The 102732-nt window shown below is 49.7% G+C and carries 75 protein-coding genes, 1 other RNA gene and 2 pseudogenes (1 of these 78 running past the window's edge); 39 read left to right on the top strand and 39 right to left on the bottom strand.

All coding sequences use genetic code 11. From position 1 onward, the window contains the following. The coding region (locus IXB28_RS01620) for a COR domain-containing protein (RefSeq protein WP_215616787.1) at positions 1 to 2372 on the top strand (2372 nt) is incomplete at its 5' end. 83 nt (positions 2373 to 2455) lie between these two features. Here IXB28_RS01620 and IXB28_RS01615 read toward each other — a convergent pair. Continuing rightward, complete coding sequence (locus IXB28_RS01615; RefSeq protein WP_215616786.1) at positions 2456 to 2998, bottom strand: hypothetical protein; 543 nt, start codon at positions 2996 to 2998, stop codon at positions 2456 to 2458. Between the two features lie 1636 nt (positions 2999 to 4634). On the opposite strand from IXB28_RS01615, the gene IXB28_RS01610 reads away from it, so the two are divergent. The 6 genes from IXB28_RS01610 (at position 4635) to IXB28_RS01585 (ending at position 11392) form a co-directional block, all read left to right on the top strand. Then, positions 4635 to 5468: a hypothetical protein gene (locus IXB28_RS01610; RefSeq protein WP_215616785.1), complete on the top strand. Its 834-nt coding sequence runs from the start codon at positions 4635 to 4637 to the stop codon at positions 5466 to 5468. Positions 5469 to 5791: 323 nt separating this feature from the next. After that, positions 5792 to 6853 (top strand): CDP-glucose 4,6-dehydratase, encoded by a 1062-nt coding sequence (gene rfbG / locus IXB28_RS01605; RefSeq protein WP_215616784.1) that lies wholly within the window; start codon positions 5792 to 5794, stop codon positions 6851 to 6853. A 34-nt stretch (positions 6854 to 6887) separates the two neighbouring features. Next, positions 6888 to 8168 (top strand): class I SAM-dependent methyltransferase, encoded by a 1281-nt coding sequence (locus IXB28_RS01600; RefSeq protein ID WP_215616783.1) that lies wholly within the window; start codon positions 6888 to 6890, stop codon positions 8166 to 8168. Between the two features lie 35 nt (positions 8169 to 8203). Next, positions 8204 to 9574: a DUF4910 domain-containing protein gene (locus IXB28_RS01595; RefSeq protein WP_246559566.1), complete on the top strand. Its 1371-nt coding sequence runs from the start codon at positions 8204 to 8206 to the stop codon at positions 9572 to 9574. Between the two features lie 196 nt (positions 9575 to 9770). Beyond that, positions 9771 to 10631, top strand: a complete 861-nt coding sequence (locus tag IXB28_RS01590) for a glucose-1-phosphate cytidylyltransferase (protein WP_215616782.1) — start codon at positions 9771 to 9773, stop codon at positions 10629 to 10631. A gap of 86 nt (positions 10632 to 10717) precedes the next feature. After that, a complete protein-coding gene (locus IXB28_RS01585; RefSeq protein ID WP_215616781.1) occupies positions 10718 to 11392 on the top strand; it encodes a PIG-L deacetylase family protein in 675 nt (224 codons plus the stop codon). A 16-nt stretch (positions 11393 to 11408) separates the two neighbouring features. Here IXB28_RS01585 and IXB28_RS01580 read toward each other — a convergent pair whose 3' ends face one another. The 5 genes from IXB28_RS01580 to IXB28_RS01560 all read right to left on the bottom strand — a co-directional run bounded on the left by IXB28_RS01580 (position 11409) and on the right by IXB28_RS01560 (position 20000). Further along, positions 11409 to 12446 (bottom strand): aldo/keto reductase, encoded by a 1038-nt coding sequence (locus IXB28_RS01580; protein ID WP_215616780.1) that lies wholly within the window; start codon positions 12444 to 12446, stop codon positions 11409 to 11411. A 73-nt stretch (positions 12447 to 12519) separates the two neighbouring features. Further along, entirely contained in the window at positions 12520 to 13683 is a 1164-nt protein-coding gene (locus tag IXB28_RS01575) for a glycosyltransferase (protein WP_215616779.1), read from the bottom strand. A 922-nt stretch (positions 13684 to 14605) separates the two neighbouring features. After that, positions 14606 to 15769 carry a glycosyltransferase gene (locus IXB28_RS01570; protein WP_215616778.1) on the bottom strand — a complete coding sequence of 388 codons (1164 nt, stop codon included), beginning with the start codon at positions 15767 to 15769 and terminating at the stop codon, positions 14606 to 14608. A 752-nt stretch (positions 15770 to 16521) separates the two neighbouring features. After that, positions 16522 to 17940: an ATP-binding protein gene (locus IXB28_RS01565; RefSeq protein WP_246559565.1), complete on the bottom strand. Its 1419-nt coding sequence runs from the start codon at positions 17938 to 17940 to the stop codon at positions 16522 to 16524. A gap of 257 nt (positions 17941 to 18197) precedes the next feature. Continuing rightward, positions 18198 to 20000: a 6-pyruvoyl-tetrahydropterin synthase-related protein gene (locus IXB28_RS01560; protein ID WP_215616777.1), complete on the bottom strand. Its 1803-nt coding sequence runs from the start codon at positions 19998 to 20000 to the stop codon at positions 18198 to 18200. A gap of 322 nt (positions 20001 to 20322) precedes the next feature. Between IXB28_RS01560 and IXB28_RS01555 the strand changes: the two genes are divergently transcribed. Beyond that, positions 20323 to 20928 carry a hypothetical protein gene (locus tag IXB28_RS01555; RefSeq protein WP_215616776.1) on the top strand — a complete coding sequence of 202 codons (606 nt, stop codon included), beginning with the start codon at positions 20323 to 20325 and terminating at the stop codon, positions 20926 to 20928. 131 nt (positions 20929 to 21059) lie between these two features. Here the strand turns inward: IXB28_RS01555 and IXB28_RS01550 are convergent, their stop codons facing one another. The 3 genes from IXB28_RS01550 to psaA are packed head-to-tail and all read right to left on the bottom strand — an operon-like array spanning position 21060 to position 28148. After that, on the bottom strand, positions 21060 to 23630 hold the full coding sequence (locus tag IXB28_RS01550; protein ID WP_215616775.1) for a pentapeptide repeat-containing protein: 2571 nt from the start codon (positions 23628 to 23630) through the stop codon (positions 21060 to 21062). A gap of 22 nt (positions 23631 to 23652) precedes the next feature. Next, positions 23653 to 25857 carry a photosystem I core protein PsaB gene (psaB, locus tag IXB28_RS01545; RefSeq protein ID WP_215616774.1) on the bottom strand — a complete coding sequence of 735 codons (2205 nt, stop codon included), beginning with the start codon at positions 25855 to 25857 and terminating at the stop codon, positions 23653 to 23655. A gap of 23 nt (positions 25858 to 25880) precedes the next feature. After that, positions 25881 to 28148, bottom strand: coding sequence for a photosystem I core protein PsaA (psaA, locus tag IXB28_RS01540; protein WP_215616773.1), 2268 nt, complete (start codon positions 28146 to 28148; stop codon positions 25881 to 25883). Between the two features lie 575 nt (positions 28149 to 28723). Here psaA and IXB28_RS01535 point away from each other — a divergent pair. Beyond that, positions 28724 to 30433, top strand: coding sequence for a hypothetical protein (locus tag IXB28_RS01535; protein ID WP_215616772.1), 1710 nt, complete (start codon positions 28724 to 28726; stop codon positions 30431 to 30433). Positions 30434 to 30481: 48 nt separating this feature from the next. On the opposite strand, the gene IXB28_RS01530 is transcribed toward IXB28_RS01535, so the two are convergent. The 3 genes from IXB28_RS01530 to ggpS form a co-directional block, all read right to left on the bottom strand. After that, positions 30482 to 31474: an NAD(P)H-dependent glycerol-3-phosphate dehydrogenase gene (locus tag IXB28_RS01530; protein ID WP_407659120.1), complete on the bottom strand. Its 993-nt coding sequence runs from the start codon at positions 31472 to 31474 to the stop codon at positions 30482 to 30484. Between the two features lie 35 nt (positions 31475 to 31509). Further along, positions 31510 to 33201: a glycerol-3-phosphate dehydrogenase/oxidase gene (locus IXB28_RS01525; RefSeq protein ID WP_215616771.1), complete on the bottom strand. Its 1692-nt coding sequence runs from the start codon at positions 33199 to 33201 to the stop codon at positions 31510 to 31512. Between the two features lie 235 nt (positions 33202 to 33436). Beyond that, positions 33437 to 34948: a glucosylglycerol-phosphate synthase gene (ggpS, locus tag IXB28_RS01520; protein ID WP_215616770.1), complete on the bottom strand. Its 1512-nt coding sequence runs from the start codon at positions 34946 to 34948 to the stop codon at positions 33437 to 33439. Between the two features lie 630 nt (positions 34949 to 35578). On the opposite strand from ggpS, the gene gghA reads away from it, so the two are divergent. The 5 genes from gghA to IXB28_RS01495 all read left to right on the top strand — a co-directional run bounded on the left by gghA (position 35579) and on the right by IXB28_RS01495 (position 42558). Next, complete coding sequence (gene gghA / locus IXB28_RS01515) at positions 35579 to 38062, top strand: glucosylglycerol hydrolase (protein WP_215616769.1); 2484 nt, start codon at positions 35579 to 35581, stop codon at positions 38060 to 38062. Between the two features lie 257 nt (positions 38063 to 38319). Further along, positions 38320 to 38604 (top strand): DUF6679 family protein, encoded by a 285-nt coding sequence (locus IXB28_RS01510; RefSeq protein ID WP_215616768.1) that lies wholly within the window; start codon positions 38320 to 38322, stop codon positions 38602 to 38604. A 395-nt stretch (positions 38605 to 38999) separates the two neighbouring features. Further along, complete coding sequence (gene glpK, locus IXB28_RS01505; RefSeq protein WP_215616767.1) at positions 39000 to 40484, top strand: glycerol kinase GlpK; 1485 nt, start codon at positions 39000 to 39002, stop codon at positions 40482 to 40484. Positions 40485 to 40678: 194 nt separating this feature from the next. Then, the gene (locus tag IXB28_RS01500) at positions 40679 to 41296 is read left to right on the top strand and encodes a type I restriction endonuclease (protein ID WP_215616766.1); all 618 of its coding nucleotides are present in this window, start codon (positions 40679 to 40681) and stop codon (positions 41294 to 41296) included. 167 nt (positions 41297 to 41463) lie between these two features. Continuing rightward, a complete protein-coding gene (locus IXB28_RS01495; RefSeq protein WP_215616765.1) occupies positions 41464 to 42558 on the top strand; it encodes a hypothetical protein in 1095 nt (364 codons plus the stop codon). Between the two features lie 3 nt (positions 42559 to 42561). On the opposite strand, the gene IXB28_RS01490 is transcribed toward IXB28_RS01495, so the two are convergent. Then, entirely contained in the window at positions 42562 to 43140 is a 579-nt protein-coding gene (locus IXB28_RS01490) for a Uma2 family endonuclease (protein WP_215616764.1), read from the bottom strand. A gap of 79 nt (positions 43141 to 43219) precedes the next feature. On the opposite strand from IXB28_RS01490, the gene IXB28_RS01485 reads away from it, so the two are divergent. Next, complete coding sequence (locus IXB28_RS01485) at positions 43220 to 43825, top strand: Uma2 family endonuclease (protein ID WP_215616763.1); 606 nt, start codon at positions 43220 to 43222, stop codon at positions 43823 to 43825. A 498-nt stretch (positions 43826 to 44323) separates the two neighbouring features. Here IXB28_RS01485 and IXB28_RS01480 read toward each other — a convergent pair whose 3' ends face one another. Further along, positions 44324 to 44896: a Uma2 family endonuclease gene (locus IXB28_RS01480; protein ID WP_215616762.1), complete on the bottom strand. Its 573-nt coding sequence runs from the start codon at positions 44894 to 44896 to the stop codon at positions 44324 to 44326. Between the two features lie 697 nt (positions 44897 to 45593). Continuing rightward, entirely contained in the window at positions 45594 to 47054 is a 1461-nt protein-coding gene (locus tag IXB28_RS16880) for an SUMF1/EgtB/PvdO family nonheme iron enzyme (protein WP_326520914.1), read from the bottom strand. A 472-nt stretch (positions 47055 to 47526) separates the two neighbouring features. Between IXB28_RS16880 and IXB28_RS01470 the strand changes: the two genes are divergently transcribed. Further along, positions 47527 to 48177: an L-threonylcarbamoyladenylate synthase gene (locus tag IXB28_RS01470; RefSeq protein WP_215616761.1), complete on the top strand. Its 651-nt coding sequence runs from the start codon at positions 47527 to 47529 to the stop codon at positions 48175 to 48177. Between the two features lie 342 nt (positions 48178 to 48519). Here the strand turns inward: IXB28_RS01470 and IXB28_RS01465 are convergent, their stop codons facing one another. Next, entirely contained in the window at positions 48520 to 49533 is a 1014-nt protein-coding gene (locus IXB28_RS01465) for a DUF3179 domain-containing protein (RefSeq protein ID WP_215616760.1), read from the bottom strand. A gap of 362 nt (positions 49534 to 49895) precedes the next feature. Here IXB28_RS01465 and IXB28_RS01460 point away from each other — a divergent pair, with 362 nt between their 5' ends. Next, entirely contained in the window at positions 49896 to 50171 is a 276-nt protein-coding gene (locus tag IXB28_RS01460; RefSeq protein WP_215616759.1) for a hypothetical protein, read from the top strand. Positions 50172 to 50274: 103 nt separating this feature from the next. Here the strand turns inward: IXB28_RS01460 and IXB28_RS01455 are convergent, their stop codons facing one another. Then, on the bottom strand, positions 50275 to 51750 hold the full coding sequence (locus IXB28_RS01455; protein ID WP_215616758.1) for a leucyl aminopeptidase: 1476 nt from the start codon (positions 51748 to 51750) through the stop codon (positions 50275 to 50277). 273 nt (positions 51751 to 52023) lie between these two features. On the opposite strand from IXB28_RS01455, the gene IXB28_RS01450 reads away from it, so the two are divergent. The 5 genes from IXB28_RS01450 (at position 52024) to IXB28_RS01430 (ending at position 58353) form a co-directional block, all read left to right on the top strand. Next, positions 52024 to 54186: a transglycosylase SLT domain-containing protein gene (locus IXB28_RS01450; RefSeq protein ID WP_215616757.1), complete on the top strand. Its 2163-nt coding sequence runs from the start codon at positions 52024 to 52026 to the stop codon at positions 54184 to 54186. 265 nt (positions 54187 to 54451) lie between these two features. Further along, positions 54452 to 55690 carry a helix-turn-helix domain-containing protein gene (locus tag IXB28_RS01445; RefSeq protein WP_215616756.1) on the top strand — a complete coding sequence of 413 codons (1239 nt, stop codon included), beginning with the start codon at positions 54452 to 54454 and terminating at the stop codon, positions 55688 to 55690. A gap of 99 nt (positions 55691 to 55789) precedes the next feature. Beyond that, a complete protein-coding gene (gene tatC, locus IXB28_RS01440; protein ID WP_215616755.1) occupies positions 55790 to 56554 on the top strand; it encodes a twin-arginine translocase subunit TatC in 765 nt (254 codons plus the stop codon). A 46-nt stretch (positions 56555 to 56600) separates the two neighbouring features. Next, complete coding sequence (locus IXB28_RS01435) at positions 56601 to 57914, top strand: AAA family ATPase (protein WP_215616754.1); 1314 nt, start codon at positions 56601 to 56603, stop codon at positions 57912 to 57914. Further along, entirely contained in the window at positions 57898 to 58353 is a 456-nt protein-coding gene (locus IXB28_RS01430; RefSeq protein ID WP_215616753.1) for a hypothetical protein, read from the top strand. The genes IXB28_RS01435 and IXB28_RS01430 overlap by 17 nt, the downstream gene beginning before the upstream one ends. A gap of 64 nt (positions 58354 to 58417) precedes the next feature. Here IXB28_RS01430 and rsmG read toward each other — a convergent pair whose 3' ends face one another. Next, positions 58418 to 59161, bottom strand: a complete 744-nt coding sequence (gene rsmG, locus IXB28_RS01425) for a 16S rRNA (guanine(527)-N(7))-methyltransferase RsmG (protein ID WP_407659119.1) — start codon at positions 59159 to 59161, stop codon at positions 58418 to 58420. Positions 59162 to 59292: 131 nt separating this feature from the next. Continuing rightward, the gene (locus IXB28_RS01420) at positions 59293 to 59937 is read right to left on the bottom strand and encodes an ABC transporter ATP-binding protein (RefSeq protein ID WP_215616751.1); all 645 of its coding nucleotides are present in this window, start codon (positions 59935 to 59937) and stop codon (positions 59293 to 59295) included. 119 nt (positions 59938 to 60056) lie between these two features. On the opposite strand from IXB28_RS01420, the gene IXB28_RS01415 reads away from it, so the two are divergent. Continuing rightward, a complete protein-coding gene (locus IXB28_RS01415; RefSeq protein WP_215616750.1) occupies positions 60057 to 60509 on the top strand; it encodes a DUF3531 family protein in 453 nt (150 codons plus the stop codon). 94 nt (positions 60510 to 60603) lie between these two features. Here the strand turns inward: IXB28_RS01415 and IXB28_RS01410 are convergent, their stop codons facing one another. Beyond that, complete coding sequence (locus IXB28_RS01410) at positions 60604 to 61197, bottom strand: chromophore lyase CpcT/CpeT (protein WP_215616749.1); 594 nt, start codon at positions 61195 to 61197, stop codon at positions 60604 to 60606. A 223-nt stretch (positions 61198 to 61420) separates the two neighbouring features. Between IXB28_RS01410 and IXB28_RS01405 the strand changes: the two genes are divergently transcribed. The 4 genes from IXB28_RS01405 to IXB28_RS01390 all read left to right on the top strand — a co-directional run bounded on the left by IXB28_RS01405 (position 61421) and on the right by IXB28_RS01390 (position 64752). Further along, positions 61421 to 61981, top strand: a complete 561-nt coding sequence (locus tag IXB28_RS01405; RefSeq protein WP_215616748.1) for a phycobiliprotein lyase — start codon at positions 61421 to 61423, stop codon at positions 61979 to 61981. Between the two features lie 147 nt (positions 61982 to 62128). Beyond that, positions 62129 to 63235 (top strand): SPFH domain-containing protein, encoded by a 1107-nt coding sequence (locus IXB28_RS16875; RefSeq protein ID WP_215616747.1) that lies wholly within the window; start codon positions 62129 to 62131, stop codon positions 63233 to 63235. A gap of 62 nt (positions 63236 to 63297) precedes the next feature. After that, positions 63298 to 64443, top strand: a complete 1146-nt coding sequence (locus IXB28_RS01395; RefSeq protein ID WP_215616746.1) for a hypothetical protein — start codon at positions 63298 to 63300, stop codon at positions 64441 to 64443. 165 nt (positions 64444 to 64608) lie between these two features. Next, positions 64609 to 64752 (top strand): chlorophyll a/b-binding protein, encoded by a 144-nt coding sequence (locus IXB28_RS01390; RefSeq protein WP_215616745.1) that lies wholly within the window; start codon positions 64609 to 64611, stop codon positions 64750 to 64752. A gap of 223 nt (positions 64753 to 64975) precedes the next feature. Here IXB28_RS01390 and IXB28_RS01385 read toward each other — a convergent pair whose 3' ends face one another. Continuing rightward, on the bottom strand, positions 64976 to 65293 hold the full coding sequence (locus tag IXB28_RS01385; protein WP_215616744.1) for a hypothetical protein: 318 nt from the start codon (positions 65291 to 65293) through the stop codon (positions 64976 to 64978). Positions 65294 to 65454: 161 nt separating this feature from the next. Between IXB28_RS01385 and IXB28_RS01380 the strand changes: the two genes are divergently transcribed. Then, on the top strand, positions 65455 to 66309 hold the full coding sequence (locus IXB28_RS01380) for an ABC transporter ATP-binding protein (RefSeq protein WP_215616743.1): 855 nt from the start codon (positions 65455 to 65457) through the stop codon (positions 66307 to 66309). Between the two features lie 86 nt (positions 66310 to 66395). Here IXB28_RS01380 and IXB28_RS01375 read toward each other — a convergent pair whose 3' ends face one another. Beyond that, complete coding sequence (locus tag IXB28_RS01375) at positions 66396 to 66824, bottom strand: hypothetical protein (RefSeq protein WP_215616742.1); 429 nt, start codon at positions 66822 to 66824, stop codon at positions 66396 to 66398. 280 nt (positions 66825 to 67104) lie between these two features. Here IXB28_RS01375 and ssrA point away from each other — a divergent pair. Further along, positions 67105 to 67496, top strand: a transfer-messenger RNA (tmRNA) gene (gene ssrA, locus IXB28_RS01370). An 855-nt stretch (positions 67497 to 68351) separates the two neighbouring features. Here ssrA and IXB28_RS01365 read toward each other — a convergent pair. The 3 genes from IXB28_RS01365 to hemJ form a co-directional block, all read right to left on the bottom strand. Continuing rightward, complete coding sequence (locus IXB28_RS01365) at positions 68352 to 70835, bottom strand: CHAT domain-containing protein (protein ID WP_215616741.1); 2484 nt, start codon at positions 70833 to 70835, stop codon at positions 68352 to 68354. A 249-nt stretch (positions 70836 to 71084) separates the two neighbouring features. After that, positions 71085 to 72884 (bottom strand): gamma-glutamyltransferase, encoded by a 1800-nt coding sequence (gene ggt, locus IXB28_RS01360; RefSeq protein ID WP_215616740.1) that lies wholly within the window; start codon positions 72882 to 72884, stop codon positions 71085 to 71087. Positions 72885 to 73112: 228 nt separating this feature from the next. Continuing rightward, complete coding sequence (gene hemJ, locus IXB28_RS01355; RefSeq protein WP_215616739.1) at positions 73113 to 73703, bottom strand: protoporphyrinogen oxidase HemJ; 591 nt, start codon at positions 73701 to 73703, stop codon at positions 73113 to 73115. A gap of 189 nt (positions 73704 to 73892) precedes the next feature. Here hemJ and menB point away from each other — a divergent pair, with 189 nt between their 5' ends. Together menB and IXB28_RS01345 are read left to right on the top strand one after the other, a co-directional pair. Further along, entirely contained in the window at positions 73893 to 74726 is an 834-nt protein-coding gene (menB, locus tag IXB28_RS01350) for a 1,4-dihydroxy-2-naphthoyl-CoA synthase (RefSeq protein WP_215616802.1), read from the top strand. A gap of 59 nt (positions 74727 to 74785) precedes the next feature. Continuing rightward, a complete protein-coding gene (locus IXB28_RS01345) occupies positions 74786 to 75085 on the top strand; it encodes a hypothetical protein (RefSeq protein ID WP_215616738.1) in 300 nt (99 codons plus the stop codon). On the opposite strand, the gene IXB28_RS01340 is transcribed toward IXB28_RS01345, so the two are convergent. Beyond that, positions 75054 to 75524: a hypothetical protein gene (locus tag IXB28_RS01340; RefSeq protein WP_215616737.1), complete on the bottom strand. Its 471-nt coding sequence runs from the start codon at positions 75522 to 75524 to the stop codon at positions 75054 to 75056. The two genes, IXB28_RS01345 and IXB28_RS01340, sit on opposite strands and share 32 nt — an antisense overlap. A 198-nt stretch (positions 75525 to 75722) precedes the next feature. On the opposite strand from IXB28_RS01340, the gene IXB28_RS01335 reads away from it, so the two are divergent. Beyond that, positions 75723 to 78257, top strand: coding sequence for a hypothetical protein (locus IXB28_RS01335; RefSeq protein WP_215616736.1), 2535 nt, complete (start codon positions 75723 to 75725; stop codon positions 78255 to 78257). A 423-nt stretch (positions 78258 to 78680) separates the two neighbouring features. After that, positions 78681 to 78917 (top strand): hypothetical protein, encoded by a 237-nt coding sequence (locus IXB28_RS01330; protein WP_215616735.1) that lies wholly within the window; start codon positions 78681 to 78683, stop codon positions 78915 to 78917. A 156-nt stretch (positions 78918 to 79073) separates the two neighbouring features. Here IXB28_RS01330 and ltrA read toward each other — a convergent pair whose 3' ends face one another. The 3 genes from ltrA to IXB28_RS01315 form a co-directional block, all read right to left on the bottom strand. Next, positions 79074 to 80678 (bottom strand): group II intron reverse transcriptase/maturase, encoded by a 1605-nt coding sequence (gene ltrA / locus IXB28_RS01325; protein WP_407659118.1) that lies wholly within the window; start codon positions 80676 to 80678, stop codon positions 79074 to 79076. Between the two features lie 676 nt (positions 80679 to 81354). Then, on the bottom strand, positions 81355 to 82587 hold the full coding sequence (locus IXB28_RS01320) for an IS256 family transposase (protein WP_215616733.1): 1233 nt from the start codon (positions 82585 to 82587) through the stop codon (positions 81355 to 81357). 177 nt (positions 82588 to 82764) lie between these two features. Continuing rightward, on the bottom strand, positions 82765 to 83250 hold the full coding sequence (locus tag IXB28_RS01315) for a DUF2199 domain-containing protein (RefSeq protein WP_215616732.1): 486 nt from the start codon (positions 83248 to 83250) through the stop codon (positions 82765 to 82767). 331 nt (positions 83251 to 83581) lie between these two features. Here IXB28_RS01315 and IXB28_RS01310 point away from each other — a divergent pair, with 331 nt between their 5' ends. From IXB28_RS01310 to IXB28_RS01300, 3 genes and pseudogenes are all read left to right on the top strand, one after another. Then, positions 83582 to 84091 carry a hypothetical protein gene (locus IXB28_RS01310; RefSeq protein ID WP_215616731.1) on the top strand — a complete coding sequence of 170 codons (510 nt, stop codon included), beginning with the start codon at positions 83582 to 83584 and terminating at the stop codon, positions 84089 to 84091. Between the two features lie 601 nt (positions 84092 to 84692). After that, positions 84693 to 84872 carry a DUF4278 domain-containing protein gene (locus tag IXB28_RS01305; protein ID WP_215616730.1) on the top strand — a complete coding sequence of 60 codons (180 nt, stop codon included), beginning with the start codon at positions 84693 to 84695 and terminating at the stop codon, positions 84870 to 84872. A 239-nt stretch (positions 84873 to 85111) separates the two neighbouring features. Next, positions 85112 to 85567 (top strand): annotated as a pseudogene (locus IXB28_RS01300) (hypothetical protein); the annotation flags it as partial. A 1904-nt stretch (positions 85568 to 87471) separates the two neighbouring features. On the opposite strand, the gene IXB28_RS01295 reads toward IXB28_RS01300, so the two are convergent. The 3 genes from IXB28_RS01295 to IXB28_RS01285 all read right to left on the bottom strand — a co-directional run bounded on the left by IXB28_RS01295 (position 87472) and on the right by IXB28_RS01285 (position 90757). Beyond that, positions 87472 to 88377 carry a pentapeptide repeat-containing protein gene (locus IXB28_RS01295; RefSeq protein WP_215616729.1) on the bottom strand — a complete coding sequence of 302 codons (906 nt, stop codon included), beginning with the start codon at positions 88375 to 88377 and terminating at the stop codon, positions 87472 to 87474. A gap of 68 nt (positions 88378 to 88445) precedes the next feature. After that, a complete protein-coding gene (locus tag IXB28_RS01290; RefSeq protein ID WP_215616728.1) occupies positions 88446 to 89807 on the bottom strand; it encodes a cytochrome c biogenesis protein in 1362 nt (453 codons plus the stop codon). Positions 89808 to 90016: 209 nt separating this feature from the next. Further along, positions 90017 to 90757, bottom strand: a complete 741-nt coding sequence (locus tag IXB28_RS01285) for a cytochrome c biogenesis protein CcdA (RefSeq protein ID WP_215616801.1) — start codon at positions 90755 to 90757, stop codon at positions 90017 to 90019. Between the two features lie 195 nt (positions 90758 to 90952). On the opposite strand from IXB28_RS01285, the gene IXB28_RS01280 reads away from it, so the two are divergent. Continuing rightward, positions 90953 to 91225 carry an FHA domain-containing protein gene (locus IXB28_RS01280; protein WP_215616727.1) on the top strand — a complete coding sequence of 91 codons (273 nt, stop codon included), beginning with the start codon at positions 90953 to 90955 and terminating at the stop codon, positions 91223 to 91225. A 265-nt stretch (positions 91226 to 91490) separates the two neighbouring features. On the opposite strand, the gene IXB28_RS01275 is transcribed toward IXB28_RS01280, so the two are convergent. Then, on the bottom strand, positions 91491 to 92336 hold the full coding sequence (locus tag IXB28_RS01275; protein ID WP_215616726.1) for a formylglycine-generating enzyme family protein: 846 nt from the start codon (positions 92334 to 92336) through the stop codon (positions 91491 to 91493). Positions 92337 to 92874: 538 nt separating this feature from the next. Here IXB28_RS01275 and IXB28_RS16960 point away from each other — a divergent pair. After that, positions 92875 to 92991, top strand: a pseudogene (locus tag IXB28_RS16960) (transposase); the annotation flags it as partial. Between the two features lie 112 nt (positions 92992 to 93103). Here the strand turns inward: IXB28_RS16960 and IXB28_RS01270 are convergent. The 4 genes from IXB28_RS01270 to IXB28_RS01255 form a co-directional block, all read right to left on the bottom strand. Continuing rightward, on the bottom strand, positions 93104 to 93937 hold the full coding sequence (locus IXB28_RS01270; protein ID WP_215616725.1) for a formylglycine-generating enzyme family protein: 834 nt from the start codon (positions 93935 to 93937) through the stop codon (positions 93104 to 93106). A 102-nt stretch (positions 93938 to 94039) separates the two neighbouring features. Continuing rightward, positions 94040 to 96733, bottom strand: a complete 2694-nt coding sequence (locus tag IXB28_RS01265; RefSeq protein ID WP_215616724.1) for a formylglycine-generating enzyme family protein — start codon at positions 96731 to 96733, stop codon at positions 94040 to 94042. Further along, positions 96730 to 97935, bottom strand: a complete 1206-nt coding sequence (locus IXB28_RS01260) for an AAA family ATPase (RefSeq protein ID WP_215616800.1) — start codon at positions 97933 to 97935, stop codon at positions 96730 to 96732. Before IXB28_RS01260 ends, IXB28_RS01265 begins: the two co-directional genes overlap by 4 nt. 35 nt (positions 97936 to 97970) lie before the next feature. Next, positions 97971 to 99941: a phosphorylase family protein gene (locus IXB28_RS01255; RefSeq protein WP_215616723.1), complete on the bottom strand. Its 1971-nt coding sequence runs from the start codon at positions 99939 to 99941 to the stop codon at positions 97971 to 97973. 144 nt (positions 99942 to 100085) lie between these two features. Here IXB28_RS01255 and IXB28_RS01250 point away from each other — a divergent pair, with 144 nt between their 5' ends. Beyond that, a complete protein-coding gene (locus IXB28_RS01250) occupies positions 100086 to 100640 on the top strand; it encodes a hypothetical protein (RefSeq protein WP_215616722.1) in 555 nt (184 codons plus the stop codon). Positions 100641 to 100766: 126 nt separating this feature from the next. Here the strand turns inward: IXB28_RS01250 and IXB28_RS01245 are convergent, their stop codons facing one another. Together IXB28_RS01245 and IXB28_RS01240 are read right to left on the bottom strand one after the other, a co-directional pair. Beyond that, positions 100767 to 101585 (bottom strand): formylglycine-generating enzyme family protein, encoded by an 819-nt coding sequence (locus IXB28_RS01245; protein WP_326520912.1) that lies wholly within the window; start codon positions 101583 to 101585, stop codon positions 100767 to 100769. A gap of 14 nt (positions 101586 to 101599) precedes the next feature. Then, positions 101600 to 102732: the 3' portion of an FtsW/RodA/SpoVE family cell cycle protein gene (locus IXB28_RS01240; protein ID WP_215616721.1), read on the bottom strand. Its footprint extends 229 nt past the window's final position; only the last 1133 of its 1362 coding nucleotides appear in the window; its start codon lies beyond the right edge, outside the window; its stop codon occupies positions 101600 to 101602.

Genomic DNA, 102732 nt, shown 5'->3' with positions numbered 1-102732 from the left:
AGCTCGACCTCAGCGCGAACCAACTCACTCAGCTACCCCCTGAAATTGTCCAGCTAAACAGTCTCACTCAGCTCTACCTCAGCGCGAACCAACTCACTCAGCTACCCCCTGAAATTGTCCAGCTGGAGTCTCTAGAATACTTCAATTTACAAGGCAATCCTCTTCCAATACCACCAGAGATTTTAACCAATTCTTTCAAAGTAAAAGAGATCCTAGAGTACTATTTCCAGGTTCTTGATCCCAATGAAACAGAGCCACTCTATGAATCTAAATTTATTATCGTTGGCGAAGGAGGCGCAGGCAAAACCACCCTGGCTAAAAAACTCCTCAAGCCAGACTACAAGCTAGACTCCGACGAAAAATCCACCGAAGGTATTGACGTTATCCGTTGGGAGTTCGACCAAGCAAACGAAACCCCGTTTCGCACCAATATCTGGGACTTTGGTGGCCAAGAAATCTACCATGCCACCCACCAGTTTTTCCTCACCAAGCGCTCCCTCTATGCCCTGGTGGTCGATACCCGTCAAGACAACACCGACTTTTACTACTGGCTTAATATAGTCTCCCTCCTCAGCGACAATAGCCCCGTCTTTATCATCAAAAATGAAAAACAAGACCGCCAGTGCGACGTCAACGAACGTGCCCTGCGGGCAGAGTTCCCCAACCTAGAAAAAGTATTTGCCACCAACTTCGAAGACAATCGGGGGCTGGAAGCCATTACCGAGGCTATCCAAAAGCGCATTGTCAGCCTGCCCCATGTGGGTACGCCTCTGCCCAAGGTATGGGTCCGCGTTCGTTCGGCGCTAGAAAACTACGCCGCCACCCAAAACTACATCACCCTCAATGAATACCGAGACCTGTGCTCCACTAGCCAGCTCACCGAACGAGACCGCCAAAACAGCCTTAGCAACTACCTCCACGACCTCGGCGTCATCCTCCACTTCCACGATGACCCCATCCTCAAACGCTACGTCATCCTCAAACCCGAGTGGGGCACCGCCGCCGTTTACGATGCCCTAGATACCCAGGAGATCCGTGAAAACTTTGGTCGCTTTACCCGCGAACAGCTCAATAATATCTGGGACCAAGACGACTATGCCGACATGCGGGATGAACTGTTGCAGCTGATGAAGAATTTCAAGCTCTGCTACGAAATTCCTGGCTGTAAACATCACTACATTGCCCCCCAACTGCTCTCACCAGAACAACCAGAATATCCCTGGGAAAAAACCTCAAATCTTATCCTCCGCTACCGCTACGACTTTATGCCCAAGGGCATCCTCACCCGCCTGATCGTCGAGCTACACGAATTTATCGAAAACCAAACCCTCGTCTGGAAAACCGGCGTTGTGTTCACCAACGGCACCGCCCATGCTGAAGTCACCGAACACTACCCCAAAAGCGAAATCCGCATCCGTGTGTCTGGTTCCAATCAAAAGCGCTGGCTTTCTGCCGTTACCCACGAGTTAGAAAAAATCCACCGCTCCTACGAACAACTGCGCTACAAAACCCTAATCCCGTGCAACTGCTCTAGCTGCAAAGATAGTCAAACCCCCTACGACTATCCCTACCAGCGGCTACAAAAGTTCCTCAGCGATGGTCAGTACCAAATCCAATGCCAGGAAAGCTACCAAATGGTGGATGTGCGCCGACTGTTAGATGATATTCTCTACCGCAATATGGAAGAGTTGCCGACGGGCAAAAAGGATGAAGTCTTTTCCAAGCAATATATATCCGACTCGGGCAACTCCCAAGGGCTACCGCTACAGCCCAATGACCGAATTCGCGAAAGTACCCCACCCCAGATATATCAACCCAAAAAAGAAGTATTTGTGTCCTATGCCTGGGGTGGCGATAGTGAAAAAATCACCAACAAAGTAGATGAAGCTCTACAAGCCGCCAACATTGAACTGATCCGCGACAAACGCGATCTAGGCTTCAAGGGTCACATTAAAGAGTTTATGCAACAAATCGGCAAGGGTAAAGCCGTGGTTGTCATCATTAGCGACAAATATCTTAAATCCGAAAACTGCATGTTTGAACTGGTGGAAATTGCAGCCAGTGGCAATTTCGATAATCGCATCTTCCCCATCGTCCTCGACGATGCCCAAATCTACGATCCTGTTGAACGTATTGACTATGTCATCCACTGGGAAGAAAAAATTGAAAAGCTGGATAAAGCCATGAAAAAAGTAAATTCTGCCAATTTACAAGGCTTCCGCGAATCTATCGACCTCTACACCCGCATTCGCAACACCATCGCCGAACTCACCGAAACGCTCAAGGACATGAATACACTAACGCCAGATATTCATACCGATTCAGGATTCTCAGAATTGATAAATACCGTTCAAATCCGCTTAAATAAATAACTTACCTAATGTCAAGTACCATTATATTGTCGATACTATAAAATTCTAGATACGGTAGTCTTAGGGTATTGACAAGCCTTCACCTATCCCCCCGTCGGAAGTTCCCAATCTTCAGGGAGCAAATCAATCAAGTACCTAGGCAGTTCAGGTTCAAACGTATGGTCATGTAAGTAAAGCCATTCTGCATAGGTACATAACATCCTTCTCTTACCTACTTTCAGACACTCACGATTAAATTTCTCAAAATAGGTCTTGCGTGTGTGTAGCCTCTTGAAACTTGTCTCGGAAATGTCTACGGCACAAAAATCAGTAAGAAACTCTAAAGCATCATCTTTACTCAGAATAATTCCATAGGACCGTTGAATATCTAACTTCAATCGGCAACGTTTATAAATTTGCTCCGGATGACATGGGCGTGCTAATTCCAGGCTACCTAGATTAGCAGACATAACCATAGCTACTGCAAAGTTCTGCTTTAACTCATCCGTAGGCAACCCATGAAAGACGCTTTCTATCCGTCTAGTTATGTAACTAGACGGTTGACGAGTAACTCTATTAACACCTCCGTTGCTCATTTCCTCGCTTAGCTGCTGTTCCTGAGAAGCACCATTGATCTCATCAATCACACTGAAGATTCCAATCGATCCTATAAGTTTTCGCTAGTATCACCTGTTTTCGCATCAAATCCCAAGATTTCTTACGAAGCTCTACAGTCCAAAATCTTAGTTCAAATGAACCAAGTTATATTTACATAATTACGAACTTAGATGTAGATATAAAAGCCTACTTTCGTAGGGCTTACACAAGAATTATTAGCCACACAGACTCAAATGGTATAGACATATATTCTAGATAATACATAATAAAACCCTATTAAAAAAGTTTTTCGAATAAAAAATGCAAATTACCTATAAATGATCAAATTAAACTTACATCCACAAAAGTCAGAAAAGCATGAAATAGCTTAGTGAAAACATAGAGTATCGTGTTGCGAACACAATAGACTTTCATCTATGTCTTTCAAATCTTTTACGACACTTGAATATTCGCACCATTTCTCACGACAAACATATTTGTTCGTATTTATTCTTTGATTACTCTCTTCTGTTTTATGAATCAAAAGGAGAAAAAGAATGATTGTTTCGGTTGTTGTTGATCAAACTCAAAAATCCTCAGATTAGTAAAATCTTTTTTCTACTGCTAATCTTTGAACAGAAAAGTTCTTTTCAGAGCTGCAACAATTTCCTAGAAACTAATCATGAAAATCAACGACATCATCTTGTGGCCATTTTTTGGTTCATTTTTACTAACCCTCATTTTGGCCTTCTGCATCTCTAAAAATTACACTTTCAAAAGTAATATTCAGACGAATTTCGGTATATTCATACTTGAGGGGATCCCAGAAAAATCAAAACCGAAAACCCCTCACTGAATAAGAGCATCAACGGGCATTAAGGGCTCATTGAAAGAGATTAATGCCCGTTAACGCAGTAAAATCAGGCTAAGCCAAGTCTCAATATAATTGTCAAAATCTTCAAAACGAACAATCTAAAAGCTCTCATCCTCTTAATAGTCTTCGATAAACTGAATGCAAAGACATTAGCCAAATACAACAGCCAGACACCTAAAAATAAAATCCACGTGTATCCATAAGATATGGAATATAGAGGGACTCAGCAGCCGTTCGCAACTCTATCGATCTTTACACTTAAATCCACGCCACTATTGCCAAACTCATCGAAATACTCAAGGGTATGAATACCTCAACCTAAGATATTCATACAGAATCTGGCTTTGCAGAACTAATCATTGCCATCAAAGCACGTCTTGAAAACTAAGCGAAAGATCAGAAGACAGAGTTTAGAATTTAGAAGACACAATACATTTAACGTCTACGAAAACAGAACAACAATAAACTCCAGATAAAACCCATCCCGTAGGGGCATTACCTGCAATGCCCCTACGAATAGCAGGCAGACCCACGCCACAGTCTCAACGCCTACCTGCATATTCTCAACTCCGAACGACCTAACCCCTGAAACTTAAAGAAACTAGAAGAGGCATACCCATATAAGCAAAATGGCGTAAATTTAAAGCGTCATCGCCTAAAACAAGGTGTGTCTGCGACTATTAGCCTATTTTCCCTCAGGGTAATCCACAATACAGTCACATAGCGGATGTGAAGGCCAGCGCCCATATCCTAAATTTCACTAGGTGCACCGTCACAGCACCCCTAACGTTCCTCGTCCCCTGAATCGCACTATGAAACAAACTGCCCTAACTAAGGAACGTGTCTTTTCCTACGACACCCGTCGGTTCAACTTCGCTGAACTCATCCAAGACATTTTGCTGGCAGATATGGCAGATCCTGCCCTATCGCTAGAGCACATCCATCGACTAGACAAGGCAAAATCATCCCATCTCTTAACCTTTGCCAGCGACCAAAACCTCTACTTCCATAATAAATATTACGATAGCCCCAAACTTCCGAAGCTATTAGCGGCCTATCGCGATTTTGTTAGCACCGTCATCGCCCCACAGTTTGCAGACGATCAGCTCATTGTCCAGGCAAAGCCCACCTTCCGCATCCACCTACCCAACAATACCGCCATCCCTTCCGACACCGGCGGCGATCCCAGCCGCCCCGGCCTGCACTGCGACGCAGACTACAACCACCCCGATGTAGAATTTAACTTTTGGGTGCCCTTTACCCAGTGCCTCCCCGACAATACCCTCCATTTAGAATCGGCACCGGGCAAAGGAGACTTTCGGCCCATGCTGCTCAACAATGGCCAGGTGCTACGCTTCTGGGGTGCCCGCTGTATGCACCACAACAAAATCAACGCCCAGGGACCTACCCGCGTATCATTTGATTTTCGGGTTATGAACAAAAGTGATTGGGATGCCATCTCCCCAACCTGGAGAGAACGGGTGGCCACCGTTCAGCGTAGAATCAAGTTTACCCTTGGCAACTATTACATGCTATACAACAAAAATACTCAACGGTTCTCTCACCACGAAACTGTTGAGGAAACAATATCATTGCCAAAACCATGGGTGGCTAGCGGCTACGCAAGTTCTGTTATGGCCCGATAATGCCCGTGGCATCGACCATGGCGCATGCCAACGTCCCACAGTCCCATGCCGTCCTTGTCAAGATTACCTGACAGACACTCAACACAATCCTATGCCCACGTCAATATCTGACTAAAATCGTAATGCTTGACCAACTACGCATATTGTTCTATTGGTCTGTAGCACCCGTTACTCAACACTATTTTCTGAGTATGTAGAAATTACGGAAACTAAACGTCGAACAATTCCGTCTTTGCGTGTAAATCCTTAGATAATCCTGAGAAAATCCTTAATTGATTTTCAGCAAGTATTACTGATGGACGCAAGCATTTGTCAGAGGTGTCATGGACCCGACGTTTTGGAAAGAAAAGCGTGTACTACTTACGGGGCACACGGGGTTTAAGGGTAGCTGGTTATCCCTTTGGCTCCAGCAGGTGGGCGCTGAGCTAGTGGGATACGCCCTAGAGCCGCCGACAAGCCCCAGTTTATTTGAAGTGGCCCAGGTGGCTACGGGCATGACGTCGATTGTGGGCGACGTTTGTGACCGCAAAACGCTACACCAGGTCGTGGTTGACCACCAACCAGAAATTATTATTCACTTTGCAGCCCAGTCTGTGGTGCACACGTCCTATGTAGACCCGGTCTCCACCTACGAAACCAATGTGATGGGCACGGTCAACCTGTTGGAGGCGGTGCGCCAGGTGGATACGGTGCGGGTGGTGGTGAATGTCACCTCGGACAAGTGCTATGAAAATAAGGAATGGGTCTGGGGCTACCGCGAAGTGGACCCGCTGGGCGGCTACGATCCGTACAGTAGTAGTAAGGCTTGCTCCGAGCTGGTCACCCAGGCATATCGGGATTCGTTTTTTAATGCCAGTGACTATGGGGAACACCGGGTTGCGATCGCAACCGCCCGCGCGGGCAACGTCATTGCCGGGGGCGACTGGACCCACAATGGCCTGGTGGCCGACATTGTCCAAGCCATCTTAGAAAATCGGCCGGTGCTGATTCGCAATCCCTATGCCACCCGCCCCTGGCAGCATGTCTTAGATGCGGTCAATGGCTACCTCACCCTGGCGGAAAATCTATACCACCGCGGCCCTGCCTATGCCGACGGATGGAATTTTGGTCCCTATGCCTCCGACATTCAACCCGTTGGCTGGCTAGTGGAAAAACTCTTGTCCCTCTGGGGCGACGGGGCCAGTTGGGAACAAGACAAAGCCTACCATCCCCACGAAGCCCATTCCCTCAGCTTAGATTGTTCCAAGGCCAGGCTTAAACTAGACTGGACCCCCCAAATTTCCCTAGAACAAAGCCTAGAACAAATCATTACATGGACCAAGGCCTACCAGGCTGGTGCCGACATGCGACAGGTCACGAAAGCGGCCATTGCGCAACTCATGTAAGCTCCGTTATATCGTCTACCACTTAACATAAAAAATGAGTCAACAAACAATCACCAAAGAAACTGTTAAATCCTCTTCCGAACACACGCCCCAGTGTCTCTTTTGCAGCACATCCCTGAACCATACCCTCGTAGATTTGGGCATGTCGCCCCTGTGCGAAAGCATCCTCAGCGTCGACAGGGTCAACCAAATGGAGCCGTTCTACCCTCTCCATGTGCGGGTGTGCAGCAATTGTTTTTTGGTGCAGCTCGAGGCCTATGTTAGCCCAGAGCATATTTTTACTGAATATGCCTACTTCTCTTCCTTTAGCGATACCTGGCTGGCCCAGTGCAAGGCCTACACAGACAATGTGGTAGAGCGCTTTGGCCTCGACCAAGATAGCCACGTGGTGGAACTAGCCAGCAACGACGGCTACCTATTGCAGTATTTCGTAGACAAGAATATTCCGGTGCTGGGGGTGGAGCCCGCCACCAACATTGCCAAGGTGGCCATCGAAAAAGGCATCCCCACCCTCAACGAATTCTTTGGGGAAGACTGCGCTAAGACCCTGGTAGCCCAGGGCAAAGCCGCCGACCTGATTGCGGCAAACAATGTGATTGCCCACGTGCCCAACCTCAACGATTTTATTGCGGGCATCAAAATTTTAATGAAGCCGGGCGGTGTGTTCACTGGCGAAATTCAGCACCTGATGCGGCTGATGGAGCTAAACCAGTTTGATACCATCTACCACGAGCATTTTTTCTATCACACCCTCAGCACCCTAGAAACTATTTTTGCCGCCCACGGCATGACCATTTTTGATGTGGAAGAGCTGCCCACCCACGGGGGTTCGTTGCGCATCTATGCCCGCCACACCGATGATCAGACCAAGCCCGTAGGCGATCGGGTCATCGACCTCAGACAGCGGGAAGCGGCCGCCGGGTTTACCAGCCTAGAGCGCTACACCCACTTTGATGAACAGGTGCGAGAAACCAAGCGCAAACTCCTAAACTTTTTGATTAAGACCAAGCAAGAAGGGAAAACTATTGTGGGCTACGGCGCACCGGGCAAGGGTAACACGCTGCTAAACTACTGCGGCATCCGCACCGATTTCCTCGACTACACGGTAGACCGCAACCCCTATAAGCATGGCAAGTTTCTGCCCGGCACCCACATTCCCGTCTACCATCCCGACAAAATCAAGGAAACCAAACCCGACTATGTGCTGATTTTGCCCTGGAATGTGAAGGACGAAATCATGGAGCAAATGAGTGTAATTCGCGAATGGGGCGGCAAATTTGTGGTGCCCATCCCTGAAGTAACCGTTTATCCCTAGCTTGCGATCGCTCACCCACTCTCTACACCAGGATCATGACTGCGAATCTTGAGACCAAACCAATGGACACCGCCAGCCTCGGGCTGGACACCGCCAGCCTCGGGCTGGACGCCGCCAGCCTCGGGTCGGCCATGTACGACCTGATCACCGAGCTGTATCCAATTTGCCGGAGCATTACGGGCGATGGCGTACGCAAATCCCTCAAGATTCTCCAGCAACATATCCCCCTAGAGATTCACGAAGTTCCATCGGGTACGCCTGTTTTTGACTGGACCGTACCCAAGGAATGGAATATCCGTGACGCTTACATCAAGGATGCGACGGGGAAAAAAGTCGTTGATTTCCAAGAATCGAACTTGCATGTCTTAAACTACAGCTTACCGATTCATAAAAAGATGCCCCTTTCTGAATTGAAAGAGCATCTTTTCTCCATGCCCGATCGCCCGGACTGGATTCCCTATCGCACCTCCTACTACAACGAAAACTGGGGCTTTTGCCTCACCGACAACACCCTCAAGTCCCTGCCAGATGGTGAGTACGAAGCCTATATCGACTCAAGCTTTAAAGATGGCTCCCTCACCTATGGCGAGCTATTTTTACCTGGCCAAACAACGGATGAAATCCTGCTATTTTGCCACGATTGTCATCCCTCCCTGTGCAACGACAACCTGTCAGGTGTCTCCCTAGTCACCTTCCTAGCCAAACATCTCAGCCAGCAGTCCCGCCGCTACTCCTACCGATTTGTCTTTGCCCCGGCCACCATTGGGGCCATCACCTGGCTTAGCTGCAATGAACATAAGGTTGCCAATATTAAACACGGTTTAACCGTGGCCAATGTGGGCGACCCGGGGCACCTCACCTACAAAAAAAGTCGTCGCGGCAATGCGGACATTGATCGGGTGGTCCCCCACATTCTCAAACACTCAGCCCCCAACCATGAAATCATCGATTTCTCCCCCTACGGGTATGATGAGCGCCAATTTTGTTCTCCCGGCTTCAATTTACCCATTGGCAGCCTCACCAGAAGCCAATTTGGCACCTTCCCCGAATACCACACCTCCGCGGACAACCTAGACTTTGTCCAGCCGTCTTCGTTGGTAAACTCCTTTGAAACGTATTTGAGTGTGATTGATGTGTTAGAACACAACCACACCTACTTAAATACCAATCCCAAATGTGAGCCGCAGTTGGGTAAACGGGGGCTCTACAGCGTCTATGGCGGCAAACAAACCGCGCCGGAAGATCGCATGGCCATGCTGTGGGTCCTCAACCTATCCGACGGAGAACACACCTTGTTCGACATCGCAGAGCAAGCCAACCTCAGCTTTGCCATCATCAAAAATGCAGCATTCAGGCTTGCCAACAGTGGCCTGCTAAAGGTTTGTCCATCGGTTGTGCCCCAATAAACATAAGACATCACTAGGAGAGAATTTATCGGCCCACACCTTTAAATTTTAATGTTTTCCTTAATTGAGACAACACATCAATCCAGTCAGCTTTTCGCCCCGTACCTAGGGCAGATGACATGCTTTTAAGCATCAGCAACGCCCTTTTTTAATTAAACCCAACTCATAAATACTGAGAGATCAAAGGAGAAACCCAATGAAAGTCGTTCTATTTTGCGGTGGTTTAGGGACTCGACTCAGAGAATATTCTGAAACCATTCCTAAGCCCATGGTGGAAATTGGCTATCGTCCGATTATTTGGCATTTGATGCGTTACTACGCCCACTTCGGCCACAAGGAATTTATTCTATGCCTGGGCTACAAGGGCGATTACATCAAGAACTATTTTTTGAACTATAACGAGTGCCTATCCAACAACTTCACCCTATCCAACGGTGGTAAAGACATTGATCTGCACACCACCGATATAGAAGACTGGAAAATCACATTTGTCGATACTGGCATCAACCTCAACGTTGGCCAGCGTCTAGCCGCCGTCAGGCCCTACCTGGAAGGGGAAGAAATCTTTCTAGCCAACTATGCCGATGGCCTTAGCGATCTTGACCTAAACCTATATCTCGATCACTTCCACCAACAAAACAAAATCGCTAGCTTCCTAGCCGTCCAGCCCTCCCAGTCGTTCCATGTGGTCTCCCTAGATCCAGAAGATGGCCTAGTCAACAACATTCAGTCCGTTGGCCAGTCCGACCTATGGATCAACGGCGGCTTCTTTGCCCTCCGCCAAGAAATCTTTGACTACATGCAGCCGGGGGAAGAACTCGTGCTCGATCCGTTTCAGCGCCTCATCGAACACAAGCAGCTAATTGCCTATCGAAATCCTGGCTTCTGGGCCTGTATGGATACCCTCAAGGAAAAAATGTCGTTTGATGATATGTATGCCAAGGGGCACACGCCATGGGCCCTCTGGGAGTCCCATCCAGAGCTATCGAAAAATAGCACCCTGCCCCAGGGCAAAAAACCTCGCAACATCCAGACTGCAAGTAAGTTAGCGTCCTAACCCAGCTATCCATTAGCCTATATCCACAGGGTAGGGAAAGCCCCCACCCTGTGGATTCCCATGTCTAACCCTAACGTCCCCTCGCTATGCTCAAGCTGCTAAACAATCATCAGGATCAAAGCCCATTGCGCCGCAACTCATTGCACCGCATCCTGTGTTTGGGTGCCCACAGTGACGACATTGAAATCGGCTGTGGCGGCACTATCTTAAAATTGCTAGAACAGTTTCCAGCGGTGGAAGTCTATTGGGTGGTCTTTTCCGCCACCGGCCACAGACAAGCAGAAGCGTTGGCCAGCGCCAATAGCTTTCTAGCAAACGCCAGCCAGAAAACCGTTGTTGTCAAAGAGTTTAGGGAGCGATTTTTCCCATACATTGCCATTGAGATCAAAGAGTTTTTTGATCAGCTGAGTAAAAATTTTGCACCGGATCTGGTGCTCACCCACTATCGCAACGATCTACACCAGGACCATAAATTAGTCTCTGAGCTAACGTTGAATGCCTTTCGTAACCATATGATTTTGGAATATGAAATTCCAAAATACGACGGCGATTTAGGCCAACCTAATTTCTTTGTTCACCTTGAGCCGCCCATCTATCGACAGAAAATCGACTACCTGATGCAGCACTTCCAAACCCAGGCCAACAAGCAATGGTTTGATGAAGAAACGTTTTCAGCCATTCTCAGGCTGCGGGGCATTGAATCCAATGCCCCCCATAAGTATGCAGAGGCATTTTATTGTCGTAAAGCTCTGTTGCTGTAAGGTTGGCGACGCCACATCACAGGTCCCAAATAGTTTCCACTGTGTAGGGTCCGCCGGGCACCTGCCAAAAGGCCCCGTCCACATAGCGGCGGTTCAAGTCCAGAGCAGCAATGGTTTCCATATCCTCTGGCGTGAGGGCCACCTCAACGGAGGTTAAGTTTTGGCGAATCCGTTTCGGGTTAAAGGACTTGGGAATGGTCACCGTGCCCCGCTGCATTGCCCAGCTGAGCAGAACCTGGGCGGAGCTGACCCCATGGCGCTTAGCGATGGCGGCGATGGTGGGTTCTTGCAACAAAACCGGCTCATCCTTTGCCTTCAGGCTATCAGGTCGATCTGAGGAGCCCAGGGGGGAATAGGCGGTGAGGTGAATATTGTTAGCGCGGCAAAACTCTAACATCGCTGCCTGTTGCAAATAGGGATGCAGCTCAATTTGGTTCATTTCTGGCTGCAGCCGGGCGTTGTCTAGCAGGTTTTGTAATTTGGCGATGCTAAAGTTAGACACGCCAATGTGGCGCGATAGTCCATTGTCCACCAGCGACTCCATGGCCTGCCAGGTGGTCAACAGGGGCAGATCTTGCAGAGAGACCAGGGACTCTGGGGTCACGGGAAAGGTGCTGCCTTTTTTGACCGCCACGGGCCAATGCATAAGGTACAAATCTAGGTAGTCTAGCTGCAGATTGACCAGGGTGGCTTCGAGGGCGGGCTGGACATCCTCCGGGGCGTGGGCATCGCTCCACAGCTTAGAGGTAATCCACATCTGCTCGCGGGTGACAATGCCTTCTTTAAAGCAGTCTGCCAGGGCTCGGCCAATCTTGGCTTCGTTGCCATAGACATGGGCACAGTCAATGTGGCGATAGCCCGCTGCGATCGCATGCCGCACGGCATAGTACACATCCTCCGGGGCATAGGCCCACAGACCCAGACCCAGGCGGCGATAGCCAGATGCGATCGCCCGCCGTACCGTCCCCTGTATTGTCCGGGGTGCAGACTTCCAGGTACCCAGGCCCAAAATGGGCATGCGATCGCCATTGCTAAACTCAACTGTCTTCACCATGCCATCCCCCCGCTCGCCGCAACACCATGCTCAAACTTACCCAGCTAGCCAAACTCATTCCCTATACCGGTCCCTAACAAACCAAGGACGTATCTAACGCATCCACACTGTCTGCCAGCTGCTGTAGCTGTCGCTCCCGATCAAGCATCGCCTGGCTGGGCTCCAAATCAAAGGTGGATAACATCTCTCGCCAGCGATAAACCCAATCATGCTTACGCAGAGAATTCACCACATTCCGTCGCCGCATCGCCTCAACCTTCTCAGGCTGATTGTTTAGCTCCTCCATCACCTCCAATACATTTTGTTCATAGAGGTTGACCCGAACAATGGCATCCTCCCAATCAAAATAACGGGGGAACACATCTCCCATGGGCGGCATCCCCACCAATATGGTCCCAGCAGCCACACCTTCAAAATAACGATACCCAATCTCCTGATGCCCCCCAGTCTCGCTCAGGGCATCAAATCTCGCATGGGCCGCAATATTGTAACGACTCCGCTGCAAGAGATTTATTAACTTGGCACGATGGGCTTTAGGATCCCCAACTTCCAATTTAGTATTGTTAATGGTGTTGTAATAATAGAAAAAATTATCCTCCTGCTGCGAGCGATCAAACAACATCTGATGGGCTTCGGCGGGACGCCGCCCCACACAACACGCATCAATCATCCGCTTAGGAGTATTCGGATAGGGACAAAACTTCAGGGCATCTAGACCCGGTGCTAAATAATGGCACGGCAGCCCCGTCACCTGCTTAAAGGTCTCAACACAATTGACCGTGCCCGAGAAAATATACTCAAAATTCTTGAACGGTTCGTAGGCTAAACGCCAGTCATCAAAATTAGGCTTCCAGGTTTCTATGATGTAGCAAGCGGTATGGCGACATTTTTCTCGCCAGTTTTTGATACCCTCCAGCAAATGCAGCTGCCAAGGATTATCAAAAACAGCCAATAATAGATCGTATTCCTCTTCTAATACGACCTCTGCCGGAAAAGGCGCAACAACACTCGCAATCCGATCGGAGCCTGTGGCATATTTCGCCAAACGGCAAATGCATCGAGCAAAGTCAAATTCTTGCTTAGGAGCGTAGAGTTGAGCCCCCTCCAAATCGCAAATCAGATCTTCGAATTCGTAAATCGCACAGTTTGCTACCTGGGAACGAAATCCTCGCACAGAGACAACTAAAACACGCGGCCCGTTATCTTTGTTTTTAACCAATGAAGTTTCAATCAACATAGCTCCTGCATCCTCCAAAGGGCACGGCATCAATCAGCACGAAAAAGCCTAGCCACAGCTCCCCCTGTAGCATTAAACGTTATTTACCTTATAAATGTTTCTTATTCGATGAGTCACAATGAGGACCAACACATAAGAAATGCAAACACTATTAGTAGATGAATGATCTAAAAAATCGCCGTTGCCGCCTTAAAGCATAAATCGCTTACCAAGATAGACCTTGGCACCGAACAGACTAAGGGCTTGTTAAAAATTAAAACCATGGTCTTTTTCCGTAAAAGCATGGCTTAACCAGCCTTTTCGGATTAATCCGTGAATTAGTTTCTTAACAGCTCCTAACGTTATCCATACGCTCAGCAGCACCAAATTGTCGCAAACCCAGCTAATACCTGAGTTTACAACGGGCACATTATTTACTTTTCCCAGAATAGGAGATACTCAGCCATTGCACACTTAGGCTGAACAATGACAAGGGTGCAATCCACTAGCATTGTTCAGAAAAAATCATCCCAAGGAGCAGCAAAATCAATAAATAATAATAACTAGACGTTTGTAGAAGACCTTCCCTAAAATGTTCGCACATCTCATCAGACAGAACTAGAGCCTGACGATGAAGTTTAGGACAATATTCCACTATTGTCTAAATCAGATTTTCATGAATAATCGTCCTGAATCCCTAAATCCAGACCTTTGCGCCACTATCGTGATTTACCGATCCAACCAATCCAACAACAATCAACAGCTAGCGTCCTAACATCTAGCTGTCGATGCGTCGCCTAAGTCGAATAAATATAACTTGGCAGGGCCGATCCTCGGCAGGGTTTTCTTTAGCATGCCCAGACAATAAGCCCAGCTGGCCGCTCGTTTCAGCCGCGCCAGCAGCAGCGCGGCTTACCTTGGAATAGCCTGCAACAGGGCTACCCTAACAAGCAATCGGTAAATCCACTGGATCAACACTGCAGGCCAGTCTCTGCAACTGTTTTTCCCGATTTAAAACCGCTTGACTCGGCTCTAAATTCAAGGCTTCTAAAACCTCGCGCCAGCGATAGACCCAATCATGCTTTAGCAAGGCGTTGACAATATTCCGACGGCGAATGGCCTCCACCCGTTCAGGTTGGGCATTGAGGGCATCAATCACTTCCAGCACATCTTGCTTATAGAGATTGACCTTAATAATGGCATCTTCCCAATCAAAGTACTGGGGAAACACATCTCCCATGGGTGGCATACCAATTAACACTGTCCCCGCAGCTACGCCTTCAAAGTAACGGGTCCCAATTTCGTGAAATCCGCCCGTTTCTTCCATGGAGTCAAATTTGGCATGGGCGGCAATGTTATACCGACTTCTCTGTAAGAGATTGACCAATTTAGCGCGATGCTGGCGCGGGTTGCTAACTTCTAAATTTTTGTTGTTAACGGTGTCATAGTAATAAAAGAAATTATCATCTTGCTGAGACCGATCAAACAACGATTGATGGGCTCCCGCAGGACGACGACCCACACAGCAAACATCAACCAATCTCTCAGCAGGATTAGGATAGGGGCAAAATTTCAGCGCATTAATGGCGGGCGCCAAGTACTTACAGGGCAGCCCCGTCACCTCTGAAAAGCTATCCACACAATGGGCGATACCGGAAAAAATATAGTCGAAGTTCTGAAATGGCTCGTGCACCAAGCGCCAGTCATCAAAACTAGGCTTCCAGGTCTCCATGATGTAACAAGCCTTATGGCGACATTTTTCGCGCCAATTTTTGATGGACTCCATCAAATGCATCTGCCATGGATTATCAAACACGGCAAACAATAAGTCGTAGTCCTCTTCTAACGTAATTTCAGCAGGAAAAGGGGCGATAGATCTGGCAATATCTGCCGACCCAGTGGCGTACTTGGTCATTCGATATACCTTTCTCGGCATTTCGAATTCATGGGTCGGGGTATATAGCCTGGCGCTTTCGAGTTCGCACAGAACGTCTTCAAACTCGTAAAGACTGCAATTGGCTACTTGGGCACGAAATCCTCTAACGGAGATTACTAATATGCGCAGCTCACCCTTCGTCTTATTTAGCACTGAGGTATCGTTTAACATAGCTACCAATATATTCAAAAGGGAATGTGGCAATGCTTCAGAAGATCTTACGAATATGTTTAAACCACTTATAACCCTTCACTTATAAACGTTACTTGATCTATGGATGTTCCTTATTAGACTTGAAAGTAAACCGTTCAAAAACCTAATAAATGAACATGATATAAGTAGAAAACTAACTCTTGAAGACTCCTAAGGACTCTGCTTTAAACATTCCCACACCGCAGAATTCTTTACCGGCAAGTGATTGTGAAGTTTCGAACAGTGTTTAACGGCTAATTAAACAGGTTATTTATAGGTTGAAACTACGGATTTATCAACAGATAGATAACTACATTCAAAATTTTATAATCTGCCGATATAGTCACCAGAAATCTACACTATAGTCCATACAATCTTCAGGCAAAATAACTGCCATCAGTGATGGTTATCATTTTTTATTTGATGTTTATTTTTAGCCTTAAAGACTAAAAATAAACTTATTTCTGGCTAAACCCATCACAAATCGGCACAATGCGACCGATCTAATTTTTCCCAGAGTGCTGCACAGATAGCATGGGGCATATCAACCAGGATATAACCCATACCCAAGGAAGTATTAACCCATATAGCCTGACACGCAAACGGACTTTACCACCCAGACCAAAACGGGTTGCGGGTGCGATCGCAGTCCCCTCCGCTAGGTCTTACCCAGGGACCCTCCACTAGGTCTTACCCAGGGACCCTCCACTAGGTGTCTTACCCAGGGACCCTCACGCTGGATCATTAGGCAGCTTAATCACAAATGTTGTTCCTTCACCTTCAGTAGAAAAACACTCAATGGTACCGTTGTGTTTTTCGCTAATTAGCTGATAGCTAATGGCCATGCCCATACCTGTGCCCTTACCCACCTCCTTAGTGGTAAAAAATGGATCGAAGATACGATGTTGTGTCTCGAGGGACATTCCTGTGCCATTATCCAAAATCTTGATCACCACACCGTCGGCATACGCTTCGGTACAAATTTTGATGTGCAGACGTTTTTGGGTATTTGGATGATTTTGAAACTCGTCCTCTAACGCATCAATCGCATTAGACAAAATGTTCATCACCACCTGATTTAACTGGCCTGAATAACACTCTACATGGGGCAAATAGCCAAATTCCCTAACAATCTCAATCGCCGGACGATAGGATTGTTGTTTTAAACGATGCCGGAGAATCAACAACGTATTATCTATGCCTTTATGAATATCAACAGATTTACGTTCAGACTCATCCATGCGAGAGAAATTACGCAACGATAGCACAATATCTCGAATTCTATCTGTTCCCAAATCAATGGACGCAAGCGTTTTCTCCAGGTCTTCCGTAATAAAGTCCAGCTCTATTTCCTGAATATAGGCTTGAATCTCATCGTTAGGACTAGGATAGTGTTTCCCATACAATTTCAAACAATTGCCAATAGCTTCGACATAGCGTTTAACATGGGGCAAGTTGCCATGGATAAAATTAGCAGGATTGTTAATTTCATGGGCAATGCCTGCCACCATTTGGCCCAGGCTAGACATTTTTTCTGCCTGAATCAGCTGCACCTGAGCTTTTTGTAGTGCCACCAGGGTCTCTTGAGCCCGTGCCGCTGATTTCTGGGCCTTTTCCGCCGCGACACAGCGCTCTTGGTACAGCTTCAATTGTTGTTGTTTATTTTCAACCTGTGCAGTTTCATTCTCTCGTTGATACTGAGCAACCACGGCATCTAGGGCGGGCAACAACCGACCCGAAGCTTCGTCGGTAATGCGCCTCAAAAAAGAGTTCGTAGGGGTTATCTCTGTCTCAGGTAACTGAAAAAATGAGCGCACAGTGGCAAGGTATGCCCGTATTTGCTGATCCACATTAAATGGAGCATCAAAATATATAGCCGTAATGGCAGCCGACTTTTGCTTCGGCAAGTTCAGTTCATCATTGCCATAAATCAGGCTTTCATGGGCACTTTCCATTAAGTCCACCACATGGCGCAGCTGTAGCTTTAAGTTTTGGTGCTCTTCTGGACTGCGGCTATTGGCAAGCATCAGACTAAACATGGCTGCCCGCTGGGACAGCATCCGCTGACGACCACTAATATTCACGAGTGCCGCATTAACAGCCTGGGTTTTAAGCTGTTGGGCGGTAGCTTTAGAAGTGTTTAGGGTCATCACATCGCAGCCATGCAGATCACGATTTAACTAGTAATACAGGGGTAGACAGCTCAATGGTACCTATAATGCCCAATTTCTAGAACGTTCATATATTAGAGCTAAGTATAGATTCGGATAAAATGGCGGCCCATGGGTGCATCTTTGGGAAGCGTCCCTTGGTCGGAGAGGTGTATCGGATTGGGTTAGCTTCGGCTGCGCTCAGCTAGCGGAGGGATGGGGGACGGTTTTCATTTTGACTACCCACTGCGCGGTGTTCAACCGCCCTTTGATATGGGCAAGATACCCAGGCCCAGGGGCAAACCATAGATTTTCAAGGCAGTGGCCAACAGCAGCAACAAACTCGCTGAGCTAACGATTAATCCAAAGATAAACGTGTTCGTATGGTGGTATTGCAGAGTAGCGCGGGACACACCGGCATCGATGTCAAACTCAATTCTGCCGTCATCAGCCATGCGTATGGGATGTTGTTTTTGATTGACCCATAATCGCCATGCAGGATAAAAATAGGTTCTAACCCTAAGGGTGGATGGCTGGGTGGCAGTCACCTCAAATTGTCTGTTATAGGCGCCCCATTGTTCTAAGGTAATATCCGCATCCCCTTCAACAATGGAGAACTCTTGTTGATTTAAACTGGGCACTGGGAAATAGGCCTCTCCCCCTTCAATATAGGGAACGGGTGTGCCGCCCACATATCTTTCACGAATGTCAGGATCAAAGGCGGCGTCTGACAATAGGGGCCGATATTCGGGCACGTCAATTAACCCATTGGAATAGGGATCGTTCAGGGCGGTTTCGAGCCATTCACGAATATGCACCACTCCGTTGGTGGGGCTATGTAAACCAGGGGCTTGGCGACTTAGGGTATAACCAAAGTGGAAGTTGCTCCAGACAATACTCAAAAGCAACATTGAACCGACAATTTTTAAGCGCCAATGGAGCTTTAAGGCGGCCCGAACGGCTAGGGAACAAATTACGGCTTGGCCAAAATAAAATAAAACTAACGCCCTTGTACTGCGCTGAACTTTTAATAGGATGTGGCTAGAGCGCCAAATGGGCTCAGACCAATTACACACCATAAAAAAGACCATAAAGGCAAAGCCTGCCCACAGTAGCGTGGTCCTAATTTCTTGTTTATTTTGACGAGCCGCATATAGACACAGGCCTAGAAAAACAACGATAGCGACTAAATTTTTTACTAAGATATCGGACCAGCCATCCTTAAATAGATCGCTGATTTGCAACATGAGAAAGCCCCCCTTAGACCCTAGCTGATAGTCTAAGTTCACAAATTTTTGTTCTAGTATGGCTGGCACCAGATAAAAGGCAGCCATACAGAACCCTAAAACGCCATGGGCAAAGGTTAGAAATACAGCCTTAAAGGGCTTGTCTAGCAGGGAAAATAGGAGATAGATAAACCAAGCGATCGCATACAGCAGCAAACTAGGGGTATGGGTTAGTGCCACAACTGCGGCCATCAGCGATACGGCAATTCTCGCCTGGGGTTTTACAAAGGAGCGATCCACCCAATACATGCCTAATGGAATCCACGGATAGGCCCATAGGGTAGATAAGTTTCCAAAACTAATGGCACTAATAAATACGGGGGTATTCATATAGAATATGGCCCCCAGCAGCCCCGGCAGTTTGCCCCACTTACTGCGCCCGTAGAGATAAAAACTGAGGCCGGACAAAAATAGGGGCAGAGAAAATAACAAGGTCATCGTAGCCTCACTCTTAAAGCCAATAAATTTTAAGAATGAGCCGATGTAATAAACAAACGGTGGATAAAAAACGAAGGTGGGGCTGCCGTAGCCAAAATTAGTACCTGCGATCCAGCGGGGATACCAAATTCCTTCCGCCAGCTGTTGGGAAAAATGCTGCACCCAGGCAATGTGCCACTTAATGTCCCCCAGGCTAGTTAGGCCATAGCGAATCATCTGGATATTGATGATAATCGTCATGGCCATCAAACTAACGATGACGGCTACATTCCACACGTACGGCTGGAACGCAGTGCTATCGCTAAAGGGAAACCTGCGGGTAGAGACTGAAGTCATTTTATGCTGCGCAACATTATTTCCATATTGCACAGCCAAATTCATGGACTAACAGACATCTGCTCTGAGGCAATCGGCAATGTTTATTTAGAGCGCTATATTACCGATGCTGAACACATCGCTACAACATCTATGTAACGGTCCTAGTTTGCCAATGGTTTTACACTACGACCTTAACTGGAATGGCTATATTGGTATGACGAAAATGGTCAGCGGTTGCTCACTCCTGAAGAAAAAGCGGAAAGGTTAGCCATAAGTTGAGGGAGCTAGGTATTGATCCAAACAAACTTTAGGATGTCTATTCTAAATATGGTTGTGCGCTATGGCTAAGCAAGCATTTTCTAGTTTCGATTATGAGGCAGCATTTAAGGCGTTATCTATCGAAAGACTCCTACCGTGGACATTACCGATCCAGGATTTGACACCTACCGATTTTTTTGTTGAGCGGTTAACTCTTCTACAGCGACGTTTTGACTTACAACGATGCGAAGAATCGAAAAAGCTTCTTATCGATGCTTTTTGCGAAGAGGCGCTGGAAGGTATTGATTACCTGAAAATTTGGAAAGGCGCTCCCCTAGAAAGGGAAACAGCCATTGGTGCAGTGGATTATCTGATTGCTGAGGATCGGGCCTACTTGCAAGCTCCATTTATTTGCGTGGTGGAAGCCAAAAAGGATGACTTTTCCCAGGGGTTGGCTCAATGTTTGGTGGAGATGCAGGCCTGCGCGTGGCAAAATCGTCAGATTGGCCGGGTGATGGATGTGTTTGGCATTGTTAGTAATGGCGGGGTGTGGCAGTTTTATCGGTTGCTGGTGTCTGGTGAGGTGAAGGAGACTTTGCCGTTTGCGATCGCGCAGCAAAACTCAGTCCTGGGCGCACTCCGCTATATTTTTCAAGAATGCGTTGGCCAGTTAAAAATTGCTCAGTAAGCCACGTTTGAGATCTCTCGTCATGGAGTTTCAGATGGGGGCAACTGCAACTGCTCGATGGGGATACCCGGCTTTTCGATTAGCTCGAAAAGCCGGGTATCCCCACCACATTTTTTTGAGCAACATTCCACTCAGAATATAGATTGAACGACTGGCAACAAATCCTTACAAACCTTAACAACCTCCGAAGTATTAGACAGAATAGATGCTATTTCAGCAAGTGTTTTCATTGAACGCCGTGCTATTCGTTTCATCGCACCTTCATTTGGGGTAATAGCAGCTTTAGCTATTTTTTTCATCTCACCTATAGCCTCCAGCTTTTCATCAGGATTTAAACTCGAATCCTGTTCAACCGCATTTTGCAATCGAGATAACAACTCTTTCAATTCAAACTGATGTTCATTAGCTAAAGGAGTAGGAGGTATTTGTTTAATGAGATTACTTAGTTGGCCGCTAATATCACCTAAGTTTAGATTGGAGTTAGATGCATTTAAATCACCTCCTACATTTAAATTCCTGCTATTGTCATCTCCTTGCATAACTTTACTCTCTAAAATATTGTTAACGTTAACATTTGGCTTATTGGACTGAACTGCAAACATTTCGAACAGTCTAAGAAAACTGCTAGACTGTTTTTTATAGTATCTAATAGCTATATCTTTACTCTTAAGCTTAGATTCTTTTCGAGTTAACTCACGCCTAAATTGCCTCTTGACTGCTTTATATTTTGTTTCATATTGAGTTCTTATTCTTCGTTCCACCACTCTCTTTTCTACTTCATCCAAGTCAGGTGGGGTATTCAGCTTGATAACGAAGCCATCATCATCTTTACGCTCTAGAGATTGTATTGGAAAGGTATCATTTCCGTACTCTTCTTGAATTGTTCTCAATGATTCAAGTAAGCTCTGCCAGTTTAGCAAACCAGAAAAGACTAAATCTATGGTGTCAACTGTCTTCTTAACCAATACAAAAAAATCACCAGGTTTAAAGTTACCACTGCCTGGACGTCTATCCCGGTTATCTGTTTTCAAGAAAATATAATCACAAACTACTCCTTCTAAAGAAGTTAGTCTATTAATATTCCAATCTTCAATACATGCACCGGTAAAGTCACACTTTGAGAAGTTTGTTTCCAAAGCAGTTACACGTAATAAATTAGCACCTATTAAAGATGAACCTGAAAAATCTATTTTACTTATATTCACACCTTGAAAATTGCTCTTATCTAACTGAGCTCGCTTAAAGTTAGCGCCTTTTATACTTGACTTGCTAAAATCTAAACCAGTCAAAATAGTATCTTCAAAAACAGCATTTTCAAAATTTACACCCTTAACATTAGCGCCTGTCAAATTAGCGCCTGTCAGATCAGCGCCTGTCAGATTAGCGCCTGTCAGATTAGCCTTTGAAAGATCAGCATTTTTAAGATTACTATTACTAAGATTTATATTGATTAAATCAGCATCTCGTAAACATAATTCTTCCAAATCTAAGTCACTAAAATTATTTAACCGAAAGCTTTTTTGTTTGATTACATCCATTCTGACATCATCAAAAAGTGCTCCCGGATTAAAACGATCAACAGCAAGAGAAATTACTTTATTACTCGAAAATATATTTTTTCTAAGCCTTAAATATTGATAGCCTTTTATCTTAAAAAAGTTACATCGCAACACATAAGATTTTGAAAAATCGACAAATTTCAGATTTGCACGAGTGAAATTTACATCTACTAACTCTGATCGAATAAATTGAGTAGATTTATATAAGAAAAGCCAAGATGCTAAAGCGTCTATATCTGGATAATTTGAGACAGATGCAATTTCTTCTAACTTTGGATAATTTTCTAATGTTTTCTTCTCATCTATTTTCACAAATGCATCATTAAATATTTCATCCACTTCTGGATAGTGCCGACTTTCTGGTGCATATTGAATACCTCTATAAGCTGAACGAGATATCAAAGTGATAGAAGTTAAAGCGGCCAATGCATTAACATTCTCAGGATCACCTAAGAAAGAAAAGTAAATAATAACGTTAGCCATCAATACTGGAAAGATGCCTAAAATACTAGTCAGCGCAACTGCTAAAGCAGGCAGAGAAATAGAAATCAGAAAAAACAGTTTGGAATACCTTTTAAATGCTTGAAAGAAGAAAAATATTTTTCCCAACAGAAAGAATTTATCAATCCATTTGCTTACTCTGGTTGGCATGGAGATAGGAAATATTGACTGATAAATTATCAATATCAATATAACTCTCCCAAACTTAGCTTCTAAAAAGCCTAAGATTGCAGCAGCTAAAATAAGCAAAAAGTATATATTGATATTCCAACTATCTTCAAGGCCAGCACTACATTCTTGAAAGTTAGCATTATTGATATTGCATTCAACAAACTTAGTTCCTTTTAAGTTTGTTCTACTTAAGTTGATGCCAGGAAGTTGTCGATTTTCTATTCGATATCCGCTAAGGTCAGGAGAAAGGTTGGGTGAAGATTTTCTCCAATTATTCCAAACTTCAACACCTTTGTTCAGAATAGTAATTTGATCCTGATTTGCCATATCTCTAGAAGCTATACAAGAATTACACCCAAATAAAAAAATAGCATTATAAACATTAGGGTTGCTAATATTTTGAATATTTCCAAGATTAAAATTCACCATAAACAAAAAGCCCTTCAGGCTTCGCTGAAGGGCTTTTTTCATTCTCCTAAGAGAGATTCAAACGCTACCCAAATCGGCTAGACGTTGACGCAATTAGGAAGGCCGCATACGTGAGGACAAATCCCACCGTAAAGTGAGCTAGACCCACAACACGAGCCTGAACGATGGACAGTGCAACGGGCTTGTCCTTCCAGTTGATCAGGTTAGCCAGAGGAGTACGCTCATGAGCCCATACGATGGTCTCGATAAGCTCCTGCCAGTAACCACGCCAAGAGATAAGGAACATGAAACCAGTTGCCCAAACCAGGTGAGCGAACAAGAACATCCAAGCCCATACGGACAGGTTGTTCATGCCATAGGCGTTGTAGCCGTTAATTAGCTGGGAAGAGTTCAACCACAGATAATCACGGAACCAGCCCATTAGGTAAGTGGAGCTGTTGTTAAACTGCGCCACGTTACCAGACCAGATAGCCAAGTGCTTCCAGTGCCAGTAGAAGGTCAACCACGCGATGGTGTTAAGCATCCAGAACATGGCTAGGTAGAACGAATCCCAAGCAGAGATGTCGCAAGTACCGCCACGGCCGGGGCCATCACAAGGGAAGCTATAGCCAAAGTCCTTCTTGTCGGGCATCAGCTTAGAACCACGAGCGTCTAGGGCACCTTTCACTAGTACAAGAGTAGTAGTGTGTAGACCTAGAGCGATCGCATGGTGAACTAGGAAGTCACCAGGGCCAATGGTCAAGAATAGGGAGTTAGCACCACTGTTGATTGCTTCGAACCAACCCGGTAGCCAAATACCACTAGCAGCACCAGTAGCCATGCTGTCAGCATTGGAAAGCAGAGTATCGAAACCGTACAAAGCCTTACCAGATGCTGCCTGAACCCACTGAGCAAACACAGGTTCAACCAAGATTTGCTTCTCGGGAGTACCAAAGGCAACTACAACATCGTTGTGTACGTAGAGGCCCAAAGTATGGAAACCGAGGAACAGAGTGACCCAGCTTAGGTGAGAGATGATCGCTTCCTTGTGATCCAAGATGCGGGCCAACACATTGTTAGCGTTCGCAGCAGGATCATAGTCGCGAATCAAGAAGATCGCACCGTGGGCAAAGGCACCCATCATGATGAAACCAGCGATGTACTGGTGGTGGGTGTAAAGCGCAGCCATGGTGGTGTAATCCTTAGCCATGAAGGCATAAGGAGGCATCGCATACATGTGCTGAGCAACGAGAGACGTTACTACACCCAAGGAGGCAAGAGCCAAACCTAGCTGGAAGTGCAAGGAGTTGTTGAGCGTGTCAAACATACCCTTGTGACCGTCACCCAAGCCACCACTGGGGGGCTGGTGAGCATTGAGGATCTCCTTCAAGCTGTGGCCAATACCGAAGTTAGTCCGGTACATGTGGCCAGCGATGATGAAGATAACCGCAATGGCTAGGTGGTGGTGAGCCATGTCAGTGAGCCATAGAGACTCAGTCTGAGGATGGAAACCGCCCAGGAAGGTCAAGATTGCAGTACCCGAACCCTCAGACGTACCAAACACATGGTTTACAGTGTCAGGATTCTGAGCGTAAACACCCCAGTTTCCGGAGAAGAAGGGCGCCAAGCCAGCGGGGTGAGGCATCACGGTCAGGAAGTTATCCCAACCAACGTGCACACCACGGGACTCAGGAATTGCAACGTGCACCAGGTGACCAGTCCAAGCTAAGGAGCTCACACCAAACAAACCAGCCAAGTGGTGGTTTAGGCGAGACTCAGCATTCTTGAACCAGGACAAGCTGGGACGGAACTTAGGCTGTAGGTGCAACCAACCTGCAAGCAGGAAGATTGAAGACAACACTAGTAGGAACAAGGACGCCGAATAAAGGTCGCCGTTAGTCCGCATACCAATGGTGTACCACCAGTGATAAACCCCAGAGAACGCTACGTTAACGGGGCCAGTTGCGCCAGCCTGGGTGAACGCATCCACCGCATTCTGGCCAAAGTGAGGGTCCCAAATCGCATGGGCGATGGGTTTAACATTGAGGGGATCTTGGATCCACTGCTCAAAGTTGCCTTGCCAAGCAACGTGGAACAGGTTGCCAGATGTCCACAGGAAGATGATCGCCAGATGACCAAAGTGGGAAGCAAAAATCTTTTGATAAAGATTTTCTTCCGTCATGCCATCGTGGCTTTCAAAGTCGTGGGAAGTAGCAATCCCGTACCAGATCCGACGCGTGGTTGGATCCTGCGCTAGGTCTTGGCTAAATTTAGGAAATTTAGTCGCCATAGTTTTCTAGTAAGTCCTCCCCGCTAACCTATCGACAGAATTCGAGCATGGAAGAACGCCCAAGTCACTACAATACCGCCGAGGAGGTAGTGAGCAACGCCAACCGCACGACCCTGAGTGATGCTCAGTGCGCGAGGCTGAATTGCAGGAGCAACTTTAAGCTTGTTGTGAGCCCAAACGATGGACTCAATTAGCTCTTGCCAGTAGCCACGACCACTGAACAGGAACATCAGGCTGAACGCCCATACAAAGTGACCGGCGAGGAACATCAAACCGTAGGCCGACGTAGCCGAGCCGTAGGAGTTGATTACCTGAGAAGCCTGAGCCCACAGGAAGTCGCGGAGCCAACCGTTGATAGTAATTGCGCTTGTCGCGAAGTTACCACCAGCCGGGTGAGAAACCGCACCGCCGGAAACGGTGCCCCATACATCGGATTGCATCTTCCAACTGAAGTGGAAAATAACGATAGATAGGGAGTTGTACATCCAGAACAGACCTAGGAAGATGTGGTCCCAACCAGATACCTGGCAAGTACCACCACGACCGGGGCCGTCGCAAGGGAAGCGGAAACCCAGCTCGCTCTTATCGGGGATGAGGCGAGAGTTACGGGAATACAGCACACCCTTGAGCAGGATGAGTACAGTTACGTGAATGGTGAACGCATGGATGTGGTGCACCATAAAGTCAGCTGTGCCAAGAGCAATAGGCATCATGGCAACTTTGCCGCCAACGACAACCATGTCACCACCGAAGGCAACACTAGTCGGACCAATTGCATTGGGAGCAGTGGTACCGCTAGCCGCTAGGGTGTGCAGGTTCTGCAGCCATTGGGCAAAGATAGGCTGAAGTTGAATCGCACTATCGGAGAACATGTCTTGGGGACGACCCAAAGCACGCATAGTGTCGTTGTGGATGTATAGACCAAAGCTATGGAAGCCTAGGAAAATACATACCCAGTTGAGGTGAGAGATGATGGCATCACGAGCACGAAGAACGCGGTCGAGCACGTTGTCGACATGCATGGCCGGATCGTAGTCACGAACCATCGCGATCGCACCGTGGGCAGCACCACCCACAATCATGAATGCACCAATCCACATATGGTGTGTGAATAGGCACAGCTGGGTTGGGTAATCAGTTGCTAGGTAAGGATATGGAGGCATCGCATACATATGCTGAGCCACGATAATCGTTACCGAACCGCCCATAGCCAGGTTGATAGCCAGCTGAGCATGCCAGGAAGTGGTCAAGAACTCAAACAAGCCGTCATGGCCATTCTTAGCAGGGAAGAGCAACGGATCGCCCTTCTGACCTTCTAGGATCTCCTTGATGCTGTGACCAATACCCCAGTTAGTGCGGTACATGTGACCAGCAAAGATGAACATCACTGCGATCGCCACGTGGTGGTGCGCAATGTCAGTCATCCAGAGACCGCCAGTGACGGGGTTTAGACCGCCCTTGAAAGTCAAAATGTCAGAATAAACACCCCAATCAAGGGTGAAGAATGGCGTAATTCCCGCAGCAAAGCCAGGGAATAGATCTGCCATGAACGCTTTATCTAGCAGATACTCGTGGGGCAAAGGAATATCCTGTGGAGCCACCCCGGAATCTAATAGAGCGTTAACAGGCAAAGATACGTGAATTAGGTGTCCGGCCCAACCCAAGGAACCTAGGCCGAACAAGCCAGCCAGGTGGTGGTTTAGCATGGACTCCACGTTCTGGAACCACTCAAGCTTGGGAGCTTTGATGTGGTAGTGGAATACACCAGCATTCACCATCAAACCAGCCATTACCAGCGCACCGATGGCGGTACACAAAAGCTGGAAGGAGTTGGTGTAACCAGCAGCTCTCCACATCTGGAATAAACCAGACGTAATTTGAATACCTTGGAAGCCACCGCCCACTTCACCGTTCAGGATTTCTTGACCAAAAATAGGCCAAACCACCTGAGCACTAGGGTGAATGTTAATGGGGTCTGCTAGCCAAGCTTCAAAGTTAGAGAAGCGAGCGCCATGGTAATACATGCCACTCAGCCAGATGAACACAATGGCCAAATGGCCAAAGTGAGCACTAAAAATTTTACGAGAAATGTCCTCTAAGTCACTGGTGTGACTGTCAAAGTCGTGAGCGTCGGCATGGAGATTCCAAATCCAAGTTGTGGTTTTGGGTCCCTTAGCCAAGGCACGGCTGAAATGACCAGGCTTACCCCACTTCTCAAAGGAAACGGGTACTGGATTTTCATCAACGGCTACCTTGACTTCTGCCTCCCGCTCCCGCGGGGTAGTTGTCATGGAGACTCTCCTCTCTCTAGACAAAGAACGAACAGCCTAATAAAACCAGGTCAGCAAAGGATTCGTATATGAAACGATTGCGAACATTTGCTACTGAGGTATTAACGCAGTAGAAACGTCGACCCTTGGTATTTATTTAGGATTGCTCCTGAGCATTATAGACTCGGCACTTCCCCGATCCCGCTTCGAGTTAACAATAATTCAACCTCCGAAATCCTCACAGAATAAGGATCGCAAGGTAGTCGTTGGCACAAAATAGCAACTCTATTGAATTCCTATTAACAAATCTCAATACAGCGGGTTTGTTTTAGCCACCGCCGTGGAGCACGCATAAACCCTTCAAAAATCAACCAATTTTTCTTAATGAAGATCATAGAACTTCCTAATGGTGGTATGAGCGTGGGGCACGGATGTTTGATGTAGTTTTGTAAAAAATATGAGTACCCGCCGCACCTTTAGCCAATTGCCATAGACCCCAGGCCCCTAGCTGGACCATTCGCCAGCTAGTATCGATTAGGCCCACTGCCCTGCGGCAGTAGTCTGGTTTATATCAACGCTACGGGACAACAGAAGCTATGTCTTTGGTTGCTAATGTGTGGAACTCTTTACGTCAGCGCCTCGCTCAGCTGATAACAGCATCGGTTTTGATTGGGCTGCTGCTCACTAGCTGTGGCCCATCGGAGTCATCGTCTCAAAACATTGCAAGCACCGATTCTTCTCCATCCCTATTTACGCCTCGACCTAAAATCAAACAGGTAGAGACGCCACAGCTGATTCAATCCTTAGAACCCTGGCTCGACAATTACCAGCCCCAGGTAGCGATTCGTCAGCCCAACGCCGACCAAATAATTGAAGACACTACAGTTGAAGTAAACCTGCGGGTTCGAGATTTACCCATATATAAGGATGAAACCTGGCAGCTGGGTCCCCACGTAGATCTGTGGTTAGACAACCAGCCCTACGGTTCGATATACGATGTGGGCCAACCCGTGGTCCTAGAAAATGTATCCCCAGGCACCCACACGCTACGGGCATTTGCCGTCCGGCCCTGGCAGGAAAGCTTTAAAAATGAAGCAGCCTACGACCAGATTACGTTTCACGTTTTTGCCAAGAGCAACGAAAACGCACCAGCCGCCGAGCAACCGTTGCTCACCTACGGCTCCCCCGTGGGCAGTTATGGCGCAGAGCCGGTGCTGCTAGATTTTTACTTAACCGATGCCCCCCTACACCAGGTGGCCCAAGAAAACCCTGCCATTGCTGATTGGCGTATTCGATATACCGTCAATGGAGACAGCCTGACCCTAGATACCTGGGAGCCAATATATATAGAGGGATTAAAAACGGGTCGAAACTGGGTCCAACTGGCGTTGGTTGATGAGGACGGTGCCCCGATTGAAGGGGTGTTTAACAATACGGTGCAGGTCATCGACTATGACCCTACCCAGCAAGATGGTCTAGCCACCATCGTCCAAGGTGATATCGGCCTAGAAATGGTAGGGGGTATCGTCGATCCATCCTACGAACCACCGGCCCTAGAGGTGCCAGATACTGCCCTAGAGGTGCCAGATACTGCCCTAGAGGTGCCAGATACTACAGACCTGGAAAACACCCCCGACTCGCTGCCCCCTGGGGATAATGCCGAGGCCAGCAATGAGCCTGAGATTGTGGAGCCCGAGATTGTGGAGCCTGAGGGTGTAGAACCTGGGGTTGTAGAACCTGCAAACACTGAAGCCAGAGACGTCCCTGGCAATGACGTCCCTGACAATATTGAGCTTGATGTCGCCCAACCAACCGACAGGTCAGACGATGCTGTAGAACAGAAAAACATCTTTGAAGAGCCGTCTAAGATGGATGCCATCTCCCCCACCGAGGGTGCGGACGTCGAAGATTCAGCCGATGCCATCGAAAACCCTGGGGCGACGGCTCTTTCCCCTGAGGCCTTAGGGAAAAATCTGGGCGAGGAAGGGGCTGAACCCATTTTAGAAAGTGAACCGGCCCAAACCGAATCTCAACCGGTGGAACGCGTTAATGCTAATGAGCGGCCAGCAGATGATGGCCTCCAGGCAGAAGCTGATGAGCAGCCAGCGGACGGCGAACGCAACCTAACAGCCGATGAGGGAGACACCAATCGGAAAGATGCGGCGAGCGAAACGACAACCGAGACCGAAACCGCTAGGGCACCGCAAGGGGACACAGCCGTAGAGCCACCCAATAGCTCCCGTAAATATCTCCAACGGTTTTATGACTATAGGGAAAAAACCATGGGCGAAAAGAGCGGGGGCTAATTTCCCGTGGGGCATGGCTACCGAGACCAGACGATGGGGGATAGCGGGCTAATTTTTAGCTTGTAAATCGCAGGCTTCTGGCTTGAGTTCCCGTTCCATGAGGCCGCCCACCGCTTCTTGAGGGGTAACCACCCCCCGCAGTAGTCGGTGCACCTGGCGGGCAATGGGAATGGGAATCCCCTCGCGATTGGCAATGTCGATCAGGACGTGGGTGGTGTTAACGCCTTCGGCCGTGCTGCCCAGTTCGGCCAAAATTTGGTCTAGATTTTTGCCCTGGGCTAATCCATACCCCACGCGATAGTTACGGCTCAAGGACCCATCGCAGGTGGCCAGCAAATCGCCCAAACCAGACAGACCATAGAAGGTTTCCATCTGAGCCCCCATGTGCATTCCCACGCGAATCATTTCGGGAATGGCGCGGGTGATCAATCCAGCTTTGGCATTGGACCCTAGCTTGAGGCCATCACACACCCCCACTGCGATCGCAATCACATTTTTTAGCGTTCCCCCCAGCTCTGCCCCCACCGGGTCAGGGCTCGTATAAATCCGAAACGTCTCGGATGAATACACTTGCTGCACCCGGGCCGAAGCCTCCAGATCGGTACTGGCCACCACCGTTGCCGCCGGCAACCCCCCATCAATCTCCTTAGAGAGATTGGGGCCTGACAACACCACAATGGGATTTTCTGGAAACGTATCTTGAAATATTTTGGAGGGAGTGCGGGTGGTTTCTGGATCCAGGCCCTTGGTGGCCGTCACCAAAATTGTCGAAGCACTCAGCTTCGATGCTTTTAACTGGCCAGCCAGGGCCGACACCCCCTTCATAGAAATGGCCGATACCACCATATCGGCATTGGCAACGGCGGTGGCTAAATCCACTGGCCCACGGCGGGACCAAATCTGCACCTGATTGCCATTGGTCAACGCCAGTCGTGCCAGCGCCGTACCCCAAGCCCCCGCCCCCAGCACCGTTACCCGAGCGGTCTGCTTCAGGGCTTCCGATAAAGGAATGGTAGGCGTTTCAGAGGATACAGATGAAATCGTCACAGGCAATGCTCCCGTTGCAATAAATTAACCTAGGCCACCGATGCAGCCACTGGGATTTGATATTGGTCGAGCTGATAGTCGGGAATGCAATTATCTCGCATATAGGTGTAGTAGTCGATCAGGTTGCGATCGCACTGGCCATCGGTCCAGTCGCAATAGCGCTTCAGCACCTCTGCCACCACCGGCAACGCCTCCACACCATAGTTACCACGCATGGCTATGGCCGTGCGCCGACGGCAAATATCCACATAGGTACGGGCCAGTTCCGAACGCACGCTGTAAACAATTTGAGCCTTAATATCTGGCTGCCCTGGCACAATGGCATCGCCTAGCTCAGGAAACTCCTCCACCAAGGCCAGCACCTGGGGTGCCCGGGCACCATATAGGGACAACAAATAGGCCACCATATCCCGATTCGCCGAGGTCATCAACGATTTTGCCTCGCTGGTTGCGATCGCTCCAGGCAATGGGGCAACCCGAGTGTCAGATGGCCCAATCGACTGCTTCTGCTTTTTCAAAACAGCATCCACCATTTCCTCGCCCACCTGACGATGGGTGGTCAGCTTCCCGCCAATCAGAGAAACCATATTGTTCACCCCCTCGGCCCCATGGTCATAGAGCACATGGCTACGGGTGATGCTGCTCGTTTTCTTACCCTCGGTATAGGGGAGCGGTCGCACCCCAGCGTAGGTAAACTGCACCGACTCCCGCGTTAGCTGAGCGGTGGGAACGACACGATTCGTTTCATTTAACAAATAATCAATTTCATCATTGCTGGCATGGACCTTATCCAAGTCGCCATCAAATCGAATATCGGTGGTGCCAATCAGGCACATGCCCAACCACGGCAAAATAAAGAACGGGCGGCCATCGGTCAGAGCCTCCACATAGAGCGCTTCATCGGGGGCGCCGGGAAACTTATCCACAATAATGTGGCTACCGCGGGTACCACCAATTTTACGCGTTTTACCCACCGGGGCCGGGGCGTTGCCCTGGATGCCACTGCGACAAATTTGATCTACCCAAGGCCCCGACGTATTGATCACCACCGTTTGGTCGTGGCCACGCACCGTAAAGGATTCACCGGTTTCACTATCGCGGCAGAGCAAAGACGTAATTCGATCGCCGCTGCGCTGTAGCTGCGCCACCGTCACATAGCTCAGCATGGTCGCCCCCGCATCCTGGGCCGACAAAACGACCTCTAAACAAAGCCGCTCCGCATATTCCACCTGGGCGTCATAATATTGGGCCGCACCGCGACAGCCCTGGGGCTCCAACGCACGAAATAGCTGTTTGAGCTTAGCCTCCCCTAGCATCCGATGGTTGGGCAAACTCTTGTCGTAACTCAGCAAATCGTATAGCACCATCCCCGCCTGAATTTCCCAGTAGCTGCGGGAGCCCTGGGCATAAATGGGAATGGTCATCTGAATCGGCTTAACCAAATGGGGCGCCGTCCGCAACAAAATCTCTCGCTCTCGCAAGGATTCGCGCACCAGGTTGAACTCAAAATATTCCAAATAGCGCAAACCACCATGCACCAAACGGCTAGACCAACTGGTGGTACCACCACCAAAGTCGCTCTTCTCGATCAGAACCGTCTTTAATCCCCGCAGAGCACCGTCACGGGCGACAGCCACCCCATTAATGCCACCACCAATCACAATCAAATCGTAGGTAGTCGCTTCTATCGTTGAGTAATCGGGCGTTGAGTAATCAGGCATAGTTGCTGCAAAGTGTAACGATTACAGATGTCTATTTAGCGATGACTGTTACTGACCGCGGCGGCTGTGCATCGAGCGGGCCAACACTCTATCGATCTACATAGCAACAGCGCATTGGGTCAAAAATATAAGCTTCCCCACGTTTCAAGATGGCACAACTTTCTAAAAATGGTAGGGGCATTGTATGCAATACCCCTACAAAAATCATGCAACGTCTTTACCGGTGTTAACGCCCCTAAACACCCACCGTTTCTTTCGTCTCCGGTTCAATGGCCACAGTGGCTTTGGCCTCCCTAAATAAATGATTGGCCCACTGCTGCACGTCATAACGACAGATTGCCTTATGCAGCTTTTTCATCCGCGCTGCTTGCTCTTCAGCGGACATGGCCAGGGCCTCATCAATACATTCATCCATGCGCTTAGACGAATAGGGATTGGTCAATAGGGCATCGGGCAGCTCCACCGCAGACCCGGTAAACTCCGACAAAATCAGCGCCCCATCTTCACCGTTGTGCACCGCCACATATTCCTTAGCCACCAGGTTCAACCCATCCCGCAGAGGGCAAATCCAGGCAATATCTGCGGCCTTGTAAAGGGCCATCAGATCGTCGTAGGGCAAAGGGGCCGTAAATAGCTGCACCGGCGTCCATTCCAGGGTGCCAAAGCGACCGTTAATTTGGCCCACCATTTGCTCAATTTGCTCCTGGGCAATGCGATATACCCGCATGCCTTTGGCCGCCTTCACCGCCGTCATCATCAAATTGACTTTCCCCAGCAGTTCTGGGCGTCGGGCCAAGAGGCGCTCGTAGCAGGCCAGCATTTCCTTCGCCCCTTTCACATAGTCCACTCGACCGGCGGACATAATTAGTTTATTGTCGCCAATTTCAGACCGGAGGGCGGTCACCCGCTCCTGAATGGAAGGCCGCATGATGACATCGTGAATTTTCTTCGGGCTGGTGCCGACGGGAAAAGCATCAATGGTGACGATGCGCCCGTTGTAGCGCAGCTTAGTTACCATTTCGGGCTCGGCGAGGGCAGTGCCGGTTTTCGTAAATGCTTCGGGCACGGGAATGCGCTCCACCACTTCCACATCGCGACAGCTACGGGCTGCCGACACAAAGTTTTGCACATAGCGGGGAATGTGGAAGCCACAGAGATCGCAGCACAGCAAGCTGTCGATGATGGCATTTCGCCAGTGGAGAATATTGAACACATCCGCCGCCGGGAATGGGGTGTGGTGGAAGAAGGCAATCTTCACATGGGGCATCTTCTGGCGGATGTAATAGGGCGTCAGCCAGAGGTTGTAATCGTGAATCCAAATCAGGGCATCGTCCGCTGCATCTTCACAGGCGGCTTCTGCGAACAAACGATTGATATTTTGGAAATTCTCCCAGTCGGAACTGTCGTAGGTAAAGTGCTCGGGGAAGGAATGGAGAATGGGCCAAAAGGCTTCTTTAGAGGTGATGTGGTAGAAATTGCGCACCTGGTCCGCATTGAGGGGAATCCGCCTGACCACACAGCTATCGCTGCCACCGTCCATGGTGACCCGATCCACAAACCCTTTTTGCTCGGCCTCTGTAATTTGTTTCCACGCTACCCACGTACTTTGATCGGCGTTAGCGAAAAAACTTTTTAACGTGGGAACAATCCCATTGGGACTCTTCTTTTCACGGTAGTAAATCTTGCCATTTTCCTTTACCTCGTCATAGGGTTCACGGTGGTATAGGATCACCAGGGAAGATTTCATTTCGATGTCTCCTGCAGTTTGCAATGGCGGGCGTTGCTGATCCTTGCGATGATTCCATCTGATAAGTTCTGATGTCTTGCATCATTACCCGATCGATTTATCCTGCAAATCAGCAACGGTCAACAGCGTTTTTTAAAGGGTGCAATTCTAGACAATACGAAAGCTCAGCCCAGACAACACCTTGACTACGCTGTCTTTGCTAAGCTTAAAAATCGCATGAAAAATAATAAAAACCGCTGATGTTTTTTTCTCAGTTAAGTCCAATTTTGAACCTGTAAGTTCTGCTAAAGGAAACCCTAATTGTGGACGTTAACAAGGTTTATTTCATCAGGGTTTACAGTGAGTTACGTTATCGTATTCGGCCCTATTTAGCAATCGTAAAATCAACGCGGCCTAGGGTTGAATAACGGGCTAAAAACTCACTACAAATGTGTCTTAACGGTTCAAGCTATAAAAATTATTTTTACATTCGTTGCCAATCTTACACTCTGTCTAAAGATGTAAACCCGCTGTGTTGACCTGGCTGTTTTCATCCTACTTTTGATCGATGGGAACTATCGGCGCGTTGGCTATTCTCAGCTATATAGCGCTTAAATGCTCCCCCAGGCTCCCTAAATAGTGAGATATCCGGTGATTGCAACTGCCCAGAAACGAATCCAACTGGTTGATGATGAAACCCAGAGCCTATTGATATGGGCTGAAAGCATCCAACGTTCGGAGGCAACTTTTTTTGAGAAAGCTCAGAAAATTGCGCGACGATTGGGGGCTCATTATCGCGCCGATCGTCTAACAGAGGTAGGGTTTTGGACACCAGAGCTAACGGGCGACATTATTCAGTCGGAGGACCGCATCGTCCTTGAGGTGTTTACGCCGACAGCCGATATTGATTTTCGCATTACAGAACAAACCGTTACCTTTAATCGCACCCAGATTCCGTTGGTGAAACAGGGGGAGTTTGTGTGGGGCGTCATTGAGGGTCTACGTCCCGGACGTCGCGATCGCAGTGGCTGTTTTTACTGGTTACGCTACACCGACCAGGAAGGACGGGTGCACATTATTCGCGATCCGCTCGCAGACTCTATGCCCTACGGCATTTTTGCCCCGGCAGAGCTGTACGACATGCGCTTGCTCCAGCGGCAGCGACCCGATCGAGCCTATTTTCAACGCACCGGCAGCCGCTATAGCGACAGTGAAATTCCCCGCCTAGAAGCCCCCACCAATATTCTACAAATCCACGTCAAAACCGCCTCGCCCCAAGGCACCTTTGAAGGCCTCACCAAAATCTACCAGCGCATTTCAGCACAATTGGCCGCCGGGGAAGAGCTCACCGCAGCCGACGCCGTCTATGCCGGCTATGACGCCATTCAGCTCCTGCCGGTGGTGCCCACCATTGAATACCGCCGGGAAGAGTCCCAGGGGGACTACGAGTTTTTTGTCCTCCTAGATGGCCCACCCGAGACCACCGACACCATCACCCAACCCACCAAAGCCCAGGCCGTTCTCCGCAAATCAGACACCCAAAATTGGGGGTACGACGTGCCAATTTTAGGCTCGGGCACCACCAACCCATCGGTATTGGGCAGTTTGCGCCCCGATGAAGTGATCGACTTTATCGCCACCCTGCACAACTTTTCCGCAGGCCCCATCCAGCTAATCTACGACCTGGTCTATGGCCATGCCGACAACCAGGCCCTAGAGGTAATGACCCAGCAGTTCTTCAAAGGGCCGAACATGTATGGGCAGGACCTCAACCACCAGCTCCCCCAGGTACGCGCCATTTTGCTCGAAATGCAACGGCGCAAAATCAACACGGGGGCCGACGGCATTCGGGTGGATGGGGGCCAAGATTTCCGTTTCTTTAACCCGCTGACGGATCGGGTGGAACAGGACGACGCCTACCTCCTGGCCATGAGTGATGTGGTCCAGGAAATCAACGGCGCTCGGCGGCTGATGTTCACCATTTTTGAAGATGGTCGCCCCTGGCCCCAGGAAGGCTGGGAAGAGATTTCTCGCTATCGAGAGTTAATTGAACAGAAGCCAGAATCCTTCCAGTGGGGGCCGCTAATTTTTGCCCACAATACGCCTTCATTAAAAGGGTTTTGGGACCGCAAATGGCGACGGGTGGGGGAGGTGATCTACCAGGGAGACCGCTGGATCACCGGCTGTGGCAACCACGACACCGTGCGCCGGGGCACCCAGGTAAAAACCGATCAGCCGATCAACTGGAACCTGGGCAAAACCCTGCCCCAGGTGCTACACAAAGCCTATAACAAGCCCTCCACCCAGCTGTGGGTGTGCGGCTTTAGCCCCGGACTGCCCATGGACTTTATTAATGCCAATGTGGGGGCACCCTGGGGATTTTTTAGAAATACGGACGAACAGTACGGCGTCAAAGTCGTCTCCGAAGAAATTAGCTTCCTAGACTGGCAAATCGAACCGGACATGTACGACCTGCCAGAGGTTTACCCCCAACTGAAGCAAATGGGGTTTCGAGACTTTCAACAGCTAAAGGATTTCTCGAAAACCTTACAGGATGCCATGGTCGCCACGGACTATAACCTGCAGGAGGTGGCCACCATTTGCAGCCAGTGCCTGGGGGCCAACACCGACAACTGCGAACTGCCCGCCCTGGCTGAATTAAATGAGCCCTCGTTATCAGGTTTTTTGAAAAATCTAGATGTGTCTAAGCTCAAAAAGTTTGCCATGGCCTTTATGGAAGATGGCCATGACCTATGTAATGTGTCCCGCTTCTACGATGTGATCGACGGGAGCGTTGCCAAGTTTCATTTAGCGATTCGCCAATATCGCCGACGCCATCCATGGCTGCTAGAAAATTTAACCGGCCGCGATCGCTTTAACCGCATCAGCGATGAACATCGCACGGTGTTTTATGGCCTCCGCAGCCATCCCCAACAGCCTGGCAACGAACCCATCGTCATGGTGGCCCACATGGACGGCGCCCCCCTGACCATTGAACTGGGTGACTGGCTCGACCTGAATATGGATGATTGGCAAGTTGCGATCGCCACCCCCGATCTCGAGCCCGAGCTCAAAAATCTCAGTAAATTTACCTTACGTGATGGTCAAGGTGTTCTCCTTGAACAGAAAAAATAAACTTTTTCGTAACAGAATTGGTAAAAAAACCATCCTGAACAGCCCTAAAGACACCCCAGCTTAGGGTTTGATTTCTATTTGGGAACAATAAATAAAGGCCGCTGAATTCTTTGCCAAAAAAGGATTTCAGAGATCATAGAACATTTATTTTTTCGTCTACACATAACTTTTCAAAGTGCTAAGATATATAAAATCAATCTTAAGAAAAGACAGCATTATCTCTTTGTAGACATATGCCGTGTCTAGGGAATTGCCATATGGAAAAAAAACTCAGAGAACTCGTCGGCCAAAATAGTATTTGGCTGTATGTAAAAAGCAGCAACGGCTGGTTTAAAAATGTAGAAATATTAGAGGTCACCCATACCACCATTACATTCCGCTACGAGTCTGAGTCCGAGGTTGAACGCAAACTGTGGGAAAAAACCACCCGCATTGACAACATTGCGGAAGTTGAAGTCAGGCTACTGACCGTTCCCAAAGTCGACAAAAAGCTAGATGCCATCCGTGGCCAGCTATCCAGGCTACTCGACAAAGAAGAATAAGGCCGGACGGCCCCCAGTCTCCCTGGCCCCCAGTCTCCCTGGCCCCCAGTCCGCCTGGGCCCTAGTGGTAAATGGGCTTTAGCCAGCAATCCGTTTGCTCAAGCCCCCTCTTCTCCTTTTTTATCAGTCAACATCTATATATCGGGGTTAACCCTACAAAAAAATCAATACTCAAAAACACTGTATGGAGGCGTGTCAAATGACACCCTCTTTTTTTTGTAGTAACGCACTTCTCTTTCTCACTTCAAAATTCTTTCCTCAACTAAATTCCCCAGCTTAGTCACGCCCCGATTTCGTAACCTTTATTAACGTCCCCAAAGACTTCCTGTATTTTTTTCAACAACAGAAAAAACGCGACACAATAGACAGAGTTCTGTCATTTAGTCAGGTTTTCCATGCCACAGTACGTCATGGCCCTAGATTTGGGCACCACTGGTAATCGGGCCATCCTATTTAATCGCGCAGGGGACATTGTGGGGCAGGCCTATAAGGAGCTGACTCAGCATTATCCGCAACCGGGTTGGGTAGAGCATGACGCCATGGAAATTTGGCAAGACGTGCAGTGGGCGATGAAAACGGCCATTGCAGAAGCCAAGATTAGCGCCAGTGATATTGCGGCCATTGGCCTGACGGTGCAACGAGAAACCTGCCTCCTGTGGGATAAGACCACCGGCGAACCGCTCCATAAGGCCATTGTTTGGCAGGACCGGCGCACGGCGGATATGTGCGCAACGCTGGCGGATAAAAAGGCCGATATTTATGAACGCAGCGGTCTGTTTTTGGATGCTTACTTTTCGGGCACCAAACTGCGGTGGCTACTGAATAAGACGCAGCCCGCCAATTTGGACAATGTGCTAGCCGGCACCATCGACACCTGGGCCCTATGGAATTTGACCGGTGGCAACGTGCATGCCACGGACCATAGCAACGCTAGCCGCACGCTGCTGATGAATTTGGCCAACCAACAGTGGGATGACACCCTGTTAAACACATTTGGGATACCGCGATCGCTACTGGCGGATATCAAACCCAGCCAGGGAATTTTTGGCTACACCGACCCCAGCATTCTCGGGGCAGAAATTCCCATCGCCGCAATTCTAGGGGACCAGCAGGCCGCCCTGTTTGCCCACGGGTGCGATCGCCCCGGTTTACTCAAATGCACCTACGGCACCGGCGCCTTCCTAGTGGCCCACTCTGGCAAAGAAATTGTTCGCTCCAACAATCAGTTACTCTCCACCATCGGCTGGACCACGGCCACAGACGGTGGCTATGACCTGGGCTACGGCCTCGAAGGCAGCATGTTTACCGCCGGGGCCTGCATCCAGTGGCTCCGGGATGGCCTACAAATTATCGACAGCGCCGCCGACAGTGAGCCCTTGGCCCTATCGGTGGAAGATAACGGCGGCGTTTATTTTGTCCCGGCCCTAAGCGGGTTGGGCGCCCCCCACTGGGATATGGGGGCACGGGGTGCATTTTTAGGCATTACCCGGGGCGCCACCAAGGCCCATATGGTGCGGGCCGTATTGGAAGCCATCGCCAACCAGGTACGGGAAGTTGTTACCGCCATCAACGACGACAGCGGCACCCCGATTACGACCCTAAAGGTAGACGGCGGCGCTTGCCACAACAACTTTTTGATGCAGTACCAGGCCGATGTATTGGGCATTCCCGTAGAACGTCCGGCGGTGTTGGATGCCACCGCCCAAGGTTCGGCATTTGCCGCCGGGTTAGCCGTGGGCTATTGGGATGACTACACGGCCCTGGTGAGCAGCCGCAAAATTGACAAAACCTTTGAACCCGGCGCAGGAAAAGCCGCAGCCCAGGAAAATTTTGCCACCTGGGAGCGAGCCGTGGAACGGGCTAAGGGTTGGATTGGTTAGAAATCAAGCCGTTGGCTGAGCGGAGTCGTTGGCTGAGCAGAGTCGTTGGCTGAGCGGAGTCGTTGGCTGAGCGGAGTCGTTGGCTGAGCGGAGTCGAAGCCAACGGCTGGAACTTATTGCTATACCCTCTCGATGTGGCAAGCACTGATTTAATTGGATGACTATACTGGAGTTCAGCGACTCTACTATTCTTTATGGTTCAAGTTGTTCAGGCTAGTCAACTCACTCTGCATGATGTAGAAACCAAGTTTGGCTTAGGGTTTGAGTCCAGTGAGGACTTTTTCCCCGAGTGGCAGGTGGCTCCGTTGGCGCTGGATGATTATCAAACTCGGGTATTAGACCAGGCCCAGGCAAGCTTCAGGTATTTGCTGGCCTATCCGGTGCATGAAGAGCTAGTGAAAATGGTGGTGATTTCTCCCCTGTTGTCGGTAGCAGGTTTTTATCAGCGTCCTTTTCGGCCCATCGCGGAAGAAACCACCGAAGTTGCTATAAAAAATGACGATGAGCTGATTCGTGGACGAGTCGATATTTTGGTCCTGAATGATCAAATCTGGGTCGCCACCATCGAAGCAAAAGGGCCTCAATTTAGCTGGCATGTGGGCCTGCCCCAGGCATTGACCTACATGGTTAGTGGGGCCCAACCCACTAATATTCGGTTTGGCTTGGTCACCAACGGGACTGACCTGGTATTTATCAAACTGGCAAAAGAAACTGGCCAGTATGGTCTTTCTAAAACATTTTCCATTTTTAATCCAGGCAATGAGCTGCACACTGTTGTTGCTGTGCTTAAAACGTTAGGAACAAATCCATAGCTAGGCGTATGGTTCTGATCCACCGTTAGGCTATGGGCAATCTAAAGGGTGCCTAGAAATTCTATGGTTTCTGAGGTTCGGTTATCCCTGCGGGTCTCGGCACGTAAATTCTATGGAATTGGATGAAGCCATTGATTGAAAGGCCACACATGTTAAGTCGCCAGTAAATGATGCTTCTCGGATTAGATCGATTTGGAAAATTAGTTTTGGGTGTGGGTGCGATCGCAGGTAGCCTCTGGGTCCTAAACCTGCCCTATCCCATGATTCGTTGGCCCGTCGCCAGGGTTGCCCCCATGGTGCTGCTGCCCAGCTTTATGCAGATGGATCACCACTATCGCCAGGCCATCATCCAAACAGAGCAGGCCGATCAGCTAATCAACCAGGCCACCACCGTAGAAGACTTTGAACTAGGTTCAGAAAAAGCAGCCCAGGCCCAAAAGCACCTCGACAACTTACCCGTTTGGTTTTTGGGATACTACCCCAAGGGCTACTGCGGCATGGTCCAATGCGGCTGGAAATTCACCCTAGATGAATTTGAAGATGCCCGGGCGCTGATCGGCAGAATGGACGCCCAAATTTTTCAAGAACAAAATGCATTAACTGTTTTAGAGACTCATTCCAGTCAAGTACTTGAAGCCCAAAACAGTTTTGAAACCAGCGATCCAGCCACCCAGGAAGATATTCTCAAAAACTGGCAACAGGGGATGGATGAACTAACCGAAATCCCGCCAGAAACCCTCGCAGGTCGACTGGCCCAAACCAGGTTAACGGCCTACCAACGAGATTATCAAACCATCTCCGGACAGACCGCCGTTCTGACTAAGGGCAATGCCCTTTTAGCCGCAGCCCAACAGTTTGCCAATGTGGCCACTGAAGAAGGTCAGAACCCACCCCACAGTGCTGAAAAATGGGACCGTATCGCCACCCTATGGGAAGAGGCCCTAGCTGAGTTAAAAAAGATTCAGCCGGACGAGCCAGATTATGTGAAAGCACAAGGGCTAAAGGCTGAATATACGATCAGTCTGGGTGAGGTGAGAGAACTGCAAAACGCTGAGAAAGCGGCGGTCAAGCTGGTGCAGGCAGCAGAGAAAGACATTAACAAACTGGTTGAGATATCGGCAAACCAGAGCCCGGAGAGAACCATAGCTGCTGTTAATCAGGTGATTAGCGACCTGGAACAGGTGCCATCTGGAACAACGGTCAGCGAAGATGCGCAAGTCTTAATCCAACAGGCCCAAGCCTATTTGGGTAAAGCCAACTAGGCTCTACCCAAAACGGGCCATCCGTAAGGAAAAACCTGATAAAACAGACTCACCGGACAAAGAACAAGGCAGCTCGCAGGTTTCTTTTTCCTGACCTAACCGATAAATTTCTACCTGCTGATTTTTGGGGTTAAATAGCCAGCCAAGACGTACACCGCTATCCAAGTACTCTTGCATTTTGTCCCGTAGCGTTTTGAGAGAATCACTGAGTGATCTCACTTCAATAACAAAATCTGGGGCAATGGGTGGAAACTTACGCCGTTGCTCCGGAGTCAAGGCTTCCCAACGGGACAGTTCTACCCAGGCAGCATCGGGGGAGCGATCGCCACCATTAGGCAATGGAAAAATGGTGGATGAGCTAAAAACTTTGCCCAGTTTAGTTTGACGGTTCCAAATAACTAAATCGGCCCCCAGTTCGATTTCCTGATTGCCACTATCGCCACCAACGGGGGACATGAGAATTAAATCTCCTTGAGGTGTCCGTTCTAGTTGGATTTCTGGTTTTTTAATGCAGAGCTGATAAAATTGCTCGTCGCTGAGGTTGACGGTTTTAAGATCGAGGGTAATGGGTAAAGTCAACATAAAACTGAGCCCATGTAGCTAGACTTAGTATAGCCTTGAGATCAGGGCAAAATTTTGGCCTGTTTCCAGGAGCCTCAACATGACCTATACACCCACTAAACTCCTGACGTTTGATAGCTTTATCAAGCAATATGGTACACAGACTCGCTATGAATTGGCCGACGGGGAGCTGATTGACATGGAACCCACTGGCCCCCATGAAACCGTTGCAGGCAAACTAACTAGTAAGCTAAATATTGAAATTGATAAGCAGCAGCTGCCTTGGGTGATACCTACCCGTGCAATTGTGCGACCCTTTGCGAATATTGCCACAGCTAGACGTCCAGATCTGGTTGTGTTAGATGAACTAGCACTGGCACAGGAACCACTATGGCAACGGGAGCCAGTAATTACGGTAGCAAGTTCGATCAAGCTAGTGGTTGAGGTGGTCAGCACTAACTGGGAAACGGACTATGCCCGCAAGGTAGAGGAGTATTCTCTCTTTGGTATTTCGGAATACTGGATTGTTGATTTTTTGGGGTTAGGAGGAATTGCGTTTATTGGTCGACCAAAGCAGCCGACGATTACAGTGTGTCAGCTGGTGGATGATGAGTATGAACAACGACAGTTTCGGCTAGGGGAGAGAATTATCTCGCAGACATTTCCAGGGTTAGAGCTACAGCTAAGTGATGTGTTACCGCGCTGAATTGAGTGGAAAGATTAGATAGCTCCTGTTTTTAGAATTTTGTCGCAGCACGCAAAATTCTAAACCGCCCCACCGATCCCCCAAACTCGCCATTCGGGACAACTTTTATATTTTTCCGCTGGGTTCGAGGGCGGGCGGTCCCGGCCCTCGCCATTGGGGAAACCCCAGTTGGCCTAGCTGGGATGACTTGACTACTTCGGAAAGGCACTCGGAGGAGCCCCAATCAGCCGATTTAACATTCACCGAAAATCTTGTTATCTCACTTAGCCTCTGACAAGAGCGATACATTACACTCGCTTTAGAAATGAAGCCAGAGGCTTTGGGTAGAGTGCTCAGCCAGAGGCTGGGCACTAAGAAAAAATCCTGACTGATAGCGTCCGACATCGAAGGGCATCCACAAGGGAATGCCCCTACAGGATTATCCATTTTTAATCGGGGTTATTCAATTCGGACTTACATCACAGAAACCAGAGGCTGGGCAACAGAATCAGCGAAAAATCATGGTGACAACATCTCAGCTGCTGTTAATGGCCAATCAGTAAAGGATTGAGATAGGACTAGCTCATCACCCACAAAGACTGTTTCCCCATAGCCATCTGTCGTCATACTCAACACAGTCACCTGTTGTTTGATCGGATCAACTATCCAATACTCTGGAATCCCTCGCCATTCATACTGATTACGCTTATCGATATAGTCTCGCCGATGATTATCTGCTCCAGGGCTGACTACCTCCACCACTAACATTGGAGGATGCATATCCAACCGAATGGCAGACTGACCAGAGGCTTTTAGCTGTTCCACATGCTCTGGCAGGAGTACCGTAATATCGGGAAATCGATTTTTAGGCTGCCCCGGCATTTCTAGGGCCAGTTGATGGGAGCGTACGCGGCGGAAGCCTACTAGCTCCGAGAGGGCACGATCCATGGCCCGAGCGATAATGACGTTTTCATCGGACTCCGGTGGTATTTCAATCAGTTCCCCGTTGGTTAGCTCGTAGCGGGCATCCTTATCCTGGCAGTGGCTCAGGTAGTCATCAAAGGTTTGGGGTCTGGGTTTAGCTTGTACCATCGGGCATGACGTTCTGATCATTAGTGACCTGTCATTATTGTACGTCAGTAATTGTGAGGTGTGTCATATGGGAGGGAATGTAGGGGTGGTGCCTGGTGCCCACCCTCAGCGAGAAATCTGTAAGAGATCGTGTTTTTTACGTCCGGTTTTGTCTCCCTCGATCAGAAGCCAGAAGCTTCTAGCCTGTAGGTTGGGTTGAACTCGTGAAACCCAATCATATGAAGGCTTTGTTGGGTTTCGCAAAGCTCAACACCAACCTACGAGTTTTCAATGGTTTCAGAACTTTTGTCAGTCAACCAGCCCTCGATCAGAAGCCAGAGGCTTCTAGCTATGTGCTCAGCCAGAGGCTGGACACCAGAAAAATCGGGGATGTGTTGGCGGGGTTGTAGCTTCGGCTGCGCTCAGCTAGCGAGGGCTGTGGGAGGGGGACGAACAGAGGGGGGTTGGGCTTAACTTTGCCTCTGATATCAGAAGCCAGAGGCTTCTAGGGATGTGCTCAGCCAGAGGCTGGACACCAGAAAATGGCGTCCGGTTTTGTCTCTCTTGATCGGAAGCCAGAGGCTTCGAGTGGTGTGCTCAGCCAGAGGCTGGGCACCAGAAAAAAGCGAAAAATTCGAAAGCCCTCCGGGCAGGCTTCGCCAACGCGCAAAGCGCGAAAGAGGGAGAGAAGAGAGCAAAAGAGAAAGAGAGAAAAGTGCTATGGGAGAATCCTGGGCGCAGAACATACTACGCGAAAACCGCTGCTGCCGTTGCGGAAGACGGGCGTAAGGAAGTTGCGATAAGCGGAGCGGCAAAGCCTCGGATAGCTGAACCAGGAGCCCCCGCGTACTACACGAGAATCAGAATCTCCTCCCTGAATCCAAGGAGAACCATCTTGAGGAGCCCCATCATAATCCTCATGCCAATGGTCCTGGCACCATTCCCACACATTGCCGTGCATATCATAAAGACCAAAGTTGTTAGCAGGGAAACTGCCTACAGGTGTTGTCTTTTTTCGAAATTGTCCTTTTTTGCCATTACCGTAGGTGTATCTGCCATCATAATTAGCCTGGTCAGTGCTGATGGTCTCACCAAAGTAAAACGGAGTTGTTGTTCTAGCTCGGCAGGCATATTCCCATTCCGCTTCGCTAGGTAAATGGTACTGATTCCCCGTATGCCGCGATAACCGCTGACAAAACTCCACCGCCTCAAACCAGCTCACCCGTTCCACCGGCAGATCATTTCCTTTGAATCTGGATGGAGCAAGCTTCAGCTCTACTTTTACCTGCTGCAACTTAGCAACCGCCTGCCATTGGGCTTGGGTCACCGGATACTTGCCCATATAAAAAGCAGGCACCTGCACCCGATGCCGAGGGCCTTCACTATCTTCACGCTCAGCTTCATTCTCAGGGGAGCCCATTAAAAAGTCCCTTGCCGGGATATGGACCATATCCAGCATGGCACCATTGCCCAAATCTTCTGTAAATGGGCCTGGTGTTTGGGGCTTAGCAACGGCTGGCTGCGGCTTAGGTGGTTCAGCCTTCGACCCTCCAGGCTTATTAAGCGTGCCCCCCACCTGATCGCCCGCTACGGTCTCCGCAAACCCGCCCGCAAACTGTGCCCCCCGCAGGTCATACTTCGGTCCCTGCTGCACCACCACCACCTTCTCGTTGCCCTTCTTAGCTTCAGGTGCAGCAGCAACATCCTGCCCCAGCATCCCCTTCAGCCCCTTCACCAGACGGTTCATATCCGCCCGAAACCGGGGGTCGTAGCCCACCTCTATGCCATTGCGCCGCGCCAGTGGCTGCAACGACTTCGGTAGCTGAGTGCGCCGAGGCATGCCCGCCCCCTGGATCAACACTGGCACCACCGGAATCTGCCGATTTAGCGCCGACTCCACCTCAATCCGCACAAAGTCATCCGGGTTATCCAACCGGCGAGTGCCATCGGGCTCCGTCACTGTCAGCCAGCTTTTGCCCATAATCACCAGCACCACCTGGCACTGGCTCACCGCCTGGTCCAAATACTCTGCAAAATCTACCCCAAATGGAATACTGTCCACATCTTTAAATACGTGGTCCCGACCAAACTCAGATTCTAAGCGGTCGTAGATGCGGCCAGTTTCAGCAATGCTGTCACTGCGACGATAGGAAATAAAAATGGATCCAGAACTCGACATCGGCACCAGGAAACTAGCCAACACAGCCTTAATTTAGCGACTAAGGCTACCTCTTGCATATATACATCTATTCAAACCGCTTTCCCCGATGCCGGGCCGGGCAAGTCGCTGTGGCTTGCGACCACGGCATCGGAACGGTGCCCGCAGAAAGTCGTACCTGGACAGGCTGGTAGTGCAGCCGTATCAGACTAATGTCTACTCTTTGGCAGAAAAGTCACTAAATATACGGATATACCGGCAATATACTTAAAAAATCAGTACAAAATACCCGCATTAAAACGGATGCTGCTTAAGACATCCGAATTTTCACTGATTGAGTTATTGGAAATCGTACTAATCACGTCCTGCTGCTGGATGAGGCCTGTCCTGCGGTAGGCGAGTAAAACACTACACACTCCCATCGTCTTGGCAGTAGTTGAAGCAACTCTGCTGCCAGTTTTGATTGTCTTCAGCTAATTGGAATAGCGTTACTATGCTGAGTTTGTTAGAAAAAATCGCCCGCGTCACGGGTTCTGCGCCGACGCCTTTGGTACAGGCAGCGAAAATTATCCAACAGGGCGGGCTGGTGATTGTTCCCACCCATAGTATTTATGTGTTGGCGTGCAGCGCCTTTAGTGTGCAGGCAACCGCACGCTTGCGACGGGCAAAACAAAGCCCTGCGACAAAACCACTGACTATTGTGGTGGATAAAGATGCGATCGCATCCTACGCCCATGTGGATCAGCGACAGTCTCAGATTATCGATTGCATTGTGCCCCACATGCCCGTTTCCATGTGGCTAAAGAAAAAGACCCATGGGCTAGACGCCGCCATTGCCCACTCTGATGCGGTGGTGATGTACTTTCAAGAGACTGAAATTGGGCAGTTGTATAAACAGTGTGGCTGTCCCTTGGCCATTAGCTCAGCCAATATGGCGGGGGGAACGCCCGTGGATACGGTGAACGATGCCAAGGCGTTGTTTGGCAACGACGTTGACTATTATGTGGGGGGCGGTGATCAGCGTAGTGGCGAGCCCACAGCCCATATTGATATTCGGGAAACACCAATTCGCTTAAAACGGGCGGCGACAGCCAATCCCTTTAGTGTGGTTCAAGCCGTCCTATCGGCCCACCATCTGGATTAGGGTTACTAAGTGGGTGAACTCAATCTTTTATAGGATCTGAACAGGCATTTGGACTTCGCGTTTTTTGCCCCACCCACCCCCAATTCTGGTAGGGCTAAGGAATGGCGATTAAATAACTTCCAATTTTGCCGGACTTCGACTCCGCTCAGTCCTCTGTGGCTAGCTATGAAAACTATGGATTTAATTGATTTCGCTTTCCTAGGTCGTTTAGCAAAGAAATTTCTACGATCTAGTTATTGTCAAAGAGGCTAAAAGTTGTTTAAGCCCCCAAACCCCAAGCTTGGGGGAGACTAGGGGGCCTCGACATCTGATAGCTCATGGGGTCAACCGACTTAGGCTAGATTACTCGCCATAAAACGCCGGATAAACAAACGCAAAGGCCGTCGAGCTAGGAATCACCGTCCCATCCATTTCCTCAACAACAACCGTTTCTAATCCCTGATCCCATCGAGCCCGGACCTGGCGCCCCGCTAGTTCAGCCTGCTGACTTCCCTGTTGCTGCACCTCACTGTGCACAAACTGTAAGCTGTCCCCCGAAAACTGATTGTGGGGTGTTTTTCCGTCGGGCTCCCACACGTAGCTAACAATCTCTTTGGGATGTTGCCCTAGCTGGTTTTGATTGCGCACATCAAACACAATCGTCTCATCGGTGTAATAGGTGCCGTAGGGATAGCCGGAATAGTCCCGGGTATGGCCCGTCCGTGTGGCCAAAATTTGACTGTGGGGATATTGTTCTAACCATTGGCCCAAGGTTGTTTTTACCGCCGGTAACATCTCCACCTGCTGATTTACGTTTGGCCCCACCACACCTGTGCCCCAGGGCTGGGCATAGAGGGTATCATCGGCGCGGTCGTACATGACCAAACAGCTTTGGTAGAGCTTACCCGACACCCCAAAGGTGGTCTCTCCCCGGTCAAAGGCGACGATGGTATCGCACAGGGGACAGTAGGTGACCGAGACATTGACACCGCCAATCTCGTCATTCACAATCTCGTGCCAGTTCAAAATGTTGTAGGGGTAGGCTTTGGCTTCGCCGTTTACCACCATGCCAACGACAATATCGTCCGACGCAAACGGTGTGGTTAGTGCCGTATCAAATTCGGGTGCATCAATGCTGGGGATGCCGTCCTTGGGTGGCCCGCCATTGAGCAGTTGCCCGAGGTCAATGCGGGTAGCTGGATTAATATTTTGCTTTTGCAGATCGCCTAGCTCACGGCTTTGGTCGTGAAACACCTGGGTCAAGGCATAGCCCTGCAGCTTTAGGTTGGCCCAGCCCCCCGATTGGAACAGGGAGATGGCACCCACCGCCGCCGCCGTCGCCAAGGTGCCCAGGGCTAGTTTTTCAATCCGCTTCATTGATCTATTGTGTATAACCGCTGATCTAAGTTTGGCCACCTAGACTAGACGCTGGCTGAAAACCACCTGAGAAAGTAATAAGAGTTGTTGAGTCCCAGGGGGCGGACTACAGCCGTTAACCCTGGTATTTATACGGATCTGCTAGGCCCCTGGGACAAGGTTTTCTTAATTTTTGTACGAATATATGCAAAGTTACAGCAATTTTTGGGAAGTCTGGGCATCGTAAGAGTAATGGCGTTGCTGATCCTCGGAATGATTTTGCCTATCAGGTTTAGATCCATTGCCATACCTGTAGAGCAATTCATCCTTCAAATTAGCAACGATATAATAGTCAGTGAGGCATCCGTTGGATGCAATGACCTATGAAAAACTCTTTTAATACAATGCCATCTCAGCAGACTGGGGCTGTTTGTAGCCTCTGCGAGGACACGCTTCTACGCCACGTGAGCCAAAGCCGTTTGTTCTGGTACTGTCCTAGCTGCCGTCAGGAAATGGTGCATGAAGAGAATGGAACGAAGGAAGAGCAGCCTGATGAGGTGGTACCTGCGATCGCAACGAACCTAACCCAAATCACCCAACATTTACAACGCACCAAGGTAACGGACCAAACCCAGCCAGTCAGGGTCCGCGCTAGCTAGCATATCTGGCGGCTCAAAAAAATAGTAATTAAAAAGTTATGGGGAGTAGGCGCAGTCAAGCGTCTCTCCCCATAACCTTAATTAGCGTCAGCGATTAATCGCCCTAGGCATTTTCCAAAATCCACTGGACCAACATCCGCACCCCGTAGCCCGTGGCCCCAGGATTGTTGTAGGCGTTGTCCTTCTCATTCCACACTGGCCCAGCAATATCTAAATGGGCCCAGGCAGTCTCCTTCACAAACTGCTTTAGGAACAGGGCCGCTGTAATGGAACCACCGGGACGCGGTCCGGTATTTTTCATATCGGCCACAATAGATTTCAGCCCATCGAAATACTTTTCCTCCATGGGCATGCGCCAGAGCTTTTCGCCCGCCGCGTCAGCCGCCTGGCTGATTTTTTTCGCCAGGGCATCATCCGGGGTAAACAAACCCGCAATGTCATTGCCCAAGGCCACGAGGCAAGCGCCCGTTAAGGTGGCTAAATCCACCATGGCATCCACACCCAGCTTATCGGCATACACCAGAGCATCGGCCAGGGTCAAACGCCCTTCGGCATCGGTGTTGTTCACCTCAATGGTTTTGCCATTAGACGCCGTCAAAATATCCCCTGGATGCAGGGCACGGCCGCTAATCATATTTTCTGTGGCCGCACTAATAAAATGAACTTCCACGTCGGGCTTAATCTGGGCGATGGCTTTGGCCGCCCCCAGCACCGCCGCCGCACCGCCCATATCCATTTTCATCAGCTCGATCATGCTGCCCGCACCGGCCTTGATGTTTAAGCCCCCCGAATCAAAGGTGAGGCCCTTACCAATCAACGCCACCTTACGCTTGGGCGTCCCGTCTGGCGTATAGGTAAGGTGGATAAACTTAGGCGGCATGTCCGAGGCCATGGCCACCCCCAGGTAGGCGCCCATACCCAGCTCTTCACATTCAGCCTGCTCTAGCACCTTAATTGTGAGGCCATGGTCGTTGGCAATGGCCTGGGCCGTATCCGCCAGGGCCATGGGGGTGACCACATTGGGGGGCGCCGCCACCAGCTCACGGGCCAAAATGACACCGTCACACACATGGGCCGCCTGCGCTAAGGAGGCTTCATGGCCTGGCAAATCCAACAGGGCCACATCGGTGAGGCTGACCTTGGCCGGCTCGGATTCAGACTTAAACCGCTTATCTTCGTGCATTGCCAGGGTTATCCCTTCGGCAATAGTTTGTGCCGTACGTTCCGGGCTGTTGTTCCAAATGGGGAAACTAATACCTAAGGAGGCACACTTTTCGCGCCTGGCCAGTTTGGCGGCAACGGCAGCCGCACGGCGTAAACTTTCTAGTTTCAGCCCATCGGATGCCCCCAAACCCACAATGGCCAACTTACGCACCTGGCCTCCGACGCGGATCACAGCAGAGCTACCAGCCTTTGCCTTAAAGTCGGTTTCGTCAATGAGTTCTTGCAGCAACCCAGACACACTCTCATTCAGTTCGGATAGTAGACCAGTCAGGGGCAATGACTCTTCCGATAAACCCACCACAAGGCAATCGCCTGACCACGTTAAACAAGACTTGTCTGATGCTACAAACTTCATTCCCATCTCAGTGCTAATTCCCGTCTTAGTATCTAATGATTTCAGCGTGTTTTACCGACTGAATATCATATCTGGCTCTCTATTATGCTTCTAGTTTGGGGGATAGAACATTGCGCAATTTATCTACTTGTGAAAGCACATTTACCCGTTGCGATGGATTCTATCCAAAATTAAATTCATGCTGTAGATGCCACCCCAAATTTAGCTTCAGGTGGAAACATTAAACATTACTAGTTATTTCCCGTCCTTTACTGTTGATTTAGCTGAGCCACCATGGGAAAACGTCTCAAAGAGCAATTACCCCTTTTATTACTGGGTGGCATCAGCCTCGCCAGTTTAGCGCTGGTCGTTTTTTTTGCCCAGGCAGCCCAGCGGGCCATGCCCCCCAAACAGCTAAATCAGGCGCAGCAGCAACGCTCAGCAGATTCTGAGGTTTTTCGCCTGGCGCTACAGCCAGCGGCCGGTCGTGCCGAAATGCTGCAGCAGACGATTGCCAGCCAAAATAACCAAGACTCCGCCTTGGCCCGCTACCTCCTGGCAACGGACCTGTTGGCCCAGGGCAATGGGGCAGAGGCGCTAACGGCCCTGGATCAATCGGCGGTGGATCAGGCGCCCAAGGCATTGCGCCCTTACGTATTGCTAAAGCAGGGCCAGGCGCAAACCGCTGCTGGGGAAGCCCCCATCCAGTGGAACGAGCTGCTAGACAAGTACCCAGAGCACAGCGCCACCGCCGAAGCTCGCTATGCCCTAGGCAAGCAGGATCCCAATCAGTGGGAAGCACTGCTGGCCAACCATCCTAGCCACCCACGGGCGGTGGAGGTGGCCCTGCAACAGCTGAAAACAGGGACGTCTAAGGATAAGTTACTGCTGGTGGCAGCCCATGGTTTGTACCGGGATGAATATGAGGCCAGCCTGGAGCGGCTGACGAAGGAGTATGGCAAGGACCTTACCCCGGAACAGTGGGACACCGTTGGCTTTGGCTATTGGGAAAATCAACGCTATGGCAAGGCGTCTGAGGCCTATGCCAAGGCCCCCCCATCGCCAACTAGCTTGTACCGCACGGCCCGAGGAGCCCAGATCGCGCAGAAAAGGGTGGTTGCGATCGCAGCGTACCAAAAGCTCGCCCAAACCTATCCCAACGAGCCAGAGACCGGACTGGGGCTAATTAAACTCGTAGACTCCCTGCCCAGCAAAGCGGCCATAGCGCCTCTAGATCAGGTAATCAAAAACTTTCCAGACCGAGCCGGAGAGGCCCTACTCAAAAAAGCAAATGTCCTAGAAAAGCTGAAAAGCCCCACCTCCGCCAAGGACGCCCGCACGTCCGTGCTCAACCAGTACGGCGCTTCGGACGCCGCCGCCGAACTCCGCCTCAGCCGCGCCCATAAAGCGGCCAAAGCCAATGACCTGACCACCGCCCGCCAGCTAGTGGAGGCATTGGTAACAGAAAGTCCCAATAGCGAACTCGCCGCCGAAGCCAGCTTTTGGTCTGGCAAATGGGCCCAAAAACAAGGCCAAGATGGCAACCCGGCCTACGAACGCACCATCGCCCAATACCCCGAATCTTATTTTGCCTGGCGGTCAGCCGTGATGCTGGGCTGGGAAGTGGGGGATTTTGGTAACGTCCGCTATTTAGCCCCGGAGGTCAGCCTGCCCCAGCAGCGTCCGCCCCTACCGGCCGGTTCCGACAGCCTGCAAATCCTCTATCAATTGGGGCAAGATGCCGATGCCTGGGCCCAATGGCAAACAGAATTTCAAAATGTACAAGACCCCACCGTGGCCGAACAATTTACCGACGGTGTACTAAGGGTGGGTGTCGGAGATAACCTGGACGGCATCTTTATGCTCACCAGTTTGGCCTGGCGCAATGAAGCCAACGAACAAACCGAATACCAGCAGCTCAAAAACACCCCCACCTATGGCCAAACCGTTTATCCCTTTCCCTTTGCCAATCTGATTCAAACCTGGTCCCAACAGCGCCAGCTCAATCCCCTCCTAGTCACGTCCCTAATGCGCCAGGAATCTCGATTTGAACCCAAAATTCGCTCCGTAGCCGACGCCGTGGGCCTAATGCAGGTGCTGCCTAGCACCGCCGAGTGGGTGCTAGGTCAAATTGGAGAAAGCAGCACTGATATCACAGCGCAATTAGAAGATCCCAACGAAAATATCAAGATAGGCACCTGGTATTTGGATTACACCCACCGAGAATATAGTGACAATTCCATGTTTGCCGTCGCCAGCTACAATGCTGGTCCCGGCAATGTAGCCGACTGGGTTGCCAAAGGGTACGGCGATCCGGATGTGTTTGTGCACAATATCCCTTTCTCGGAAACCCAGGGCTATGTAGAAGCTGTTTTTGGCGGATATTGGAACTATTTAAGGCTCTATAATCCAGCCATTAGTCGAAAAATTGCCCAACATAGTGCCTCCAGCCAGTAATCTTTTGTCCACCGTCATGGGCATCACCACCTAAACAATCGAGGGATGAAGTATGAGAAAGTGCGGAAATCCCTAGGCGATTTCAACAGTTGACCCTACAATGAGTCAAATAAAAATGAGAACGTCACAAATAACTGGTAAATAGTCAAGGATCGCACTGCACTATTGATACAGGTATACAATTTTTGTAGCCTGTTGATGCCTGAAGCGATACAATCCGTCTGTCCCAGGACCGGCCGTCTCTAACCCTAAACAGCAGAGTAACGTGACTAGCTATAGCACCGTTCAACAGCAACAACTGAGTCAACTTGGCGCATACCTGCAAGAAAAGCGTCAAGAGCAGGGCAAGTCCATCGAAGATATTTCGTTGCAGACCTATATCCGCGCTCAGCTAATCCAGGCCGTAGAAAGCGGTGACACAACGGATTTACCCCAACCCATTTTCGTCCAGGGGTTTATCCGTCGTTATGCAGATGCCCTGGGGTTAGATGGCAGCAACTTTGCCAAACAATTTCCGGTTCATTCCATCCCCAACACGCCACGGCCCAACCCACGGCCAGCGACTCAAATCGATCTACCCGTTGCTAAAGGCACCCCCGCCCCGCCAACGCGGCAACAGGTTAACGAAACCAAAGCCCAAACGCCACCTCCGGTACCCGCTCCAGAAAAACCCCAGGTGCAGCCCCCTGAAATCCCTGCGGTCGGCGCATTGCCAGTGCAGCCAGAGCCCCCGGCCATCCCGACGGTGAATAAACCCACGGTGCAACCCCCAGGGGACATTGCGCCCCCGCCCCAGGTGGCCAAACCCAATATCCAGCCCCCCTCCACACCGGTTGCCCGCCCCCCCGAAGTCGATACTTCGCCAAAATTCCAGCTCGATCCCACCCCCATGGATGAAAGTGAGCTGAGTGCTTTAGGGTTTGGCAATTCCTTAGGGGATGGCATCAACTTGCCGGAGTCGGCCCCGGGCAATCGCCCGTCGGCCCCACCACCACTCACCCCCGCTAGCAATCCGGGCGGTTCTTCCATGAATGGCCTATCGGGAGGCTCATCCGAATCCTTTATGGATTGGTGGCTTTGGGGAGTCGGTGGTGCAGTTCTGTTGGGTGCGATCGCGCTAATTACCATTCGCGTCACCGGCATTGGCTCTGAAATGCGCGAAGAACAGGCCAAGGTGACAATATCGGACACCGAAGTCGAAGAACCCGAAGCGCCCCCTGCCCCCGAGCCCGAGCCCGCACCCGTAAGCGCTGCCCCCGTTAGCCTAGAAGTAGAAATTACAGAGGCGGGGCCTTCCTGGATGAGCATCGAAGTGGATGGCGAAATCGCCTTCGAAGGCCAGATGGCACCAGGGGAAAAGAAACTGTGGGAAGGCCAAGAAAAAATCACAATGAACGTCGGCAATGCTGGCGCTGCTCTAATTTCAGCCAATGGCAGTGACCAGACACCGGCCGGTGCCCCCGGCGGTGCGGAGCTGCTGTCCTTCACCGCTGATAGCGAATAATGAGCGGCCCCACCCAATGGATAGATTTGGGCAGCTGCATGACAACCTCAGCGATACAATAAACAACATATTGATACAAAACATTTGGCACCATAGCCCATGACGTCCAACCTAGAGACGGTAGAGTCTACCGAGCAGCAAGACGACTACCTGAATGAGCTGCCCGATGAGCTAGAAATGTCCCTCTTCGACCATCTCGAAGAGCTACGTTTGCGTATTTTCTACTCACTAATTGGTGTATTAGTGGGGGTTATTGGGTGTTTCTGCTTCGTCAACCGCATCGTTGAGCTATTGGAAATTCCGGCCCAAGGGGCAAAATTCCTACAGCTTTCCCCCGGGGAATATTTCTTTGTATCGATTAAGGTAGCTGGCTACAGCGGCATTTTAGTCGCTAGCCCATTTATCCTGTACCAAATTGCCCTATTTGTTTTACCAGGGTTAACCCGCCGGGAACGGCGCTTATTGGGGCCAATTGTATTGGGCTCCAGCGTGCTATTTGTGGCAGGCATTGGCTTTGCCTACATCGCCCTGATTCCAGCGGCCCTCAATTTCTTTATCAACTATGGCGAAGGCGTCGTTGAGCAGCTTTGGTCCATTGACCGCTACTTTGAGTTTGTGCTGCTGCTGCTGTTTAGCACAGGACTAGCGTTTCAGATTCCAGTGATCCAGCTATTGCTGGGTCTGCTAAATATCGTTGGATCTGAAGTGATGCTCAAGGGCTGGCGCTATGTGATGCTAGGGGCGGTGGTGCTGGGGGCAGTGCTCACCCCGTCTACGGATCCGATTACCCAGAGCCTACTAGCTGGAGCCGTCCTATTCCTGTACTTTGGCGGCATCTTTATGGTCAAGGCCATTGGTAAATAGTCGGTTCCCGTATCATGGCTAGCAACGTTAGAGGTGTAGAAATCAAGTGACTGAAACCCTAACGATTAAAAATTTTGGCGGCATTAAATTTCTAGAAATAGAAATCAAGCCAATTACTGTGCTTATTGGCCCTCAAGCTAGTGGTAAAAGTATTTGCGCAAAATTACTTTTCTATTTTCGTCACTTCAATCGACATATTGTTGACTTCATTGTTAGCAGAAAAGCCATTGAGCAATTAGTTCCAAACTATTGCCAAACATTCAGAGAATATTTTCCTGCTAGTTCATGGGGAAATGAGGCTTTCGAGATTACCTATAGAACTACCAAGGACTTCCTAAAAGTTACACGCTCTAGTCAGGATAAACAGGCTATTAACCTGAACTATGGTGATTTTCACAGAGAAACTATTGCAATACAGAATCGAAGCTACCAGATTGTTGCGAAAGCTATTGACAGCATACAAAATAGCCCACTGGAATCATGGGAGTCTGAGCGTTTAGCGCCTCAAACCTTAATCAATACTTTGGGAAGTCACTCCGAAGGAAGAATACCAATAAACCAAATTTTCATACCGGCTTCACGAAGTATTTTTTCAATCCTTCAAGAGAATTATTTTTCATTATTAATAGACAATCAATCATTCGATCCTTTAATTCAAAGATTCGGAGCTTTTTATGAACGAATAAAGCGTTTTAGAGGTACTTTTTATGAAGTCTTTTCAGAGAGTAATGATCTTGCCCATGCAAGTATCAAAGAGCTGATTGATGAAATTTTATCTAGCAAATATATCCAGGAAGATAATTTAGATTTTTTAGTTCATAAAGATAAGAGAAAGGTCCGAATTTCAGAAGCTTCTTCTGGACAACAAGAAACCTTGCCTCTTGTACTTACATTGGCGGCTTTAGTAGGTTCCAAAACTAGCTTTAATCAAAAAAACTCTATTTATATAGAAGAACCTGAGGCTCATGTATTTCCAAGTACTCAGAAAAAAATTGTAGAACTCATTGCCACAGCATTTAAATATAGAGAAAGCCAATCAGATTTTTTTATCACAACGCATAGTCCATATATTCTCACTGCTATCAATAATCTTTTACAGGCAGGAGAGCTATACTCAAAAGCTATCAACAGGCCAGACATTATTGAGAAAGCTAATAAAATAGTGCCAGCTTTCAAAGCCTTAAATCACGATGAAATTGCTGTCTACTCTTTAGATAATGCTCAGTGCCTTTCAATTTTAGATCCAGAGACTGGGTTGATTAGTGCATCTCAAATTGATGAAGTATCTGACGAAATTGGCTCAGAATTTGATAGTGTTCTGGACTTACTAAGCGAAGAATTTTATGCAAAGGCTGGCTGAGGATTGTATTTTCAAGAAGAGTAAGGATCCTAAAATTGCTCTTGCAGAAAAGAAAAGTAAATTTTCAATCGAAAATCCTAAAAGGACAGAAGTTATCGTCTATCAAGTAGATGGCTGTTTGATAAAAAACGGTGAGCGCTGTGATTATTTGATTCTGATAGATAATCAAGATTTACAAGTTTTTGTCGAATTAAAGGGTAGTGAAATTGTTAAAGCTATCGGTCAACTTGCTAACTCACTAGAGCAACTTGCGAATAAAAGAAAAGACATTCATAAACAGTGTTTTGTCATCGCAACTAGAAACCGCACACCAAAACGTGATCCTGGCCTCACAAACGCACAAAATAAGTTTAGAAAGAAATATAGAAAAATTAACGCGACTCTACATATTGAAATCGCCAAAAAGAAAGAAGGATATAGGTATTCGATTTCTGGCTAAGCATTTTGCTAGAGCAAAATAATTCTTCAACCTGTTTGTGAATGTGTTTACCAACGGGGCAAATTTATAGGGGATGCTTAGCAGGCATGCCTATTTGTCTGGGAAATTCCTTATCGGTTTTCTCTATTTTTTTCACATACAAACAGTGGCGTTTCCCCTGACTCAGTGGCGTTTCCCAAGGGCAAATGGCCACTAGCTCCCCACCCAGGGTATCCAGTGCCCCCATAAATAGCTCTTCTTCTTCATCGGTCCACTGGCCGCGAAATAAAACGGCAAAACCGCTTTTCTTCAATAGGGGCAAGGCATATTCGGCACAGGTAGAGGCCGGCCCCACCGCCCTCACCATGGCTAGATCGTACTGGGCTCGGTGGGCCGGATCGCGCCCCACAGATTCTGCGCGATCGGCCACAAATGAGGTGTTGCTCAGATCAAGCTGCTGGCAGAGGGTTTCTAAAAATGCGATTTTTTTGCGGGTGGAATCTAGCAGGGTGATGTCCCAGGTGGGACGTGCGATCGCAACTGGCACCCCTGGAAATCCACCGCCGGTACCAATATCAATCATCCGTTTAACCGTGGGGAGCCACTCCGGCTTTTCCGGTTCAAACCAAGGGGCCAACCCACTGAGGGAGTCCCACAGATGTTTTTCCCAAAATTCAGCGGGTTCAGTGATGCGGGTTAAATTGACTTGGCGATTGGCTTCAACAATCCCTTGATAGACGCGGGCAAACAAAGCTTGCTGCGACTCAGAGGGCTGCCACTGCAAAGTTTGATGCCAAATTTCACCATTTACTGGCAATTGCTGAGCTATGGTTTCGGCCATGGTCTTACTCCCTGGGATGCGTCCCCGCGTTGGCTTTAATCATGCCATCCCAAAACAATACAGGGTAAGGGACTCAACCTAGGCAACGGGATCTAACGATTGCGTTAGCAGTTCTCCATCTAGGCAACGGGATCTAATGATTGCGTTAGCAGTTCTCCATTTTGTAGGGTCCAACAGTAGTCTGCCAGATGGGCCAAATCACGGGCATCGTGGGACACGATCAGCAAACTCCAATTCTTTTTTAATTCCGCTAGCAAACTAATGAGCTGCTGTTTCATCGACCAGTCCAATCCCGCTGTGGGCTCATCTAGCAACAACAGATAGGGCTGACGAATCAACTGCACCGCCAGGGCTAAGCGCCGCTGCTGACCACCGCTGAGGGCGTGGGGAGGCGTTTGCAGGGAAATAGCCCCTAAGCCCACTGACTCAAGGGTTTTAGTCACCTGCTCCGACCCTAGCTCTGGGTGGCCGACACGGAGTTCTTCTAAAACTGTGTGGCCACAAAAATGACGCTCTGGAAACTGAAATACTAGCCCCGCCAGCTGCTGCAACATCTCTGGCTGTAGTTCCTGCTCGCGCCAATAGAGACGACCTTTCGACGGAGCCACTAACCCGGACAAAATTTCCAAGAGCGTGCTTTTGCCTGAACCGCTAGGGCCAACAATGAGGCCCATTTTTTTGGGCTCTAGTTTGAAAGAAATTTGCTTGAGAATCGGCGCGATCGCAGCAGCCGGATGATACGAAACATTATCAAGGGTGAGCATCAACGAAGAGCATAGTGACCATCCCACACTATAGCCAATGTTTTAGGAAACAGATTGATAACGAACGGACAGCCTAGGGACTTGCTATGCTAAATAACCGAAAACCTCAGACCTCAACTATGGAAATTCGCTTTCGCGAGTGCGACTTCTTCAATATCTGGATCTGGCTAGAGCTGGACAACGTGCCATCCACCATGGAACAACAATACGTTGAAGAAATTTTTGACTCGTGGTTTTTCCTCGGTAAACTCGGCGGCTTCAATGCGGAAAACCTCCAGGTTCAAGATGGCGGCCATGCCATCAGCTACATGGACTACGACAACGATGCAGCGTCGGATAGTCTCATGTCGGTGATGCACAATATGTCTGAAGTCCAGTTCCAAGGGACCTGGGCCCGGTGCTGGTTTGATTTAGGCACCACAGATGCCGTTGCCCTAGACGTCCTGATCAATACCCTGCAACAGTTCAGCAAGGACTATATTGCAATCAAACAGGTATATATCGGTGGCGAAAACGAAGACTGGCCCATTCCTCGGGACCAGCAGGCCGACTTTGTCGATGCCATGCATTAGTGTTATCGCCCAGCAGCTTGCCCTGCTGATTTGATACCGCGACCACCTTTGCTTTTCTGGAATTTATCTTGGCGAAAAAAGCGACTGTTGTCGGTTAGGAAACAACCACTTCGTTATCAAACCGCTGGCGTTTTACAAACTCAAACGGTCCTGCAATGGAGCCCCACAGCAGTTCGTCGGTTTCCAGGTCACGGCCTCGGTCGTAGCTAATTAATTTGTCGTCAGTGATTTCAAATTCATTGTCCAGGTAGCTCATTTTGCCCTTGCGTTCCACCAGGCAGTGCTTACCGGGGACGACCTTGCCAATAAAGCTATGGCCGGACCAACGGACGGTCATGTCGCACCCCGGCATTTTTTCTAGCTGGGCCGACGAGAGGGTGGCTAATTTTGCTGAATCACGACCAGCCCCCACCACCGCCTCCTGATCGGCAAACTTGTAATTTTCCAACAGGATATGGTCTTCCTTGGGCAGGAAATGCAGCACCCTCACCCGGTAGGGTTGACCCAACATAAAGTCATAGGCCTGCTCTAAATACAAACATGCACCCGCTAAAAAATTTGCTGGCAGCGGCCGCATACACACTCGAATATGGGCAAAAAAAGGCGGATTTTCGATGGCTTGCTCTTGGTTGCTAAAGTCGGCAGCCATCCATTTCAACAATGTGGAAACATCTGTGGGGTGAGACATACGACGACAACCTTACCAACGAAACGACCTAAATAGGACCCTGGGGATTAGGTTACTGCGCCATGGCAGGTCTATACAAGCGCAACGCTCTGGGACTAAAGAAGGCGATGAATTGGGCTGTTGTATCCCATGAAAACAGTCCAATTCATGCACTTGAATAACCGATTAGCGTAACCCAGCCCCGTATCATGAAAAAATTAGTTACCTTTTTGAACGCAACGCTATGGAGCTTCGCTCAGTTTTCCATACCTTTTTTGACCACTGTGTTGGTAGCTGGTCAACAGAACGCACTTACCACTATCTCACCCACAATGAAGTCGAGCGTTCCCATACTGATTTTCAAGTCTCGCCCCTAACGCCAGACCTAAAGGCCAAAGTACTTACGGACAATGGTTATGACGCTGTGAGCGACCTGGCATCGCTACCGGGCTTCCACCTGGCCTTTAATACGGTGTCTGAAAAAGGGGAAAAAGTCTCCCAGTCGCTGAACCTACTCTTTGTGGTGAACAGTGAAACTGGCTACACCTTAGAAGGAGATTATTTGCGCGATCGCGCCTACGAGGAAGCCCGACCCATCATTTCCCATTTCCGGTTCGATGGCCACACCAAGGAACTGCTGATGACCACCAACTATACCCGGGTGGTATCGGTGGATTCCATCACCCTGATTAACCCCGAAACCCGCATTCGCCGCATCCTAAACTATTTGCGCCCACCGGCAGGGCAACCCCTAGAAAAACTAGGTCTGGTAGGCTTTGGCGTGGAACAAAAAGTGGCGGGCTAACCCCAGTCAATGGCACTGAAACCGATGTTTCCTGCGGAACCGCCCCCCATGAAGCTGTATTGACTTCCATAACGGTTAGCCAGATGACGCCCCATACCGTGGGCATGCTTAGGTTAACCCTAGACAAGACCTCCGGAGAGAGTACCAGTGGGATTATTTGAGAAAGTTCGAGCCGAATTTATCGACATTATTGAATGGCTCGACCCGTCGCAAGATACCATTGCCTATCGCTTTGAGCGATTTCAAAATGAAATCAAAATGGGGGCTCAACTCACCGTTCGCCCCGGCCAAGTTGCCATCCTCGTCGGCGAAGGCCAAGTCGCCGATATTTATGAACCGGGCCGCCACCGCCTAGACACCAAAAACATGCCCGTCCTGACGACATTGATGGGCTGGAAATATGGCTTTAATTCTCCGTTTAAAGCCGAGGTTTATTTCTTCAACACCAAAATTTTCACCAACCTCAAATGGGGTACGGCCAACCCCATCACCATTCGCGATCCCGAACTGGGTCCGGTGCGGCTGCGGGCCTACGGCACCTACACCATGCGGGTGAACAATGCCCGCACCCTACTAGAACAGCTGATTAGCACCGACGGCCTTTTCCAAACCGACGAGATTAGCGATCAGCTGCGCAACATGATCGTATCGGCCTTTGCTAGCAGCGTGGGTCAAGATCAAACACCCCTATTTGATCTGGCGGCTAACTACCAAATCATGGGGGAACAAATCCGCACCACCATGCAGCCCCAAATGGAGCAGTTTGGTCTAGAGCTCAAACAGCTATTAATCGAAAATATTTCTCTGCCGCCCGAAGTGGAAGCCGCCCTCGATAAACGGGCCTCCATTGGCATTTTGGGCAATATGCAGCAATACACCCAATACCAAGCGGCCAACGCCGTCGAACAGTCGGCCAAAAATCCTGGGGGCGCCAGCCCCGGACTGGACCTGGGTGTGGGCATTGCCATGGGCCAACAAATCGCCAATGCCATGAACCCCCAGGCGCCCGCCGCGCCCGCTGCACCCGCCGCGCCCGCCGCACCGCCACCGCCCATGCCCGCCGCCGCCTGGTATATCACCCGCGACGGGCAAAACTTTGGCCCCTATGGCCAAGATCAGCTGCTGGCCAATGGCCTCACTACCCAATCGAATGTTTGGAAACAGGGCATGGCTAGCTGGCAACCCGCCAATACGGTGCCAGAACTGCAGGCGTTGCTGAGCACCCTGCCGCCACCGCCACCACCCGCCGCTTAATTAGCCCCCTGCGCCCAGGGAGCATGGCCCCTTAAAAATTTTGTTTTTTTATTTCACTCCCCATGGAGCAGACGGCATCTGTCAATCAATACCAGTGTCCTGGCTGCAAGGCTGACATGGCCTTTAACCCAGATTTGGGCCAGCTGCAATGTCCTTACTGTGGCCGTGAAGAGGCGATGCCCGAAGTAACGGCCACCAAGCTGAGGGCGACGCTCCAGGAACATGACCTCGCCGCATTTATCCACACCAACCGCACCCAAATTGCTCAGCTAGCCACCACCGCCCAGGAGGTAAGCTGCCCCGGCTGTCGGGCGGTAATTACCTTTGAACCACCGGATGTGGCGGGCAAGTGCCCGTTTTGTGCCACCAGCATTGTGACCCAAAATAGCCAACCGGCTGACCCCACCCTGGCCCCATCTGGGTTAGTGCCGTTTCAAGTGGGCCGTAAGGTGGCGTTAAAAAATCTACGGGCATGGCTGGCCTTTCGCTGGGACTGGAAAGACCTGAAGGCAATTTTTTTGCCGGGGCAGCTCAAAACCATAGCCCAAAAGCAAGCCCTGGAAGGGATTTACCTGCCGTTCTGGACCTACGATGCCCACACCGCCAGCCGCTATCGGGGGGAACGGGGGGAGCATTATTACAAAACGGAAACCTACACCAGCCGCAATGCGGATGGTGAGGAGGTAACGGAAACGCGAGAGGTGCTGCACACCCAATGGCATTCTGCCTCAGGGCAAGTGTCGCGTTTTTTTGATGATGTGCTGGTGCCGGCGACCCGCGCCATTGGGGAAGCAAAATTGCGACAGCTTTGGCCCCATTTACCAGCCTCGCAGCTAAAGCCCTACAGCGCCCAATACCTGGCCGGATTTAAGGCCCAGCGCTATGAAGTGCCGGTCAAGGAAGGGTTTGAGCAGGCAAAAACGATGATGGCCACCACCATTCGCAGCGATGTGACGTCGGATATTGGCGGCGATGAACAGCGCATTCACTCGGTAGCCACAAGCTATTCCCAAGAAACCTTTAAGCACATTTTGCTCCCCCTGTGGATGGCCACCTATCGCTATGGGGGCAAAACCTATCAGGTGATGATTAATGCGCAAACCGGTAAGGTTATGGGGGAAAGACCTGTTGCGGCGTGGAAAGTTGCCCTGGCAGTTGCGATCGCAATAGTCGCCATTGGGCTGATTGTTTTGGCCGCCAACGGATAACCGTCCAACAACCGAAAAAAGGTTCATCAGGAACATCTGAAACCCTTTACACAAGGCTTATCCAAGTTTTTTCCAACCGACATTGCCGATTCAAAAAATAGCGATTAACATTTAGTTACACGGCTTAAAAGGTCGCAATGTTTCGTTTGAAGGACTCACCTAATCATGGCAGAAGAAAACGCAAAGTTTGGCTTTACTCAAATCGCTGAAAACTGGAATGGTCGTCTGGCCATGCTCGGCTTCATCATTGGTCTTGCAACTGAACTAATGACTGGTCAGGGCATCCTTTCTCAGCTAGGTATTATGTAATCACCTGAGCCATTCAGGTCACCGTGAGATATCAACAATCTCCAGTAGATAAGCAAATGTCCTGATATTTCAGGTTGCCTGAAGTATCAGACAATTTGCCCGTCGGTATGTGGCTTCACGCTACGAAGGGATACGCGCTATCCCAGCCGACATGGTTAAAGCTATTTTTGTTCGTTCAGTCAGAGAATCCTTGGGCAAGCTTGAGCTTGTCCTTTTTTTTGGCCTATGGGTCGTCCTCGTCTTGGGGTTCGGCCCAGGTGGACACAACCTTAAGCTCCGCCGGAATTTGCACATCTGGATGAAACTCCAGCACCGTCTCCCGGTAGCCTAAATAGCCAGACTCCGTAAAGGACATCAGCATACGCGTTAGGGCAATCCAAACCGTTTCGTCAAACTCCCAATCTTTATAAAACCCGGCGCGATCGGCAATGGACTTGAGCGCCCAAAAATAGCTATTGCGCACCACTGACCCCTGCTTTTTATAGGGCGGCACATCCTCGTGGTGAATCAATAGAACCTGGTTTTCAATCTTGGCGCGCATGGGCGTTAAGCATGGGTATTAAGGTTTTACCACCGGATCCGGCGACAGACTTATCTATAGCGTTACTAATCCCCGGTATGATCTGAGCTGTGGGGCGTCGGTTTTGCCAGAACGACCATGCCCTCTATCTCTGTAACGACACTTTCTAAAACAAAACATCCATGGTGGCGGCCGTTTGCCTGCGTAACGTTCACAAAGTCTATAACAACACCTGTGTGGTGAACGATCTATCCCTGACGATTCAACCAGGGGAAATTTTTGGATTACTCGGGCCTAATGGTGCGGGTAAATCTACCACAATTCGGATGGTCACCACCCTGACCCGAGCCACCCAGGGAGATATCGTAGTCTCTGGCTACGATGTGCAACGGCAAAAGGCCCAGGTGCGCAGCCAAATTGGGGTGGTGCTGCAGCAGACTAGCGTAGACGGTGATTTATCGGTGTGGGAAAACATGGAGTTCCATGGCCGCATGCATCACCTGCCCAATCCTCAACGGCAGCAAGATATTGACCAGTGGCTCGACTATGTGGAACTGGGGGACCGCCGGGGGGATAAGGTGAAAACCCTATCTGGCGGGATGAAACGACGGTTGCAGATCGCCCGAGCCCTACTCCATCAGCCAAAAATCTTATTTTTAGATGAACCGACGGTGGGCCTCGACCCGCAAACTCGGCGGCGGCTGTGGGAAATTATTTTGGACCTCAACAAGCAAAAGGGCATGACCATGTTGCTCACCACCCACTATATGGAAGAGGTGGAGTACCTATGCGATCGCATCGGCATCATGGACCAGGGGGCGCTGATTGAAATGGGCACCTTGGAGGAGCTGAGATCGCAGCATGGCGAAGGCATCGTCATGAAACAAACCGACGATCGCTGGAGCTACACCTTCTTCCCCACCCTAAAAGACGCCAATCAATATCTGGATGAACAACCCGATAAAACCGGCATGATGACCCGCCCATCCAATTTAGAAGACATCTTCGTCGAACTGACGGGCCACAACTTGGACTAAAGCATAAAACCGCCCATAACGCTGTAGGGGGTCTGCATGCAGACCCCCTACAGCGTTATGGGCCGCAATAGCCCGATATTAGGGTGTTAGTCGAGATAGCCCATTAGTGCGCCGGCATCTTCGTCAATGTCGTTAGATGCAATGGGACGGTTACCAGGCAGTGTTTCCAAGTCAGAAACCACAAGGGTACTAACCGCCACAGGGCGATGGCCCGGAAGGTGGTCAGTGCTAGCAATTTCGAAACTATCTGCCATGACTGGACGGACGCCCGCCGAAGACAAATTGTGCACCACCTCAACCTCACTAACAGTGATGGGACGGTTGTTTGGCAGTGTATTGGTCTCTACCACGCGGGTATTATCTTCCAAGACAATAATTTCATTCTTCTCAGCCTTTACAATGCCGCCGCTCTTAGCAGCAGAGGATGTAGAAGACTTCTTACGGGTTGCACGGGTGCTGGAAGTTGATTTCTGTGATTCTGATGTGCTTGTGGTTTCCGCTGCGTCGCTGCTCATAACCTTATAACCCCTACTACTAAGTGAAGTAATGCCTGTGGCACTCGTCTATGATCTCCGTCGCATTTCGAGGCTTAGGCGATACAAATATCTCAACAATTATAAGTTAAAAGACAACCGATTTAGTTTATTAAAGCTAATCAGTCCGATAATGGCCTGCGCTTTACATGGCCTTAAAAGATTAGACAAATTGTAACCATAGGTCGCCGATTTTATAATTCCCAGGCTAGTATTGGTTTATAGCGCTTTAGCTTTTATCCATACCAATGGATAACTTTAGGGGGCTGTAACGGTTTCGACGTTTTGACGAAAGTCGCGTTGTGATACAGGCCGAGAGTGAGTCACCTCTCGCAAATACAGGCTCAACTAAATACAGATGCAAACAACATCGTACCTTTTGCTCGTAAGCAAGTAGCTGTAGCTGCTGCCTAAAAACCTCTTACGGTTCGAGCGCTCACAGTTTGACTCCGTTAAGGACAGTGAGCCTAACCCCAACGGATGCATCAGGTTAATTTCTCTGGTGAGAGACCTGATAAAGACCTTTACCAGAGCATCCCATTGTCCGGGATAATGGACGGTTCCCGCCTAGAGGATTAGATAGGCTAAGCCTGTGAATGAGTGGCGTGTTATTACTCAGGGCGGACACGGGTTCGACTCCCGTCAGCTCCATTTATAGATCCAAATACATAATGTATTTGCAAGCATCCGTTTTAAGCGGGTGCTTTTTTTATGGCCCTCAGCTTTTTTTAATAGCCCAACGACACCATTAAGACATTAGAACTTCAGCATTGTTTTAACTATGTTGTTTCCAAATAGACCTATGCAAAATTTGCAAATTGCATAGGCTTCAAAATCAACTTAAAGAAATTTCTTACTCGGTCCTAACTGTTGTTTTTTTTAAAGCTGCGTGAAGTAATTTTCCAAGTTGGGAACAACAGTTAGTCGGCCAAAAATAAGGTGTTTATACTGAAGGAGAATAGGTTTCAGATCAAAGAATATAGATGTAATAAGGATTAAAGTGGCCGTTATTGGAAACATATATTTCAAGTTTTCCTAACTTACCTGATAGCTGTTTCGAAGTTATGGGTAAGTATTATTTAGGGTTGTTGTTTCCGTTTACATCTAGCTTTTGATTATCAATAATCTCGTTTAATTTTTTGAGTCGATAAATAATGAAATTTCCGTTTTGGCAGTACTTGCAACAGCCAGTTTTTGATCCTCATTATCAAACCGTATTTAGCCCCTTTAAATTTTGGCAGAGGCACACCATTTCTTACTTGGAACGCTGTTGGGCCAAGGAATATCGACAGCCAGGAAGACTGAACTAGCCGTGGGCTAATGAAATGATTGAAAGACCATCGATGGGAGACTCGATTTCTAACAGTCTTAGCCCCGTAACTATCAGTAGAACCGAATAAATATTGTGGATAAATATTAAAAGGGATGGGTCATGTTGCCATGGCTCATCCCTTTTGTATTTGGATCAGTCGATTGTCGAATCAACCAGGTAAACAGACCGTGCAATAGCTAGTTTGCCTGGCTGACATAATTTGCGATCGCATTATTGGCATCGCTCCAATCGATACTGGCTTTTTCCGACCAAAGCCAGTGGGATGTCACCACCGTTTCCACGGTAATTTCCCGATTACTGGCAGCTTTTACCGCATCTTCCCAATAGTTTTTAGCTAGGGCCAGTTTCACATCCTTTTCAGTGTCGTCTAGCTCTTGTTCTGCCTGCTGGTAATAGGCCATGGCCAAGCCAATATTGGCATGGAGTTTTGTCGGTTCATTGGGAATTTTAACAATCTGCCCCGTACGATGCAGGGGCGGAATGGGAATCTCCTGGCCATTCCCATTATTCGCCAACGCGGCTTCCCAAACGTCAATGGCATCCTGCAAGCGCTGCTGCTCATAATAGGTCACCCCAACAGCCACCTGGGCGGCTAACCACTTCGGCTTCAGCTCCAGGGCATATTCCCACGACCGCATAGCATTATCAGGGCCAAAGGCATCGTCAATAAACGAACTCTGGTTCATCACCTCCCACTGGAGCTGCCCCTGGGCAAAGACTCGGGTAAGGTCTTCCCCCACCCCCGATTCAATCAATTTATCCAACGTAGGCTGCGGCCCCTGCTCAGCCGCCATGGCCCCTAAGGAGGCCGCCACAATTGCTGGATCATCGCTGGCAAGGCCCGCATTGCCCAGCTCTAAGGAGGTTACTGGGGCCGAGTCGTCAGGGGTAACGGGCGGCGCATTAAAGACATTCAAGGGGTCGCTCACCCCCACACCGGCCAACCCCAAAACAGCCGCTGCCCCCAGCCCCAGGGCAATGTGTTGGCGACGGACCTTGGGCTGGGCAGAAGATGTTTGGCCCCCCTCCACGCCAGACACCAGCTCCATGTCATCGTCGTAGATGGTGGCCTCGGTCGCGTCTGTCTCACTGACGGGGGACGTTACATTTTTCTTGGGCAGCTGTTCATATAAATCCAGACCCGGCGTTTCCAACGTATCGGGAATCAACGGTTCATCGACATCCGCTGGCATCATCTCCCCCGCTGGGGAAGACTGCGACAGCTTTTTCACTAACTCCTGGACAGTGGCCGCATCTTCTTCATTGTTGGGCAAAATTTCATCCAGCCCAACGGTTTCTACCACATCGTCTAAATTGACATCCGCCGGACTAATGGCCTCTTCTGGCTTGGTCTGGCTGCGATCTTGGGGCTCATCCAGGGCCGCGATCGCAGCCTCGGACTCCATCAGCAGCTTATCGAGGGCGCTGTTGTCATTCCCCAGCTTACTGGCCAGGTAGCCATCAAACCCAGGCTGCATATACAGAATCGGCAACGCCCAATAGCTGTAGTGGGAGCCATGGGCCGAAATCAAGCCCTGGCGCGTCCGATTTAAACAAAGGTCAATGGGATTGCCCTGCTTCAGGTTGCGATAGAGCAGTTGGGTAAACGTAATCGCCACATCATCGGGAATTCGCTCCGCCATGGCAATCACCCCAGGGATGCCACGGTTAACCAGGGCATGGGCCAAATTTTGTTCATGCCAGCCCACTTCCGGGCCACCGGTCTGGGCATAGGCGCCACGGCAAGAATTTAAAACCGCCAGCTTGACACCGTTGTTAGACAGCAAACCAGCCAGATCTTCACCACTGATGCGCTCGGTCAACCCGGTCTGACGACTCACCAAATAGAGGTCGCCCCCTGCATTTCCCAGGTTGCTATGGCCGGCATAGTGCAACGCCTGGTAGTGGCCCTGCTCTAGGGCTTGGGTCAGTTCTGCGCGGCCCGGCTGTTCTAGCACCGTCAGCTGCACGTCCAGCTGCTGCTGGGGCAAAAGATTGTAGTCGCCACCAGAGCGCATGGAAACGGGGTGGAGCTCATCCTTCAGATGCTTTGCTTCCCGCGCCAGTTCTAGGCGGTCTTGATCGTTGGGTGCCGCAATCACCATCAGCACCCGCAGGGGCTGATCAAAATCGGGCACGGTTGAGCCTGGGCGATCATATCCCTGGCGTCGCTGCAGGTGATAGCGCGAAAATGTAACATCCGTGCCAGTGCCCAGGGGGCGATCGCTCGCGTGTAGCACTTCCCAGGGCAGCTTCTGTAGTTTTTCTCCCTTCAGGCCCAGGCGCAACCGCAATGGAGAGCGACGGTGCTGGGCAATGCCTTGGGCCGTCAGCCAGCTATCCCGCAGGGTGCGATCAAAGAGGCTGTTGTAAAGAGATTGGCCAAGGCCCACCAGGGTGGGTAATTTATCATCTGGCCCACCGTCGTTATTGCGGCCAGAACGGTATGTGGGTCTAGAGGCCCACCGCTGACTCGACTCCCCTTTGAGAATGCCAAGGAGTGGGTCGTACATGAGGGTGGAAGCTTCGGCCAGCCAGTCGTCTATGGGCCAGTGAAACTGTTCCTGTGCCAGGGGTACGCCCGGCGCAACCTGCTCTGTACGCACTAAATATCGGTCATCGCCGACGGCTGTAATTGATATGTCAAACTCTTGGAGCACTTAGCAGACCGCGTCCCTGTTACGTACTTTTTTTGCTTATGTGATGACCCTGTTGCTCAAATGGCTGTTTCTAGTATCCCCAATAAATAAGCATAATGTGTCGCTATTGGCGATGTTATCTGGCGTGATGCAGTTTCTAGATTGTCTACAGGGCGATTTCACATATCTCTGAGCAAGGGATTTCACGGATACCACGGTACTGGCAATATGCGGCAAACCCCATAGTTTGTTGTGAAATTTAGCATGGCGTTAGGCCCCACGGGCAGGCTGCACCACCTGGGCCGCCCCACCGCCCCGTCGCTCGGGCTCTGCGGCGACCTGCATGGAGCCATTGGGCCAAATTTCTAGACCGGTGGCGGCACCGATTTCATCCACCCAGCGTAGCTGATGCCCCCGCTCGGCCAAGCTTTGGGCCACATCGCTCCCCTCTAACGCTTTTTCTACGGTGGTTTGGGGGCCATTGCGTTGGGATAGGCGCGGGGCGCTGATGGCTTGGGGTAGGGCCAGGTCAAAGTCGACTAAATTGGTGGCGATCCCGGCCACGGTGGTGATGATGGTAGATCCACCGGGGCTGCCAAAGGCCACCATGCGGCCGTCGGGGGCCAGGGCAATGGTGGGGGCCATGCTACTGCGGGGGCGCTTGCCCGGTTCGGGGGCGTTGGGGTGGGGCAGGGCGGTGTCAAAATCGGTCAGCTCGTTGTTGAGAATAAAGCCATAGCCCGGTACCACCATGCCCGAACCGCCGGTGGATTCAATGGTGAGGGTGTAGGAAACCATATTGCCAGCGTCGTCGGCGGTGACCAGGTGGGTGGTGGAAAGGCCTTCCTGGCCATTGGCTTGGGCCAGCTGACGTGGGGTGGCCAAACTGGGGCTAGGGTCGGTTTGGAATGGGAGCGGGTCACCGGGGCTGGTGCAGGGTTCGCTCGCCTGGGATGGCAGGGATTTGGTCGCCAGATAGTCGGTGTTGAGGAGACCGGCCACGGGGGCATCGACATATTCTGGATCGCCCAGGTAGGCATTGCGATCGCAAAACGCCAGCCGCTCCGCTTCAATAATCCGATGCATGGCCTCCGCCCGGTCCAAGCTGCCCAGGTCGCTACTTTCCAACCGGCCCAGAATCTGGCCCACCGTAATGCCGCCGCTGCTGGGGAGGCCCATGCCATAGAACCGATAGCCCCGGTAGTCGTTCACCACCGGCGGCCGCACCCGCACTTCATAGCGGTCCAAATCGTTGAGGGTCATGGTGCCCGGATGGACGGTAAAAGAAGGATTTTCGACCGTGGGTGGCGACTGGACCGTGGTTGCGATCGCCCCAGCCAGCTCCCCCCGATAAAAACTATTCACCCCCTCACTGGCCAGCAACCCATAGGCCTTCGCCATATCAGGATTTTTGAACGTAGAACCCACCGCAGGCGGTGCCCCATTGGGCAAATAGAGCTGGCTAGTAGACGTAAAGGCCGAAAACCTCGGCTGGTTGCGGGCCACCTGCTGGGCAAAGGTTTCATCCACCGTAAACCCAGATTCCGCCAGGTCAATTGCCGGAGCCAGGGCATCCGCCAAAGCAAAGGTGCCATAGCGCGATAGGGCCGTCTGCCAGTTTAGGGGCGTCCCCGGCACACCCACCGCCAGGCCGCTGCTAATGCGATTAGGGAAATAGGGTAAATTGCCCCCTTCTGGGTCATCCAGGTCTCGAAACAGGTCTGAGGTCACCGCCGCAGGCGCTTCCTCACGGCCATCCAACGTAATCACCCGGTCCTGGTCCTTCAGGTAGATCACCATAAACCCACCGCCGCCGATGCCCGCCGAAAACGGATCCGTCACCCCCAGGGCCGCCGCCGTCGCCACCGCCGCATCCACCGCGTTGCCCCCCTGACGCAGCACCTCAATGCCAATGCGGCTAGCATCGGCATCCACCGAGGCCACCGCGCCACCGGTACCCATGGCCACCGGCACCTTATCCGGGGTTTGGGCAACGCTGGCCCAGGTCATGATCAGCCCCGCGCAAAGGGTGCAAACAATGGCCAGGATGGATTTTGTAAGGTTTCTCATGGGGGTAGATGGTGGAGAAGCTGCAAATTGAAAAAGGGTGAGCATTGCCCACCCTCCAAACTTCATTTCAATCGAACTCGTATTCCTAGTGGTTTATTAACACATTCAGCACCACGGGATAACATTTCCCCTCCTGGGAGGGGCATCGGGGTGGGTTAGCCATTAGCGCTAGTGATTGAAAACCCACCCCACCTGCGGCCCCCCGCCCGAGAGGGAATGAGGGATCGCCTAGGATTGCAGGACCTGTTCTTTGCCAGCGGCGGCTTCCGCCACTTCGCGTTCCTTATCCAAACGGCGCTTGCGGGCATAGAGCTGGATCGTCGCCAAAAACGAAATGGTCAGCGCCACAATCAGCCAGGTGGTGGCCCCGGTGGGGAACTCGCCCTTGAAGATTACCAGCATCACAATGATGACTAGCAGCAGTGTGGGACCTTCATTAAACAAACGCAGGGTCTTACTGTTCCACTTACATTCCCCCGCTTCCAGCTGCTTCATCAGGCGACCGCAGTAGAAGTGATAAAACAACAGCACCCCAACGAAACCTAGCTTGGCGTGCATCCAGCCCTGGTGTAGATAGTCCGGCATGGTGTAGAGCAGCCCCGCCGCCATCGCCACCGTCAGCACCATGGCCGGAGTGGTAATGATGTTGTACAGCCGCTTTTCCATAATGCTGTACTGCTTTTTCAAAATGCCCTGGGCCGGTTCCACCTCCATCTCCGCTTCCACGTGATAGATAAACAACCGCGCTAGGTAAAAAAGACCTGCAAACCAGGCCACAACACCAAAAATATGAAATGACTTAAACCAGTAATAGGCCATGGGACGGCGGAACGAAGACTTATATTTTCTTTGAGAAACTATTCTCCCGTAGATATCAGCCTTTTGCCTCGGTCAATCTGGTTTTGTAACAGGCTTGTAATGATTAAGGCAGTGTGGGAATTGGTAGGGTGAGCAGTGCCCACCGAGCGATCACGCTCACCGGGCGATCCTTCACCCCTCGGACACACCATGCAAGTCGATTGGCAATCGGTCAAAACCTACGAAGACATTTTCTATCACAAGGCCAACGGCATGGCGAAAATCACCATCAACCGGCCCCACAAGCGCAATGCCTTTCGGCCCAAGACTGTGTTTGAGCTATACGATGCTTTCTGCGATGCCAGGGAAGATACGTCCATCGGCGTTGTGTTGCTGACGGGTGCGGGTCCCCATACCGATGGGAAGTATGCATTCTGTTCCGGTGGAGACCAAAGCGTGCGGGGTAAGGCGGGGTATATCGGCACTGACGGCATTCCTCGGCTGAATGTGTTGGACCTGCAGCGGTTGATTCGGTCCATGCCCAAGGTAATCATTGCGCTGGTGGCGGGCTATGCCATTGGTGGTGGCCATGTACTACATCTGATCTGCGATCTAACCATTGCGGCGGACAATGCGATCTTTGGCCAAACGGGGCCGAAGGTGGGCAGCTTTGATGGGGGCTTTGGGGCGAGCTATTTAGCGCGGATTGTTGGCCAGAAAAAGGCGAGGGAGATTTGGTTTTTGTGTCGGCAGTATGATGCAAACCAGGCTTTGGACATGGGGTTGGTGAATCATGTTGTTCCGGTGGATCAGCTGGAGGCGGAAGGGGTGCAGTGGGCGCAGGAGGTATTGCAGAAGAGTCCTACGGCGATTCGGTGTTTGAAGTCGGCGTTTAATGCGGATTGTGATGGGCAGGCGGGGCTGCAGGAGCTGGCGGGCAATGCTACGCTGTTGTATTACCTAACAGAAGAGGGGGCGGAGGGGAAACAGGCGTTTTTGGAGAAACGACAGCCTGATTTTAGTCAATATCCTTGGTTGCCTTAGTTATCAAGGCTTTGCACCATCGAACAAAATACTGACAACCTACTCGCCCATCTCCATCCGTGAATCCTTTATCGCAAGTACAACTCCTTCAAATCGCCCGCTCCATTACTGGCTTTAGGCGCTATACGAATATCGATTTAAGCGAAGGTAACCCGCCTTTGGAATTTAGCTGGTTAAATCCTGACGATATTGTTATGGGTGGCGTTGGGTTTGCCTTTTATTTCAATACTGTTGAACAGGCTAGGGAACTGCGAAATACATTGCAGCAAGGGTATTACACTAATTGTCTAGCGACGTCTAATGGTGTTCCGGTGACGTTTGTTTGTCTTAGTGATGAGATTGAGAGTCGATATCTTTAAAGTCTTGGCTGAGCTGGGTTAAAAACTGGGTTGGTTTGTTCCAGCCGTGGGTCTTGAACCAGCTAAGTTTACGGATCGATCCGCCTCGGATGCCGGTCCAGTTGAGGACATCTAAGGTATCGTCGTCAGATAGTTGATATCGGGTCTGGAGTGCTTGCCAGATGTTGCCTTCGGCTGTGATGGGTGGATTGGTGCGAAAGGTAATGCTTTGGGGACTGGAGATCGCTAGTTCGATGGGGTCTTTTGGAAATTTGTTGACTAGGCTGATCATCTTGACCATTGACAGTAGGTCTGTTTCTGGAACGACGATGATACAGGGCTTTTGGTAGGCTTTGAGTTCGTCGCTGAGCCACTCGTGGGATTGTTCAGGGGTAAATTGACTCTCTCTAAAGATGTCTGAGTGGATGACCTGTAGTTTGAATTGGTGGCCTAGCCCCATAACGATAGCTTTCAGAACCTACTAATTACTAACCCAATGGTATCAAATTAATAGAATCTGACTACAAGAAAGATATTAGCTGAGGAAAAATAAACTAAATCTCAGGACAAGAATATAAGCATTGTATGGTTATAAAACGAATCAGTAAAAAGTGATATCACCGTTACTACAGGGCATTCTTGAATAAGACATGTAGTAATGGTTGCGGAACTGATTAAAGACATGCATCTTGTTCAACAGAAGACAGCTAATTTTTGTGGGCGATTCTTATCCAAAAGGTTATCTTTACTGGCATTATCTACAATACTCATATCCGCATGTGGCAGCACAAGAAACAAGATTCAAATCAACACAGTAGATTTACCGGAAGGGCTGGATAAAATTGAGACATTAGATATAGTAACTCTTACTTCATCTGCAAAGCCCAATAAAAAGGGACATGTCAAGCTTGATAAGCTTATAAACACTACTTCTGATGAGGGTGACACCAAGGACCAAAACGGTATGGTTCTTGTCGCTTCAAAAATGAATGATCAGATTCAGTTACTCGACTTCTTCGTTCCACAAGTTAATGAAGAACCTAATTTAAGCTATGAATCTACAGCTCGTTCGTTAGTAATGATTAACCCTATTCTACTGGGGGTAACACCAGATAAAAGAATAAGTATCTTTGAAAGAGTATCTGAAAATCCTAAATTTGAGGAATTGGTCAACTTAGTCTCAAACTCGGGTGACCTTCTTGAGGATAAAGTTATACAGCTATCAACAGAAATAGCAGCTGAATACGTGCGCAATAGCCAAGATAGTGCCTCTGATAGTGGTAGCAATATCGCTGTTCAGACAAGTGAAGCACAGGAAATACAGGCAAAGTTTAACTTTAACTTGCCATCAAAATCTTGTGGTGATGCTCTACCCAAAGATAGCGCACAGTATCCTGTTAATTTCTATCCTGTATACACAAAGTATACTGAGGCAAACCTAAAGGAGGTTAAAAAGTCTTTCTGCGGTGATGCATATTCCAAGAAAAGAGAAGGCAAGGATGGCCAGTATATTCAAGTTTCATCATTTACTCAACAGAAAAAAGCTGAAGCCTTTGCGAAAATACTTCAAGATAGATTTGGGCTAGGAGAGATAGGAGAACCTACTACTGTCGAAGAACCTCGGTCTGGGTTACTTGAAGAATACATCCGTAGAGGAACCAGGATTATTTTTGGTGAAGTTGCTCGCGCGGAGTCTGTCAAACTGTTCTTTGATTACAAGATACTGGAGAATGCAAGCACAGGATTTAACTATGAAAATGATTCACCAATATTAAATAGACTTTGGAGAGACCGACTTGAATTGATTACTTCTCCTGGCAAGTTAAATCTTGATGGAGGAGTACGAATTGCAGAACAAGTTATCGTTTTACCAAAGAACTTTGTTGACAAAGATAATTCATGGAAAAACTCTCAAAATTGGGAGGACATAAAAGATCTACCTGTTGGCAACAAGTTAATACTACCTAATGACTCTAAAAATTACTATTGGTGGGGAAGTAGTCCAGTCAGCATAGATTTTGATCAAACCTTGCTAGATCAATCTGGGAATTATGAAGTACTAATGTCTGCCCTTTCTTCTTATAAAGGAGATAATATTGGAAGTGCATTAACTTATAACGCTATACTCATAAATCTTGAGATATTGAATGCTCTTGGTAATACTATAGGTGTGTTGGATAGTTTTAATTCTAATAGCAATAGCAATGGAGAAAGTGATAACAGGAAAGTTGTCGAAACCCTCTTAGAGTATGTTCCACTTATTAGTGAAATCTCAAAAAATCTACAGAATTGCATATACGAATCTTCAGGCAATACCCCTATCCTAAATTGCCTCTTAAAAGGAGAGAACTCAGCTTTACTAGCTAATACTCTTGGTGAGATGTATATAGATGCTTTGAAAGAAGTTTATGCAGAAGAAGTCATAACTGACTTTATGGGAGATTTCGTATTGAAAGCGATTCCATATATTCGAGCTGCTCAGGCTGTGAATGATGTGGCTTCAGCAGTTAACTCATCTAGCAGAGTTCTTGAGTTTGCAGCTTATGAGATTTCTGAAAAGGAGCTAAGAAAAGAGCCTTACAGAGCGACAATTAAAGTTGTTGAGGATCAATTATTATCTTCACTCAATAAAAAGACTAAGGTAGAGGGATTTAAAAACTGGAAAATATCATGTAATCAAAAAGATGTATTTGATGATCTAGAGTTTTTAGGATGTGCCGCAGATTGGACATCATTTACGATAGGAACAAGGATAAGAGACACAAGAGCATTTGCTAAATTCAAGAATTACAGCAGTGACTGGTATGAAATTCTTAGTACTATTCCAGGAGGAGGTATACGCCTTGAATTAGCAGGTCCTGGCAAAACAGTTAGTATTAGTACTAAGGATGAGAATTTCAAGGTAAAAAGACATCAAACTCCAACAATATCCAGAACTTTAAGAATCACTTGTGATGAGCCTAATTTTATATTTTGGGGTATTTACATTGAACCAAAATGCACTTCCAGTGGATCATATTTTGAACTTTCAGCAGAGTCATTTAGCAGTTCAGTCAAACACCCAACTGTAGTGACTTGTTGTGGTGGAGATAGTCAGTTATTCAAGCCAACTGGATGGGGGGCTACAGGATCTATGAATATCACTTCATCTGGAAAATCCATAAGGATCGATTTAACTGTCAGTAAAAATTGAAAACTTTAGGCAGAAGTCCCTGCAACCATCACCCGACGCAACTATCCTTTGGATCTCTTTATTGGGTGCCTGCGTTTTAGCTTGCTAGTTAATGTCAGTAGCAGGGGCAACTTTATGAAATAATCTGACCGGGTGTGGTCTGCTGATGCACCGTCTAATATCTGGCTTGACTCATCGATCTGGGCCTGATAATTTACAAACTAAGCAACTGTCCGAAGTTGCTTTTTCGCACCCAAAAAAAATTAGCTGCGCGAGATGGAAGTGCTACCAACACGACCACCCCGCTAACCCTTCCAACTGACGAACCCAGTTGGTGAGCTGTGAGCATTTTACAGCCACCCTGATTTTAGTTGCAGGGTGGCTAACTTTTTTTGGGGCATTTCCTCCTGTTGTATTGCGGAAAATCCGCGAAGGAAAGCCCCGATGAGTTTCACAGAATCCACATTGCCGACTGATTTTGACCGCCTGCCCGCTGGCAGTACGATCCGTCATATTTTGCTAGGGCGACCCAGCGACATTCGCCAGACGATTCATCTGCTGCACAATCTACGCTATGTGGAGACGAGCCAGTGGAGCACACTGATCGAAGTGCCGGATAATCGGTTGATTTTGCGGCCCGATGCTGACCAGATGATTAGTATGCTGGTGCGGCGGTTGTAGGGGCTGGCGGAGTGACGGCTGGTTTGGAGTAAGGCTGCTAGGTGCGATCGCAAACTGTCCTGGAGGGTGAGATCGCACCTAGTAAGAGAGTGGTTAACCTAAGCCGGAGAGTCACCCCTCCGACTCGGCTTCAAAACCGGACTTGATAGTTTCCCATCATCCGGCTCCTCTCCAACTTGGTTCATTGTCAAGAATACCATCAGAAACTGTCGTTCTGGTTGCATGTACCTGGTCATGGCAGTGACGGTGTAGCAAAGCCAGATTTTTATAGCAGTTGTTGTCGTGACGACCGTCTCGGTGATGAAGTTCAATATCATCCTCTGACGTAAAGTACAGTCTGCAGTTAGCGCATTTACCTTGCTGCTGTTTGAGCAGTTTGGCTTTTATCGGAGCAAGACCAGGATATCGACTTAGCCTGGTGCCCCAATACACCCAGTCACCATCAAACGGTGAGCGGGTAGCCCTAACTTTCACATGTCTACGGATAGGTGTTTCGTTGTGACGACGCAACCTGAGCTGGTCTGTCGTAGCAAATAACCATCCCCTACCTTGGTTCACTCGCCAATAGCGTGAAACGCTATCGTGCGTGTTTAGGTTTGGGTGTCTGCTCTTTGCCCAGCGAAATAGATGCCAGAAAAGCTGGGCATCCATTGCAGCGAAAGTAGCCTTACTCACCACTGATGAGAAGTACCTGCACCATCCAACAATGACTGGATTGAGACGAGCTATGAGAGCAGCCTGAGGAGCCGCCTTATGATTAGCTACGATCTCTTTGAGTCGAGCCAGATGACGCTGTTTACTTTCCTGGCTGGGTTTGATTAAGGTCTTGTAGCCTCGTTTTGAAGCGTACTTGCCAGCCGAATATTGCTTGATATGAAATCCCAAAAAGTCGAAACCCGCCTGCCCCTTAAGGGTGTGACAGATAGTGGTTTTCTGAGGATGTAGTTCAAGCCCGACCGTCTTCATCCACTGTTCTATGGCTTCTTTTGCCCGTTGGATGTCACTTAGACGAGGCGCAAGGACCACAAAATCATCAGCGTAGAACACTGTGTGAATCGGGTTCTTCTGCGTACCTAACAATTTGAGGTGTGACTCGACACCGTGTAGCGCTATCAGAGCTAGTAGCGGAGAGATCACCCCACCTTGTGGTGTTCCTCTATCAGTTGTTTGGAATCCTCGGTCTAGGACACCACACTTGAGCCATGCGCGCAGTAATCGGCGAATGAAAGGCGGTGCTTGGACTTTCTCAAGCAAGGCCCGATGTGAGATGTTGTTGAAGCATCCTCTGATATCGCCTTCGAGCACATACTTGGGTCGTTGGCAGATAGTTCTAAAGATGGCCGCAATTGCATCTTGGCAAGACCTTCCTGGACGAAACCCATACACATTGGGTTCAAACTTCGCTTCCCATTCGGGTTCTAGTGATAGCTTGACCAACGATTGGGCCGCTCTATCGTGCATCACCGGTATTGATAAGGGGCGCTTCTCCCGTTTACCTGGCTTTGGAATCCAGATTCGTCTGAGCGGACGAGGTTTGGGGATTTGGCTCAGTTGCTGAGCCATAAGGAGACGCTGGGTGGCGGTGAGATTCTTCACCCCGTCGATACCCGCCGTCTTCTTGCCCTGATTATCTTGAGTGACTCTACGAACGGCTATCAGCCGTCCATACCAGGATTTGATGAGCAGACGTTGTAGTTTGTGAACTGTCTTGACGTCACCACTCTGACTGGCTCTGTAGATCCGCCGTTGGAGTTTGAACACGTTGCTCTGGATACGCTTCCAGGGCAGCTCGTTCCATCTATACCTCGTTTGTAAGTACGGGCTCATAGCTTATAAGCTCTACTAGGGTTGTCTACGTCCAAGTTGCAGTGAGTACGTCTGCGTATCTCGGGTATTACCCCAAGCATTGGCTTCTTACTCAATCCCAATCCCGGTCACCTATTTGGTTAGCACCTACCCTGGTCATCGACCTTTACTCAGGGAAAGTGAACGGGGTTTCCACGTTCCGATGTCTGATAGTTGCTGTACTTAGGACTCTACTCTAGGCCGGGTTTATCGAGGGTGATCACTGGTCACTCAGATAGATGCCAGCCTCTTATCCGTTGCCTTTTTTGGCTGCGGTGTATCAGCCTGATTTCACCGCTTACAAATCACGACCCTTCAGACGTAGATTCCTCGCGTATCCCTATACAGCTTGCTAGACGGGATTCCAGAGTAGGCTTCCAGTTACCGCCGTTTAGTCCCGCTTCAGGCGTTGATGGCTAGTCGCGAACCTGGGGACTATGCTTTCACTCCACCACCGGGAGGGAGAGATTTTCACTCTCATCAGAAACATCAGTTATCAACGAGATATATTGCCTCCTTGCCTCTCTTCCCCCAGTCGCCTGGTTTTAAGAGAACGTGTCGCACATCTGAATTTTGTGTAAACGCTGTTTGTTTAGAGAGAAAAGCGTTCTGGAAACAGAATAGCAAAATGAGACAAGGCAGCACGCCAATTGTTAATGGGACGATTCCATTTCTTCGCGATATTCTTCATCGCCAGGTACATTAACCTGAAAACAGCGGCTTCATCAGGAAAGACCGCTTTGGTCTTAATCACCTTACGCAGAGAACGATTGAGCGATTCAATGGCATTGGTGGTGTAAATCACACGACGAATCTCCATCGGGTAGTCAAAAATAGGAATGACATGTTCCCAGTGACGAATCCAGATCTGACTGATGGCTGGGTAGGCCTCATCCCATTTTTCACTAAAGGCATCCAGGGCCGCTTCTGACTCCGCCAGGGTGGCTGCTTGGTAAATCGGCTTGAGGTCTTTGGCAACGGCCTTTCGGTCTTTCCAGGGGACATATTTCATACAGTTACGCATCAGGTGGACAATGCATAGCTGTACCTGAGTTTTGGGATACACCGCTTCAATGGCATTGGGAAACCCCTTGAGTCCATCGCAACAGGCAATCAGAATATCGGTCAATCCCCTATTTTTAAGGTCTGTGAGTACTTTCAGCCAGAATTTAGCTCCCTCGGTTTCGGCCTCACCGATCCATAGACCCAGGAGTTGTTTTTCACCCTCTCGGTCAATGCCCAGGACCACATAGACAGCACGCTTGCTCACCCGGCCTGACACCTTGATATTTACGTACAGGGCATCGAGATAGACAATCGGATACAGCTCGTCGAGCGGGCGAGCTTGCCAGGCTTTGACATCCGCACTAACAGTATCAATGACCTCACTAATCACAGACGCTGATATCGTCGCGCCTCCGTACAATTCTTTGAGCTGGGCACTGATGTCCCGCGTGCTCATACCCCGAGCATATAGAGCCAGTATCTTTTCATCAAGACCGGCTAGGCGACGCTGATGCTTGGGCACCAGTATCGGTTCAAAGCTACTGTTCCGGTCACGTGGGATGGACAGTTCGAGTTCTCCGTCCTCCGATTGCACCGTTTTCTTCGAGCTGCCGTTGCGACTATTTTTGGGCTGCTCATCCGCTGCACTCGATTCAAGATGATGATTAAGTTCACCGGCTAAGGCGCGTTCCACCAGACGCTTTTTGATTTGCTTCATCAGACCCGACTCGCCCAAGATATCCTCAGGGGTGGCGCAGTCTTCCAGTAGTTCGTCTAGCAATTCATCAACGCGATTCGGTTCTTTTTTCTTGCGAGCCATGGGGCGATCTCCTGATGTATATGGATGATAGATCGCTTACACAAAATTATGGACAGTCCCCTAGTAACCCCCAAACCATCGATCCAAACACTACGACCCCAGCAAACCTGATGACCTATATTTCATCGAATAATGAGCGGCTGGCACGACTTATTGCAGATTTTCGTTATATAGCGCTCAGTTGAGATGTTGATGAACAAAGGTCCAAGCCTCATCTAAGCTTATTCCCTTCCGTTGTGCGATAGATAACGGGTGATCAGACTCCTCTAAGAGAATTAGTGGTCGCAGACCCTCCCCTTGAAAATGAGCCATTGTCTTTAAACTCAATGTAGATTGATCACCATACATAAACTCATTGGAAAGCCAACCAAAAAACGGACCTATATCAGCTGTATCAAAATTGTCCACATATCGTTCAAAATTCTCTTTCTTTTGAGAAACCCATACCCCTAAACCGAAGTCCTGTTCATACCCATGCACAGGAATCAGAAGAATACCGCGAATGAAATAGTGCTCCTCGTCTAGAACACAGAGGTCTTGATCCAGTTGAACTCTAGATGTAAATTCTCCATCAGGGACAGACGCTGCATATGTCGGTCTATCAAACCCTAAATCTGGAAGAGCATCGTGAATTTTGCCACAACATTTGCATTTATATGTCATGCGCAATAGTCCCTGACCGTGTAAAAACAAAACTGTGCGACTGAAAAGCGCCTTTCAATCTTAGTCATTTTATTCCAACCCCATCGCTACAATCACATACAAGCGTCTCAAGTGGCCCAGTATCTCAGATTATCCGTGACTTGCAAGGGTTCTGCACTCAAATCTCAGTTTTGGCAAACACGGGTGACCCAAATCACAACAATCCCTCAGCCAAATTCAGAAACCCCTTAAGCAACTTTCAGTTACCGGTCAGATAGCGTTCAGGTAGCCCCGGCATTCTAGTAATCAATGGAGCAAACACACTTCACTGATTCACCAAGGAGCCTTAACCATGAAACGCACGATTCTTTCCGCCTTAACCGTTCTCATTACATCCGCTGCCGTTGCACCCGTCGCTTCCGCCATCGAACCCGCAAGCTTCAATATCCAGTCCACCCGCCTCGAAGAGCTGGACAGCCGTAGCAAGAACTCCGTCCACAAACTACGCATTGAGCACCTAAACAATCAGTCCAAGGCCATCGAAGATATCCAAGCCACTCGCCTAGACGCATTGGATGCCCGCACTAAGGCTGTAGACAATGTGCAAGCCACTCGCCTAGACGGTCTAGATGCTCGTCAGAAAAACAGCGTCCACAAGCTACGCATTGAGCACCTAAACACCCAATCTAAGGCTGTTGAGAATATCCAAGCTGCTCGGTTAGAAGCATTAGACGCCCGCACCAAAAACAGCGTCCATAAGCTACGCCTTGAATCGCTCAATAGCCCATCCAACGCCGTTGACAATATTCAAGCCGAGCGTCTAAACGGACTAGATGCCCGTACTAAGTCCACCATCCGCTAACGGCAAGGGTCTGCGATTGGACCATAGCGACTAATCCAGGTTGGGTGCCACATCTCCGTCAGCCAGAGGCATTGCCTTGCTTGCTTTCAACCCATACTCCCAGCCTCTGCCCATGTGGTGGAGGCTTTTTTGCGGATATACCAACTAACAGACAAAACCATCCTGAACGCTAAAAACGATGTTTTTATTACTCAAGGGGGTTACTGCGCAGCGATCGCAACCATAGTCCCCAAAAACTTAACACTTCCGTAAGTAAACCATAGGCATCTTGCCCAAGGGAGGTGCCGTGCCCCAGGGTCGGGCTACAGTGAATACACGGATAAAGCAGCTATTGCATTACTCCCTATGCCAAAACCCTATATCGCCTACACGGTGGGTAAGTAAACAGAATACTGTCTTCCTTACCCCGATTTAGATTCTCCCTAAGTAGAGACCCTCCAAATCTAGGCACCCCCTATATCTAACTCGAAGCCCCCATGAGCCTTAGCGTCCATGGGGGCTTCTTATAAAGATCACAAAACAACGACCGGAATTGATGGGCAGCGGCCTGTTTCCCTATTCAGAACAAACAAAGTTCCACACACTTATCAGGAATCTACCCATGAAACTAACTCACCTCGGCGCATCCTACACCCCCTCTGCTCAGTCCATCGAAACGATGGAAACCGATACGGAGCTGTGCTTTATGGGCCGCACCTTCAAAATGAGAACCCAAAAGTTAACGCCTGCCCAGCCCGCTGGTCGCAAACTCACCTATCGCGGTGTGCGCTACAGCGTTTAGCGGTCACGTCGCCCCAATCGTCACACAACTCTCCTAATATGGCGGCCCATAGCAGACTTCTGCTATGGGCTTTTTTTATTGGCTTTTAACAGCCATCCCCATCACCCAATTTTCTCAGGTAATCTCAGAAACCCCTTAAGTAACCCTCAGTTAGCCGTCACGTAGCGTTCAGGTAGCCCCGGCATTCTAGTAATTAATGAAGCAAACACACTTCGCTGAATCCCCCAGGAGCTTTAACTATGAAACGCACACTTCTTTCCGCCTTAACCGTTCTCGTTGCATCCGCTGCCATTGCCCCCGTTGCCTCCGCCATCGAGCCCGCTAGTTTCAATATTCAGTCCACCCGCCTCGAAGAGCTGGACAGCCGTAGCAAGAACAGCATCCACAAGCTACGCATTGAGCACCTAAACAATCAGTCCAAGGCCATCGAAGATATCCAAGCCGCTCGCCTAGAGGCATTGGATGCCCGCACTAAGGCTGTAGACAATGTGCAAGCCACTCGCCTAGACGGTCTAGATGCTCGCCAAAAGAACAGCATCCACAAGCTACGCATTGAGCACCTAAACAACCAGTCCAAAGCCATCGAAGATATCCAAGCCGCTCGCCTAGAGGCATTGGATGCCCGCACTAAGGCTGTAGACAATGTGCAAGCCACCCGCCTGGATGGTCTAGACGCTCGCCAAAAGAACAGCGTCCACAAGCTACGCCTCGAATCCCTCAATAGCCCTTCCAATGCCGTTGACAATATCCAAGCTGAGCGCTTGAACGGTCTGGATGCTCGGACTAAGTCCATTGTCCGCTAATGGCGGGGCGCATGGGTAGGTGCCGCGTGGCCGCTTTCCTAGGGCACCTTTTCATTTTCTAGCTTTCACAACACCCATCCTGAGCCTCTGCCAAATTAGCAGAGGCTTTTTTGTGCCCCGGTAAAGCTAAGGCCCAACGAACCAGCTCAGCTAACCAATCAGCAACAAAACCAAACAACATTACCGTTTATGTCAAAAAAGAGATACCCCTTCCCCGTATAGGTATGCTGTTTACATGGAGCTGAAAAGCCCATAACCACAACGAAGGAGGTCAACAATCGATATCTCATCAGAATCGTTTGACGGCTCAATACCAGCACCCAATCAGGTCACTGATATCTCTTCTCGCTTATACTAGAGAGCATTGTTTTTTGTGATTTTTTCTTCGCAGAACAACTCTTGAAAGTCTTGTTGAAGGTAGAAGAATTTCTCAGGTAGATCGTTCTGGGTGCTGTTGTGCTTTTAAAGCGTCTGGTGCCACCATCTATCGCTACATTGATGAAGCACCGACACCAACGCCATCAGAAATCGTTTTGTATCCCCTGAGGTGCGATCTATACAGTGATCTGGGACACAACCCCTAAAACTTTAATGTTTATGTAAGCAGACCATAGGGGTACTCTGTAAAAAGAAGGGGATGCCCCGCATCGACCTACAGTAGATTCACAGACAAAGCGAATTATTGCATAACACTCTATCTCGACCCTTTTATTTAAGTAGGCAGATTACTGTATTACTTACCTGAATCTAGGCATCTCTATATTTAGGCACCCTTTATATCTAACGCGAAGCCCCCATGAGTCTTAGGATTCTTGGGGGCTTCTTATATCGGCCCTTACTTACTTATCGGCCTTTTAAGTGCCGCAGGCGATCTGAGTAACTGCGCATGACGTCTAGGGCAAATACGGGGGGCTGATCTTCCCCCCATTCCTCAGCCAAGTTGGTGGAGGTTTTTGCGCCTGACCGCCAAAACCATCCTGAAGGCCAGCGACGACATTTTTGATTACCCCAGTGGTTTACTGCGCAGCGATCGCAACCACAACCTCCAAAAACTTAACAATTGTGTAAGTAAACCATAGGCATCTTCACTAGGGGAGGTGCAATGGGTAATGGTCGGGCTACAGTGAATTCACGGATTAAGCAACTATTGCATTACTCCTTATTTCAAAACCCTATATCGCCTACAAGGCGGATGAGTAAACAGAATATTGTCTTACCCATCCCAATTTAGATTCTCTCTGGTAGAGGGTCTCTATTCGAGAAAATCTAAATTTAGGCACCCCCTATATCTAACTCGAAGCCCCCGTGAGTCCTAGCGTCCACGGGGGCTTCTTATATGCAATGGCAGGGGTGCAATATCCACAATGTGATCTTCATCATACAAAACCATGATGAAGATCACAAAACTTCGGCCGGAATTGATGGGAAACCCCCTGTTTCCCTATTTAAGACAAACGACCGTTAGACCCAAAGGGTCCATAACGTCAGACCTAAGGGTCCATAACGTCAGACCTAAGGGTCTATAACGTCAGACCCTTAGGCGTCTCCTAAAGCGTCACCACGACTCTCCTACAACACAGCTAAATGGCTGCCCCTTGCAGAAATGCAAGGGGCTTTTTTCTAGTCTTTTTCTAGACCGCAAAGGCTTTTTTATTGAGATGGCGGTGCCATCAGCCGGGTTCACAGGCTTACCAAGCACACCATAGGCCCACTCAATCACTTGGTGGTACCCATTAGTTGACCATTGGGCAAGGGTGCTTCATCCTGGGGCAGCTGCCCCAGGAGCCGCCGTTAGCTTAGCGGCCAAGAAAGCCTTGCCACCAGGTGCGCGATCGCGGCTTGATCACACACCGGTCAGCCGGTTCAACATCAGTCGGCGGTAGCTCCAATTTCCGGCTCAGCTCATCATCAAACAGCGCCCGTTCGTAAGATGTTTTCCCCGCCGCCCGAATTTGATCCGCCGTTAACTTACGCGCCCCCCGAAAGTCAGTGCCCACCAAATGCGCCTTTTCAAAGTTGGCCTTTTCTAGGTTGGCCCCACTGAAACACGCATACTTCATATTGACGCCCCGAAAGTTGGCTTGCCGCAGGTCGGTCTCCTGAAAATTGACGGCTTCTAAATTGGTAAGTTCACCATCGTAATTGGAGAAATCACTGCGGTAGAGGGTGGCACCTTTGAAGTACGCATAATAAAGATTTGCCCCCCGAAAGTCAGCCTCCTGCAAATTAGCCTTCCCTGGCAAATTTAGATAGCTCAATTGGGTATCGACGGCTTCCAAATTAGACAACAACTCACCCCGATCGTGGAGAAATTCAATGGCCTCTTTTTTCGCACTCCCCACCCGAATATCCGATGCTACAGTTGCCCATTTGTCATTGACGATTCGGGTTTGTCGTTCTCGAAAACCGTAGAGAAACTGTAGGGCACTGAGTAAAATCGCCAGGGATGTTAACCCCTGCAGCGTTTGCACAATGACTCGAAACCGTTGGGTCACCCGAACGATGTTTTCCAGCCAGTCTGGTAAAGCCCTATCCCGCTGATACAGCCCAAACAATCGCTGATACTCGTCGGCACTCAACCCATGCTCTGCCTCAAATGCCTGGGCCCGCTGAATCAGCTCATACTCCCGGTCAAACAACTTGGGGATTTTCGCCAGATGCTCAAACTCTTTCAGCAGTTGGCTACGAAGATCGTCTGCCATGGCAAAACATAGGGAACAGCGTCAGCAGACACGACTATGGCATGACTCCCCCCTCAACGCCTAGTCCCTTAGGACGTCACCAACTCCTTTGGTGTGTCGGCACCATCGCCATCACTGAGTTCATCTAAAACGGCCACTAGCTCACGCTCGAACGATACCTGGGCCCGGTTGGTGCGGCCGCCCACATAGAGTTTGTCGCCATCCTGCAACGCCCACACCTGGGAATGGGACACATAGCTCATAACCACCCCCAGCATCAGCAGGCCAAACCCTAGGTAAACAAAGGGTACACCGGGATCCGCCTTGATTTGCAACCCGGTACTGCCAATAATCTCAGGCACCGACAGGGTGACGCCATTCACCTCCACCGACGTGCCCTCCCGCACGGTGGAAATGAGTTCTCCTTTTTCGTTGTAGACCAGCAGGGTACCCTGCAAATCCTGGGCAATTAGCGACACCCCCGCACTCATGTCGGGTTTGGTGGGCACCCAGGTGCCCCACAGTTTGCCGCCATTTTCGGTTTCGATGGGGGCCATGGGCAACTGCAAAATCGGGCTGTTGTTAATCTTCACCCGCACCCCGGCAATGGACCAGTCGGCCTGGTACATGGTGACGTTGCGATAGCGCAGGGGCTGATTGACCCATACGGTTTTGCGCTTCACCTCTTCTCCCTGGTCGTCCAGCACCGACAGGTCGGAATAGAACTGGTCCACCCGGCCTTCGGGGCTGTAGTCAATCCAGAAGCGATTGACCTTTACTGACCAATCTTTGGGAATCTGGGGACCGGCCCAGGGGCCCGCATCAAACACGTTTTGCACCGTAAAGGTGTTGCCGCTGGGCACCATCTCTTGGGCAAAGAAGCCGGTCATGGCACCGTACATGGCCCCCAGCAGAATAATTAGCATGCTGGCGTGGACCACGATGGGACCGATGCGCCCGGCCAAACCCTTGTGGGCATAGAGCATGGTGTCGTCTTTGTGGAAGGTTTTGTAGCGTTTGGCTTCTAGAAATTCTGTTAGCTGGTTAATGGTGCCCGTGTCTAGCTCGGTGCTGAGGGCCATTTTTTCAAACTGGCGGGGCTTGCTGTAGAAATTCCAGGTGCGGGAGAACCAACGCAGAGCCGTAATTTGTCGGGTGAAGGTGCAGGCGGTGAGGCTACTGCCAAAGAGAATGAGAAGAGACAGGTACCACCAGGTGCGATACACATGGTCGAGACCTGAGATTAGCAGCACCTTCCAGCTAAGGAAGCCAAATAGGGCAGGGTCTTCGGGGTAGTTTTGTTGGTAAAAGGCGAGGCTTTGACCCTGCTCGATGACGGTGCCTAAAATGCTAAAGACCGCAATTACCAGCAGCAGCACAATGGCCAGGCGCAGGTCTGCCAGGAGAGGAATCAGGTCTTTTTTGAAGTAACGTTTCAGGGCAGCAATCATGGCGGGTAGGGGATAAAATCTTTTGCTCGAAAAATCTGTTTATGGCGACTATCCCCTCTCGGGAGGGGGGCCCTTGGGGCGGGGTGGGTTTAGACAATTGCGCCATTGGCCAACCCACCCCGGAGCCCCTCCCAGGAGGGGATAGGGTTCGGATAATTGCAAATTGGATAAGGTTGGTTGGATGTCTGAAACTCTCATGGTCACCATGTTTACGCAATTGGCATAAACCGAGACAGGAGAGAAAATACGCCAAAGCCGATCAGCAACACACCGCTGGCGGGGGTGATCCAACCGGACCATTGTCGAATGGCCAAGATCTTTTTAATTGATGCGGTGAAGATCCCGGCAATCACCAGGGGGGCGACATAGCCGATGGTGTAGGCCAGCAGCAACGAACTGCCAAGGAGCGGATCGCCTTTTTGCCCCACCCAGGCCAGCAGGGTGGCGAGGACCGGAGTGCTACAGGGGGAGGCCACTAAACCAAAGGTCAGGCCCAGCAAATAGGACTTGAGCGATCGCGGAATATTGTTTTGCATAAAGTCCGCGCCGCTATAGGACGGCAACGGCGGCAGGGGAAGGGCTTCGAGCAAATTGAGGCCCATGATAATTGCGATCGCACTGACCACAATGGGCAACCCCACCCCCACCTGGCCATAGACCCAGCCCAGGCTGCTAGCGACGATGCCCAAACCGGCCAGGGTGGTGGCCAACCCCAGGGCAAACCAGCTAGACTGCCCCACCGCCTGCCAACGATTTTCCAATTCGTAGCTCCCCATGTAGCCCACCGTAATCGGCAGCATGGAGAGCATACAGGGGGTCAAACTGGTGAGCAAACCAGCGGCGGCAATAATCGCCACACTCGCCAACGACAGGTGATCTAACTGGGCACCCACCCATTCATTAGCCAGCTGACTAAGGTTATACAAACTAAGCTGAAGCGTTTCCCACATATAGCCGAATAGACAAATCGGACAGTCCAAACAACATTGCCCCATTCCCATGGGGCCCGTTGTCCATTTGCTATTGTATCGAAACGTTAAAGAGGTCAACAACGATTAATCTATGTGGTCAAAGGATAATGCTCGGTCCGCCTAATGACCGTAGTTTATTTATGAGGCCTGCGATCGCACAGCGGTAGACCGGGCATGAGTCAGTTACATCTGGTCGAAACCTGTCCAGGCCAGGCCACCCAGCGGACACCAATCGCCCTACATCAGTTTCCAATCACCATTGGCCGGGGCAACTGTACCTATCGCGTGGCGATGGGGAATTTCCCCAACGACTACCGGGACAGCATCAGCCGAGTCCAGGCAACTATTCTGAAGCAAAATGGCCAGGTATGGCTGAAGGATGGCGGCGAGCAGCCCAGTGCTAATGGTGTGTATGTGGCGGGGAAAAAGATGCATCCACATACCTAACTGTGGTTCGGTAGTCCAAAAGTAGTTCAGTGAAATGAGCCAACTGGCACACTAGGGGCATAAGCTCAGAATTAGCAATTGAGGTTAAGAGGGGGGAGTAACCTACGTGGAACGTTTTGCGGGCTATCGCGATAGGTTCCTTTATGGGCCAACCGTTTATAAAACGGCTCTCTGAGGCAATGGTATGAGCGTCAAAAAATCGAGACGCTACGCGCCAAAGAGGGTAAGAGAGTAAAAAAGAAAAAGGGTTACTAAAGAGCCCACTCTACGAGAAGGCTAGCGCCAACGGGGCACGACATACTACACGAAAACCGATTCGGTAGTAGCGGTAGTCGGGCGTATAGACATGGCGAGAGGCGGAGAGGCAATTGCGCGGATAGGTGCCCCAGGAACCGCCGCGTACTACACGACTAGAATCCTCATTGTTCGTTAACCAAACGCTTCCATCATTTGGAGCTTCTTGATAATTGTCATGCCAGTGATCCTGGCACCATTCATCTACGTTCCCATGCATATCACATAGGCCAAAGGCATTGGCAATATTAAAATGATCGACTGGTGTTGTTTCCTGTCGATATTCTCCTTTGGGGCCTTGTCCATAGGAACCCGACCAACCAAGGCTCCCGTCGTCCGTGCCGCGATAGTTAGCTATTTCCGTTGTAATGGTCTCTCCAAAGTAAAATGGGGTCTGGGTGCCTGCTCGACAGGCGTATTCCCATTCTGCTTCGCTTGGCAAGCGATACTCCCGCCCTGTATGGGCTGATAGCCGAGTACAAAACTCTACTGCTTCATACCAGGAAACTTGCTCAACAGGACGATTATCCCCTTTAAAGTTATAAGGGGCGGCGTTTAACTTATGCTCGACTTGAGGAAGGGCAGTCACTGCTTTCCACTGGGCTTGGGTGACCGGATATCGGCCCATAAAAAAGGTGGGTACGCTCACCTCGTGCTGAGGCCCTTCCGTATCACGACGATCGAGTTCATCGTCTGGTGAACCCATCAGAAATGTGCCACCAGGGACGCGGATCATATCTATGCTTACTTCACCAGATAACTGTTCAACGAAATAGCGTGTCTGGCGCTGTTCTCGGAGAAGCTTAGGTTCCACCATAGAAATGACAAAAAAAAAGCTATCCCGATTCTACCGCCTAGTCCCACTCTAGTGCCCAGACTCCGGCTGGACACCATCCCCAAGGCTCTGCCTCTCCCCATCTGGGCACTCTAAAAAAGCTCTGCCTAATCCATACAATGGCCCGATCCCGATCCCGAGTTCTCGGTCCACAACCTCACTTCATCACTTGCTCTACCGTCCAATAGATGACCATATTCAGCAAACCAGAACTCATAACAATCCTGCTGGACTCCCTACGGTTCTTGCAAACCCATCATCGACTAATGCTCTACAGCTACGTCATTATGGAAAACCATGGGCACCTGATCGCGTCAGCCGAGAACTTATAGCTTGGCGCACATAGTTCAATGCATAAGTAAGTGATCCTAATTAATTTTCAGATATCGAGGCCCCCTCCCGTCCCCCTTTCTTGAATGTCCCTTGAGCTATATTCTGGGGGAGTCCAGACTCACAGCCCCCAAAATTGGGGGTTTGGGGGCAGAACCAAAGTAGTTTAACAAAATTGAGTTCACCTACTTATATTCATAATAATCCGGTGAAGCGTGGCTATGTAGATAGGCCGGAGCATTGGCGATATTCGAACTATCGGAATTATATGGGAGAGGTGGGGTTGTTGGAGGTTCTGACTGGGTAATACCTCTCAGTGGTGGCGGCAGAGCCGCTGGAGAGGGCACCCAGCCGGAGTCTGGGTGCCAGATCGAGGCGCTACGCGCCAAAGAGGGTAAGAGAGTAAAAGAAAAAGAGGGTTACCGAAGAGCCCTCGGGGCACGACATACTACACGAAAACCGAATGTGTAGTAGCGGTAGTCGGGCGTAATGTTGTTGCGAGAGGCGGAGCGGCAATTGCGCGGATTGCCGTTCCAGGAACCGCCGCGTGCTACACGTCTAGAATCCTCTTTTTCAGCGAGCCAAGCTCTTCCATTAGTTGGAGCATTGTTATAGTTACTATGCCAATGGTCCTGGCACCACTCCCATACATTTCCGTGCATATCATATAAACCAAACGCATTGCCAATACCAAAGTGTTCAACGGGCGTTGTCTTCTGTCGATATTCACCGGTTGGTCCGTTGTTGTAGGTTTTAGTACCTTGATAATTAGCCACCTCAGTCGTGATCATTTCCCCAAAATGAAACGGGGTGGTGGTCCCTGCTCGACAGGCATATTCCCACTCTGCTTCTGTCGGTAGCCCATACTCACGTTCCGTATAGGCTGATAGTCGCTGACAAAACTCTACAGCGTCGTACCACGATACTCGCTCCACTGGAAGGTTAGCCCCTTTGAATCCAGACGGGTCTAATTCTAGAATTCGTTCGACCTGGGTTAACCCGGCCACAAAGCGCCATTGTGCCTGGGTGATGGGATATTGCCCCATAAAGAACTCATTCACTGTTACATCTCGCTGTGGCCCTTCATTATCAAATCTTTCTGGTTCATCGTCTGGGGAGCCCATGGTAAATGTGCCTGCAAGGATTTGCACCATTTCCAAGGTCAGGTTTTCAGCTAGGACTTCGGCAAAGAACTGGATGGTTTCCTGTCGTCGTTTGTAGGAAATTGGGGGTTGTGCTGACAAGGTGGCCATAGATTAGGAAATGGAGTTGAGGATGGCGGCGGAGCCGCTGGGAGCTAGAAAAATCGAGGCGCTACGCGCCAAAGAGGGTAAGAGGGTAAAAGAAAAAGAGGGTTACTGAAGAGCCCTCGGGGCACGACATACTACACGAAAACCGACAGTGTCGAGGCGGGCGTCGGGCGTAAGGTCGCCGCGAGAGGCGGAGCGGCAATTGCGCGGATCGTAGGGCCAGGAACCGCCGCGTACTACATGATTAACATCCTCGTTTTCAGTAAGCCAAGCGCTACCATCAGTCGGTGCTCTGTTGTAGTTTCCATGCCAGTGATCCTGACACCACTCCCACACGTTCCCATGCATATCGCATAAGCCAAAACCATTGGCCACCCTAACCTGTGTAACTGGGGTGGTTTGTTCTCGATATTGCCCTTTACGACCGTCGTTGTAGACGTAGGTACCGTTATAGTTAGCCACATCAGTCGTAATCATCTCTCCAAAGCTAAACGGGGTGGTGGTGTTTGCTCTACAGGCATATTCCCATTCTGCTTCCGTCGGTAGCCCATACTCATGCCCCGTGTAGGCCGATAGCCGCTGACAAAACTCCACTGCTTCGTACCAGGAAACCTGCTCCACCGGGCGATTATCCCCTTTGAACCTGCTGGGATCAGCTTCTAGGGGATGTTCAATTTGGGGTAGCCCTGCCACAAAGCGCCATTGGGCCTGGGTCACCGGATATTGCCCCATAAAGAATCCATTCACCTGTACATCGTGCTGTGGTCCTTCGTTGTCGAACCGTTCCGGCTCATCAGCGGGGGAACCCATGACAAAACTGCCTGCGGGAACGGCCACCATCATTATAAATGTGTCGGTTCCCAACCGTTCCCGATAGCGCTCTGCCTGACGTTTCTGAGTGCGGACTTCCCATGGTCGTCTGAAAATACCCCTGCGCTCAATGATGGCCATATCAAAGCTAAAGGCTTTAATCTCTTCAACAGGAATTGTGCCAGTGGGTTCCTCCAGAACAATGGTGACCACTTCGACTTCCTTGGTCTGTAGCGGTGGAAAGTTTGGTTCTTCCTCCAGTTGAAGTTGAACCGTCTCATAGTCGAGGGTTCGCAGGGGTGGGAAATCAAGGAATTCGGCCACCGCATATTCAAAGGTTTGCAGCTCAAAGTCAGGCCATTCCTTAGTAGTGCTTGGATCTACCGATTGCCGAGGATCCAACTGATCGGCTAAGTTTGCATACTGATCCCCAAGGGTGCGCAGAATCCGGGCTGTGACCTGAGCAAATTTTTTCAACCCATAGGCCTCAGCTTCTGCCCTTAGCTCAGGAGATAATAACAGGGCTCTAAAGTCCGCTAAGGTACAGTTCAACTGTTCTGCCACATAGCCAGACACCGCATCAATGACGCTGACAGCCTCGACAGGGGGCAATATATCCAACAACCTGTCACGGGTTTCGACAGGAAAGTCATATTGAACCAGTTCAGCCCCAGTATCCGCAGGCTGATCAGCAGAGCGTTGTAACAAGCCTCCCAGGAACACCTCTGCCACGGGCAACGGGGATGAGCCCGACAGCATTGATGCTCGAATCAGACGCATCACGGGTAGTGTGATCACTGGCGCTGCTGATAGTAGCGCTGCCAGACGCCGAGCCTCGGGGGTGGCTCGCAGTCGAAATTGCTCTAGCCGTTGATCCGATTCATTGGCCGGACGCTCACGCCCCCGCTCCCAACCGTCAGCAGGTAAAACAAACCCAGGGGCAGACTGCCTGCGATCGCCTGCAAGCATCCGGCTCCAAGCCCCAATCGATGCGCCATCGGTGGTAATCACTGGCAGGCAAATAGGGGGGCCGGATGTTGTCTCTGCTGTATTCTGTTGCGCCAGGCGTTTGGGGGGTCGCAACGCTAAATAGGTGGGTTTTAAGTCTTGGTTAGCGGCCCCCGGAATACGGTTGCGGATTGCTACGTATTCACCCACGCCTAGGGCAGTGCGTTTCCACATCCAGTCCGGTAATACCTGCCAAATAGCAATGGGCATAGACTGGCCCCATAGGGCGAGCATAGGTTGCAGAGAGCCATCCCACCAGTAATCGGCCGTGCAGTCGCTAAACACCAGGGTTAACCGCCGACCATTGGGTGTCAGTAAAGCTCTAGGACTTCGCACTGAGCGATCAGGCAGAGCACATACACCGGACTGCCCGTCTTTAACGACCAGTTCCCACACCCGAAAGTCACGGAACGATCCGTAACAGCGCAACAATCGCTGGATATCTTGAATTAGCCGCTGCCATAGGGCCATGCCTGCACTGCCATCAATGACCAGCGCGACCTCAAACCAGGGTTCGCGATCGGGTTGTAAAATCGGTGACCAGATATCTGTTTCTGCAATGTGATCGACGGTGGCTGCTTCATCTACATGGCTAGCCGTCTCAGACTCAATTTGCTTAAGTAGCGGCCTCAAGGCTCGCACTAATGGCAGTGTTTCTTCTAGCAGTCCAGCATCAGGAACAGAAATGGGCAGGGCTTTAGGGGGAAGGTTGCCTGGAGGTATTGATGCAATATCGGCGGCAGGATTATTTGGCTGTTCATCATCATCCCCATCATCAGGATCCTCCTCCTCCTCAATGGGTGGGTTCCCCTCATCCAAGGGCTGTGGGTCTATGTCATCTGTTTCAGACGAATCCTTTTCCTCAGGTTCGGGGGCAATATCTATAGGCGGTTGTCGTAACGCCAACCAAAGAATATCCGCAATCTCTGTCGGATTGAGCGCATATTCATTCAGAGCTTCGACTAACCGTTCCGTATTCATTTGCCACCCGCATCACTGGTTAAACGACGTAGCAAAATCTTTTTAATCACCTCTAATTCGGTGTCTTTGTCGTCGTCACTGTCCAGTTCTAATATTTCTGCAGACGTGAACCGACACTGACGCACCATATAAACCAGATTTAATAACTGATCTGTCGCCAGAGAGGTTTTTTTCCGCTTTAAATCATTAGCAAAACTAACAACCAGGGGATTGATTCGTTTTTTCAGCTCACCCCAGTCAGTATTGGCCTCATCTCCGCGCTGAAAGTGGGCTCCCACAATTTTTTCTAGGACATCGCTGTTGTCAGGATCTGGCATATTAATGCGCAAACAGCGTCGTAGAAAGGCAGGTGGAAAGTCTCTCTCGCCATTGCTGGTCATGATGACTAAGGGAAACTCATAACAGGTGACCTTGCCCTTAATAATATTCGCAGGGAGTTGATCGTCTGCTGTTCTTACCGATACCGGCTCGTCGCTCTTTTGACGGACAAGTTCAGGGATTTCATAGCTGCCTTCCTCAAACAAATTGAGCAGATCGTTGGGCAAGTTCAGTTCGCTTTTATCTACCTCATCAATCAACAGTACCCGAGGTAAATGGGAGGGTAAAAACGCAGTTCCCACAGGGCCAAGCTGAATATAATTTCCTAGGCTACGTCCTTTTTTCAGTTCGTCTATTATTTGGCGATCGGGTGTTGTGTTGTCAGCCTTGGCTAACATCATTTGGAGTTCCAGTTCTGATTTATCAAACTGGGTGTCTTGCAGACGGGCGATCGCATCGTACTGATACAGTGCATCCGATAGCTTGGCACGTGTGGTAATTGGCCAGAGGAGCACTGGCCCCAATTGCAGCTCATAGGCAATGGCATAGGCCAACGACGTTTTACCGGAGCCTGGATTGCCAGTGATCAGCAAAGGGCGGCGCAATGCTAGCGCTGAGTTAACTGCTGTCAGAATTTCCGATTGGCCGTTACCCGCCTGACGGAGGCGAAAGCTTTGCCCCCGTTCGCGAGAGCGATTGTCTAATCGCATCTCCTTGCGTAGTTCGGTCCATCGTCTCTGGCTCGCCTCATCCCAATCTTTCTCAAAGTCTGCTTTTGACATAAACTGCCGCCAGGCAGGTCGCTCAGTGATAGGTTGCAGTGAACTCTGCTGGGGCTGCTCCTCTGCATTGAGGCCACCTGTAAAAAATTTCCAGTCAGATATAGGGCTAGACATACAGAGTTAAGCAGATACGAGGACTAAGCAGCAGGCTGACGCAAGCGACCGTTTTTCCAGTCCACCAAAACCGGTAACCGGGTCGGACAATCGCATAGTAAGCCTAAATTTGGCACGCTTTTACGATTCTTTTTGATAATCTCAGCAAACGTTGCAGAATTTTGTAGATTATCTGCACTTAAAAAATCGTTGATTTTGATGGAAAGATTGATTTTATCTGGCCCTGATAAGGAACAGTAAGACCAAAACCAAATGGGTATCCCCGACCAAACTACAATGCTCAGCAGCTGCTCCAGTTCTTGTTTATCTGTAGGCAAAGCAGAAAGAAGTTTGAAAATAATATATTCATCTCCGCCTAGCAGCTCGCCTGCCAAGGCTTCACAGTCTAGAGTAAACACCTCATGACACGACTTAATCAGCTCTTTAGCACAACATCCTTGCAAGCGATCCCATTGTGTTTCAAGAGTTTCGATCCGCTCGTCTACGAAATCTTCTTGGGTCAGTCGATCTAACGATCTTACTAACGTGTTTCGCAATAACTTTAGTGGAAGAGGTAGAGGCGCATCGACTTTAACCTTCCAGTCATGGACAGGCTGATCAAAATGTCGCCAGGATAGAAAAAATTCAATGGTTTTGACTTGCTTTGCTTTTCGAAATGCTTCAGACAAATACCTACATAGGTCTTCGTGAGGCTCATCTAAAGAGCATTGGATTCCTCCTTCTGGAAATAGGTTTTCTGGTACTGCACTGTCAGTTGAATGAAGCTCAGCTGTAAAACCAACCATATCTTCATCATCCTTAGGATCTAAGGCGATGAGTAAATAGCTCGAAGGCTGCTTTTTTTCAGACTTAACCTCCTCCTCCTCCTCATGAGAAGGCTTATGAACGTTGAAAAAACCCCTTAGCCCAGAAGGCACAGAACGTTCTTGAGTCCCTTCTAGCGGATTTTCAAATGATTGAATCACAAGGCCTACCCACTTAACTGCCAAACTTAAATCATCTCGACGCTTAAATACAGTTTTTAGGGTTTCAAGGGTATCCAACTGACTTAATTCTGAATACGGATCCCGTTGTTCCAGCGTCAGCTCATCTTCAAATATTTGCTGACACAGGGGAGCAATGATTGGTAAATCTGACTCTTTGAAGTAGGCAAACAGTTCATCCCACACCTGGGACCTAACTTGGTGGACTGAAGTTTGCTTATCAACGAAACTTTCGCAGGGTTCAAAATTGGTTAACAGCTGAAAAGCAAAGGCGCTTGCATGATGCGATGCCGTTGCTTGTCGAACTTCTTCTTGCGCTTGATTGTTGTTAGCCTCGTTTTTATTGTCAAGAAGGTCAGAAATCCCCCGGATGACTATGGCAGATGTCGTTTGTTTGCTTGAATAAGCCGCTCTGATAAAACCATATCCCTCCATTTCGACTGCCACAGCATCACTGTAGTGATGCTGCAAAAAATTACAAACAGCGGTCTGGGTGGAGGCGACAACCTTTTCCCCAGCGGCAATGGGACGCACATATGCATCGGGCAAGCGATTAGGGGAGTCAGATAATCGTTGTAGCCATTGTGAATTACGTGCTTCTGCACGTGCACGTTGCACTAAGCTGTAAGAACTCTCGCCTACTTCCGGACGGGGCTTAAATACTCCAGCTTCTGCTTTGCCTGATTCATAACCATAGATTTTAGTGGCCGCAACGACATCACCAATTTTCACATCTTTAATACCCCCTGCAATGCCAACAAAAAGCACTACTTGAGGCTTGAAATGTTCAAGGGCACTACCCGTCTCTAGTGCTGCATCTACATTACCTGGGCCAATCTCAACAATGCCAACATCCCAGCATTTACCATTCGCTGTAAATGTTCCGCGCTCATAGACAGTCTGCTTTGTAGGATGAATATCCTCTTTACAATCTGATAAAAATGCTCGGACAGCCTTAAATTCAACTGGTAATGCCGTAAGAATGACTGCACAAAGGTTGTCTTGAGGCATCGCTTGCTAGTAGATCATCTCAACCGTATCTATTTGGGTCGATACAATGCACCTTACCCAAATTCTGGAAATTTCCCGTGAAATCCCATAGTTTTTATAGCAAATCGACACAATTAATTTGATACATTTTACGTTTCTAAGCCTATGGATCGCAACGAGCAAACCCTACAAATTTTGATGGACGAGTACCGGGTCCTGAAAGCAGAGCAAAGTATGCGTATTGGCTTCCGCGATAATCTGCTGTACGTCACCCTGGGGATTTTTGGAGCCATCGCTTCCTTTGGCTTGACCAATGCCAAGGGGGCCACTGCATTCTTGGTGATTCCTTGGGTATGTCTGGTGATGGGCTGGACATATCTAATCAACGACGAAAAAATTTCTGCCATCGGACGCTATGTCCGCTACGACCTGGAGAAGCGAGTAAGTGCACTGATCGGCGGCTCCGCTGATGAGAAATATTTATTTGGTTGGGAAACTGCCCATCGGGATGATCCCCGGCGCAAACGACGGAAGTATACTCAGCTATTTATTGATCAGGTGACGTTTGTGATCTCTGGTTTGGTAGCACTGGTGGCGTTTTGGCTGTTAGCAGGAAAGGTTTCTGCGTTTGCGGTGGTTTTGTCTGTGGTGGAGGCGGTTTTGCTAGTTATTTTGGGGGTGAGAATAGCGGACTATGCTGATTTGGCGAAGGGGCACTGATGGCTGTGGAGCTTCCCCAGCGGCTCCTAGCCGGAGTCTGGGAGCTAGATCGAGAAAAAATCGAGGCGCTACGCGCCAAAGAGGGTAAGAGTGTAAAAGGGAGAAAGGGTTACGGAAGAGCCCACTCTACGAGAAGGCTAGCGCCAACGGGGCACGACATACTACACGAAAACCGATACGGATGTCGCGGTCGTCGGGCGTACTGAAGTAGCGAGAGGCGGAGCGGCAATGGCGCGGACTGTTGAACCAGGAACCGCCGCGTAGTACACGCCTAGAATCTTCATTGTCTGTTAACCAAGCGCTTCCATCATTCGGTGCCTTGTCATAATTGCCATGCCAATGGTCTTGACACCATTCCAACACATTGCCATGCATGTCACATAGGCCCCAAGCATTGGCCACATTAAAGTAGTTAACTGGCGTATGCTCATCTTGATATTCTTCTCTTGAATTAGGCTCAGCAATATTAGCAATCTCAGCCGTAATCTTCTCGCCAACATGGTAAGGCGTCTCAGTTCCTGCCCGACAGGCATATTCCCACTCTGCTTCGCTTGGCAATCCATACTCCCGACCTGTCTTGGCCGAAAGTCGCTGACAAAACTCTACTGCTTCGTACCAAGACACTTGTTCCACCGGTCGATTATCCCCCTTGAATTTAGAAGGATCAGGCTCTAAGGTCCGCTCAACTTGCTCAAACCCAGCCACCACTCTCCATTGAGCCTGGGTGACCGGATACTGCCCCATCAAAAACTGCGGTACTTTCACCAAATGCTGGGGACGCTCTTCATCACGGCCATCAGGGTCATCTGCTGCAGCCCCCATCATAAATTCCCCAGCAGGGATCAACATCAACCTGAGGCTTACACCATCGCTCAGGGCTTCTTCATAGCCCTTATTAGTGCGCTTATAGCGATGCAGGGTCAGATTATCGATAGACGTTGCCACACTATCACCATAGGTTAAAGACTTCGAGTGCGTTTCCGCCTGCGATTAGCCACCGGGCTCAATTTCGGCTCCGCCAACTCCTCCGGCTGAATCTGGCTGGGCGGGCGACGGCGAAAAATCCGTTTTTTATCCCCACTGGGCTTCGCCTCTTCTGGCTTAGGTGTCGGCTGGCCATGGCGACGGCGACGGCCCCCCGGACGATAGCGCCTGGGGCGAATGGGCTGTTCGGTCATGGAAACAATATCCGCTTCATGGGCCTCGCGGGCCACCCGGATCAGCAACCCGGCCACCAACATGCTAGACATCATGGAGCTGCCGCCGTAGCTCATCATCGGAAAGGGTAACCCCGTCGTCGGCAAGGACCCGGTGGCCACCCCAATGTTAATCAGGGACTGCCCCACCAGCAGCACCATACAGCCAATGGCAATCAGCCGATTCACCGAAGATTTTGCCTTCAGCGCCACCAGCAACGCCACGGTGCTAAAAACGGCCAAAAACAGCAGCAGCATCACCGCGCCAATAAAACCAAATTCTTCGGCATAGACCGAAAAAATAAAATCGGTGTATTGAATGGGCAGATAGCCCAGCTTCTGCTGGCCCATGCCAAAGCCCGTCCCCCAGAAGCCCCCAGAGCCAATGGCGTATAAACTTTGCACGAGCTGATAGCCGTTGTCACTGGCCTGGGACCAGGGATCTAAAAACGAAATGATGCGCTCCCGCTGATAGGTTTTGATGCTGACGCTCAGCAATGCCGCCAGCAAACCGCCCCCAGCGGTCATCAACAAATGTCGATAGGGTCGCCCCGAGGCCCAGGCAATCAGCCAGAGGGTAATGCCACACACCGCCGTGGTACTGAGGTTGGGCTGCAGCAAAATAGCTAACAGACAGAGGGTAAACACCCCCAGCCATAGCCAGCGGCCGCCGGGTTTAAATCGATGCCAGCGGCCAAACAACCGCGCACTTTGCAACACGAGGAATGGTTTCAGTAGCTCCGACGGTTGGATCAAAAACGGGCCCAGGGGCAACCAGCGGGTGGCGCCATTCACCGTCACCCCCAACCCTGGAATATGGGTGGCTAAAATTAAGCCCAAGCAAACAAATAGGCCCAGCCCAGATAGCTGCATCACATACCGCAGCGGATTTCGGG

The sequence above is a fragment of the Leptothoe kymatousa TAU-MAC 1615 genome (genome assembly GCF_018739865.1).
Classification (GTDB): Bacteria; Cyanobacteriota; Cyanobacteriia; order Phormidesmidales; family Phormidesmidaceae; genus Leptothoe; species Leptothoe kymatousa.
This window is presented reverse-complemented; position numbering and strand designations above follow the sequence as displayed.

Bases quoted from the DNA above. Each gene is read 5' to 3' on its own strand.
- IXB28_RS01555 (WP_215616776.1), top strand. From the start codon at position 20,323: ATGGCTAAGCAAGCATTTTCTAGTTTCGATTATGAGGCAGCATTTAAG.
- rfbG (WP_215616784.1), top strand. From the start codon at position 5,792: ATGGACCCGACGTTTTGGAAAGAAAAGCGTGTACTACTTACGGGGCAC.
- IXB28_RS01310 (WP_215616731.1), top strand. From the start codon at position 83,582: ATGAAACGCACGATTCTTTCCGCCTTAACCGTTCTCATTACATCCGCT.
- IXB28_RS01510 (WP_215616768.1), top strand. From the start codon at position 38,320: ATGGAAAAAAAACTCAGAGAACTCGTCGGCCAAAATAGTATTTGGCTG.
- hemJ (WP_215616739.1), bottom strand. From the start codon at position 73,703: ATGGCCTATTACTGGTTTAAGTCATTTCATATTTTTGGTGTTGTGGCC.
- IXB28_RS01270 (WP_215616725.1), bottom strand. From the start codon at position 93,937: ATGGCCACCTTGTCAGCACAACCCCCAATTTCCTACAAACGACGACAG.
- IXB28_RS01580 (WP_215616780.1), bottom strand. From the start codon at position 12,446: ATGGTGAAGACAGTTGAGTTTAGCAATGGCGATCGCATGCCCATTTTG.
- IXB28_RS01610 (WP_215616785.1), top strand. From the start codon at position 4,635: ATGAAACAAACTGCCCTAACTAAGGAACGTGTCTTTTCCTACGACACC.
- IXB28_RS01395 (WP_215616746.1), top strand. From the start codon at position 63,298: ATGGAGCAGACGGCATCTGTCAATCAATACCAGTGTCCTGGCTGCAAG.
- IXB28_RS01570 (WP_215616778.1), bottom strand. From the start codon at position 15,769: ATGTTAAACGATACCTCAGTGCTAAATAAGACGAAGGGTGAGCTGCGC.
- IXB28_RS01460 (WP_215616759.1), top strand. From the start codon at position 49,896: ATGAAAAACTCTTTTAATACAATGCCATCTCAGCAGACTGGGGCTGTT.
- IXB28_RS01405 (WP_215616748.1), top strand. From the start codon at position 61,421: ATGGAGCTTCGCTCAGTTTTCCATACCTTTTTTGACCACTGTGTTGGT.
- IXB28_RS01320 (WP_215616733.1), bottom strand. From the start codon at position 82,587: ATGGCTCGCAAGAAAAAAGAACCGAATCGCGTTGATGAATTGCTAGAC.
- tatC (WP_215616755.1), top strand. From the start codon at position 55,790: ATGACGTCCAACCTAGAGACGGTAGAGTCTACCGAGCAGCAAGACGAC.
- IXB28_RS01525 (WP_215616771.1), bottom strand. From the start codon at position 33,201: ATGCCTGATTACTCAACGCCCGATTACTCAACGATAGAAGCGACTACC.
- IXB28_RS01415 (WP_215616750.1), top strand. From the start codon at position 60,057: ATGGAAATTCGCTTTCGCGAGTGCGACTTCTTCAATATCTGGATCTGG.
- IXB28_RS01575 (WP_215616779.1), bottom strand. From the start codon at position 13,683: ATGTTGATTGAAACTTCATTGGTTAAAAACAAAGATAACGGGCCGCGT.
- glpK (WP_215616767.1), top strand. From the start codon at position 39,000: ATGCCACAGTACGTCATGGCCCTAGATTTGGGCACCACTGGTAATCGG.
- IXB28_RS01375 (WP_215616742.1), bottom strand. From the start codon at position 66,824: ATGAGCAGCGACGCAGCGGAAACCACAAGCACATCAGAATCACAGAAA.
- IXB28_RS01250 (WP_215616722.1), top strand. From the start codon at position 100,086: ATGGATCGCAACGAGCAAACCCTACAAATTTTGATGGACGAGTACCGG.
- psaB (WP_215616774.1), bottom strand. From the start codon at position 25,857: ATGGCGACTAAATTTCCTAAATTTAGCCAAGACCTAGCGCAGGATCCA.
- IXB28_RS01490 (WP_215616764.1), bottom strand. From the start codon at position 43,140: ATGTTGACTTTACCCATTACCCTCGATCTTAAAACCGTCAACCTCAGC.
- IXB28_RS01255 (WP_215616723.1), bottom strand. From the start codon at position 99,941: ATGCCTCAAGACAACCTTTGTGCAGTCATTCTTACGGCATTACCAGTT.
- IXB28_RS01410 (WP_215616749.1), bottom strand. From the start codon at position 61,197: ATGTCTCACCCCACAGATGTTTCCACATTGTTGAAATGGATGGCTGCC.
- IXB28_RS01455 (WP_215616758.1), bottom strand. From the start codon at position 51,750: ATGAAGTTTGTAGCATCAGACAAGTCTTGTTTAACGTGGTCAGGCGAT.
- IXB28_RS01565 (WP_246559565.1), bottom strand. From the start codon at position 17,940: ATGACCCTAAACACTTCTAAAGCTACCGCCCAACAGCTTAAAACCCAG.
- IXB28_RS01285 (WP_215616801.1), bottom strand. From the start codon at position 90,757: ATGTGGGAAACGCTTCAGCTTAGTTTGTATAACCTTAGTCAGCTGGCT.
- IXB28_RS01380 (WP_215616743.1), top strand. From the start codon at position 65,455: ATGGTGGCGGCCGTTTGCCTGCGTAACGTTCACAAAGTCTATAACAAC.
- IXB28_RS01535 (WP_215616772.1), top strand. From the start codon at position 28,724: ATGTCTTTGGTTGCTAATGTGTGGAACTCTTTACGTCAGCGCCTCGCT.
- IXB28_RS01430 (WP_215616753.1), top strand. From the start codon at position 57,898: ATGCAAAGGCTGGCTGAGGATTGTATTTTCAAGAAGAGTAAGGATCCT.
- IXB28_RS01390 (WP_215616745.1), top strand. From the start codon at position 64,609: ATGGCAGAAGAAAACGCAAAGTTTGGCTTTACTCAAATCGCTGAAAAC.
- IXB28_RS01275 (WP_215616726.1), bottom strand. From the start codon at position 92,336: ATGGTGGAACCTAAGCTTCTCCGAGAACAGCGCCAGACACGCTATTTC.
- psaA (WP_215616773.1), bottom strand. From the start codon at position 28,148: ATGACAACTACCCCGCGGGAGCGGGAGGCAGAAGTCAAGGTAGCCGTT.
- IXB28_RS01280 (WP_215616727.1), top strand. From the start codon at position 90,953: ATGAGTCAGTTACATCTGGTCGAAACCTGTCCAGGCCAGGCCACCCAG.
- IXB28_RS01265 (WP_215616724.1), bottom strand. From the start codon at position 96,733: ATGAATACGGAACGGTTAGTCGAAGCTCTGAATGAATATGCGCTCAAT.
- IXB28_RS01560 (WP_215616777.1), bottom strand. From the start codon at position 20,000: ATGACTTCAGTCTCTACCCGCAGGTTTCCCTTTAGCGATAGCACTGCG.
- IXB28_RS01290 (WP_215616728.1), bottom strand. From the start codon at position 89,807: ATGATTGCTGCCCTGAAACGTTACTTCAAAAAAGACCTGATTCCTCTC.
- IXB28_RS01305 (WP_215616730.1), top strand. From the start codon at position 84,693: ATGAAACTAACTCACCTCGGCGCATCCTACACCCCCTCTGCTCAGTCC.
- IXB28_RS01485 (WP_215616763.1), top strand. From the start codon at position 43,220: ATGACCTATACACCCACTAAACTCCTGACGTTTGATAGCTTTATCAAG.
- IXB28_RS01420 (WP_215616751.1), bottom strand. From the start codon at position 59,937: ATGCTCACCCTTGATAATGTTTCGTATCATCCGGCTGCTGCGATCGCG.
- menB (WP_215616802.1), top strand. From the start codon at position 73,893: ATGCAAGTCGATTGGCAATCGGTCAAAACCTACGAAGACATTTTCTAT.
- IXB28_RS01500 (WP_215616766.1), top strand. From the start codon at position 40,679: ATGGTTCAAGTTGTTCAGGCTAGTCAACTCACTCTGCATGATGTAGAA.
- IXB28_RS01495 (WP_215616765.1), top strand. From the start codon at position 41,464: ATGATGCTTCTCGGATTAGATCGATTTGGAAAATTAGTTTTGGGTGTG.
- IXB28_RS01480 (WP_215616762.1), bottom strand. From the start codon at position 44,896: ATGGTACAAGCTAAACCCAGACCCCAAACCTTTGATGACTACCTGAGC.
- IXB28_RS01600 (WP_215616783.1), top strand. From the start codon at position 6,888: ATGAGTCAACAAACAATCACCAAAGAAACTGTTAAATCCTCTTCCGAA.
- ggpS (WP_215616770.1), bottom strand. From the start codon at position 34,948: ATGAAATCTTCCCTGGTGATCCTATACCACCGTGAACCCTATGACGAG.
- IXB28_RS01595 (WP_246559566.1), top strand. From the start codon at position 8,204: ATGACTGCGAATCTTGAGACCAAACCAATGGACACCGCCAGCCTCGGG.
- IXB28_RS01450 (WP_215616757.1), top strand. From the start codon at position 52,024: ATGGGAAAACGTCTCAAAGAGCAATTACCCCTTTTATTACTGGGTGGC.
- IXB28_RS01550 (WP_215616775.1), bottom strand. From the start codon at position 23,630: ATGAAAAAAGCCCTTCAGCGAAGCCTGAAGGGCTTTTTGTTTATGGTG.
- IXB28_RS01295 (WP_215616729.1), bottom strand. From the start codon at position 88,377: ATGGCAGACGATCTTCGTAGCCAACTGCTGAAAGAGTTTGAGCATCTG.
- IXB28_RS01340 (WP_215616737.1), bottom strand. From the start codon at position 75,524: ATGGGGCTAGGCCACCAATTCAAACTACAGGTCATCCACTCAGACATC.
- IXB28_RS01315 (WP_215616732.1), bottom strand. From the start codon at position 83,250: ATGACATATAAATGCAAATGTTGTGGCAAAATTCACGATGCTCTTCCA.
- IXB28_RS01335 (WP_215616736.1), top strand. From the start codon at position 75,723: ATGGTTGCGGAACTGATTAAAGACATGCATCTTGTTCAACAGAAGACA.
- IXB28_RS01385 (WP_215616744.1), bottom strand. From the start codon at position 65,293: ATGCGCGCCAAGATTGAAAACCAGGTTCTATTGATTCACCACGAGGAT.
- IXB28_RS16880 (WP_326520914.1), bottom strand. From the start codon at position 47,054: ATGTCGAGTTCTGGATCCATTTTTATTTCCTATCGTCGCAGTGACAGC.
- IXB28_RS01465 (WP_215616760.1), bottom strand. From the start codon at position 49,533: ATGAAGCGGATTGAAAAACTAGCCCTGGGCACCTTGGCGACGGCGGCG.
- IXB28_RS01585 (WP_215616781.1), top strand. From the start codon at position 10,718: ATGCTCAAGCTGCTAAACAATCATCAGGATCAAAGCCCATTGCGCCGC.
- IXB28_RS01590 (WP_215616782.1), top strand. From the start codon at position 9,771: ATGAAAGTCGTTCTATTTTGCGGTGGTTTAGGGACTCGACTCAGAGAA.
- ggt (WP_215616740.1), bottom strand. From the start codon at position 72,884: ATGAGAAACCTTACAAAATCCATCCTGGCCATTGTTTGCACCCTTTGC.
- IXB28_RS01330 (WP_215616735.1), top strand. From the start codon at position 78,681: ATGAGTTTCACAGAATCCACATTGCCGACTGATTTTGACCGCCTGCCC.
- IXB28_RS01470 (WP_215616761.1), top strand. From the start codon at position 47,527: ATGCTGAGTTTGTTAGAAAAAATCGCCCGCGTCACGGGTTCTGCGCCG.